The sequence below is a fragment of the Neoasaia chiangmaiensis genome (genome assembly GCF_002005465.1).
Classification (GTDB): Bacteria; Pseudomonadota; Alphaproteobacteria; order Acetobacterales; family Acetobacteraceae; genus Neoasaia; species Neoasaia chiangmaiensis.
Genome location: NZ_CP014691.1, coordinates 3158541 through 3250000 on the forward strand (window position 1 = coordinate 3158541; position 91460 = coordinate 3250000).

Sequence of the window (91460 nt, forward strand, 5' to 3'; positions counted from 1 at the left end):
CGATCGCCAACATGGCACCGGAATATGGTGCGACCTGCGGCTTCTTCCCGGTCGATGCGCTGACGCTCGACTATCTGCACCAGACCGGCCGTGACGAACATCGTATCCGCCTGACGGAATCCTATCTGCGCGCGCAGGGGATGTTCCGCGATGCCAATATGCCCGAGCCGGTGTTTTCGACCACCTTGTCGCTGGATCTCGGAACCATCGTGCCGTCTCTCGCCGGGCCGAAGCGCCCTCAGGACCGTGTGGACCTGAAGAGCGCCGCCGACGCCTTCGAGCATGCATTGACGGACGGGCTTGGTGTCAAGCCGGAGCAGCGTGAACGCCGCGTTCCGGTAGCGGGTGCGGATTATGACCTCGGTCATGGCGATGTCGTCATTGCCGCGATCACCTCGTGTACCAACACCTCCAATCCCGCCGTTCTGGTGGCAGCCGGTCTTGTCGCGCGGAAGGCGCGCGCGCTGGGTCTTGCGCCCAAGCCGTGGGTCAAGACGTCGCTTGCGCCGGGATCGCAGGTGGTTACGGATTATCTGGACCGAGCCGGGTTGTCGGCCGATCTGGACGCGCTGGGTTTCGAGACGGTCGGCTACGGATGCACGACGTGCATCGGCAATTCCGGCCCCCTGGCCCAGCCGCTGGTGGATGCCATCGAAGGCAACGGGCTTGTTGCGACCTCGGTGCTGTCCGGCAATCGCAATTTCGAAGGACGCATTTCGCCGAACGTGCGCGCCAACTATCTTGCAAGTCCGCCGCTGGTCGTCGCCTATGCGCTTCTGGGCACGATGCGCGCCGATATCACGACGGTGCCCCTCGGTGTCTCGAGCGATGAGCGCGACGTTTTCCTGCGCGATATCTGGCCGAGCAACGAGGAAGTTGCGGCGCTGGTCGGTTCTTCCCTGACGCGCGAGAGCTTCCTCGACCGCTATGGCCGGATCAGCGAAGGCACGCAGCACTGGCAGGAACTGGCCGTTGCGGACGATGCGCGGCAGTTCGATTGGTCGCCGGGTTCGACATACATTCAGAATCCACCGTATTTCGAGGGGCTGACGCTTCAGCCCGGCGGGACGAGCGATATTGTCGGTGCACGGATTCTGGCGCTACTCGGCGATAACATTACGACCGATCACATCTCTCCGGCGGGCGCGATCAAGCCGTCCTCACCGGCCGGGCGTTATCTGAGCGAACATCAGGTCGCCGTGGCGGACTATAATTCCTATGGTTCTCGGCGTGGCAATGATCGCGTCATGGTGCGGGGGACGTTCGCCAACATCCGCATTCGCAACGAGATGGTGCCGGGCATCGAAGGCGGTATGTCGAAGCATCTGCCGGATGGGGAGGTGGCGTCGATCTATGAGGTCGCTGAGCGTTATCGCGCGGAAAACGTGCCGCTCGTTGTGTTCGGCGGGAAAGAGTACGGCATGGGCTCATCCCGTGACTGGGCAGCGAAGGGTACCCGGTTGCTGGGTATCAAGGCCGTCATTGCCGAGAGTTTCGAGCGTATCCATCGTTCCAACCTCGTCGGCATGGGCGTATTGCCGCTGACCTTTCCCGAAGGCGTGACGCGCAAGACGCTGGGTCTCGATGGTTCGGAGCGCATAACATTGTCGGGTCTGGCCGATATCAGTCCCCGCATGAATGTCGTCATGACGATCGAGCGTGCCGACGGCACGACCGCGACAGCCGACCTTCTGTGCAGGATCGATACGATTGACGAGGTGGCCTATTATCGTCATGGAGGGATCTTGCCCTATGTCTTGCGCGGGATGATGGACGCTGGCTGACGACGATATCGTTCTCGACGCTCGAAGTTTGCGGAAAAGCTTCGGTGCGCATGCCGTTCTGAAGGATATTTCCCTCCGCGTTGAGCGGGGGGAGCTGGTCTCGATCATTGGTCCGTCCGGCTGCGGTAAATCGACTTTCCTGCGTTGTCTGAATCTGCTCGAAGTGCCCGATGGCGGCGTCATACGGATCGAGGATGTGCGTGTCGAACGTCAATCGGGGCGGGGCTGGACGCGTGCCGACGAGCGACAGGCGCATCAGCTGCGGGCGCATGTCGGCATGGTGTTCCAGTCATTCAATCTGTTTCCGCAATACACGGTGCTGGAGAACGTTATGCTCGCCCCGCGATGCGTCCGACGTCGCCCGACGGGCGAAACCGAGGCGGTCGCGCGCGAACTGCTCTATAAGGTCGGGCTGGTGCAGGCGATGGATCGCTATCCGCAGACGCTTTCCGGCGGCCAGCAGCAACGCGCGGCAATCGCCCGCGCCCTGGCCATGAAACCGGCCGTCATGTTGTATGACGAGCCGACCTCGGCGCTTGATCCGGAGTTGGCGGAGGAGGTCCTGCAGGTCATGCGGGCGCTGGACAATGAAGGCATGACCCAGATCGTTGTAACTCATGACATGCGATTTGCACGGGCCGCTTCCGACCGGGTTCTTTATGTCGAAGGTGGCGAAATCGTCGAGGAGGGTGTGCCGGACACGATGTTCGCAGCGCCCCATGATGCACGGACACGGCGCTTCCTGAGAACGCTGCTTTCATGAAGCGACTTGCGACGCTCTGGCTTTTCGCGTGCTGTTTATGCGGCATCATGAACTCTGCGCACGCCGCCGATATGCCGGAACTGCGTTGGGCTTCGGATGGCGAGGCGAACGTACCCTATGTTTTTCATGACCCCCAATCGGCGTCGCGCCTCGAGGGGTTCGAATATGAAATCGTCGAGGCGCTCGGTGCGCGGCTGCATGAGAAGCCGGTCTATATCCAGAATGACTGGGAAGGACTGATCCCGGGGCTACAGCGCGGCATGTATCAGATGGTGCTCGATGGCATCGAAATGACGCCGGAGCACAAGGCGGCGGCGCTGTTTTCACGGCCTTATTACATAACGGGCGAACGCATCATCGTTCGGCGCAATCAGACCGGACTCGATACGCTGGGGTCGCTGCGCGGGCATACGCTCGGAACGATCAAGGACACATTGGCGGAGCGCATTCTATTGCGCGAGCCGACCATCATGGTGCGCGCGTATGAGGAGGAGAGCAATGCTTTCTCCGACCTGCGCAATGGCAGGCTGGATGCCATTCTGCTCGATGGCCCGATCGCCTTGTACTATGGTGCTGTGTCGGCGGACTTCAAACTGGTCGGCGAACCGATCGGCCGAACCGAATATGGCATTGCCTTTGCTGCGAACAATACGGCGGAACGGGACAAGGTCGATGCGGCTTTGGGCGGATTGATCGCCGATGGGACACTGCATCGTATTCTCGCGCGCTGGAATCTGTGGACGCCACAGATGGCGAATGCCTTCAACGATCATACGCAGTCTGACGTCGCGCCGGTAGAGTGGGATCGTTATCGGGCCGCGATTGCCGGCACGGGCGGCTTTCACGCGCGCATCATGCGTTACATCGGTTTCCTGCCGCTCGTCGCACATGGTGCCGGATTGACATTGCTGGTTTCGGCTTGCGCGATGGTACTGGCCATCGGGCTTGGTGTCCTGTTGGCGTTGATGAGGCGCTTCGGGCCAAGGCCAATCGGCTGGCTGGCGGGGCTCTACATCGAAATTGTGCGCGGCACGCCGTTGCTGATCCAGATCCTCTTCATTTTCTACGGCTTGCCATCATTGGGCATTCGGTTGTCCCCCTTTTTCGCAGGTGTTCTGGCACTGGGCCTGAACTATGCGGCTTACGAGGCGGAGAACTATCGGGCCGGGTTACTGTCGGTACCGCGCGGTCAGATGGAAGCGGCAATAGCGCTGAATATGACGCATATGCAGGCCCTGCGCCTGGTGATCGTGCCGCAGGCATTTCGCACCGTTGTGCCGGTTATGACCAACGACTTCATCTCGTTGTTGAAAGACTCGTCGCTCGTCAGTGTGATTACCCTGACCGAGTTGAGCCAGACGTATGTCCGGCTTTCGTCTACCTACTATGATTATGTGGGGACGGGACTACTGATCGGCCTGGCGTATCTCCTTCTTGGATTGCCGTTCGTCAGATTGGCGCGTATGGCGGAGCAGCGTCTTGGACGCGGCATGAACGCGCCGCACGGTCATCACTGAGCCTGGCGTTTCTTCGTCATAAACCGAATGCGGGGGCAATCCCGTATGGCGCCGCAACCGTTGCAGCTTTTTCCCGGTGATTTGAAATGGGCGCGACGGGCCGTGCGTATTTGCAGCAGCGAAGGCTGGCAGGATTTGTCCCAGCGACAGTCTGCCCAGTCCCATGATCGCGAAATCGACCCGCTGCTCGGGCGGCAAGAAGGCCGGGGGATCCGGTTTGAGCCGATCGGCATCGCTGCGCCAGTTGCCGAACTGAATGTCATTTCGCCCGTGTCCAATGTTGAGGCAGGACGACGCCCTCCGGAAACCGGCAGGATTGGTGACATGGCGTTCGTTCCCTTGCTTGCCAGCATAGGCCGGTGACATTCGAACGCGCCGTTATGGCAGGGGGGATCGGTCCTTACAGACCCGAGGGTGGGGCGGCCGGATCGGTGCTCAGATCGAGAGGCGCGACACCACCGGGCAAACCGTCCAGAAGGCCGCCGCGCAGGACGCCGACCCAGTTGGTCATCCATCGATCCGTGGCACGGACGAAATTCTGGGCTGCCGGTGCCCCAGCCACCTGACTTTTATCCCAGTATGGGAGGGGGGCAAGAAGTTGCACCGTGCCCGGCTTGATGGGGGCCAGTAACGTATCGACCGCAGCGAGATTGGCGCCGCTGTTGTCCTTGGTTGCACTCGCCCGGACCCAGGATGTCGTGACGAAAAGCGATGGGACCGGAAAGCCAAGCGTGTGCAGACGCTGGAAGGCCGTGTTGATCAATTCGCTCGACGACCCCGTGCTGCGCGCGACACTCCAGCATTCAAGTATGCCACCACGACCTTCGGAGAGAATGCGTGACATGAAGTTCCGATCGTCGTGACAGGAATTCTCGATGCCATCGATGCTCTGTCCCGGCTGGGGGCGAATGGTCGTGCGGGCGATGACCACGCCGGTCACGATCCCTCGATCGGTTCGTGCCAGAATGTTGAACAGGATCGCGCCGCCCGGTCCAACCTGACCTGTCAGGACGGGGTGCCAGACACCGGCGGGCAATGGAAGCGTATGGCCAGCGAAGGGAATGCCGCCAGTCAAGGCAGTGTTGATGTTGGGTGCGCCGACGCGGTCCGGACCGGCGGCCGCATTGTCGCCAGATGCATTCGGATCAGCCGCGGTCGAGGAAGAGGCGTTTTCTGGCGCTGTTACGGGCGCGCGACGATGTGTGTCGCTGCCGGGCAGGCGCGATAGCTGCGGAATGCGATGAAGCAGACGGGGTGTCGGATAAAGCGCTGCCAGAACCGTGAAGAATACAGTCAGATACAGGGACCAGCGCCAGAGCGGCGCGCGGCGCCAGAGACGGGAAGCTGCGGACATGAACTCGCGGATTCCCGATCAGCGCGCCATACGGGCGTGCATGGACTCGGTATCGTTCGCGACTTCCGCAGTCACGCCGGCCTCATCCGACACCAGGCGTACCATCTTCGCGCCGTTCTGACGGGCGGTGATGAGGCTTTCGCTGACCATATCCTCGATCGAGCGCACCAGATCGCGCGCGGACGCGCCCGCACCGAGCTTCTGTTGGCGTAGCATGACCTGGAAAAGCAGGGCGGCGTCGATGCCGCCGGGCTCTACGCGCAAGCCGTAGCTGTCGATCATGGCTTCGATCTCCAGTGCCGCGACGCGTGCAAGATCCAGGCCGAACAGCTTGCGGAAGATGAAGATCCGATCGAGGCGGTTGAGAACTTCCGGCGCAAAGCCAGCCTGACGCAATGCTTCGACCGACTCGGCGCGCATCCGGTCCGGCTCGTCCGAAAGCCGCTCGGCGATGTCCGTGAGGGCTTCGGTCGCGATATTGGACGTCAGCATGAAGATCGCGCGGGTCGTGGAGACTTGCGTGCCGGTCGACGCTTCCGTCACGTGACCGTCATTCCATGCGGTCAGGAATTTCTTGAATACATCGGGATGGGCTTTCTCGATCTCATCGAGCAGCACGACGGCATCGGGCTTTTCCTGAAGGCCGCCGGTCAGCTTTCCGAATGTGTCCGATCCGACATAACCCTTGGGCGATCCGAAAAGCTGGGTGGCCGCATGTGGGCTCGACATCTGCGTCATGTCGAAATGCAGTAGCGGCCGGTCCATCTGGCGGGCGATCTGCTTGGCCAGATAGGTCTTGCCGGTTCCGGGCGGGCCGGCGAGCAGGAAAATGCCGACGGGCTTGCCCCGGACCTGCAGCGCAAGGCGACGTCGCAACTGCTGGGCGATGTCTTCGCAGACCTGATCCTGGCCGATCACGCGTGCGCGCAGCGAGGCGGCAAGTTCATCCGCGTCAAGTACCGTTTCCTTTTGCTCGCGCGCCATGAGTTCTTCGAGGGCATTGCGATTGGTGAGACGTGCCAGAACGTCCATCATGAATCCCTTTCTGCGTCGCAGGCCTTTGCGCGCCAGCTTTTCCGCTCTTGTTTCAAATAGGAGGCCCGAGACGGTCAACAAGGCACCAATGCCAGCCAATGGAAGATAGCTTGCTTCCGCCCATTGAAGAAAGCGTTCGATCATGCCGAAAGACAGGTGCAATGCCAGTGCCGCCTGAAGGCTGGCGAGCACCAGGAAGATCACCATCATGACCGGCATCAGCCGGTTGAGCATGGGCATGAGAGCTTTCATTGCACAATCACATCCAGAATGAGCTGCTGATCAAGCGCCGAAAGGTTGGGCAACAGTTCGGGACCCAGAGCCGAGAGAGCGACGACCTGCATGCCGCCGGGGCGAGGGGTCGTGACCGGTGTCAGGGTCACCTCGCCGACATCCCGGATCGGGAGAAGCACGCTTTGTAGTTTGCCCGTCAGCGAGACGTTCTGGGTCAGGCCCGCGGAGCTGACCGAGACGACCTGCCCGACCTGCCCGGTGGCATCCGCGATGGGCATCTGGACCAGACGCACATCGCGTCGTTTGACCGCGGCAAGGATATCCTGTTGCTGATCGGGGGAGAAATGACTGGCTTTCAACGCCTGGGCGGCATTCTCGGGCGCGATCATGCTGAATTGGGCGCCGACATGAAGGGTATGCTTTGCTGACGCCGCATTCTGGGTTGCGCCTTGTGCCGAAACCGGGGCGGCGGTAGGGGCCGAATTCCCGGCGATACCATGATTGGCCAGGTAACCGACACCAAGCAGCGCGCTTGCCGCGATGACAAGCCAGGTGGCCATTGCGCCATGGCCGCGCGCTTCCGACGCCGCGTTTGGCGGCAGTCGATGGAGTTCCGGTTCCGGCCTGTCGTTCATCCGTGTCATCTGACAGGGACTTTGCGCCGATGGCAAGCGCCCATGAGATCTTGGTTGTAAACTATCTTTTCGAAACATCGCCAGCCGGGTGCGCTCATGGGCTATGGATTCTCGGCGGGACTTCCCCTTGCGTTGTCGGGCCGGATCACCTAGATAGAGGCCAATCACCTTATCTTCCGCTTCTTATTCGGGGGGTGGCCTTCACGGGCCGCCTTTTTGGCATTGGACACAGAGATTCATCAACTGAACGGGCTGGAAGCGCGCATCGCGCGGCAGATCGAACCGACCCTGGGCGATCTGGGCTTTGAGCTGGTACGTCTGGCCGTTCTTGGACGTGAGACACCGACGATCCAGATCATGGCGGATCGCGCGGACGGGTCCCTGATCTCTGTTGAGGATTGCGAGCAGATCAGTCACGCTGTGGGTGCTGTTCTGGACGTGGACGATCCGTTGCCAGGTGCCTGGACACTTGAGGTTTCGTCGGCTGGCATTGATCGGCCGTTGACACGTGCGAAGGATTGGGACCGCTTTTCCGGTCATCTGGCCAAAGCGGAACTGGACCTTCCGATCGATGGTCGCAAGCGGTTCACCGGTATCGTTCTGGGCATGCGTGATGGTGCTGCCGTCTTGCGGCTTGAGGACGGAACCGAAGCCGTTCTGCCGCTGCCGGCCATTCGCAAGGCACGTTTGATTCTGACGGACGAACTGATAGAAGCCAGCGCGGCACTGACGGGCCTGAACTCCGCGGGGGATGAGGCGGCGCCGGATCGAAAGGTACCGAAGCTCAACCCGACGAAGCCCGGCAAGGGCTCGAAACCCGGCAAGCGCGTGCATTAATGATGATATGCGCTGCCACGAATTTTCGTATCGCGTCTTTAGCGGCGCTGCTTGAGGATCTGCATTGATGGACACCTCCGTTACTCGGCCCGAATTGCTGCTGGTTGCCGATGCCGTTTCGCGCGAGAAGAATATTGATCGCGACGAAGTGCTCGAAGCCATGGAGCAGGCGATCCAGAAGGCTGGCCGCGCGAAATACGGTCATGAGAAAGACATCCGTGCGACGATCGACCGGAAGACAGGCGAAGTGCGTCTGTCGCGTTGGACTGAGGCTGTCGAGGTCGTCGAAAACGAGGACACGCAGATTCCGCTGCATATCGCCCAGAAGTTCAAGCCGGAAATCAAGGCAGGTGAACATCTGGTCGATCCCCTGCCGCCGATCGATTTCGGGCGTATTGCAGCCCAGACGGCAAAGCAGGTCATTGTGCAGCGCGTTCGGGAATACGAGCGCAAGCGCCAGTATGACGAGTTCAAGGATCGCGTGGGCGAAATCGTCAACGGAACGATCAAGCGGACCGAATACGGTAACATGATGGTTGAGATCGGCCATGCGGAAGCGCTGTTGCGTCGGGACGAATTGATCCCGCGTGAATCCTTCCGTAACTCTGATCGTGTTCGTGCCTACATCTATGATGTGCGCGACGAACCGCGGGGACCGCAGATTTTCCTAAGTCGGTCGCATCCGGCATTTCTCGCGAAGCTCTTCGCGCAGGAAGTGCCGGAAATCTACGATGGCATCATCGAGATCAAGGCTGTTGCGCGTGATCCAGGGTCTCGTGCGAAGATGGCCGTGATCTCCAAGGACGCGTCCATCGACCCCGTCGGGGCCTGTGTTGGTATGCGTGGGTCGCGAGTTCAGGCTGTTGTGGCTGAGCTTCAGGGTGAAAAGATCGATATCATCCCCTGGAGTCCTCAGGCAGCAACGTTCGTCGTGAACGCTCTTGCGCCTGCCGAGGTGACGAAGGTGGTCATGGATGAGGAGGCGGGGCGCGTCGAGGTGGTTGTGCCTGACGAGCAGCTTTCCCTGGCGATCGGGCGTCGAGGGCAGAATGTGCGTCTGGCGAGCCAGCTTACGCGTTGGGATATCGATATTCTGACGGAAGCCGAAGAATCGGAGCGCCGCCAGGAAGAATTCCGCAAGCGGACGCAGCTGTTCGTCGACGCTTTGGATGTGGATGACGTCATTGCCAGCCTGCTAGTGACGGAAGGTTTCCATACTATCGAGGAACTCGCATACGCCGAGGCCGATGAGCTTCACAATATCGAAGATTTCGACGAGAGCGTCGCCGAGGAACTGGTGCGTCGTGCCGAGGAGTATCTTGCTCGCAAGGAACAGGATCTTGATGACCAGCGCAAGGCTCTGGGTGTCGAAGACGCAATCGTGGATCTGGGCGTATTCTCCGGCAAGATGCTGGTGACCCTTGGTGAAAAGGGCGTGAAAACGCTGGACGATCTTGCCGATCTGGCAGCCGACGAACTGATCGAAATCCTTGGCACGGATGCGATCGACGAGGACGCGGCGAACGAGATCATCATGGCGGCTCGTGCGCACTGGTTCGATGACGGTGAAACGGCGTCGCCAGGTAGTGAAACTCAGGAGGCTTCCGACGTCTAAGAGTCAAGAACCGATTGACGACGCTGGAGTTCAGCACGATATCGACGACGAAGACGAGCGCGGCCATCTTCGTCGCTGTATCGTAACGCGCGAGCGTGGCGTGCCGGAAACGATGTTGCGTTTCGTCGTCGCGCCGGGTGGCGATCTTGTCCTCGACCTTTCAGCAAGGTTGCCGGGACGGGGAATATGGTTGAGCGCCAAGCGGGATGTGGTAGAAACCGCACAGAGTCGACATTCCTTTGCCAAGGCGGCCCGGCAGGTTGTGAACGTGCCGGATGGTCTCGGGAAGTTGGTCCATGATGCGCTTGAGAGGCGTTTGGTTGAAAGCCTGACATTGGCGCGTCGCGCCGGACAGGCATTATGTGGTTTCACGAAGTGTCGTGAATGGATCGTCTCCGGCAAGGTCGGCGCGGTCGTTCAGGGGCGGGTGGAAGCCAGGATGAATTAGTGCGCTTGCTGTCGGGGGCGCGATCGCTACCGGTGGCAACGATGTCGGTCGAGGCGCTTGCAAAAGCTTTCGGCCGGGAGCATGCGGTCTATGCCGTGGTGGCGCGGGGAGCGCTGGCACGTCGTCTGATGATCGAGCATGAACGATTTTTGGGGCTGGCCGAAAGGCCGGTTTCCGGCTCGCGCGAGGCGCGGGGCGGATGGGAACAGGCAGGTATATGAGCGAAGGCAACGAACGGAACCAAGGCAGTCAGGTTCAGGGCGGCCAAGAGGGGCAAGCCCAACCCACCCGGGGAACGCCGTCCGGCGACCAGGGGAAGGGGCGTCTGTCCTTGCGTCCTGCGGGGCGCATGGAGTCGGGTCGCACGGTCGATGCGGGTTCTGTGCGGCAGAGCTTCAGCCATGGCCGCTCGAAGGTCGTGCAGGTTGAAGTTCGCAAGAAGCGTGGCCCGACCAATCCGCCGTCAGGTGGAGGTGCATCGGGTGGACGCGGTTCTCGTGGTGGCAGCGCGTCTGGTGGGCGGGCATTAACCGCTTCCGAGTTGGCGACACGGCAGCGCGTTCTGGAAGAGCAGCGCCAGGAAGCCGCCCGACGCGAGCAGGAGAAGATCATGATCCTGTCGGCAGCCGAAGAGGCGCGCCGTCGGGAAGAGGAAGATATCCGCGCCAGGGAGCGGGCTGCTGAGGAAGCGGCAACGCGTGAAGAGCTGGAGCGCCAGCAGGAGGAGTCCGCGCAGCGCACTGCAGCGGAAGCTGAGGCCTTCGCCGCGCGTGAGCTTGAGCGTAAGGCGCGTGAAGAAGAGCGCGCCGCCGAGGAAGCTCGACGCAATGCGCCGCTCGATCACCGCTCCGGAACGGCGGGTGGCGTGCAGCTTGCGCCGCCGGTTGAGCGTCTGCGTCCCTTGGCTGAGCGTGCCATTATGCCGAGCCGTCCGTTGACGCCGCGTCCGGCTCCGAGCGAGCCGCGAGCTGCTGCGCCGCGTGGTGAAACATTGCATCTGCGCCGGACGGAAGCGGGTGATGACGACCGTCGCGCAGCACCGCGCCGTGCGCCGTCACCGCCGCCGCGTCGTGCGCCGAGCGCTGTGCCCAAAAAGGGCGGCGGCGATCATCGCCGTGCCGGTCGTATCGATGTGCGGGCTGCGATCGAAGGCGATGATGACAAGACGCGTTCGTTGGCATCCGTTCGGCGCCAGCGTGACCGCGAGCGTCGGCAGGCAGAACTCGAGCGGCTGCGTTCGGACCAGATGCGCGTGGTGCGCGAGGTGATCCTGCCGGAGTCGATCACGGTAGCGGAACTTGCCAATCGTATGGCGCTCCGTCAGGGGGAAGTCATCAAGTCGCTCATGAAAATGGGTGTGATGGCAACCGCCACGCAAAGCATTGATGCCGATACGGCCGAACTGGTCATCGAGGAGTTCGGCCATCGCGTCCGTCGCGTGGCGGAAAGCGATGTCGAGATCGGTATCGAGGGTGTCGAAGACAATGAAGCGGATCTTAAGCCCCGCGCGCCTGTCGTCACTATCATGGGTCACGTCGATCACGGCAAGACATCGCTCCTCGACGCGCTTCGTACTACGGATGTCGCAGCGGGCGAGGCTGGCGGCATCACGCAGCACATCGGCGCTTATCAGGTGACTGTGCCTTCAGGGGCAAAGATCACGTTCATCGATACGCCGGGTCACGAGGCTTTTACTTCCATGCGTGCGCGTGGTGCTTCGGTGACGGACGTTGTTGTGCTTGTGGTTGCCGCCGATGATGGTGTCATGCCGCAGACGATCGAGGCCATCCGGCATGCGAAAGCCGCGGATGCGCCGATTATCGTGGCGATCAACAAGATCGACAAGCCAGGGGCGAACCCGGATCGCGTCCGTCAGGAACTGCTGAGCCACGAGATCGTGGTGGAAGCAATGGGTGGCGACGTTCAGGACATCGAGGTCTCTGCGCTGAAGCGGACCGGTCTGGATAAGCTTGAGGAAGCGATCCTTCTGCAGGCGGAGATTCTCGATCTCAAGGCCAATCCGTCTCGCGTCGCCGAAGGGTCGGTCATCGAAAGCCGCCTTGATCGTGGTCGTGGCCCGGTTGCGACGGTTCTCGTGCAAAAAGGCACGCTGAATCGTGGTGATATCGTTGTGGCGGGCGCTGAGTGGGGACGTGTGCGTGCCATGCTGGATGATCGAGGACGTCAGCTCAAGGAAGCTGGTCCGTCGATGCCGGTAGAATTGCTTGGCGTGGCAGGCGTGCCGGGTGCCGGCGAGCCGTTTGTTGTGGTCGAGAACGAAAACCGGGCGCGGGAGATCAGTGAATTCCGTCAGCGCAAGCTGCGGGAAAAAGCAGCGGCAACGCAGACCGCGGCTCGCGGTACGCTCGATCAGATGCTGGCGCGCATTCAGGCTGGTGAGCAGAAGGAAGTCGCCCTTCTTATCAAGGCGGACGTTCAGGGTTCGGCTGAGGCGATCAAGGCCTCCGTGCAGAAACTTGAGCACGAGGAAGTTGGTATTCGGGTTCTGGCGGCCTCTGTCGGTCAGATTACCGAAAGCGACGTCCAGCTTGCGAAGGCGTCAAATGCGATCATTGTCGCCTTCAATGTGCGTGCCACTTCGCAAGCACGTGAAATGGCGCAACGTGAAGAAGTTGATATTCGCTATTATTCGATCATCTATCAGGTGACGGATGATGTGGAACAGCTTGTGAAGGGCAAGATCGCACCCAAGCATCGTGAGAAGTTCCTTGGCTATGCTGAAATCCGTCAGGTTTTCAATATTACCAAGGTTGGTAAGGTTGCCGGCTGTTACATCACCGAAGGTGTCGTCAAGCGTGGTTGTGGCGTCCGCCTGTTGCGGGACAACGTGGTTATTCACGAAGGCGATCTCAGCCAGCTCAAGCGTTTCAAGGACGACGTGAAGGAAGTCGCACGAGGCTATGAATGCGGTCTCTCCTTCGCAGGTTACAACGATCTGCGTGAAGGCGACGTTGTCGAATGCTATGAAATGGAGGTCGTGCCTGCATGAGCAGGGGTGGTCGTAGCAAGGTGGATTTGACGGGCCCGGCCGGTCGTTTGGCTGGGACGTCGGCCCACGGTCCTTCGCAACGCCAGTTGCGTGTTGCCGAAGAGGTGCGGCGGGTTCTTGCCGACCTCTTCGCCAAGACCGAGTTCCGTGATCCTGAATTGCTTGATATTCGTGTTACAGTGACGGAGGTGAGAATATCTCCGGATTTCAGGCATGCCACGGCATTTGTTTCGCGTCTTGGACGGACCGATATCGAGGCGGCATTGCCAGCGCTGAAACGTGCCGCGCCGTATCTGAGAACCGGACTCTCAAAGACCCTTCGTTTACGCGTGGTTCCGGAAATTCATTTCCAGCCCGATACGGCGCTCGATCATGCAATGGAAATAGATGGCCTGTTCAGGCAGCCCGAAGTCAGGCGGGATCTGGAGAGCAAAGACTAGGAAACGCTTGCCGGATATCTGAGTCTTTGCAGGGATTCGGCGAAATTTCCCCGGTCGGTTCTGTTTTCCGGGCTCGAAAAGGGCCGACTTCTGCTTCTTTCACTATGTATGAGCAAGGCAAGCCAAGCTTATGATTTCCAAGCGAGGCCAAGAGATCAATGGCTGGCTGATCGTCGACAAAGCATTGAAAATGGGCTCGACGACGGCGGTTGCCAAAGCGAGACGCCTGTATGACGCTCGGAAAGTCGGTCACGCTGGCACACTGGACCCGCTGGCGACCGGCGTATTGCCGGTCGCCTTTGGCCGCGCCACGAAGACGATCCCGTTTATTATGGATTCCACCAAGCATTATCGTTTCACCCTGGCATTCGGTGAATCGCGCACCACGGATGACCGGGAAGGGAATGTTCTGACAACGTCGGTCCATCGTCCAGGTGATAATGACATTCGCGCCGTGCTGCCGGACCTGACGGGCGATATCATGCAGATCCCACCAATTTTCTCGGCGTTGAAGGTCGATGGTCAGCGAGCCTACGATCTTGCCCGTGCCGGTCTGCTTCAAAGCCTGCCTCCGCGACATGCGCGTGTTGATCGGATCGAGATGGTCGAGCGTCCCGATGCCGATCATGCTGTTTTCGAGGTGCAATCCGGGAAGGGCGTCTATATGCGCAGCCTGGCGCGCGATATTGCTTTGGCCTGCGGGACAGTCGGGCACATTGCAGTTCTCCGACGCACAAAATGCGGCCCGTTTCATGAGAAGAACGCAATATCGCTGGACAATCTCTCGCAAAGCATGGAGAAGGCGCATGCTCTTCCGGCGCCTCTGCTGCCGGTCGCGACCGCGCTGGCCGACATCCCGGCTCTGGCCGTGACTGAAGCGGAGGCAAAGGCGCTTTCATTCGGGCAAAGTATTGTCTTGGCCGAATTGACGCACCCGATGCCGGTACTGCAGAGCGGTCTTCCCCAGGGAGACGTGCTGCATGCGATGTGCGGAGAGCGCGCGATCGGCATCTGTCGACCTGTTGACGGGCGACTGAAGCCGATGCGGATGCTTTAGAGATTTAGTGAACGGAGATCATGATGTCGATTACCGCGGAACGCCGTACGGCACTTATTGGTGAATATCAGACTGGCCCCAATGATACGGGTTCGCCGGAAGTTCAGGTGGCGCTGCTGAGCGAGCGCATTTCCAACCTGACGGAGCATCTGAAGACGCACGCGAAGGATTTCCACTCGCGTCGTGGTCTGCTGGTGCTTGTCGGGCAGCGTCGCGGCCTGCTGGATTACCTTAAGCGCAAGGATCAGTCTCGCTATCAGACGCTGATCGGTCGCCTCGGCCTGCGTCGCTAAAATCGGAATGGCGATGGAAGGTCTTCCCGCCACTCTGACAACGCTTTAATAATGAGCGTCCGGTCGCCGTTTGTGCGGCGGCCGGTTTATATCAGCCGTGATCAATGCGGCAGGAACCGAAGCGGACGGGCTTGCCGGCGTTTCAGGCCACATGGTGACAAGACGGATTTCCCGTGTTTCTGCCATGCCGTCCGAAGCGCTGTCCTTAATCCTCCAATGTCCCGCGACGCTGACGGAACAGCCTGCCTTTCGATCCATGGCAGTTCCAGGAGGAATACATGTTCGATTATTTTCGTAAGGAAATCGAGTGGGCGGGGCGTCCGCTTGTGCTTGAGACGGGCAAGATTGCGCGGCAGGCTGATGGCGCGGTTGTCGCCACGTATGGCGATACCGTGGTGCTCTGCACGGCTGTCGGTGCGAAGTCCGTCAAACCGGGGCAGGATTTCTTTCCGCTGACGATCAACTATCAGGAAAAGGCTTTTGCCGCCGGCAAGATTCCGGGCGGATTTTTCAAGCGTGAGGGTCGGCCCTCGGAAGCGGAAATCCTCAACGCGCGCCTGATTGATCGTCCGATCCGCCCGCTTTTTCCTGACAATTTCCGCAATGAAGTTCAGGTTGTCGCGACAGTTCTCAGCCACGATATGGAAAACGATCCGGCAATCGTTGCCCTGATCGGATGCTCGGCGGCGCTGACACTCTCTGGCATTCCCTTCTTCGGTCCTGTCGCTGCGTGCCGCGTGGGCCGGATCGACGGCAAGCTGACGGTCAATCCGACATTGGCGGAAATGAAAGGCAGCGATCTTGATCTCGTCGTCGCAGGCACCAGCGAAGGTGTTCTGATGGTCGAGTCGGAAGCGTCTGAACTGTCGGAAGAAACGATGCTGGAAGCTGTGACACTGGGTCACGAATCCTTCCAGCCGGTCATCGATGCGATCATCGCGCTGGCGGAGCATGCCGCCAAGCAGCCTTGGGAGCTCGAAGGGCCGACAAAGGAGCAGATCGCGCTGCGCAAGCGTGTGGAAAAGATCGGCACCAAGCTGATCGCCGACGCTTATAAGGAAAAGGTCAAGCAGGCTCGTTACGAGAAGGTTGCCAAGGCCAAGGCGCGTATCAATGAAGGCCTTGTCGAGGAAGGTCTCGATGTCGAGCTTGCCAAGCCGATGCTCAAGGAGCTTGAGGCTCAGGTCGTCCGTGGCGCGATCCTGAAGACCAAGACGCGCATTGACGGCCGCGACTTGAAGACGGTTCGTCCAATCGTTTCCGAGGTTGGTATTCTGCCGCGGGCACATGGTTCGGCGCTGTTTACGCGTGGTGAGACCCAGGCACTGGTTGTGGCGACGTTAGGCACCGGGCAGGACGAGCAGGTCATCGATGCGCTCGAAGGTGAATATCGTTCGAACTTCATGCTGCACTACAATTTCCCGCCCTATTCGGTTGGTGAATGTGGTCGCATGGGGTCGCCGGGTCGTCGTGAAATCGGTCATGGCAAGCTGGCATGGCGTGCGATCCACCCGGTTCTGCCGGGTAAGGACAAGTTCCCCTATACGCTGCGTGTCGTCTCCGAAATCACGGAAAGCAACGGCTCATCGTCCATGGCAACGGTCTGCGGCACCTCGCTGTCGCTGATGGATGCCGGCGTGCCGATGCCGCGTCCCGTCGCGGGCATCGCCATGGGGTTGATAAAGGAAGATCGCGGTTACGCTGTTCTTTCCGATATCCTTGGCGACGAGGATCACCTGGGCGACATGGACTTCAAGGTGGCTGGAACGGAAGCGGGCATCACCGCGCTCCAGATGGACATCAAGATCACCTCCATCACGCCGGAAATCATGCGTGTGGCCCTGGAGCAGGCGCGTGAGGGTCGCATTCATATCCTCGGTGAAATGGCCAAGGCCCTGACGGAAGGCCGCGGCGACGTATCGTCCAATGCGCCGAAGATCACCACGCTGAACGTGCCGAAAGAGAAGATTCGCGACGTGATCGGCTCGGGTGGCAAGGTCATTCGTGAGATCGTCGAGTATTCCGGCGCCAAGGTCGATATCGGGGATGACGGAACGATCACCATCGCCGCGTCCAATGACGAGCAGGCCCAGAAGGCGATTTCCCGGATCGAGGGCATTGTGGCGGAACCGGAGATCGGCCGTATCTACGATGGCAAGGTCGTCAAGACCGCCGATTTCGGGGCATTCGTTAACTTCCTCGGCCCGCGTGACGGGCTGGTGCATATCTCCGAACTGGCTGATGGCCGGGTCGGGCGCACCACGGATGTCGTCAAGCAGGGCGATGCCGTCAAGGTCAAGGTCATCGGCTTCGATGATCGCGGCAAGGTGAAGCTTTCGATGCGGGTTGTCGATCAGGCGACCGGCGCCGATATCACCGAAAGCGTGGGTGCCAAGCCTGCTCGTCCGCCGCGTTCGCGCGACGCAGAATAAAACTGTTGCGACATATCGTGATGAACGGCGCCCCGGCAAGGTTTATCACGATGTTGAGGTATAGAGACGATAATGAAGTTGATCGATTCGGTTCGTATGGCGGGCCGGGATGTTCTTCCGCTGGTCGAGGGCGGCAAGGGAGTCTCGGTTTCGACGGGCGTATCCGCCGGTTACTGGGCGGCCGCAGGCGGTGTCGGTACCGTTTCGGCCGTCAATGCCGATAGCTACGATGAGGCTGGCCATCCGGTTCCGCAGGTCTATCATGGCCGGACACGACGCGATCGACAGGAAGAACTTGTGCGATACGCCATCGATGGCGGCATTGCGCAGGTTCGCGCGGCCCGCGATATCGCGGGCGGTCGTGGCATGGTCAATGCCAATATTCTCTGGGAAATGGGTGCGGCCGAGCGGGTCATCACCGGAATTCTCGAAGGTGCGCCCGGTTGTATTGATGGACTGACCTGCGGCGCGGGCATGCCCTACAGGTTGTCAGAGATCGCCGCGCATTTCGGTGTTCATTACTATCCGATCGTGTCTTCCGCCCGGGCTTTCAATGCCTTGTGGAAGCGGTCCTACAACAAGACGGCTGAATTGCTGGGTGGCGTCGTCTATGAGGATCCATGGCGCGCCGGCGGCCATAACGGGCTTTCGAACACCGAGAACCCGCTGGCCCCGGAAGAACCGTTTCCGCGGGTTCTGGCACTGCGGCAGACGATGAATAATTATGGCTTGTCGCAGACGCCGATCATTATGGCTGGTGGCGTCTGGTGGCTCGAAGAGTGGGAAGACTGGATCGGCAATCCCGATCTGGGGCCTATCGTCTTCCAGTTCGGGACACGTCCGCTTCTGACGGAAGAAAGTCCCATTCCGATGGCATGGAAACGTCGGCTGCGCACCCTTAAGCAGGGGGATGTCTATCTTAACCGCTTCTCGCCGACGGGCTTTTATTCTTCAGCGATCAACAACAGCTTCCTGCACGATCTGCTGGGCCGCTCCGAGCGGCAGGTGGCCTATAGTTCCGAGCCGGTTGGGGACCATCTTGAGCCCTACGGCGTCGGTGTGCGCAAGCGGCTTGTCTATGTCACGGCGGCGGATCTTGCGCGGATCGCGGAATGGGAAGCTGAAGGTTTCGACGAAGCCATGCGAACGCCCGATTCGACGCTCGTCTTTGTGAGCGCCGATGACGCGCAGCAGATCGTCGCCGATCAGGCTGCCTGCATGGGCTGTCTGTCGGAATGCCGCTTTTCCAACTGGAGCCAGCGGGGGCCGACCTATTCCACCGGGATCAAGGCAGACCCGCGCTCGTTCTGCATTCAGAAAACCTTGCAGACGATTTCGCATGCCGATGAAGCCAATGGGATTGCGGCTGCCGATAACCTTGTCGATCATAACCTGATGTTCAGCGGCACGAATGCGTGGCGCTTCGGCTCGGACCCGTTTTATGCGGACGGCTTCACGCCGACCGTCAAGCAACTGGTCGAGCGTATCCTGACGGGTCGCTGACGTATGGGCGACGCGTCATCGCACGCGCCGTCGTTTTCGCGTAGGTTGCTTGCCGCATTGTCACGCCGTCTGGCGCGACATGCGATTGCACTGACGCCCGAGCAATTCAGTCTTTGGGAAGGCCTTCGCGCCGCCGTGGCGACAGCGACGGCGCTGGTCCCAGCTCTGTATCTGCATCGGCCTCTTTACGCATGGATTGCTTTCGCCACGTTCTGGGCATGCCTGATCGATCCGGGTGGAACCGATCGGCAGCGTGTGCAGATACTGGGTGGGTTCACGCTCTACGGTGGTGTTGTCGTCGCATTGACGACATGGCTCGTGCATTTTTCGTCGCTTGCCGTTTTTCCGATTCTGCTGCTTGTGGGGATCGGGAGCGGTCTGGCGCGCATGTTCTCGCCAGTCGTCATGCAGCTTTGCCTGTTGATCGGCGCGGCATCGGTGGCGGCAACCGGATTTCCCCAAGGTATTACAGGCGCCGTCCTTACCGCCACGCTATTTATGGCCGGGTGTCTCGTTGCGCTGCTGCTCTGTCTTATCCTTTGGCGGTTGCAGCCTTATGCGTCGGCAAGAAAGGCGGTCGCGGCGATCTATCAGGCGCTCGAGATTATGTTGTCCGAGCTTTCGATGGGCAGGCTTCGGGAAACCGTTCATCGACAGGCCGTTCGCAACGCCATAGAACGTGCGCGTGCCCTGACGGTCCAGCTTGACGCAGGCCATGGCAATAGCCTCATGCGGGTGCGTCTTGAAGCGAGCCTGGCAACAGCGGAGCGCCTGTTCACGGCGATGCTGGCCATTGAGCATCTGTTCGAAATTCGCGGCCCGAGACCATTCGAAAAGTCCGAACTGGCCCGTCTGGCGGCATCTTGCCGCGAAGCCGCCCGGCAGGTTCAACGTCTCGAGCCAGCGACACAGGCGTTGAAAGTGCAGGCGGAGCGGGTTCTCGCGCGGGATGTCCGTTCATCGGACGAGCCATCGGCCCATCTGCTACGTATCTGTGCGGATGCCTTGTTGGGCCTTGCATCGGCCTTGATGAATGCGCAGGCCAATCTCGACATCTCCGCCGCCGCTCGGCGGTTTGCCCGACCGAGCGCGGCCATCTGGCGACATGCGGGCAGGTTGTCCATCGCCCTGGTGTTGACGCAGGCGGTTTGCCTCTATTTCCGGCTAGACTATGCCTATTGGGCTTTGATCGCCGCGTTGCTTGTCGTGCAGCCTGCTGGCTTCACGACGCTGACGCGCAGTCTCGAGCGGCTTGTCGGCAGCATTGCAGGCAGCATTCTGGCCGCCGTGCTTGGCAACTGGCTGCATGAAATTGCGCCACTGATGGGGGCGATCACGATTTTAGCATTATGTGCGGTTGCCATGCGCGGCGTGAACTACACGATGCTTGTGTTGTTCCTGACAAGCCTCTTCGTATTGGTTGCGGATCTGGTGACGCCAGGTCCGAGGCTGGCGGCGCTACGCGCCGAGGACAATATCGTTGGTGCAATCATCGGTTTGGCGTGCGTCGTGTTCCTGTGGCCGGAGCGAGACAGCGGCGACATGACACATCTGCTGCAACAGGCACTCGCCGGTAATCTGGAATATGCGGCTTACATCATGGATGGCATCAATGATGCGCCGACGCGGGCGGCGATGGCGACGACCCAGCGCGATGCCGGTGTGGCCACTATCGGTGCAGAGTTTGCCCGTGGCGGCCTGCCGCTTCTCGGCGGTCTGACGGCGAGCAGCGTGACGGGCCGTAGAGCGCGCGAGCATATCGAGATTTTGCGGGCATTGCGGCGTCTCAGTGGGGAGGCGACGTTACTGCGTTTCGATATGGAAGCTGGACTGCGTCATGCGAATCCGGTAGGGGCGGCGCAACTGCGCGAGATGGCGCAATATGTTCGAAGTGGCAATGCCGAGGCACTGAAGCAGGTCGTCTCGGACCTGACGACCGGGCAAATTCTGCAGATGGTCGCGGCGACGGGCGCGATGGCCGATCGTTCAGTGTCAGGCTAGATCAGCGCCAGTCCGGCCAGGGCACGACGCAGGGATGGCGGCAGGTCTTCCAGCCCCTGTGTCGCGGGGTCGCCAGCGCAAAGATCGCCCGGTGCGTCGTCTGGCTCCAGATAGCGCCAGCCCTGGAACGGGCGCACGGGACGCGGCGAGACGGGGATGATATCGTCGCTCACCAGGATGAGTGTTCCGCTGCTGCCGTCGGCGCGCTTGACGGCGCGAAGGTCCGTGATCGGTTGCCGACAGAGCATCATCCCGTCCAGCACGCGATAGATCGACCCACCGGACAGGATCTCCGTCGCGCGCTTCGGCATGGTACGGGTATGGATCACCCCGTGACCGTCGACGCGCTGCTCCTGCATGCGTGTAGCCAGCATGTCGAGAGTTGGGCAACCAACGGCGAGTTTGATGAGATGCAGCACGGCGTTCAGTGAGTGCCCATGGCATTCTGTGCCGCCTGTGCGAATTGCTTCATGAAACGGGCAGTATCGACGGACTGGACGATCCGGACCTGGCGCACGCCCATCCGTTTCGGTGCTAGCGCCTCCGGCCAGACATAGGCGTGACCGTAGCTGATGCCTTTGCCCGTCTCCACGTCCATGTAGGCATCCACGGACCTGGTGATGAGAGACGGATCGGCCGCGACGGCGGATGCAACTTCATCCCACATCGGCAGCGGGGCGTAGTACTTCAGCATGTAGTCCGTCACCGGCGTGTGACGCGCGTTCGTCAGTTTCGCCATGTCGTCATGGGACATCATGATATCGTTGGACACGTTGGCGATCGACGTGATGCGCGGCCAGGCTGCCGTCAGGGTGATGTGCGCCGCTTCGGGGTCGAAGATCATGTTGAAGTCCGATCCGTTATCGGCGTTACCGGTGACCGACATGAGGTTGAGATCGATATAGGCGCCCATGAAGACAAGTTGCTTCGCCGTGGCGGCGAAGCTGGGATCGAGGCGGATGGCCAGCGCCAGATTGGTCATAGGACCAGCCTCGACGATGGTGACCTGATGAGGATGCGCATGAACCTGCTGGATCAGGAACATGGCCGCCGGCAGGTCGCCGGCCTTCAGCGTGGGTGTGCCCTCGGGCAGCTTGCCGAGTGCCGGCTGCGTATCGGGTGTCTTGTCGATGCTGCCAAGACCGCCCCATGCGCCTTTCCACGGGATCGTGCCGAACTGGACCTCGCGGAGCCTCATCAGTTCGACCGTGTTGACCAGCGGTTGGGTTGCGCCGTCATAGACCGGGATATCGCGATGGCGGGAAATCTCCAGAAAGCGGCGAATATGTGCGGACTCGGCGTTTTCCCAGTCGTCGCCTGCCGCAACGGTCAGGCCAAGCAGCCGGATATGAGGATTATTGAGGAACGGCAGGATGGACTGCACATCCGATCCGCCCGGGCCGAGGAAATCGTTGTCTTCGATCACAAGTTCCGGGGTCGTCTGCGCCTGTGCGACCATGCTCGTTGCGCCGAACAGCGCGAGGGAAAACAGCGATGGGATCAGTCGGCGCATGAACGGTCGTTCTCCGGAAGGATGAAAGGAAGCTGAGTCATTACGATAGAGGGATTGAACCTGAAAGCGGTTCATGCGGCAATCTGCGTGTCAAAGCACGAGTGCGCCGAGTAGCGCTTCAAGCCGCAAACGTCCCTGATGGGTGGCCCGAAGTCGATCGGACCCGTGTTCGAGATAGCCTTCGGCGATCGCGGCTTCGAGTATGGCCTCATCGACGCAGTCGGCCAGCGCGCGGGACGTTCGCGCCTCGAAACGTCGAAGGTCTATGCCCTCGGCAAGGCGCAAACCCATCAAAAGGGCCTCGCGTCCGCACTCTTCCGCGTTGAGGGGCGTTTCCTGCGTGCTACCGCTACCACGGGCTTCCACCCGTTCCGCCCAGATTTCCGGTGCACGATGCCGGCGGGTTGCGTGGAGTTGCCCGTTCAGCGTCAGGCGGCCATGAGCGCCTGGTCCGATGCCGAGATAGTCCTGATAGCGCCAGTAGACGAGATTGTGGCGGCTCTCCGCGCCGGGACGGGCGTAGTTCGAGACCTCATAGGCCTGGAGGCCGCGGGTCTGGGCGATCTCACCTGTCATATCGTAGAGCGCCGCCGAAAGATCGTCCTCCGGCAGGATGATCTTGCCTTGCCGGTAGTGCCCTTCGAACACGGTGCCGGGTTCGATGGTCAACTGGTAGAGCGACAGATGATCGGAGACGAGATCGAGTGCCGTTTCAAGCTCATGACGCCATGTCAGGGCCGTTTGCTCCGGCCGGGCGTAGATGAGATCGAACGATATACGGTCGAAGATCTTGCGGGCCGTTTCCAACGCGGCCACCGCCTGTCGCCCCGAATGCTCGCGTCCAAGTGCCCTGAGGGCGTCGTCGTTCAGACTCTGGACGCCAAGCGATACACGGTTGACGCCCGCCTGCCGGAACGCCGCCAGCTTATCGCGTTCGACGCTGGTCGGGTTGGCTTCCAGCGTGATTTCGAGATCGGGCGCGGGATCGAACAATGTCGTGGCATCCTCGATCAGTGCCGCCACTGTTTCCGGGTCCATCAGCGAAGGTGTGCCACCGCCGAAGAATATCGAGCGTAACGGGCGTCGTCCCAATCGTGCGGCGTCGTTCGACAGTTCGCGACGGAGCGCGTCTCGAAAACGCGCCTGCGGAATGACGTCGCGCACATGGCTGTTGAAGTCGCAGTAAGGGCACTTGGCCAGGCAAAATGGCCAATGTACGTAGAGCCCCAGCGGTTCCGAACGGTCGGGCACGATCAGATCGCGATCCGGACCCCGAGTTCGACCACGCGGTCCGGCGGAATACGGAAGAATTCCGTGCTCGGGATCGAATTGCGGGCAAGTAGAAGGAAAAGCCACATCCGCCAGAGAGACATCTTCGGCAATGTCGATCGCACGACGAGTTCGCGGGAGACGAAATAGGAAGCCTGGATCGCGTCGAATTCGACGCCGATCGCATTAAGTTCCTCGAGCGCGCGGGGCAGGTTCGGAATCTCCATGAAGCCGTAGCGCAGAATGACGCGATGGATGTTGGGTGCCAGTTCCTGCACCATGGCGCGATGGCCGCGTTCGGCTTCCGGCTGGTCGAGATTTTGCACCGTCACGAAAAGCACATGATCGTGTAGAACCTTGTTGTGCTTGAGATTGTGGAGGAGACAGGTGGGTACCTGATCGGGGTTCGCGGTCAGAAAGACCGCCATGCCCGGCACGCGGAGCGTACGCGATTGCGGCAACCGCGCCAGGAAGGATGCGACGGGCAAGCTGTCCGCCTGCTGGCGGGCGCGGATGAGGTTGCGGCCGCGCTGCCATGTCGTCATCAGGATGGTTGCGGACACGCCAATGGCCAGAGGAACCCAGCCGCCATCCGGAATCTTGAGCACATTCGCCGCGAAAAACGTGGTGTCGCTGAGGAAGAAGAAACCGAATACGACGCCGACGACAGGCGCACTCCATTTGAAGACACGGCGAAACACGACCATGGCCAGCGCGGCGGTGCACATGAACGTACCGGTCACCGCGATACCGTAAGCAGCGGCCAGCGCGGATGAGGAGCGGAAGGAGACGACCAGAAGCAGGGCGCCGATACCGAGCAGCCAGTTGAAGACCGGCAGGTAGATTTGCGCTTCTTCTTCCGCATTCGTGTGGGTAATGCGCATGCGCGGCAGATAGCCCAGTTGAATCAACTGCCGGCACAGTGAGAATCCGCCCGAGATACCGGCCTGACTGGCGATGACGGTCGCCATCGTCGCGAGGATGAGAAGCGGGATCTGCGCCCAGTGCGGTGCGAGATGGTAGAAGGGGTTGGCAAGCGCCTCCGGGTGACGGAGCAGCAATGCGCCCTGGCCAAGGTAATTGAGTGTCAGTGCCGGCAGAACGAAGAAAAGCCAGGCGTAGCGGATGGGGCTTCGGCCGAAATGCCCCATATCGGCATAGAGCGCCTCGGCGCCGGTCACGGACAGCACGACCGAGCCGAGAGCGATGAAGGCGAGCCAGCCATGGAAATAGACGAACTGCAGGGCATAGAAAGGCCAGAGCGCCCAGAGCACTTCCGGTGCATGGACGATGCTGCTGATGCCGAGGAGGGCGATGGTGAGGAACCAGATCAGCATGATCGGTCCGAAGGCGCGACCGATGGTGCCGGTGCCGAGCGCCTGAACGCTGAACAGCGCGATCAGGATGACGATCGCCACGGGAATGATGATATGAGCGGCCGAAGGGATTGAAACCTCAATGCCTTCCACGGCCGACAGGACGGAAATGGCGGGCGTGATGATGCCGTCGCCGAAGAACAGGCATGCCCCACCGATGCCCACCAGGCCGAAGATCCATCGGAACCTGGGCGATTTGCAGACGCGCTGGGCGAGGGACATCAGGGCGATGATGCCGCCTTCGCCGTCATGGTCCGCGCGCATCACGAGGAGCACATATTTCAACGTGACGACCAGCATGAGCGCCCAGAAAATCAGGCTCTCGATACCCAGGATTTCCCATGGTTTCGCGGGGTGCGCGACGGAGCCCACGATATTGACCGAGGACTGAAGCGCATAGAGCGGGCTCGTGCCGATATCGCCATAGACAACGCCGAGCACGCCCAGCAGCGCCGCGGCACCGACCGGTGTCCGATGATCCCGCGCGTGCTCGTCCGCGCCGAACTCATGCGCGTTGCCGCGTCGCGCTGCCTGGTCTGCTGGCTGCGCCAATGAACCGGCGCCCGCGACAAGGCCGACGGGCGCATTCGATAACGAATGGGATTGCGGGGCAGACGTCGCGTCCGGCCTGTCAGTCATCAATTGTCCATCATTGCAAACGCCTGAAATGACCGCATACGATCCTTTCGGCGTGTATCGCAAGCGGGACGCGCATTATTCGATCAGGCGCCGATGGCGGGGCGGGCGCCGAAAATCGCCGTGCCGACGCGCACGAGGGTTGCGCCCTCGGCGATCGCTGCCTCGAAATCGGCGGACATCCCCATGGAAATTGCCGGCAGTTCTGCCTCCCGCGCCGTCCGCGCCAGCCACGCGAAGTGCGCGCGCGGGTCCTGGTCTTCCGGCGGAATGCACATGAGACCCCGCACACGATCGCCAAAACGGCGCTTTGTCGCGTCGATGAAGGCTGCTGCCTCGGCGCGCGGCACCCCGTATTTCTGCGGTTCGTCACCGGTGTTGATCTGGACGAACAGATCGGGCAGGCGGCCCAGCCGATCTCCGGCACGTGCGATCGCGTCGCTGAGGGGCGGGCGATCCAGACTTTCGATAACATCGGCGATGCGGCAGGCGGCCAGGGCCTTGTTCGTCTGCAGGCCGCCGATGATATGCAGGCGCAGGTCAGGCCAGCGCGTGCGAAGCGTGGGGAACTTGCTTTCGGCTTCCTGAACGCGATTCTCGCCGAAAATGCGCTGCCCCGCCTCGAGTGCGTGCGCAATGCTTTCGGCTGGATGGAATTTGCTGACGGCGACCAGCTGGACGTCTGAAGAGGGCCGGCCGCATGCTTCGGCTGCGGCGGCGATACGTCCGCGCACGGCTGCGAGACGTGTTGAAATGTCGTTTTCGGTCATGATGCTCCGCCCGGATTGCATGGCTTCGTCTCGCAAGGGGTAGCGCGCGAGCGCGCGAAATGCCATTGGCTGGCGGAATGTCCAAACCGAATACTCCCGCCCGGCACCGCCCTCATCGTCCTGCCCCACGCCCGGATGCCGATCCGACGCGCGATCTCGCTTTCGATATCCTGTGCGGCGTTGTCGAGCATCGCCGCATGCTGGAAACGACTCTGGACCGCAGTACGGTCGCGGATGCACGGGATCGTGCGAGCGCCCATCGTCTTGCGGCAACGGTTCTGCGGCATATGGGCAGTTTGACGGAACTTCTCCAGCCGCTTTTGCGCCGGGAGCCGCCGGCCCCCGTTCGCTGCGCGCTCCTGATGGGCGTGGCGCAACTCCGTCTGCTGGCGACGCCGCCGCATGCGGCGGTCGGCACGATTGTCGCGCTACTGCGGCGGCGTGGTCTCGCACCGTTCGCGGGCCTGGCGAACGCCGTGTTACGTCGTGTCGCCCGAGAGGGAGACACGTTGGCGGATGGCCTGGACGACGCGCGGCTCGATGTTCCGCCATGGCTCTGGTCCGCATGGGGCGATCGTGCGCGATCGATCGCGGCCGGGTTGCATCGTGAAGCGCCGCTCGATCTGACGATGCGCCCCGGTGCTGAAGCGCCGGCGGGTGGCGAGGTCTTGCCGAACGGCAGCATACGTTTTCCGGTGGGAACGCGCGTGACGGAACTGCCGGGTTTCGAGTCGGGACAGTTCTGGGTGCAGGATGTTGCGGCATCGATGCCGGCGCGGCTTCTGAATGCCCAGCCCGGCTGGAGCGTAGTCGATCTTTGCGCGGCGCCGGGGGGCAAGACCGCCCAGATGGCAGTCTCCGACGTGCGGGTAACGGCGGTCGAGCGTGATGCCGCGCGAATTGTTCGGCTGCAGGAAAATCTGGCACGATTGAACGTGGAGGCCGAGTGCGTCACGGCCGATGCGACGACGTGGCGTCCGGCGGTGCCCGTGGATGCGGTGTTGCTGGACGCGCCATGCTCGGCGACCGGCACGTTGCGGCGACATCCGGACGTCCTGTGGGTCAAGCGTCCGCGCGATGTCACGGCTCTGGCCGAGGGGCAGGACCGACTGATCGACGCGGCTTACGAGATGCTGCGTCCCGATGGAATCCTTTTATATGCGGTATGTTCATTACAGGATGAGGAAGGGCCGCAGCGGATTCAGGCGGCCCTGAAGAAGGGATGGCGGCTCGACCCGTTCACGCCGGACGAACTGGCAGCCATGCCGATGGCGCGGACGCCAGAGGGCTATTTCCGCACGCATCCCGGCATGTGGCTGGAGCGCGGCGGCATGGACGGCTTCTTCGCAGCCCGTCTGCGGCGGGTTTGATATCCTGCCGGTCACGATTTCGAAGGCAGGCGTTCGGATTTTCGTGATCGTGCCGTCTATGCCTTGCGCTTTGCCGGTGTTTGGCTCTTAAATCGGCTCCATGGTCGCGCTGCATTCCCCCCTGATCGCTCCAAGCATCCTTTCCGCCGACTTTGCCCGTATGGGTGAGGAAGTGGCGGCTGTCAGCCATGCCGGTGCAGACTGGCTGCATCTTGATGTCATGGATGGGCATTTCGTGCCGAATATGACGTTCGGCCCCGGGATGATTGCGGCATTGCGGCCCTATACGGACAAGCCTTTCGACGTGCATCTGATGATCGATCCGACGGACCCGTTCATCGAGGCGTTCGCCAACGCCGGAGCGGATCATATCCACGTCCATATCGAGAATAACGCTCATGTTCACCGTTCGCTCCAGCATATCCGGGCGCTAGGCAAGAAGCCGGGGATCGCCATCTGCCCGGCCACGCCGCCGGAAGCGCTTCAGTATGTGCTGGATCTTGTGGACATCATCCTCGTCATGACGGTCAATCCCGGTTTCGGTGGCCAGAAATTCCTCGAGAGCCAGTTGCCCAAAATTCGGACGCTGCGCCGCATGGCAGACGCGACAGGTCGCGATATCCGGATTGGCGTGGATGGCGGCGTGGACGTGCATACGGCGCGCCTTGCGACGGAAGCGGGGGCCGACATGATGGTGGCGGGAACCTCGGTTTACGGCAGGAAGGATTACGAAAGCGCCATTATGGCCCTGCGTGAGGCAGGGCGTCCCTCCTGACAGTTACCCGACAGGATATCCCGAGGATCGGCCGAAAGATGGAGTCTGCGAAACTTTTATGATGCGTCGCTGGACGCGCGAGGCGCGGCTATCTCTTGCTCGTTTGCCCAATCTGCCGGGGCTGGCGCGCGCGCCCAGCGCGCCGGCGCATATCATTCGCGACTTGTGGCCTGGCGATGCCGGGCACGGCGCAAGGTTGATCAAGGGGCATTTTCATTTCGGCTTTCGTGATCACAAGCTCAATCTGAACGACTGGGAGCACGTCGAACTGCCCGGCCCCGAGCGGGAGTGGCTTCATGGGTTCACGTGGTTGCGCGATCTGCGTGCGCTCGGCAGTGACGAGGCGCGGCTCTGCGCCCGCGCCATCGTCGGTAGCTGGCTTGATCATCCGCCGACCGACCCCCTGATCGTCGATGCCGCGACCACGGGCGCGCGACTGGCGGCCTGGATGGGTCATTACGATTTCTTCGCCGCTTCGGCCGATGAGGTTTTTCGGCAACGGCTGATGGATCGTCTGCTGGTGGAGGGGCGGACGATCGCGGCCCTGCTGCCGCTGCCGGTTCAGGGCTGGCGCGGACTGACGGCGCTCAAGGGACTGCTGGCGGCGGCTGTCTCCATCCCGAGTCAGAGCGGCTTTCTGTCGCGTTTCCTGCGCTATCTCGATCAGGATATTGATCGGCTGCTGTTACCCGATGGCTCTCTTGCCGAACGCAGCCCCGAGGCTCAGCTGCAGACGGCGCGGGAACTGGCGGAGATGAGCGCGATCCTGCGTATGGCGCAGATGCCGCCAGCGCCCGCCGTGATTGCTGGATTGGCGCGTGTCTGCCCGGTGCTGCGCGCGATGCGTCATGCGGATGGCGGTCTCGCCATTTTCAATGGCGCATCCGAACATCCGCCGGGCTTTGTGGAGATGGTGTTGCAGCACGGTGCACGGCAGCGCCTGTTGGCGCCGTCCATGCCGGATAGCGGTTTTATCCGCGTTGCCGCGGGCAAGTCCCTGCTGTTCGTCGACGGCGGAATGCCGCCGCCACATGGATTCGATCGGATGGCGCATGGCGGACCGCTGTCCTTCGAGTTCTCCCATGGTCGGCAGCGACTGTTCGTCAATTGCGGCAGCGCGCCCATGGGGGCCTGGGAGCACGCTCTGCGCGCCACGGCGGCGCATACGACGCTTGTGCTCGACGACCGGTCCTGTGTCGATTTCGCGGCGGATGGGGGTCTGTCGCGCCGTCCGGCGCATGTCACGGCCAGGCAGACCGCGCAGGACGGCGCGCACTGGCTCGATCTGTCGCACGATGGCTATCGCACGACGCTGGGCGCGAACTGGCGGCGGCGGCTTTATCTCAATGCCGAAGGTAGTGATCTGCGTGGCGAGGAAACGGTCGAGGCGGAGAGGGAAGTGCCCGTTGCTTTACGCTTCCATCTCCATCCCGATGTCAGTGCGCAGATTTCCGATGAGCGGGATGAGGTCATCCTGCACGCTGAGGAGAATATCTGGCGCTTTCGGCATGACGGCGGGGCACTGTCTCTGGAGGACAGTGTTTACACCGGTGACGGCCAGCTGAGGCGGACTGCGCAGATCATCATCACGGCGCCAGTGCCGCCAAAGACGGCACCGGAGATCGTGCAGGACGATGTCGTGGCCGATACGACGGATAGTCTGGACGTTCTCGACCAGGCTGAAGAAGCTGGCGCGGAGGCACGGAGCGACACGGCCTCGTCGCATGCCGAGACGCCGGCGCCCGAAGTGCCGGGCACAGACACGGCTGCGGCCGATAGGGTAGATGAGTCATCCACGAAACCGTCGCTCGGTGTGACGGCGCAGGCATTTCGCCAGACCATTCACTGGATGCTGGAAAAGGTGCCGGAATGACGATGCGGTCGGGTGCTCCCCGTCCGCATGCGTTGAAGATTCTTGAAGTGACGAATGTGGATTTCTCGATGCGGCAGTTCCTATTGCCGCTTATGAGAGCACTGCGTGAGGAGGGCCACGACGTCGTGGGGGCGTGCGCGGATGGCCCCGATCTGGACGTTGTCCGGGCGGAGGGTTTCGTCGTTCGTGCCATGCCGCTTGTCCGGTCATTCTCGCCACTGGCGCAGGCGCGTGCGTTTCTTGCCTTACGCCGGCTGATTAAGCGGGAACGTCCGGATATCGTGCACGCGCACATGCCGATCAGTGGGCTTCTGGCGCGTCTGGCGGCATGGCATTCCGGCGTGCCGGTTGTGGCCTACACATGCCATGGCTTCCTTTTCAATCAGCCCGGGAAACTGACGCGGCGCGTTCTGGCGCGGTGTCTGGAATGGCTCGCCGGACGTATTACCGATGTCTACATGACGGTGTCGGATGAGGAGGCGGCAGACGCGCGGCGTCTCGGCATTCATCCAGGGCCGGTTTCGGTCGGGAACGGTCGTGATCCGGCGCAATTCCAACCGGACCCGGTCGCGCGTCAGGCGGTTCGCGCGGAACTGGGCGTTTCGCCGGAACGCATCGTCGTCCTCGCGGTATCGCGTCTTGTGCGACACAAGGGTTATCCGGAGCTTCTGCGCGCCATGGAAAGCGTGCCGAATGCGGAACTCTGGGTGGTGGGATCGCGGTTGACGTCCGATCATGGCGACGACATGGGCATGTCCTTCGCGCACGCTGAAGTGGTTCTGGGCGATCGGCTGAAGCGTCTGGGTCATCGGGCCGACGTGGCGCAGATTATGGCGGCGGCGGATATTTTCGTATTGCCAAGCCATTTCGAAGGCCTGCCGATGTCGGTGATCGAGGCGATGCTCAGCGGATTACCGGTCGTGGCAACGGATATCCGTGGTCCGCGCGAACAGGTGGTCGATGGCGAGACAGGGCTGCTGGTGACACCCGGGCTGGCGGCGCCATTGGCCCGAGCCTTGCAGCGTCTTGCGAACAACGCAGTCTTGCGAGCGAAGATGGGTGTGGCAGGCAGGGCGCGCGCCTGCGCATTATACGATGAACGTGCGGTGACGGCGCGTATCGTGCGCCTGCTCACGTCACCTCTATAACCAGCCGTTTCGCCGGGCAATGCGTCCCGCATCCATGCGGTTTCGTGCGCCGAGTTTCTGCACCGTTTCCGAAAAATAGTTCCGGATGGTACCGGGGGACAGGGACAGCGCTTCGGCGATCTCCTGGTTGCTGCGTCCTGCTTCCGCCATACGGAGGATGGCGCGGTCGCGATCGTTCAGGGGGTCGGGGGCAGCATCCCATACTGCGTCCGCGAGTTCCTTTGCCACGGCGCGCCCACCTGCCGCCACCTTGCGGATCGCATCGGCCAATTGCGTTATGGGTGAATCCTTGAGCAGGTAACCGCGCACGCCGGCGTCGAGGGCACGCTTCAGATATCCCGCGCGGCTGAAGGTCGTGACGATCATGACCTGCGTGCGCGCTTTTTCCCGACGAAGCTTTTCAGCCAGGTCGATGCCGCTCATCTGCGGCATTTCGATATCGGTGACGACGATATCGGGTTGGTGTTCGGTGATCATGGCGTAGGCGGCCTGCCCGTCGGGCGCATGACCGACGACTTGCAGGTCGCCTTCGAGTGAGAGGAGGGTGACGATCGCCTCACGCAGCATCGCCTGATCCTCGACGATCACCAGACGGATTTTACGTTCGGTCATGACGATGCGCCCAATCTTGCCGTGACACGCAATCCTTTCGTGCCCTGTTCGATATGCAGTGCGCCGCCCGCCGCCGCAAGCCGGCTGCGCATGCCGCGCAAACCGTGGCCTTCGGTCAGCGGCTTGCGCGCGTTGACGGGAATGTAGGCTTGCCCGTCGTCCTCGATGATCATGACGGCCGTCTTGCTGCGTTCCTGCTGCAATCGGATTGTGCAATGGGCCGCCTTGGTATGGCGAATGATATTTGTGACCGCTTCGCGAAGTGCCATGGCCAGTATGCCGTCCTGGGAGACATCGACGGCTTCGGGATCGCCGGAGAGCTGCATTCTGATGCCGGCGCTGCGCAACGATGACTCGGCTTGGGCGACCTCTCTCGGCAACGAAGCGCCATGCATGCCGGCGACGGCGGCACGGACTTCACGCAGGGACTGGCGGGCGGTTTCGGCGATTTCCTGGATTTCGCGCCGTGAGCGGGACGAGTCCAGCGTGTTGAGACGTTCCGCCAGTTCCGCTTTGACGGCGATGACCGTCAGCGAGTGGCCGAGCAGGTCGTGCAGGTCGCGCGCGATCCGCTCGCGTTCCGTGCTGGCGGCGAGATGTCGCACCTCCTCCTGCGTTTCGAGAAGTTGGCGATGACGGCGCGCGAGATCCGTCGTCAACGACGTGCCGGCAAAAGAAGCGATGCTGAAGCTGGCGCCGAACACCGCATCCGGCCAGGGCCGATGTGTCCACCAGCAGAACAGGCCAAGGATCAGCAGAACGAAGACGAGAGAGGCGACCGCGCGGTGGCGTGATGCGTATCCGGCGAACGTCGCGCTCGCGTAGACGATGAAGACGGTCCAGATGCCATGGAACGGTGCCATGGCGAACGCGATGCCGGCGATGGCCCATCCTTGCCAGAAGGCTGGTTGAAGGGGGGCGTAGGACAGATAGATGGTCAGAAATGCGATCAGCCCGACGCCGCTGCCGACGATATCCAGTGTGTGGAAGCCGTCATAGAACCAGGGAATGGGATAGATGATGAGATAGACAAGATAGAACCAACGGAACCGGCTCGCACCATGTGGGCCGCGGAACGTTGCGGAAATGGCGTTCAAGCGGTCTGTTCCACGGAGAGCGGTGTTGCCATACGTCCCAATCTCAGGGCGCAGCCCGTCCACACGGCCAGCGCCGTTCCGGTTCCGGCGATTGCCTGATGTGCCGTTGCCGGGAAGGGGAGGGATATCAGCGTGACGAGGACGACAGCTGTGCCAACGAACAGATGGATCGGTTCACGCATTGCGATGCCCAGCGGCCAATAGGAAATGCCGATGATGAGGCCGAAGAGCGGCAGCAGCAATGCCTGTTGATGGAATATATGACAGATATTCCCGACGATGGTGAAGGCGATGATGCGTCCGATCCGCGTATAGCGTGAAAGGCGGATATCGACTGTGATTTCAGGACGTCGCAGGATGATGTCGCGCCAGACGAAACCTGCCAGCAAGGCGCCTGTCACCGGTCCGATGACGAAAAGCGCGGCAGATAGCGGAACATGTAGGGCAGTGGCGGCACGCAAGGCCCAGAAAGCAGCGAATAGCAGGCCTAATGCGTCGGTCAACAGACCGCGAAAGGTTATTTCACAGCGATTCGATGGCATGAACGGATCTCCTGTTGCGGTCGTTTCGTAGACAGCAACAGGAGGGGGTGGGGCGCTATGCCCCTCGATCAGCGATATGACCTGACAAATGTCATGCAGGCTGAATCAGGACATGGTGTTTCTTGCCGGAGGACAGCTTGGCGACGCCGTCCCGAAGATCGGCATGCGTGACGCTCTGGTTTTCGTCCGTGATGACGATATCGTTCAGTCGTGCGCCGCCGCCCCGGATCAGGCGGCGAGCTTCCCCATTGCTGGTGGCCAGACCGGCCTCAACGAGTATGCGGAATGCCGGCGTTCCCTCATCCAGCAGTTGGGCGGTGATATCGCGACGGGGCAGCTCACCGGCGAGAGCGCCCTGTTCGAAGGTCTGCCGGGCAGCCTCGGCCGCCGCTTCGGCGGCAGGACGTCCGTGGCAGATGGCCGTGGCTTCCGTTGCGAGTATCTTTTTGGCCTCGTTGATGTCCGCGCCCTGCAAGACGCCCAGTCGCTCGCATTCCTCGACGGGTAATTCGGTGAAGAGCTTGAGGAAGCGCCCGACATCGGCATCCTCCGTGTTGCGCCAGAATTGCCAGTATTCAAATACCGGCAGGCGTTCGGCGGAGAGCCATGTCGCGCCTTTCGCGGATTTACCCATTTTCGCGCCGGACGCGGTTGTGACGAGCGGGGTTGTGAGACCGAAAACCTGCTTGCCGTCAGTGCGGCGCACCAGATCGATGCCCGCGACGATATTGCCCCACTGGTCCGAGCCGCCCATCTGGAGGCGGACATCGTGACGGCGGTTCAATTCACGGAAGTCGTACGATTGCAGGATCGAATAGTTGAATTCGAGGAAGGTCAGGCCCTGCTCGCGATCAAGGCGCTGCTTGACGCTATCGAAGGAAAGCATGCGACTGACCGAGAAATGGACGCCTACGTCCTGAAGCAGATCGATGTAGGACAGCTTGTCGAGCCAGTCGGCGTTATTCGCCAGGATGGCGCCATTGTCCTGTTCGTCGAAGTGGAGAAATTGCCGCAGGCTTCCCTCGATGCCGTTGAGGTTATGCGCGAGTTTCTCCGGGCTCATCAGGGCGCGTGCCTCGTCCCGGAACGAAGGATCGCCAATGCGCGCCGTGCCGCCGCCCATCAGGGCGATCGGCCGGTGACCATGCCGTTGAAGCATGCGCAGCGCCATGATGGACAGGGCATTGCCGACATGCAGCGAGTCCGCGGTGGGATCGAACCCGATATAGGCGGTGATCGGTCCGGCCAGCATCGCTTCGTCCAGGGCATCGAGATCCGTGCACTGGAAAATGAAACCGCGCGCCTGGGCGTCGCGGAGGAAGGCGCTTTTGGGCATGATCGGGTCCGTTATTCGTTCGTTCGGCTAGCGTCCTATCATGAGCGGCACGTCGCGAGAACCTTGACTCGAACGGTAACAAAAAAGGCGGCCCATCAGTGCGGAACCGCCTTTTCTGATGACTGACAGGAAAAGAGATGCTCAGTCGGCGGCAAGTGCGAGGGAGCGACGCGCCAGCATGGTCGAAACGTGATCTTCCAGCGCTGTGGAGACCTGATCCGCCTGCTGCGCGAAGATATGGTCGGCGTCATCGAAAATACGATAATCGACCGTGACGTTCTTCTGGGTGTTCAGCTTATCCACCAGCTTGCGGATGCCAGGTTCCGGCGCCATTTCGTCCCGACCGCCTGCAATCATCAGGCCGCCGCACGGGCATGGCGCGAGGAACCCGAAATCGTAGTCATTCGCCGGTGGGGCGACGCTGATCCAGCCGCTGATCTCCGGTCGGCGCATCAGCAGCTGCATGCCGACGAAGGCGCCGAAGGAATAGCCGGCGATCCAGAGCGTGCTGGAGTTCGGGTTGACCATCTGCATCCAGTCGAGTGCCGCCGCGGCATCCGAAATTTCGCCGATGCCGCCATCGTATCGGCCCTGGCTGCGGCCGACGCCACGCGAATTGTAGCGCATGACCGAGAAGCCCATTTTCTCGAAGCTGCGATACATCGAATAGGTGATGCGGTTGTTCATGGTGCCGCCATGCAGCGGATGCGGGTGCAGGACCAGGGCGAGCGGCGCATTGGGCTCGTCGGAGTGGTGGTAGCGCCCTTCCAACCGGCCGTCGGGACCGGCGAACATGACTTCTGGCATTAAAGTGCTTCCGCGATATTCTGGTGCCGTCGTTTGGCGTGACGGCGTGTTGTTGAGGTAATCGTGCCCAAGGCTTTACGATGCCATAGCCTCGGCCGCACGGATCGCAGTCGTGACAGGAGGTGTCCGATCCTGCGCAGTGTCAGGATATCCTGCTCAACGCGCCACGTTCAGCGCGTCCGGAAGAGTTGCCCGGACCGTGGTACATTTTGCGCATCGGCGCCGAAAGATGAGCGGAACGACGTGGACACAGGCATGGACGAACTCCTTATCCTGGCTGACGGGACGGCCACGCGATGCAACAATCCTGTCCGGAAATCTGATGCGCGAAACGGGCGGTGTCGCCGACGATCGCGTATCGGGTTCCGTTTGGTGAGGCGTGTATAACGGTCCTGAATGGCAAAATTCCACAGAAATCGACAGTAGACGTAAATTCTTGTCGATATGGCGTCATCATCATCGCGGCTGCTTGTGTTCGGGAGCGGCAGATACGATGTGATGATTGTCATGACAGTTTATCTCGATGCGAACGCGACCGAAGTGCTGCGTCCGGCGGCGCTCGACGCCATGGTGTCGGCGTCGGTGCTGGCAGGTAATCCTTCGTCGGTCCACGCTGCCGGCCGTGCGGCCCGGCGGGTTCTGGAGGATTCACGGACTGTGTTGGGACGCTCTTTCGGCGTCGATGCCGATCAGGTCGTGTTCACCTCGGGCGGGACGGAGGCGAATGTTCTGGCGATCCATGCGTTCGGGCAAGGGCGACCGATCATGATCGGTGCGACCGAACATGACGCTGTGCGGCAGGCGGCGCCGCATGCCGTTGTACTGCCGGTCGGGCGTGACGGTGTTCTGGACCGGCAAGGTCTTGGCGCGTGTCTGGCGGAGGCACCGGGCGCTTTCGTCTGCGTGATGGCTGCGAACAATGAGACGGGCGTGCTGCATCCTTTGCATGAGGTATCGGCGATCTGCGCGCGTTATGGCGCCTGGCTTCATGTCGATGCCGTCCAGCAGGCCGGTCGCGTCCCGCTGGATTTCGCCACGACGCGCGCTGACAGCATGGCGATCTCCGGTCACAAATTTGGTGGGCCTAAAGGTGCGGGCGCGCTGTTGCTTCGCGAGAGCCGGAAGGTGGCGCCGTTGATTGCCGGCGGCGGGCAGGAGCGGGGCCGCCGGGGCGGCACCCCGGCGTTGCCGGCGATTGCGGGAATGGCGGCCGCGCTGCCGGTCGCCCTGGCGCAGGACTGGACAGTCATCGCGCGGCTAAGGGATGCCATCGATGTTGCGGCGAGGCAGGTTGGCGCAATGGTTGCCGGAGATGGTCTGGCGCCACGCCTGCCGAATACCACATGTCTGGTTCTGCCGAACGTGCCGGCGCAGACACAGTTGATGGCGCTGGATCTGGCGGGTTTCGCTGTTTCGGCGGGGTCGGCCTGTTCTTCCGGCAAGGTGACGGCATCGCATGTGCTGATGGCGATGGGACTGAAGAAGCTGGCGACGCAGGCAATCCGCGTATCCCTGCCATGGAATGTCGAGGCGGCGGCGGTGGACAGGTTTATCATCGCTTACGCCGAGTTGGCCGGGCGATTGGGGAAGCGGGCATGAACGTTTATCTCGACAATCAGGCTACGACACCCTGCGATCCCCGTGTTGTTGAGGCCATGTTGCCGTATTTCACCACCGTTTTCGGCAATCCGCACAGTGCCGGTCATGCCTTCGGTCACGCCGCTGCCGCCGCGGTCGAGATCGGGCGCGAACAGGTTGCATCGCTCATCGGCGCGGAGGCCAGGGAGATCGTCTTCACGTCCGGCGCGACCGAGGCGAACAATCTGGCCATCAAGGGTGCCGTTCGGCACCGGATTGCGCAGGGCAACAAGGCCCGTCGCGTGATTACCGTCGCGACCGAACATAAATGTGTGCTCGAGTCCGTTCATGAGCTTGCAGCGGAAGGCTGCGAGCCGTTGGTATTGCCGGTTCAGCCGGACGGTCGGCTCGATCCCGGCCTGCTGGCTGATGCGTTGCGCGTGCCGACATTGCTGGTCAGCATCATGGCGGCCAATAACGAGACAGGTGTGCTGCACGATCTTTCGCTATTGGCACCCATCGCGCGTGCGGCGGGAGCGACGATGCACAGCGACATGGCGCAGCTCGCAGGAAAGCTGCCTGTGACACTCGATGATTGCGATCTTGCCTCCTTCTCCGCCCACAAGATGTATGGGCCCAAGGGGGTTGGCGCGCTTTATGTCCGTCGTCGACCCCGCGTGCGCCTGCAACCGCTATTCTCCGGCGGCGGTCAGGAAAGGGGTCTGCGTTCGGGAACGTTGCCCAGTGCGTCCATCGTCGGTTTCGGCGTGGCGTGTGCCCTGGCGCAGGCCGAAATGGCCGATGAGGCGCGCCGCACCCGGATGTTGCGCGATCGGTTGTGGGAGGGGCTGCACCGCGCGATGCCTGGCCTCGTCAGCAACGGTGATTCGCAACATCGTCTGCCCGGTGCCCTTAACCTGCGCCTCCCGGCGCCGTTGCGCGCGCTGGAACTGATCGACGCGATGCCGGATCTGGCCGTCTCCACCGGATCGGCCTGTTCGTCGGCCGATGTCGTGCCGTCATATGTCTTGACGGCCATGGGGCTCACGGCAGAAGAAGCGGCGAGAAGCTTGCGTCTGTCTGTCGGACGCTTTACCTCCAGCGCGGATATAGCGCAGGCGATCGAAATCGTTTGCCGCGCACTGCACTCATTGGCTTTTCAGGACGGATCGACATGCCTCATATGATCTTCATCGAACGAGACGGGACGCGCCGCGAGGTGGATGCGCCGCTCGGCCTTTCGGTTCTGGAGATCGCCCACAAGCACGATATCGACCTGGAAGGCGCTTGCGAAGGTTCGCTGGCCTGTGCGACGTGTCATGTCGTTGTCGATCCCGACTGGGCGGCCAAGCTGTCCGCGCCGACGGACGATGAAGAAGACATGCTCGATCTGGCTTTCGGGCTGGAGAAGACGTCGCGTCTGGGTTGCCAGATCGTGATGACCGATGCGCTGGACGGGCTGACCGTTCGGTTGCCGAAGACGTCCTGAGTTTTCCGTTCCGCCGAAAGCGGCGGCTGGTTGTGGAGTATCCATGCGTATTCTCGTCGCCATGTCCGGCGGCGTCGACAGTTCGGTCGTCGCGGCACTTCTGAAGCAGGAAGGGCATGACGTCATCGGCGCGACGCTGCAACTCTATGACCACGGTGAGGCGACGAAAGCGGGTTCGTGCTGCGCCGGGCGCGACATCATGGATGCGCGGGCCGTGGCCGATCGGCTGGATATTCCGCATTATGTCATTGACGCGGAAGAGCGTTTCAGAAATAGCGTGATCGAACGCTTCGCGGACAGTTATGCGCGGGGCGAGACGCCGGTGCCGTGTGTCGCCTGCAATCAGGGCGTGAAATTCACCGATCTTCTGGGCATGGCGCGCGATCTTGGATGCGAGGCGATGGCCACGGGGCACTATGTGCGCCGGATCGAAAAGGACGGAACGGTGGAACTGCATCGCCCCGTTGATCTGTCGCGCGACCAGTCATGGTTCCTTTTCGCCACGACCCGCGATCAACTCGATTTTCTGCGTTTTCCGCTCGGCGCGATGCCGGACAAGGATGCGGTGCGGGCCAAGGCCGAGGAGCTTGGGCTGGCGGTTGCCACGAAGCCGGACAGTCAGGATATCTGCTTCGTACCAACAGGTTCCTATGCCGGGTTGGTCGAAAAGCTTCGGCCGGAGACCGGTGCGGCGGGAGAGATCGTGAATGCGGACGGTGATATCGTCGGGCGGCACGATGGCATTGCCCGCTATACGGTCGGTCAGAGCAAGCGTCTCGGCGATATCCATACGCAGACGAAAGATGGAGCGCGCCAGATGGTGACGCGCATCGACGCGACGACGCGCCGCATTGTCGTGGGGCCGAGACAGGGTGCGGGGCGGCATCGCTTTCGTCTGCGCGATATGAACTGGCTGATCGATGCTGGCGAAGAGGGCATTCGGTGCAGCGTGCAGATCCGGGCGAGGGAAGCCGTTCGGGAGGCGTGGATCCGGCAGGAAGGCAACCATACGGTGGTTACGCTTGATGAAGCCGCCATGCCAGCGCCGGGACAGGCCTGCGTGCTCTACCGGGACTCTCACGTACTGGGGGGCGGATTCATTACCGCGGATATCGAAGAAGAGAGCGCGCAGTGACAGTGAACCGGCAAAACCGCCTCGTCATTGGCACCCGGCGCTATTCCTCCTGGTCATTGCGTGGATGGCTCGCGGTGCGGTTGGCGGGACTGGACGTGCAGGATGTTGTCATCCCATTGCGCGGTGGTGGTCAGACAACCGAAATTCACGATGTTTCCCCGAATGGGCTGGTTCCGTATCTTGAACATGACGGGGCATGTGTCTGGGAAAGTCTGGCGATCTGCGAATATTGCGCTGAACATGAGCCGACGTTGTGGCCGTCGGATCGACTGGCCCGCGCCCATGCGCGAAGTGTAAGCGCTGAAATGCATGCCGGTTTCTCTGCGCTGCGGCGCGCATTGCCGATGAATCTCGGTCGTTTCGCGCCGCGCGCCGCTCTCGATGACGCGGCAATGCAGGATATCGCGTCGATTGATCGCCTGTGGCGTGCTGCTCTCGCACAATATGGCGGGAAATTTTTGTTCGGCGACAAGTTGACGGTTGCCGACGTCATGTATGTGCCGGTCGTCCTTCGATTTGAAAGTTACCAGATTGCGACATCTCGGCCGGTGCAGGATTATATGAGGGCGATCGTCGCGCACCCGCTCGTGCAGTTGTGGCGAGACCTTGCGGCACAGGAACCGGCGGCCTGGCATCTGGAACGATATGAGGCGCTTGATTGATCCTCTGAACGGGATCATCTGGCTGAGGGGGAACAGCCATTATCGCCGGACTTTTCGTGGCCGCTTGAAATCTCCCGAATGCATGGCGGCATCTGCTGTTATTTCCTGGAAAGGGCGTCGGGTTTATGAGCGGCCTTTGCCTGTGTCTTGTCGCTTTTGACAACAATCTTCGGATTCTTCGCTAACGCTTTTACGTCGTTATTTTTGATCTTTATTTGCTTGGTTATTGTTTTTTCGACATGGCCATGTGTCTCTCCATGCTGGGTTTTCCATGTGACGGCGTCGCCCTTTTTGAAGCGCGTATCGGTCATTCCGTGTTCCTTTCCCTGAACTGATGACAACGTCAACGCCCAGTCCGTCTATCGGATTTAGGGAAAAGAATGCGGCAACTCCATAACGCGACAACGCGTTGCCCTTGCGCAAAACAGTCAGGACAGGGCGAATGGCGAACGATCTAGAAGCGGCTGATCGCGTGACGATCAACGACCAGACTTTCCAGCGCGGACCGCAGGGGGCGACCCATCAGACGGCAAGGGGTGAAACGCCGACATTGACGACGCAGCAGGGGGTTCCGGTCTCCGACGACCAGAACTCTCTCAAGGCAGGACCGCGCGGCCCGGTAGTGCTTGAGGATTTCCACCTTCGCGAGAAAATCTTTCACTTCGACCACGAGCGTATTCCGGAGCGCGTCGTCCATGCGCGGGGTTATGGTGCTCATGGCTTCTTCGAACTTACCGACTCACTTTCGGAATACACTCGGGCGAGTGTCCTGAGTAAGGTCGGTCAGCGAGTGCCGGCCTTCGTGCGCTTTTCGACTGTTGCGGGCAACAAGGGCTCGTTCGATCTTGCGCGCGATGTTCGCGGCTTCGCCGTGAAACTGTACACGGAAGAGGGGAACTGGGATCTCGTTGGCAACAACATTCCTGTATTCTTCATTCAGGACGCCATAAAATTTCCGGATATGGTGCATGCGGTCAAACAGGAGCCTGATCGCGGTTTTCCTCAGGCCCAGTCGGCGCACGATAATTTCTGGGACTTCGCGTCGCTGTCGCCCGAAACGACGCATATGCTCATGTGGGTCATGTCCGATCGTGCCATTCCCCGGTCTTTCCGGTTTATAGAAGGATTTGGCGTCCACACCTTCCGGCTTGTCACTGCGGAAGGCAAGTCGACCTACGTCAAATTCCACTGGAAACCGAAGCAGGGCCTGCAATCCGTCGTCTGGAACGAGGCGGTCAAAATCAATGGAGCCGATCCGGATTTCCATCGTCGCGATCTCTGGGATGCGATTACCTCCGGTAATTATCCGGAATGGGAGCTTGGCGTTCAGCTCTTTGACGATTCGTTTGCCGACAAATTCGACTTCGATATCCTTGATGCGACAAAGTTGATTCCGGAGGAGATCGTCCCGGTTCGCCGGGTTGGGCGGCTCGTTCTGGACCGGATGGTCGACAATTTTTTTGCGGAAACCGAGCAGGTCGCGTTCTGCACGCAGAATATTGTGCCAGGCATCGATTTCACGAACGATCCTCTGCTACAGGGCAGAAATTTCTCGTATCTGGATACGCAGACAAAGCGCCTTGGCGGGCCTAATTTCACGCATATTCCCATAAACGCACCGAAGTGCCCGTTCCATAACTTCCAGCAGGACGGCCATATGGCGATGCATAACCCAAAGGGGAGGGTTAATTACGAGCCCAACTCATGGGGGGGCGGCCCACGGGAGAACCCGAAAACGGGCTACGTGCCGTTCGCTGAGGAAGTTCGTGGCCCCAAGACGCGGGAGCGCGGCGAACTGTTTGCCGACCACTACAGTCAGGCGCGGCAGTTCTACATCAGCCAGACCAAGCCTGAGCAGATGCACATCAAAAATGCATTTGTTTTCGAGCTTAGCAAGTGCGAGCATCCCGTCATTCGTTCGCGTGTTGTCGCCCATTTGCTCAATGTCGATCAGGATTTGGCACAGAATGTCGCCAAGGGATTAGGTCTGGATGCCCTGCCGGAAGCAGCCCCGCCAGCGCGGCCGGTCGTCTCGACACTGCCGGCGTCCGACCCGTTGAGCATTCTCAAGAATGGTCCGACGTCGTTTGCTGGACGCAAACTCGGTGTGCTGGTGACAGATGGCACGGACGCCGCATTGCTTGACGCCCTGAAGGCTGCTGCTGATGCTGAAGGAACGATCATCGAACTTGTTGCGCCGTCGGTTGGCGGCGTCGTGTTAAGTGATGGAAACAAGATTCCGGCTGGTCAGAAAATTGTCGGTGCACCATCTGTATTATACGACGCTGTTGTTCTTCTGCCTTCGAAGGATGGTGCCGATTTGCTTCTGAACGAAGCGACGGCCCGCGACTTCGTGGCCGACGCCTTCGCACATGCCAAGTTCATCGGTTATGTGGATGATGCTACGGCCCTCCTCGAGCGCGGTGGGATTGGCGCGGGCGATCATGACGGTGGTATCCTGCCGCTTGGAAAGGCAGCAGATATGAGTCACTTTATCACTGCCTGTCGTGCACTTCGCTTCTGGCCGCGCGAAGACAAGACACATACTGTATAAGCAGGAAAAGCCCGCTGGAAATTTATCCGGCGGGCTTTGGTTTGAGAACTTGATCTTTATCCGTGTCTATTGCGTTTTCGTCTTTTAATGCTGCAATAAATATGGACGCTCTGACGCTCTATATGTTGGTAAAATAGAAGACTATTCTTTCTATACTATAGAAAGTTCAAAAACTTCCGTAATTTTCCGTTCCTTGTCTTAATTGGGGATGGTGGCCTGAAGCAGCGGTTTTCTTTTATGCTGAAAAGCGCCTTGATTTGACGCGCGTAAGGCTAAGCCGGTTTGTCGCTGTTCCTGAAACACCATCCGCTTCTGAGCAGCCAACGGTCGGGAAAATCCTGAGCGGGTATATCGAGAAGCGAAATATGCGGGTCGCCAGCTGGCCAACCTCAAATATGCAGCGGCTGCTGTTACCGAACGCCTTGGGGATTTGCAGCCAGCCCGTATCAGCCGTCTGACGTGCAGGACTCATACGAAGAAGCGGCGTGAGCACGGGCGGGGAGGGATGGTTAGCGGAGCATTTCGTCCCGCCAGCGATGGAACAATCATCAAAGAGCTTGTCACGCTTCGGTGGGCACAGTCTGTCGGCTAAACGGCTGAAATGCCGCAGATCGATATGCTGCGTAATCTCGCGGCAACGAGACAAGTGGCTCTCGAAAGCGGAGGCGGATCGGCTGCTGGAGGCAGAAATTGATGAGCACGCCCGACTGTTCATCATGCTGGCGCTTTACAGCGGGGTGCGATTCGGGGTGATTCTGTCGTTAACGTGGCAGCAGGTCGATCTCGTGTCGGGTGTAATAAACTTCGGGAGAGGGACCGGAAACAAGGGGCGAGCAATCGTGCCAATGGTTCCGGACCTTCATGCGGCGATGCGAATCGCTGTCGGTATCCGAACGACTGACAGCGTGATCGAGTATCGCGACAAATACGTCAAAAGCATCAAGACAGGGTTTCATATGTCCGTGACGCGTGCGGGATTGGGTCACGTTACACCCCATAGCCTCCGGCACACCTGCGCAACCTGGCTTATGATGAAGGGTATGCCGTTCGAGATGGTCGCCAAGTTCCTTGGCAACAGCGTTGAAATGATCGAGCGCGTCTACGGGCATCATAGTCCGGACTGGCTTCGTCGCGCAGCCGAGGCTCTATCCGGTCTCTCCGATTCGCCGGAGTTTTCTGTGCCAACTGGCCCAGAGAGCTTGTCGGCACGATTTCGGAAAACCTAATGAAATTATGGTGCTGCTAGCGAGGATTGAACTCGCGACCTCTCCCTTACCAAGGGAGTGCTCTACCACTGAGCTACAGCAGCAGCCTGGTGCGCTTCCTAACTTTTCGGGCGAGGCGCTGCAAGCCCCAAAAAGCAGAAAACGTTATTCGTCTCAATCGTCTCGGTGAATTTTTTCCATACGCTCATGGCGCTCCTGCGCCTCAATGGACAGGGTTGCGATCGGCCGTGCTTCCAGTCGCTTCAATCCGATCGGCTCTCCTGTTTCCTCACAAAAACCATATGTCCCGTTCTCAATCCGCAGCAGGGCCATATTGATCTTGACGATCAGTTTTCGTGCCCGATCGCGTGTCCGCAGTTCCAGGGCACGATCAGTTTCAACACTCGCGCGATCTGTGACATCGGCCTCGTGAATGCCGCCTTCAGACAAGCTGGCAAGCGTTCCATCAGCTTCCTTCAGCAGGTCTACACGCCACCGAAGCAGTTTCTGACGAAAATACTCGACCTGAAGCGCACTCATAAATTCTTCAGCGTCAGAAGGCCGATAATCCGGCGGAAGTGTAATCATCCTCATTCGTCCTTTTGCACGACGACAAGCGGGACGCGGCCTCGGAGCACAAGAAACCGAAGTCGAGCTTGCGCGGCTTATAGCGATCGAAACGGAGCTCGCCAAGTCATCTGTTGGTGCATTGCATGATGTTCCAGATGGGTCTGCGGCTTATCCATCAGTCAAGGACATGCGATAGGCGTTCGCCTTATATTAACTAAATTTTCATAAAGACGATGTATATGTTCGGAAAAGCGAGAAGGGATATGTTCCGATTTTTCGTGCACTGGAGATTTCAACCATATTTATGTGGCGATTTTTGCTTTCCCTACGATGGAGAGTATTTCCAATGCTGCTTTCCTTTTTGATGTCTATACACGCGCAGGCGGCAACGGTTCGCATCAAGGATATCACGGATATGGAAGGCGTGCGTGCCAATCAGCTGATCGGATACGGTCTGGTGGTCGGATTGAACGGCACCGGTGATCGTCTGACCAATTCGATCTTCACGCGAGAAACACTTATCAGCATGTTGAATCGTCTCGGCGTGAACATTCGCGATCAGGAGACACAGTTGCAGACGCACGATGTCGCTGCCGTGATGGTGACGGCCGATTTGCCGCCTTTCTCACATGGTGGAAACCGGATCGATGTGACGGTATCCGCAGCGGGAGATGCATCTTCCCTGACCGGAGGCACGCTGCTGGTAACGCCTCTCATGGCCGCTGACGGCGAAGTATATGCGGTGGGGCAGGGTTCACTTGCGACGAATGCCTTCTCGGTACGTGGGGCTGCGGCAACATTTACGCGTAATGTCCCGACAACGGGTCATATCGCGAACGGTGCGATCGTCGAGCGGGAGGTTCCGTTTGATTTGGGTGCCCGACAGCATATACACATCAGCCTGAGAAATCCGGATCTTACAACGGCGTCTCGAATAGCAAGTGCGATTGATCGAGTTTTCGGCCCTATAGCTACCGTACAGGACCCACGGACGGTCGTAATTGACTTGTCAGGACGAGATGCAGTTGGAACTTTGTCACGCATTGGCGACCTGCTGATACAGCCCGATACGCCGGCGAAAGTCGTGGTTGATGAAGCAAGCGGGACGATCATAATGGGCGCGGACGTGCGGATTAGTACTGTGGCCGTTGCGCAGGGTAATCTTACGGTTCAGGTCACAGAAACACCTGAGGTTGCTCAGCCGGGACCATTTTCAAATGGCCAGACTGCTGTCGTGCCGCGTACGAATATCGCCGTGAATACTGGAAGCCAGCATCATCTTGCCGTTTTGCGAAGTGGTGCGACCCTGCGTGATCTCGTTGGTGGCTTGAATGCTCTTGGAGTGGGGCCGCGCGATATGATCAGCATTCTACAGGCCATCAAGGCTGACGGCGCGCTGCAAGCCGATTTGGAAATGCGTTGATGACCGATCTTGCTCCGCTGGCAATGCAAGGCCGATCCCTCTCAATCCAGCCTGTCAATCAAACCAAGACGTGGAAAGCCGCCAATGAGTTTGAAGCAATGGCAATCAATGAGATGCTTCAACCAATGTTCGAGACCGGGGAGGCGGGTGACGATGCTCCACTTGGTGGCGGCATTGGCGAGAAGCAGTTTAAACCGATGCTCGTCAACGAAATCGCCAAGAATATGCAGCAATCGGGAGGGTTAGGCTTAGCTCATGAAATATACAACAAGATGATGGCAATGCAGAATAGGAAATGATGGTATGGAAGATGACCTTAATACCTTGATCGCTATTCTCAAAAGTGAAAACCAAGCATTGGAAGAAGATCGTCTGGCAGACGTTAAAGTTCTTCTGCCGCAAAAAGAGGCGTCTGCTGCCCTTGTGGCGCGCACTGGTACCTTAATGCAATCAGCGGATGCATCACTTCAACGCTCTTTAGATCAGCTTGATGATTTGGCTAGCAGAAATGCACTATTGCTGAAGAAAAAAATTGATATACAGAAAAACTTGATAAGACTATTGGCGGATGCTTCATTCACAGAAGGGCCAGCACTGTACGGGCGAAATGGAAATCGCACCGAGGTAAAATCTGGCATCAGCCTTATTTTGAACCTAGAACAATAGAAAGCTACTGCTGGCATCTGTTCAGGCGTCGAAATTGGTTTTATTCAGGAAGATATGGGGTCATAATTACAATATTAATGAGATAAAAATATGAAATCTTTGGCGTTTGTTGGCTTGGCTATCGTTTCGATGAATGCAGTGGCCGACTGCAAGGCTGCTGTTTCAGTGCAATGCGATAATGATAGATTTCGAATGGATCAGCAGTCATTCGAGCAGGGTGGTGCAGGCAGGGCCGATTTGCCGGAACATATATGTGGCCGGGTGGTAGCCGTAGCGCCAATGGCACGGCGCACTCGCAGCGGATTACATAGCTTTTTTTATGTTGATGTTGGACAGGGTGTCTCTATTCGCATCGTTTCCGATCTTGATCGGATGAATGCCCCGGCTTGGCCCTGGGTGAGAAAAGGTGACGAAGTGGATATCATCGGGCGGTATTATTATGACAATTTGCGGCGGCAGGGCATTGATTGGACCCACCACGGCGTTGGTCGTCATTGGGACACGCCGGGAAACGTTATCGTTAACGGTACAAAATTTCAGTAATCGAAAAAGGGAAGGAGATCGCCTTTCTTCCAGGGCGATCTCCCCTCATTCAGCCATCGCTGGCTGTTTCAGAGCGTTTCTCGTCGCTCCCCTCATCACCGTCTGATGTCGGTGAGCCGGTTTCGATGATATCGAAATCCAGGGCGTCGTTCTTAAGGCCGATTTTCACAGCGCCTCCAGACGCCAGGCGGCCAAACAGGAGTTCTTCAGCCAACGGTTTCTTGATGGTCTCCTGAATGACGCGTCCCAAGGGACGTGCACCATACAAACGATCATAACCGCGCTCAGCTAACCATTCTTTCGCGGCAGAAGAGATTTCGATCGTGACGTGGCGATCGGCCAGCTGTGCCTCCAGCTGAAGAACAAATTTCTCAACGACGCGTCCGACAGTTTCGGGCGTGAGGTTCGCGAACGGGATAGTCGCATCCAGACGGTTGCGGAATTCGGGTGTGAACATCCGCTTGATCGCGTCTTCATCTTCTCCCGACCGCTCCGTCCGACCAAAGCCCACCGCTTCCTTGCTGAGATCTGCCGCGCCCGCATTTGTTGTCATGATCAGGATCACATTGCGGAAGTCCACAACCTTGCCGTTGTGATCCGTCAGCCGTCCGTGATCCATAACCTGCAGCAGAACGTTGTAGAGGTCCGGATGTGCCTTTTCGATCTCATCAAGTAGTAGAACGGCGTGGGGATGCTGATCGATTGAGTCGGTCAGCAGTCCGCCCTGATCGAAGCCGACATAACCCGGCGGCGCGCCGATCAATCTCGAAATCGAGTGTCGCTCCATATATTCCGACATGTCGAAACGGATGAGTTCGATCCCAAGAGACGAGGCCAGTTGTTTGGCAACTTCGGTCTTGCCGACGCCGGTCGGGCCGGAAAACAGGTAATTTCCAATCGGCTTCTCTGCGTCTCGAAGTCCTGCCCTCGAAAGCTTGATGGCTGCTGTCAGGGCTTCGATTGCACGATCCTGACCGAAGACCATGTTTTTCAGGTCGCGTGACAATGAGCGCAATGTTTCACGATCATCAGCCGACACGCTTTTGGGCGGAATGCGCGCAATCTTGGCGACGATATCCTCAACATCTTTCAGGGTCACCGTCTTGCGACGCTTGTTCTCGGGTACAAGCATCCGAGAAGCGCCGACCTCGTCGATGATATCTATCGCCTTGTCTGGTAGCTTGCGGTCATGGATGTATTTCGATGAAAGCTCTACGGCGCCACGCAATGCTTCTTCTGTATAGCGCACCTTGTGATGACGTTCGTAGTTCACCTTCAGGCCGCGCAATATCTTCAGTGCATCTTCCTGTGAAGGTTCCGGTACGTCGATCTTCTGAAAGCGCCGAACAAGTGCCCGGTCTTTCTCGAAATGCTGACGGAATTCCTTATAGGTGGTCGAACCAATGCAACGGAGCGTGCCTGCCGCCAAGGCGGGTTTGAGTAGGTTGGAGGCGTCCATCGCACCGCCGGAGGTCGCGCCAGCACCAATCACGGTGTGGATCTCATCAATGAAGAGGATGCCGCCGGGGTTCTGGTCAAGTTCGGTGACCACGGCCTTCAGGCGCTCCTCGAAATCGCCACGGTAGCGGGTTCCCGCCAACAGCGATCCCATGTCGAGAGCGTAGATCGTGCTCTTGAGCAACACTTCAGGCACATCGCCTTCCACGATCCTCTTGGCCAGGCCTTCCGCAATCGCTGTCTTGCCGACACCGGGGTCACCGACGTAGAGCGGATTGTTCTTCGTGCGGCGGCACAGGATCTGGATGGTGCGCTCGATCTCCGCATCGCGACCGATCAACGGGTCGATCTTTCCCTCCTCGGCGCGGACGTTCAGATTGACGCAATAGGTGCTGAGAGCCTCCTGATTTTTCTGGGCCTTCCCCCGGTCCGGACGCTCCGCTTCGGAATTGTCTTTTGCAGAGGCCGATGGGCGGCGTGTCGTGCGATCCGGCGCCTTGGCGATACCGTGAGAGATGAAATTCACGGCATCCAGACGCGTCATGTCCTGCAATTGCAGGAAATAGACGGCATGGCTTTCCCGTTCAGCGAATAGTGCCACCAATACATTGGCGCCGGTGACTTCATCGCGGCCGGTCGACTGGACATGAATGGCGGCGCGCTGAATGACACGCTGAAAGGCTGCCGTAGGCTTGGGTTCGCCTGGTCGGTCAGCAGCAAGCCCTGCCAGATCCTTATCCAGGAACTCCGTAAGATCGGCACGCAGCTTATCGAGATCGATGCCGCATGCCTTGAAGACAGTCACCGAGTCGGCGTCTTCCGTCAGCGCCAGCAGCAGATGTTCGAGGGTCGCGTATTCGTGGCGACGTTCGCCTGCCAACGTAAGGGCACGATGGAGCGTTTGTTCGAGCGTACGAGACAACATGATATGCGCTCCTCTCAGATTGGCTCGACATGTGTTTGACCAGAGCGGGGGTCTGCCGAACCAAATTCCCGATAACGGGTATCTTGTCGTGCGCTGAACCAATGCGCCAGCGCGAAACGAGTTGTTGATGAAAAAGTTTTTGCGTCTGGAAAGCTAGATGTCGGTCTTTGTTCAGGCTTTTTCAATTGTGCATTGAAGAGGGTGTTGATTCTGGCGCGCCAGATCCATGACCTGAGTCACCTTGCTCTCAGCGACCTCATAGGTGAAGACGCCGCATACGCCCACGCCACGCTTATGAACGTGAAGCATGATGTTCGTGGCTTCATCGCGTGACTTACTGAAAAAGCGTTCCAGCACATGCACGACGAACTCCATGGGGGTGTAATCGTCGTTCAGCATCAACACCTTGTACATGGCGGGACGACGTGTCTTGGGGCGTGGCTTGACCACCACGCTGGTGTGTAACTGGCCGTCGTCGTTGTCGCCGTCCGTGCCATTGTCGTTAGGGTCGTCGGGCGATTGCATGGCGGCATGCCGGCGCAGGACATGTTCTGTTATGGCGGCGCGCATGGGGTGGCTTGATCCGGATCGTCGTGACAGCATGGTGAGCATCATATGGGATCGGGGCGCGGGGAGGGAAGAGGTGTCGTCAGGCGCAAAAAGAACGATGCACACTCTCTTTTAACAAAGTTCCGACAATATCTTTGTGGACGATACGAAACTTGTCTGTTTATCATCATCAGTCTGCAGAGGATGGGGTTGCCCGGTGAACGATTGCCTTGCCGAACGTAATACAATCCCTCAGCGGGTCTGGCGTAAACCATGGGTTGCGGTAAGTGCACTGCTGGGCATTGCCACATATTCTCATGCGGCGCATGCGCAGTATGTCGGACATATCAGCAGCTTCGTAATGGACGCCAATAGTGGTGCCGTTCTTGCGCAGAGCGATCCTGACCTCCAGCGTTATCCGGCCTCGCTCACGAAGCTGATGACGCTCTATCTGACATTCGGTGCCTTGCGGTCAGGGCAAGTCTCGATGGACACGCAGGTGCCGGTATCGATTCATGCCGCCACGATGGCGCCGTCAAAGCTTGGGCTGGTGCCTGGAACCCGATTTAGCGTGCAGCAGGCCATACTCGGTCTTGTCACGAAGTCGGCCAATGATGCGGCCTGCGCGTTGGGCGAGCTCATCGGTGGCGGAGATGAAGTGCGCTTCGCAAACATGATGACCCAACAGGCCCGGGCGCTTGGGATGGCCAATACGACGTTCCGCAATGCATCCGGGCTGCCGGACCCGGAGCAGGTTACGACTGCACGCGACCTTGCGACGCTGACGCAGCATCTGATTAGAGATTATCCCGAATACTATCATTTTTTCTCTACGCCCATGTTCGCGTTCCACGGTCGTCTTGTGCCCAATCACAATCCGATGCTGAAAATCTATGCTGGCGCGGATGGCCTCAAGACGGGTTATACGGACCTGGCCGGACGGAATCTGATTACATCGGCGCAGCGTAGCAATGTGAGGCTCATCGGGGTGGTTCTGGGATCCTCATCCAACGTCCAGCGTACGCATGTCATGACCGCCTTGCTCGACAAGGGGTTTTCCGATGAAGGCGTTGCGCCCGTCGCGCCTCTGGTGCCGGTTGTCATGGCTCGCGCTAGATCGCGTTCGTTCTCACGCCATGGTTATTTCTTTGCCACCTCTTCTCGCATGCTGGCGAACCAGCCGATGGAAGTCGCGGAAGCGCCGACAGGGCCTCGGCGCTACGCGCCTGTTTCCCGCCTACATCGGCATGTTGCGACCAGTGCCAACGTTCATATGGTGAGTGCCCATCATATTATCGGACGCAAGCATGCGGCTCGACGCCACGGGTAGGCTTGTATTGCAAGTTATTTGACGCATCAGGGTTGCTCCAGCCGCCCGGAAGACGCATTTTCTCGGCAGTAAGCGATATGAATGCTGATAGCTGAGACGTCGACAAGAGGGTGATGATGGACGCGGAAACGAGCGAGCGCGGAATAGTCCTGCATTCCGAGGAGGATTTCGCAGGGCTGCGGGCTGCCGGAAAACTTGCAGCCGAGACGCTGGATATGATCACGCCGCATGTCCGTGCCGGAGTGACGACAGGTGAACTCGACGTGATCATTCATGAATTCACGCTGGCACATGGGGCCACACCCGCCCCACTCAACTACCGCGGCTATCCCAAATCATCCTGCATTTCCATCAATCACGTTGTCTGCCACGGTATTCCGGGTGAGAGACGTCTCAATGATGGCGACATCCTGAACATCGATGTTACCTCCATCCTGGATGGCTGGTATGGCGATTCCTCGCGTATGTATTACGTTGGCGATGTTCCGAAAAAAGCCCAGAAGCTTGTCGATGCGACGTATGAGGCATTGATGATCGGGGTGGCCCAGGTTGCGCCTGGCCGAACCCTTGGGGATGTCGGACACGCCATCCAGTCTTTCGCCGAAGGGAAACGACTGTCAGTCGTGCGTGATTTCTGCGGACATGGCATCGGTCGGACGTTCCACGCGGCGCCGAACGTTCTGCATTACGGCAAGCCCGGTCATGGCGTCGTCCTGCGGGAAGGCATGGTTTTCACGATCGAACCCATGCTCAATCTTGGTCGGCCGGACGTGAAAATTCTGGAGGATGGATGGACAGCAGTCACCCGTGACCGTTCCTTGTCTGCCCAGTTCGAACATATGGTTGGCGTAACGTCCGACGGCTGTGAAATCTTCACGTTGTCGCCGGCCGGGCTCCACAGGCCGCCTTATTCAACGCAGTAACATAGAGCGAGATTCCGTGCATCGTTATCGTCGTGCCTTTGCCGTTTTGTCCTGCACTCTCCTTGTCGAGGTTGCGTTTCCGGTTCACACGAATGCCGCGCCGCCGCCAGGCACGTCGAACGATCCGCTGGCATTCGGTACGGATGGCGGACGGCTCCCACCGCTGGCGCCCGCTGTCGGGCATCATGGAATGGTCGTCAGCGCGCAGCATCTGGCTTCGGAGGTCGGTGCGAAGATCCTTTCCTCAGGCGGCAACGCGGTAGATGCATCTGTGGCTGTGGCTTACGCATTGGCTGTCGTCTACCCGGCAGCCGGCAACATCGGCGGCGGTGGTTTCATGACGCTGCGCTTGCCCGACGGTCACACGACATTCATTGATTTTCGCGAGCACGCGCCTTTAAGGGCGACGGCGACCATGTATCAGGACGCGCAAGGGAGTGTCGTGCCGGGTGCATCCGTGTCTGGCTGGAAAGCTGTCGCCGTTCCCGGCACCGTGGCGGGAATGGAACTCATTCTGAAACGGTGGGGGCATCTCTCCCGCGCCAAGGTCATGGCGCCGGCGATTGCGCTCGCTCGGGACGGGTTCGTGTTGGGCGATGGCGATGTGCAACTTTTACATACGAGCACCGATGTCTTTCGGCGTGATCCGAATGCAAGGGCTGTCTTCCTTCACCCGGACGGGTCTCCGCTGGAAGTGGGGGACCGTCTCGTTCAGACCAATCTGGCGCATACACTATCGCTGATTGCGGCTCAGGGCGAAAAGGCTTTCTACAACGGCCCGATCGCGCAACAGATGATTGCCGGAAGCAATGCTGGCGGCGGTATTCTGCAAGCTGCGGATTTTACGGGATACAAGGCTCGGGAACTCAAGCCCATACAGTGTCGCTACCGTGGCTACACCGTCGATACGGCGCCTCCGCCAAGCGGCGGCGGCGTGGCGCTTTGCGAGATGCTTAATATTCTGTCCGGATACGATCTTTCCCGCCTTGGCGTAAGAAGCACGGAAGGAATACAACGGCAGATCGAAGCCATGCGGCATGCCTACTCCGACAGGCGTGGGCTCGGTGACCCGGCTTTCGTGCAAAATCCGATCGCTCATCTGATTGATCCGGATTATGCCAGACAGATCAGGGCGGGCATCCCGACAGATCAAGCATTGAAATCGTCTGACCTTTCAATCGGTGACCCGTTGCCGCATCCCGCGTCTGCTCAAGCCGCCAGCGACACGGAGAAGCACGAGACGACGCAGTTTTCCGTCATGGACCGGAGCGGTATGGCGGTCTCCTGCACATATACGCTGAACGGGTGGTTCGGTGCAGGCGTTATCGGTGGTAATACCGGCGTTTTCATGAATGACGAGATGGACGACTTCTCTGCAAAACCGGGGGCGTCTAACATGTTCGGGATCGTGGGGTCGGTTGCGAATGCCATTGCGCCGGGAAAAACGCCGCTTTCATCGATGTCGCCGACCATTCTTTCCAGAAACGGCCACACGACCATGGTGGTCGGCAGTCCCGGCGGATCGAGGATTCCAACAATCACGCTGTCCGTGATTCTGGGCGTGATTGATGGCGGTCTCGATATTCAGCAAGCGGTCGATCTTCCCAGAATCCACGAGCAATGGATGCCGTCGGCGATTGAGGCGGAGGCTGGTGCGATGAGCGATGCGACCGTCGCCGCGCTGACGAAGGAAGGCTATGAAATCTCGCCGCATAAGCCCTGGGGTGTGGCTGAGGCGATCCTGGCGGGCCGCCCGGACGCGAAAAGTGCGCCGACCGGTAATCTTTACGGCGGTTATGACAGGCGCCATCCGGGTGGTGCCGCAGACGGTCTGTGAGGTAAATGTTTTTGCCCTCTTGCCATCCCCGGTGGAAATGGTGTTAACCATGCCCCGGGAGATCGGCCTTGGACGGGCGCCTTGCCAACCCGGTCAGGTCCGGAAGGAAGCAGCCGCAGTGAGTTTTGTCCGGGTCATGTGTTCGGTCTCCCACCTTTCTCATAAAATGGTCTATCGTCGTAGCGTATGAGTGAGTACGAGGACGAAGATCGTCGCGACGATGTGCCGCTACCGCCGATGCAGGATGGCGGTTTCTTCGATGCGCCGTCCGTTGCACCAAAAGCACCTTACCGTGTGTTGGCCAGGCAATATCGCCCGACCCATCTGGACGATCTGATCGGGCAGGAAGCGACCGTGCGCATCCTGCGTCGGGCTTTCGAACTTGGCCGCGTCGCGCATGCCTTCATGCTGACCGGTGTGCGAGGGGTGGGGAAGACCACAACGGCGCGTATCATCGCGCGCGCCCTTAACTGCATCGGGCCGGACGGCCAGGGTGGTCCGACAGCCGATCCCTGCGGCGTCTGCGCCAATTGCACAGCGATTCTGGCGGACCGTCATCCTGACGTTCTCGAAATGGACGCCGCATCCCGCACCGGGGTGGACGATGTGCGCGAGATCATCGAGGCAACCCGTTTTCGACCGATGCAGGCCCGAATGAAGGTCTTCATCATCGATGAAGTGCATATGCTTTCGCGCAATGCCTTCAATGCCTTGCTGAAAACACTTGAAGAGCCGCCTGCCCAGGTCACGTTCATCTTCGCGACGACGGAAATCCGCAAGGTCCCGGTGACCGTGCTCTCTCGTTGTCAGCGATTCGATATGCGTCGAGTCCCACAGGATGTTCTCGCCGCACATTTCGGCCGGATCGCCGGAAAAGAAGGTGCGCGTCTGTCGGACGACGCGCTTTCGATCATCGCGCGTGCGGCGGATGGCTCGGTGCGTGACGGTCTTTCTCTGCTGGATCAGGCGATCGCGCAGGCGGATGGGGACGCCGAAGTCAACGCCGAAGCGATCGCCGACATGTTGGGGCTGGCCGATCGGCACTTGGTGTTCGATTTGCTTGATGCCGTGATGAGTGGACGACCGGCGGAAGCGCTGTCGATATCGGCACAGGCATACGAGCGCGGCGCCGATCTCGGCGTGTTGCTTTCCGACCTGTTGTCGTTGCTTCATACGGTGTCCCGTTTCAAGGCGATACCAACATTGCGCGAATCCCGCGATTTGCCCGAGGCGGAGCGCCAGAGAGGCGGTGTTTTCGCGGATCGGCTTTCGGTCGCAACACTTGGTCGGGCGTGGCAGATCCTTCTTAAAGGCATTGCCGAGGTGGAAACTGCGCCAGATCGTCGCGCCGCGGCGGAGATGGTCCTGATCCGGCTGTGTCATGCCAGCATCCTGCCGACGCCTGAACAACTGGCACGGCGTCTGACGGAGCAGGGCGGTGGGACCGATCGCCCTATCGAGGCGGCAGTTCAGGCTACAGGTGATGATCATTCCACTTCGATGGAGACACGGTTTTCGCCATCTTCGGCCACGACGCCGGATGATGGGCCGCATGCGCGTCTTCGGCTCGTCGCGAATGGTGGTGTCGCCTATCCCGAGAGGGAGCTGGCGCACGCCCCGCAGCCTGAGATCGCGAATGAGCCGCCGTCACCCGCCGCCGACGATGGAGAGGGGATGCTTCCGCCACGCTCCTGGCGGGAGATGGTGGCATTCGTCGCCCGCGAGCGGGAGCCACGTTTGCACGGGCTCTTGCGAAACGGCGCGCATCTTGTTCGATTTGCGCCGCCCGTCGTGGAAATACGCATGCAGGACGGCGTTCCTGCCCGAACCGAAGCGCGTCTGCAGGCAATTCTCGATCGGTGTTTCCCAGGTATGTGGCGGATTGTGCCGTCGAAGGCCGAGGGCGACCCTACGCTGGACGAGCAGGGCGCCGAAATTATCGAATTGCATCGCGTCAACGTGCAGGCTCATCCGCTTATTCAGGCCATTCTTGATGCATTTCCCGATGCGACGGTTGGTGAGCCACGCGATGCATCGTTGGATGAATACGGACTTCCTCCTGAGGAGCTCGAGGCAATGACCCAGTTCGGCGGTGGAGATGACGTGCCGGATCTGGAATTTGCGCCGATCGATGCCGATCTGGCGGACGACGATATGCGCGATCACGATTAACAAAGTGTATGGAGACGAGACGACGATGAAAAACCTGGCCGGATTGATGAAGCAGGCTTCGCAGATGCAGGCGAAGATGGAAGAGGTCCAGAACGGTCTCAGCAATATGTCGATCGACGGTATGGCGGGCGCGGGTTTGGTCAGCGTGACACTCAACGGCAAGGGCGATTTGCGGAGCATTCGCATCGACCCAAAATTAGCCGATCCGAATGAGGTTGAAATGCTGCAGGACCTGATTCTTGCGGCGTTTTCTGACGCGCGTGCGAAGGTTGAGACGGCAAGTGCCGAAGAAATGCGCAAGGTGACGGGCGGGTTGGACCTGCCGGCGGGATTGAAATTCCCGTTCTGATCGCGAGGAGCCATCGACATGGGCGGCGGCGATGTTGAACGTCTGATCCAGATGCTGTCTCGCCTGCCGGGCCTTGGTCCGCGTTCCGCGCGCCGCGCGGCGCTCAGCCTGCTGCGACAGCCACAGAGCAGGCTTTTACCGTTGGCGCATGTCATGGAAGCCGCGGCGCGCAACGTCCGGACCTGCTCATCGTGCGGCACGCTGGACAGTTGCGACCCGTGTTCGATCTGTCGCGATCCCGAGCGAGATCACGGCCTTATCTGTGTGGTTGAGACGGTTGGCGATCTATGGGCGCTGGAACGTGCCCTGATTCATCGCGGTGTCTATCAGGTGCTTGGCGGGACACTTTCCGCTCTTTCCGGGCGCGGGCCGGACGATCTGAATATTGCGTCCCTGCTTCGGCGTGTTGAGGCTGGCGGCGTGCGTGAGGTCATCCTCGCGCTTGGTGCGACTGTCGAGGGCGCGACGACGGCGCACTGGTTGCAGGAGCGTCTCGCGCCAAGTGGTGTCGCTGTTACACGCGTCGGTCATGGCGTGCCGATCGGCGGATCGCTGGATGTGCTTGACGATGGCACGCTTGTGGCCGCGCTTACCGCGCGACGGCCTGCCTGATGGTTATTCCGGCGAATATTCCACGTGTGGCGCTCGTTACGGGCGGTGCACGACGAATCGGGCGGCACATCGTGCATGCCTTGGCGACGCAGGGCTTTTCGGTTGCGATTCATTATCGACGTGGTCGCGACGAGGCTGAGGCCCTTCTGGCGGAACTTGCCGTTCCGGGGTGTGTGATTCATGCCGATCTGGCGGATGAAAAGCAGGTGATTCCGCTGGTCCGCTCGGCCCGGGAACGATTGGGGCCTGTTGGCGTCCTGGTCAACAACGCTTCCGTTTTCGAGCGGGACGAATGGCGTGACGCAACGCGAGAGTCCTGGGACAGGCATCTGGAGCCGAACCTTCGGGCGCCTTTTGTGCTGATGCAGCAATTCGCCGAACAACTGCCGGAAGAGGCGCAGGGCGTCATCGTGAACATGCTCGATCAGCGTGTGTGGAATCTAACGCCGCATTTCATGAGCTACACTGTCTCCAAGGCCGCGTTATGGACGCTGACGCAGACGCTTGCCCTGGCGTTCGCCCCGCGGATTCGCGTCAACGCGATTGGACCTGGGCCAGTACTGCCAGCGCCCGGGCAGTCTCAGGCTCAGTTCGATGATATGTGTCGCAGGACGCCGTTGGGCATCGGCGCCAGTCCGGACGAAGTGGCGCAAGCTGTGTTAAGTTTGATCGGGTTGCCGTCCGTTACCGGTCAGATGCTGGCGCTGGACGGTGGCCAGCATCTTCAATGGCGGGGTGCCACCTAGACCGGCCTAATGGGGCGCATGCGCAACATTTGTCAGTCTTCGGGCAACATGCTGTCCAGAACAGCGGGAAAATAGTTTTCCAGCACAAAGGCAATTGGCGCGTCATCATGGCGGAGCAGGAGCGCGCGGTTTTGAAGAATGATGCCGCGTGGCAGGCCGGTCAACGTGCTTGCAACTGAGTGTCGGTGAAAGCCCAGCGGGCGTACGACCCGACCGAATGGCTGGTCCGTCGAGGCAAGAATGCGGTTCATCTCCGGCGTCAGGCGTGCCGTGACATACCAGTTCCAGGCCTCGGAAAAAACGACGTTACCGCAATGCAGGCTCACATGCCGAACAGCGAGGGCGTTTCGATCCGATACCGCGAGATTTGCCAGCAAATCGGGTAGAGCGGGTTCGTGATCGTTCGGCAGACGTTGCGCGCGCAGAGGCGTTCGACCGCCAGTGAGGCGGTCGCAGTGACGCTGCAAGACGGCTGTCGCGCTCGGCTCGGCGGCAAGCTCTCTCTGAAGCGATTGCGGGGAAACGGGCATGGCGCAACACCCCGCCAGGAAGAAAAGCAAAAAAAGCGGACCGCCGATGGCGGCCGCTCTTCCCGTTATCAATTTTCGTGTTCGTCGTTGTCCGTGTTGACTTCGATGTCGTTGCCGAGATCATCGTCATCATCATCCAGATCCGACGTATCTTCCATCACGTCATCGGCATTTTCGTCGTCCGTATCCAGATCGACGTCATCGTCATTCTGATCGGTCTGCGAAGGCTTTGCCTGATCCTGCGGGATGTCACCTGCGCGCTTGGGGCGCGGAATATCGGTCGGCTGCTCGGCGCCGCATTTCGGGCAGACGGCGGGGTTGCGATTCAAATCGTAAAACCGCGCGCCGCACGAGACGCAGACGCGTTTTAGACCGAGTTCTGGTTGTGCCATGATGTCGCCTGTCGATCCTGAACCGGTAAGAGGGAAACGGCATATGCCGCAAGGCACGCGGCCATGCCAGCTTGTGGGACGCCTGTCAAACGTTGAGCTTCAATGTTATGTAATGTCATACCTCTTTTCCCGCCAATTGACAGCCGCCGGCCGGCCACGGAATGAACAGGGTCATGCAACGTTTGTCCGAATCTTCGATACGCCCTCTCATCGTTCGCCGCAGCCCGTCCGGCCTGCGCGGCACCATCAATGTACCGGGCGACAAGTCCATCAGCCACCGGGCATTGATGTTCGCGGCGCTCGCCCAGGGGCGGACGGTCATCAAGGGCCTGCTGGAAGGCGAGGACGTTCTGCGTACGGCGGATGCCATGCGCGCCTTGGGTGCGACGATTTCCCGTGATGGCAGTGATTGGGTTGTTGAGGGGCGTGGCGTCGGGCAACTCCGTGAACCGGACGATGTGCTCGACATGGGTAATTCCGGCACGGGTGCGCGGCTGCTTTCCGGCATTCTGTCCAGTCACCCGTTCAACAGCGTCATGACGGGCGATGCGAGCTTGCGCAGTCGACCGATGCGGCGGGTTACCGCGCCACTTGCGGAAAACGGCGCCTGTTTCGTGACGCGCCGTGACGAGCGCCTGCCGATGGCGATCGTCGGCACCGGGGCGGCGAAGCCGTTGAACTACCGGCTTCCCGTGGCGTCCGCGCAGGTCAAGTCGGCGATTCTTCTTGCTGGTCTGAATGCGGATGGTGAAACGCGTGTTGAGGAGCCTGTGGCCACGCGCGACCACACGGAAAATATGTTGCGCCACTTCGGCGTTCCTGTTCGTGTCGAGACAACAACGGATGGCGGCCGTGTCATTTTCCTGCAGGGGCCTGCTCATCTGACGGCGCGAGATGTGATCGTGCCGGGTGATCCGTCATCTGCCGCTTTTCCCATTGTGGCGGCACTCCTGCTGCCGCAGTCGGATATCGTTATTCGCGGCATCGGCCTGAACCCGCTACGCACTGGCCTGCTGACCACCCTGCGTGACATGGGGGGCGATCTGCGTCTCGAAAATGAACGTATCGAGGGGGGAGAGCCTGTCGGGGATCTGCATGTCCGGGGAAGCGATTTACGTTGTGTCGATGTGCCCGCGGATCGCGCGCCCTCGATGATCGATGAATATCCCGTTCTGGCGGTTGCCTGCTCTTTCGCGAACGGAACATCGCGTCTGCGCGGGCTGGCTGAACTACGTGTCAAGGAAAGCGATCGTCTTGCGGCAACCGTGGCGTTGCTTGAGGCGAGCGGGGTGGTCGTGCGTGTCGAGGGCGACGACATGTTGATTGATGGACTGGGCGCCGGCCAGGTTCCTGGCGGCGGGAAAGTTGCCACCCGTATGGACCATCGGCTTGCGATGAGTGCGATCGTGTTGGGGCTTGCAGCCGGACAGCCCGTCGATGTCGACGACACGGCGTTCATCGATACAAGTTTTCCGGACTTCATCGGGTTGATGAACAAGTTGGGCGCCAACCTCGGCGGAACGGCAGACGCTTCGTGATGGCTCTTATTATCGCGGTGGATGGACCGGCGGCGGCAGGCAAGGGAACGCTTGCGAAGGCATTGGCGGCAAAGCTCGGTTTGCCGCATCTGGATACCGGGCTTCTCTATCGCGCTGTCGGGCGGAAGATGATCCTGTGCGGTCTGGACCCGGCCGTCGATGATGGCGCGGCGGTTGCCGCGGCGCTTGAGCCTGGGGATCTGCAGAGGACAGACCTGCGTGTGCCTGAGATCGATCAGGCAGCCAGCAACGTCGCAACCCAGCCGGCGGTCCGGGCCGCGCTGTTGCAAAGACAGCGCGATTTCGCGAAAGCATTGGGCGGTGTGATCGACGGTCGTGATATCGGTACAGTGGTGTTTCCGGACGCTCCCGTAAAGCTGTTCGTCACGGCGTCAGCCAGAACCCGGGCTCTTCGGCGGCACGCCCAGCTGCACGGCGATGCGCCACTTTCCGATGAGGAGCTGGTGCGTCTGACGTCCGAGATCACGGAGCGTGACAGGAAGGACGCGAGTCGGGCTGTCTCACCGCTCCGATGCGCTGATGATGCCGTGAGGATCGACACGGATTGTCTGAACAGTGCGGAAGTATTGGAACACGCGTTAAAAATCGTCGGCGCACGCTAAGACGGCTTTTTCAAGCCTGAGTCGCGCGGTTTTAGTTGACAACGAAGCGCCTGCGGGTGTCTGTGCGCGCATCGTGCAGATGTGTGCGAGGCCTGCCTGTTGGCAGGCGCATTTCAATGTCGGCCGGGTGCGGGTGCCCGGCAAGTCGTCCGACGTCAAATGACGGGCGCATGCAATAGACCGGTTCGATATGCTCGTGCCGGCGCAGGATTACAGGAACAACATGGCTTCAGCCACTACCAATGCGCCGTCCGCTCATGGCGGTGAGGACTTCGCTGCTCTTCTCGACGAGACTCTTGGCCGGGATACCGGCTTCGACGGGTCTGTCGTCACGGGCCGCGTCGTTCGTCTGACCGACGAATTCGCGATCGTCGATGTCGGCCTGAAGAGCGAAGGGCGCGTTGCGCTTAGGGAATTCGGCCCGCCGGGTGTTGCCCCGGATGTCAAGCCGGGCGACGTGATCGAACTCTACGTTGAGCGTTATGAGGACCGTGACGGTTCCATCGTTCTGTCGCGTGAGAAGGCGCGTCGCGAAGAGGCCTGGACGTCTCTGGAGCGCGCTTTTGCGAACAACCAGCGGGTCAATGGCACGATCTACGGTCGGGTCAAGGGTGGCTTCACCGTCGATCTTGGTGGCGCGATGGCGTTCCTGCCGGGCAGCCAGGTGGATATTCGTCCGGTTCGCGATGTTGGTCCGCTGATGGGCCAGCCGCAGCCTTTCCAGATTCTGAAGATGGACCGCGCCCGTGGCAATATCGTCGTTTCGCGTCGCGCCGTCCTCGAAGAGACGCGTGCCGAGCAGCGTTCGGAACTGATCCAGGGCCTCAAGGAAGGCATGATCCTCGACGGCGTGGTGAAGAACATCACCGATTACGGCGCGTTCGTCGACCTGGGTGGCGTCGACGGGCTGCTGCACGTGACGGACATTGCCTGGAAACGCATCAATCATCCTTCCGAAGCGCTGCAGATCGGCCAGCCGGTTCGCGTGCAGGTGATCCGCTTCAACTCCGATACTCAGCGTATCTCGCTCGGTATGAAGCAGCTTGAGGCTGATCCGTGGGAGAACGTGGCGATCAAGTATCCGCCGGGCGCACGTTATTCGGGTCGCGTCACGAACATCACCGACTACGGTGCGTTTGTTGAACTGGAGCCGGGCGTGGAAGGTCTGGTGCATGTGTCCGAGATGTCCTGGACGAAGAAGAACGTTCATCCGGGCAAGATTGTCGCGACCTCGCAGGAAGTCGACGTCATGGTTCTCGATGTCGACAGCGCCAAGCGTCGCATCTCGCTTGGCCTGAAGCAGGTCCAGCGCAATCCCTGGGAACTGTTTGCGGAAGAGCACAAGGTCGGTTCGACGATCGAAGGTGAAATCCGGAACATCACCGAGTTTGGCTTGTTCATCGGCCTGTCTGCGGACATCGACGGCATGGTCCACATGTCCGATCTGTCCTGGGACGAGCCGGGCGAAGTGGCCATGGCGAAGTACGAGAAGGGGCAGGTTGTCCAGGCCAAGGTGCTGGATGTCGACTCCGAAAAGGAACGTATCTCGCTCGGCATCAAGCAGCTTCAGGAAGATCCGGCTGCCGATACCCTGTCCCGTGTCCAGAAGGGTGCGGTCGTGACCTGCGTTGTGACGGCGGTGCAGAGCAACGGTATCGAAGTCAAGGTCGACGACGTGCTGACCGGCTTCATTCGTCGTGCCGAACTGGCGCGCGACAAGGCCGAGCAGCGTCCGGAGCGCTTTGCAGTTGGCGAGAAGGTCGATGCGAAGATCGTGTCGGTCGATCGCGCTTCCCGCAAGCTGGCGCTCACCATCCGTGGTCGCGAGATGGAAGAGGACAAGCAGGCAATCAACGAGTATGGCTCGTCCGATAGCGGTGCGTCACTCGGCGATATCCTCGGGGCCGCGATTCGCCGCCGTAACACGGACGTCTGAGTCGAACGGACGATTGACGCATCATCATCTGATGTGTCAGCTAAAAGGGGTCGCGCAGGCGGCCCCTTTTTTGTTTTTTAACGCATTAATTACAATGCTAAAGATAGCGCGAAGTTGGACAAGACTTTTGCTTTGTACAAGCTTACGTTAGAATTTATCAGATGCCAGATGGCTTGAAATTTACTGCAAGCGATGGCGGCGTGCATGTTCTGAGGGCTTGATGGCTGTTATTTATAATACGAACTACACGCATAACCCGAACTCCTATCTCACGCTGGGAGTCGAACGTGCAGCGCGGCAGATATTTGGACATGACCAGATAGATGTCGCTGACAACATGTCTCTTGCAGGCATGGCAGCGTCGGGTCGCCATGACACGTTGATCTGCATCGACGGCCAGCGAATCAATCTCCAGTTGATTAAACGCGTCCGTCCTGCATTCAAGACCTTGATTCTTTGGACATTTGAAGATCCGTTTATGCGGGATTTCAATGTCGATAATGCCGATTTATTTGATTTTGTCTTCACCAATGACCCATCTTGCGCCGAATATTACGGCTCTAAGGGGAATTATTTGCCGCTTGCTGCCAGTCGCTCGATTCACGAGCGCAAGGTAAAGAGCAATGCGGATCTCGATTACGACATTTTCTTCGCTGGAACGATGTGGCCGAATCGGGTGCATACGTTGCGACACATTATTGCAGCGTTTCCGGATGCCCGTCTGAAGCTGATTTGTCCTGGCAATGAGTTTCTGCCGCCATTGCCAGCCGATCTTGCGGCATTGGCGATCCAGCGGCCCGTCAGCCATGAAGCATTCATCGATTTCGCCAATGCCAGCGCCGTGACGCTGACGATGTTTCGCGACTACGCCAGCCATGGCGATGTCAGTCAGGCAACGGCACCTGGTCCACGCTTCTACGAACTGGCGCTTGCTGGTGCGGCGCAGGTTGTCGAGGCGCCGGAATCCATGGAGGCGCATTACTTCGATGAGGTCGATGGTGTTTCATTGGCGCGGGATGTCGACGGTGTCGTGTCCGCTATCGCCAGGCTTCTGACGGAAAAGAACCTGCGTCGTAAGTCGGCATTGGCTGCGCAGAAGTCAGTCCTCGAACATCATCTTTATGAAAACCGCCTGCGTCGGATGCAGGAGATCACCTCGGCAAATTTTGGAAAGCAGGCGGTTGGAACCGAGTTGACCCCGCGCCGCAGGCGTCTTCGTGTACTGATGTGCACGCATTCCACTATACATGAACAGGCCTGGGGCGGCGTCGAGGTTTACCAGCAGACACTATGTTCCTTGCTTGGCCGGGATGTGGAGTTCTTCTACTGGCTTCGACGCGGCGTGCATGCCCGTCTTACATCGGCAAGCGGGCAGGAACTTGAGAGATACGACGTGCCGGAAGTCGGATGGATGGACGCCATGTGCGACGGTCCGGAAGAAATGGCATTCTCGAACGTCATCTCTCAATACAACTTCGACATTGTGCATTTCCAGCACCTTGGTCATCATGCCCTGTCCTTGCCGATCATTGCCAAAGCCAGTGGCGCAGGTGTTGTTTTCTCTGCCCATGATTTCTGGCTGGTATCTGCAAGATATAATCTTCTGAACCAGGAACTTCGATACGTCGAAGACGAGGTTAAATCAGTCGTGGCCGCCGACATTACTTTGAAGGCTGCTGAGAATATTGAATACGGCGGCGAGCAGACGCGACGTGCTTTCGTGGCGAAGATGCTTCATTCGGTCGATGCCATTCTTTTCGGGACCAAGCATTCTCGCGACCTCACACACGAAATCTATCCGGTTCTCGATAAGAAGCAGAGCCTTATCCTTGGGATTCCATCGCCGGAAAATACGGTTCCGGTTATCGCGAAAATCTATACCCCGCTGGGAGAGCGCCCTCTTCGCGTTGCGATTGTCGGCAATTTCCTGCGTACAAAAGGCGCCGATACAATCTTGAGCCTTATCGAGATTGCGCATCCCGACCATTTCGAATTTCACATATTCGGATATGTCCATCCCGAATACGACGCTGTTCTGAATGCCCGCGTTCGACCGAATGTGAAAATCTACGGGCGGTATTCTGTGGGCGATATTGAAGCGCTGCAAATTGCGGACGTTGCGCTCAATCTGTCGATCTGGCCCGAAACCTACTGCATTTCGCTGTCCGAGGCATGGCAGAATGGCCTCGTGCCAATTGTTACGGACGTCGGAGCGTTGGGCGACCGCGTAACCGACGGGGTCAACGGTTTCAAAGTGCCCATCGGGCGTCCAAGCGCCGTCCTGGAAAGGCTGGAGCTCCTGCGGTCTTCCGAGACACTGCGCCGCGGAATAATGGCCAATATTTCGCCGGCATTATGGGCGAATGCGCGACAATATGGCGCGGACCTGCTGTCGGTCTATCGCGATATCGCGCCGATACGGGAGCTCGGCGTCGCTGAGATGCATATCGATGCGGGGCAGGTGCATCTGTTGCCACATGCTTCATGGCGTCATCAGGCACCACCGCGCCATATTTTCGATCCTCCGACGACGCGTGACTTGACAGTGGAATTACCGGAGACGGTGACGGACTGGTTCTCGATCCAAGGTAGTGAGTGTTACATTGATGATGTGTGTCATCATGTTTTCGCGACACAGCAGGACAAGGATTTCAAGGGGGCTCCTGCTTTCCACATCAGAGGCTGGCACGTTGTATCCGGCGTCAGCACGGCAGGTTCACTTTATGTCGTGTTGATCGGTGACGCAGAGTCGCCGATGATTTTCATGGAAAGCAAGCGTGAGCTGCGGTCGGATATCGTTTCAATGTTTCCGAATGCACCACGCCGTTCCGGCTTCAGTGCGGAAGTGGCCCTGCGCGGAAAATGGTGCGAAGGCACTTATCGCGTTGGTCTGATCAACATTGTCAATGGGCGCGGCGCATTCCAGATGACAACGATTCAGATCAAGGTCGATGGTGGCGAGGTCAAGTCCATTCGTCGATTGCCCGTCTCCAATGACACGATCCTGGCTGACTTCGATCGTGTCATGCATGGCGATGGAACGCTGCGTGGCATAAAGCTCTCCAGGATACCGCCTGCATCACGTGAGCGTCATGAGGGCGGGGTGCTCGAGTGGTACATCGATGGCTTTGACGGGCTGATCGGTGAGATAGGGCAGTCCGTATCGACGCCTGATGAGATAAGAATCAACGGCTGGGCATTTATCCCGGGCCTGAGCCAGGCAGGAGCGCTTTATGCCGGGCTTGTTTCCGACACCGGGGACGAGGCTGTCCTTTTTGGAATGAGGCGGCTTATTCGACACGATGTGATGAATATTCGGAATGAGGCGCCCCTCTGTTCAGGGTTCTCAGGAACCATCCGTTTGCGTACGGGATATGCACTATCGCTTAAAGGGCGGTATCGTCTCTGCCTCGTTAACATCGTCGACAATTCATATGGTGTCGTGCCGTTGAATATCGTCCTCGATGTTCAGGACGGTTCCTGTCTCTCCTCCGCCCATGATGCGCCGTTGCCGGAGGTTATGGAACGCGCCGCCTCGATCCTTCGTCACCGCATCGTCGTCTGACGACTTCGGGACGATCGTGACGCGATGACGGGGCCTATGTTGTTTACGGAGGAGACGCAGGGGGCTGTGTCTGCCCCCATCTGGGCGCACCTTGACGAGGAATGGTATGTTCGCCGGTATCCGGAAGTCTCCGAATGGATGCGCGATCATGGAATTGAGAGCGTATCGACGTTTTATGAGGAAATAGGTCAGCGGTACGGCCATTCACCGAACCCTTATTTCGATGAGGATTGGTATCGGCAGGCCTATCCGGATGTTTACCGCGATATATGCGCTAATCGTGTCAGATCGGCATTCGAGCATTATTGTCGTGAAGGCTATATCGACCGCTCTCCGCATTGGCTGTTCGATGAAAAAGGGTACCGGCGGCGATATCCGGATCTTACCGATGCAATCCTGTCCGCAGCCGGCTTGCGGAATGGCTTCGACCATTATCTGAGTGTCGGCGAAAAACACTCATATCGAGGACATCTTTTCTTCGATGTCGATATGGCTCGCACATATCTGGCCACTATGGGCATATCAGGCGAAGGCAGTGTGCTGGGTGCGTATCTTGGACTGTCGTCGGCGCAGGCGGATGCGGGACGTGTGTCCTGGTATTTCGACCCCGTCTGGTATCTGCAAACCTATCCCGAGGTAGCCCGGGAAATCGAGGACGGGCAGTATGTCTCGGCGCTGCACCACTATCTGACCAACGGCTCACCACGTCACTATAGTCCTCAGGAGTTTTTCTCTGAAAATCATTATGGCGAGACCCACGCCGATGTGCTGCCAAGCCTCGAACAAGGCACGTTTCGCAACGGGTATGAGCACTTTCTGAATTTCGGCAGTCATGAGGGTCGATCCCCCAGAGGTGGCACTGACCTCGCTGCTTATTCACGCAGACCTGCTGTGCGCGCCGACCTTAAACATGGTTTGGCGCATGATCCGTTCGCCCATTTTGTCGCTGCGTGCCTGGCGGGCGCTTCTGTCGATATTGCAGACTCCATGCCCTCTGAAAGTCAGACGCGACGGCTGTTTGTACAGGAGGCAGAAGCACTTTTGCCGGCCATCCGGCGCCGGCCGCTCGATTTCCGATATGAGGGCCGCCCGGATGTCAGTGTCATCCTTGTCGCACATGACAAGATCGCCCTGACCATTCAGGCGATTGCGTCGCTCCGCCAGAATTATGCCGGATCAATCGATCTCATTCTGGTCGACTCCGGCTCGCATGACCGAACGCATCAGATCGACGAATGGGTGCTGGGTGTCACGCTGATCCGTTTCGATGGGAATGTCGGCTTTCTGGCCGGTTGCAACGCTGCGCTCCAAAGGGTCAAGGCATCGGCGGTCCTCTATCTCAACAATGATGTCCGTCTATACCCGAATGCCGTATCGAACAGTCTCAAACGCCTTTCGAGCGATAAGGCCATTGGTGCCGTAGGGGCCAAGATCGTTCGCACCAATATGCGCTTGCAGGAAGCTGGCTCGATCATCTGGCGGGACGGCGCGACTTACGGTTATCGGCGGGAAGACGATCCAAACATTGCGGAGGCGAATTTTGTCCGCAACGTCGATTACTGCTCGGCAGCCTATCTGATCGTCCGAACCGAATTGCTACAGCAACTGGACGGTTTCGATGAGCAGTATCGTCCTGCCTATTTCGAAGATACGGATCTGTGCCTCCGGATTGTTGAGCAGGGAATGCGGGTCGTCTACGATCCCAGCGTAATGATCGAGCATCTCGAGTTCGGAAGCTCCGGCACGGCGCGATCGCAGGCGATGATCAAGGCAAATCATCGTCTTTTTGGACTGGTTCATCAGGATTATCTAAGGCCGCAACAACCGGCGCATGTCCGCAATGCCGTCCTGGCCCGGGAACAACGGAGCGACAGGAAGCGTATCCTTTTCATAGAGGACCGGCTTCCCCTGCGAGCCCTGGGTTCGGGCTACGTACGCTCGAACGACATCATCCGCACGATGTCAGCCTTGGGCTATCTCGTTACAGTTTATCCGGTGCTTCCACGAGAGGTCGAGGCCGCAGATCTGTATTGGGACTTTCCGGACGACGTCGAGGTCATTGATGACCGCAGTCTTGCTGACTTTCCCAGCTTCATTGCCGAGCGTGCCGGCTATTACGATCTCATCTGGATCGGTCGGACTCATAACATGACCCGCCTGCTTCCAATCATGAACGAGGAGGGGCGTCATCTTCCGACGAATGGCGCCATACTTGATACGGAGGTCATAGCAACCCCGCGTGCCTTCGAGCGCGCGCGTGTATTGCATCTGTCGTCCGGCCCGCTGACGTTTGACGAAAGCCTTCAGAAAGAGCTGGATTGCGCACATTACTGTCAGCAAATCATCGCGGTGACGCCGAGCGATGCAGCCTTGGTCGCGCGTGTCGGATATCATAATGTTGCTGTTCTCGGACACTGTCTGGAAGCATCACCTTCGCCGCGTGCGTTTCAGGAACGGCGTGATATCCTGGTCTTGGGTGCGATCCACGATGAGGGATCGCCCAATCATGACGGCCTGATGTGGCTCGCCAACGACGTATTGCCGTTTCTGGACAGGCTTCTTCCCGACGGGATTCTCGTGACGGTTGCTGGATATGTCGGCAGTGACGTCGATATGCGTGTGTTTTCGAAATATCCGCGTATTCGTTGCATTGGCGCACAGGATGATTTGGCCAAACTCTATGATCGGCACCGTGTTTTCGTTGCGCCGACGCGATTTGCAGGCGGCGTGCCCTACAAGGTCCACGAGGCTGCTTCGTTTGGCTTGCCAGTTGCGACGACGAGTTTGATTGCCGGGCAGGTAGACTGGAAGGACGGCCAATCGCTGTTGGCGGCTGACAGTGCAGATCCGGAAGGTTTTGCGCGCAATATCGCACGCCTGTATGGCGATGCCGAGCTATGGAAAAATATCCGTGAGAATGCGCTTGCTGCTGTAGCGAAAGACTGCGATCCAGTCGTTTTCAGGGCACGACTTGAGCGCATCCTGCAAAGCAGCATAGCGTAATGCTAACGAAACGAATTCTTGTTGGATGGTCGGATCGCGTGATGACGCACCGGCTGGATTGCTGAGGAAACAAAGGCCGATGTCAGAAGTCCAGGAACGTGAAGATACCGGCCACGCGAAGCTGGCGCAACAGCGCGTGCTGGTGTGCAGTGGCGGTCGATATGAATCGCAGGCCAACGCGCAGATTCGCGAATCCATCATGGACGGCTGGGCTGAGTGCTTCGGCGAAGAGAACGTTGCCGCAGTCCATATCAGCGGTGCGGCGGCGTCGATCTCCCGATTGAAGCCGACCATCGTGTTTGCGATCGGCTCCTACCTGCCGGAAAGCACTTACTTTGGCGAGGTATGTCGCGAAGCGAAGAAGGCAGGGGCGACGACGGTATTCTGGGCGACCGAAGATCCCTACGAGCAGGATGCGAATTACCGTATCGCGGATGACTTCGACATCATTTTCTCCTGCGATCGCTGGGGACATAATTTCTACCAGCGCGATCGCGTCTTTCATCTGCCGCTTGCCGCCAGCCTCAAGCTCCATTACGCCCCGATCGACGAAAATGTGGAAAAGTCGATCGATGTCCTGTTCTGTGGTGTTGCATTCACAAGTCGCAAGGACATTGTTCGCAATCTGATGCCGACGTTGCGTAACCTGAATATCAAGATCGTCGGTCCGGGCTGGGGTGAACTGGGCATCGGGTTCTCCGATGCGCGCATTGAAAAAGCCCAGTTGATCGAACTCTATCGGCGGTCGAAGCTGGTGCTCAATCTGGGTCGTTCGCTCCATTTCGAGAACAAGCGCTTCATGATTTCGCCGTCCACGCCCGGGCCGCGCACATTCGAGGCGGCGGCAGCGGGTGCATTCCAGGTTTTCCATGAAGATACGTATGAATTGCGTCGCTATTTCAAACCTGATGAGATTCCGACCTTCTCGAACAAGGTTGACTTCGACAAGCTGGTCACGCGCTACATCGATGATGCACCGGCCCGCTTTGACGCCGCGCGTCGCGCGCAGGCACGCACTTTGAACGAGCACACCTACGGAGACCGTATTCGCGACGTTATCGCGGTCTTGCGACGGGAAAAACTGCTTCCCTGATCCGTAAGACTGACGTGGTGCCGGAATAATCTGGCACCACTTGCCGTGTTTCGATCAGAGATGCCGCGCCGGTTCCTCACGTATTGGAATTGGCGCGTTGCATACGTCCAGACCTGCGGCGGGTCTGACGAAAAACGTTTCGCTGCGGTTTGCGCGGGCTCGTATGTAGTTTTTGAAACTATCGCTGGCCGTTCGCATGACCTGAAAACGTGGCTGCTCGGCAGGTGGCAGTTCGGAAGCCAGACGTACCGATTCGATGGCGGGCATGTGTGTATCGGATTTGTAAAAACCGAGGGGAGCCTTTCCGCGTGGCAGGGCACTCAGCGCGTCCATGCCTGCAATCACTCGCCCGACCAAGGCAATGTTGCGGTCTAACTGGCGTGGTGCCTGCCCATTGACAGCATAGAGTTCAGTACCGTCGCCGGTATCCGGTGGCATATCACGTGCGACACCGATCATGCCGTAACAATGCGTCAGCCAGACTTTCTCTCCATCCGTCCCCACTGGCCAGCTGCGGATATAGCCTGTCTTCGAGGCGTACGCGTCCGGGTAGGGGAGTGGGAGGAACGGCTGAATGCCAAAGGCACGCTCATACTCTGCGGGTGGGCTCGCCGAAACGCCTTCCGGCAATGGAGGGTGCATAACCGGGCCACGCCACTGGACGACGTAGTTGTCTTGCGAACGTTCAATTGCGCCGCTGTCCCACCAGTGGGCCAGTGCCAGTTTGCGAATGTTGTCGATATGTCTCGGTGCGAAGTCCGGTGCCAACTGGATAACGATCCGCTGCTTGTCAGCCAGAGTCATGATCAGCATCTGGCCGGGATCAATTTGAGACCAGGCGTTCGCAGGCGAACGACGCAGGATCTCGTCCGCTGTTTCGGCTGACGCCGCATGCGAGAGTGCTACGAGAGCGCCGATAGACAGCGTCGTTATCCAGCGAGCAGGAGTTCTCATGCCAAGGAGAATGCCGGATATGGGCGGTGCAGACCAGATGTCGCTTTCAATAGGTGGAGGCGATTACAGAGCTCGAAACTATCGGTTTAAACAAAAGTAGTGGGTAAACTAATGTGCTCGTCAGATCCTACGCGGAGATGACGAATGACGAGATCGCACATAACCACAACGGCTGGCGCGCCATGGCCCGACAATCAGGATAGCAAGAGTGCGGGGGCGAGAGGTCCGTTATTGCTGGAGAACTACCAGCTTATCGAGAAGCTGGCGCATCAGAACCGTGAGCGCATTCCCGAACGAACTGTTCATGCAAAGGGCTCCGGTGCTTTCGGTCATTTTACGGTGACGCAAGACATCACTCATCTGAGCTGCGCCGATGTGTTTTCGGCAGTCGGCAAGAAAACGGAACTGCTGGCACGGTTCTCGACTGTCGCGGGCGAGCGAGGCGCGGCGGATGCCGAGCGCGACGTGCGTGGATTCTCACTCAAATTCTATACCGGAGAGGGCAACTGGGATCTGGTCGGCAATAATACGCCGGTGTTCTTCGTTCGTGATCCGATGAAATTCCCTGACTTCATTCATACGCAGAAGCGTCATCCCCGAACGAACATGCGCTCGGCGACGGCCATGTGGGATTTCTGGTCACTAAGCCCCGAAAGTCTCCATCAGGTTGCGATTCTGTTTTCGGACCGCGGTTTGCCGCAAGGCTACAGGTTCATGAATGGTTATGGCAGCCACACTTTCTCGTTGTGGAATGCTTCGGGCGAACGGTTCTGGGTCAAATTCCATTTCAAGACGCAGCAAGGCCATCGTTTCTGGACGAACGATGAGGCGAACGACATCATTGGACGCAACCGCGAGACATCGCAGGCCGATCTGTACGATGCCATCGAACGGCAGGAGTTTCCGCGCTGGACGATGTATATTCAGGTCATGCGGGAGGATGAGGCGGAAAGGGTGGATTTCAATCCCTTCGACATCACCAAAGTCTGGTCGCACAAGGATTATCCTCTACACGAAGTTGGCGTTGTCGAACTGAATCGGAACCCGGAGAACTACTTCGCGGAAATCGAGCAATCTTCGTTTTCGCCCTCTAATATCGTGCCGGGTATCGGGTTTTCACCTGACAAAATGTTGCAGGGCAGGCTGTTCGCCTATGCCGATGCGCACCGCTATCGCGTGGGGACACATTACGAGGCACTTCCCGTCAACCGACCGAAGGTGCCTGTTCGGACCTATCACATGGATGGGCCGATGCGCTTCGATGCCACGGAAGGATCGGATGCGTATTACGAGCCCAATTCCTTCGACGGACCCGCGGAGGCACGTCAGGCGATCGAACCGCCGCTGCGGGTAAGCGGGGAGGCGACCTACTATGCCCATCGGGATGATGGCGACGATTATGCCCAGCCACGTGCGCTCTATCGACTGTTCGACGATGCGCAGCGGCAACGTTTTCACACCAATATTGCCAGTGCGATGGTCGGCGTGCCACGTCATATCGTGGAACGGCAACTGAGTCATTTCGAACGGGCCGACCCCGTCTGGGCGAGAGGCGTTCGGGAAAATCTGGAAAGGGAGGTGCCGGTGGGCCATGCGTCGTCGGCGACCAATCAGGAGATGACGGAACCGGGAGCGCGATGATCGAGTTGTCTTTATTGCGGATTTTCCGGTATTGTTCCGTATCGTGATCGTTGCGGAACGGGTTGATGCGGCGTTGGGCAGGTAGTTTTGGACTGCTTCTTCTAATCGGCATGTCTGCCTGCCAGACGCCGCCGTCCAATACGTGCAAGATCGCGACGATTGGCAATCTGCCAATTCTCAATAGCCACGGCAGTCCGATTGTTCGAGCAACGGTCAATGATCATCCGGTCGCTTTCACCGTCGACACGGGGGCATTCAACAGCACGATTGACGAATATTATGCCGATCGTCTCGGTGTGACATACATGCCGGGGTGGCTTACGGTTTCAGGGTTTGGTGGCGACACGTTCGCCAATGGCGGACGAGTCGACAAACTTGGTCTCGGTTCAGCCACGGCATATGACCTGACGTTTCTTCTGGCAGGCCATTCCCGTCGGACGATCGACGGTCTGCCGGTCATCGGGTGGTTCGGCTCGGAATTCCTGACCGCCTCCGACGTGGTGGTCGATATGCCCGACCATGTGATGCAGATGCTCGACATGCGGCAGTGCGGGTTTCCGACGCCGACGTGGTCTGGAAAGACTTACCGTGTGTCGATCCGGCATGATGACCCTTCATCGACGAAGGTCGGCGTGACTTTTTCAGTAAACGGCAAGTCGGTCGATGGATTTGTCGATACTGGCGCGTCGTCAACGATGATCTCGTTGGCGGAGGCGCGGCGCGCGGGCGTGACCATGGACATGTTGCAGCGTGATCCACAACGTCGCGGATTCGGGATCGCGAACAGACCGTTCACGATCTATCGTCATCGTTTCGATCAGCTTGCAGTTGGCGATCTGGTCGTTTCCCATCCAGTTCTCAGCGTCCTCGATGAGGATGGGCAGGATCTCACTGTTCTGGGAGCGGATTTCCTGATCGGCCACCGTATCTGGATTACGCGCGGTTCGGCCATGTATATCCAGAGAGCGGCGGATATCCCCGCTGACGATCCTGCGCGATCAGGTCGTCACTGATCCGAGAAAGGACGTTTCATGAAATGGTTATGCGCTGTGCTTGCGATCGGATTGCTGGCGGGCTGTGCTGAGCAGCGGAATGCCCGGCACGATATTCCGGCGGGTATGGGTGGTTTGCGTGGCGGAAATCCGGGTTATCCGCCATCGCGAATGTGAGCGTCAGCGAGGTGGCGGCAAAGTCTGGCTTTGCACGCCACCACGTGGCGTGATCGATGTCGGGCCGACCTGCTGGCTGCTGTAGGAGCGGTGGGCGTCGTAATTCGCGGGATAGGCATTGCCGGAGACATCGCCGCTCGCTGGTGATGTCGTGGGCGATGAGGGCACTGGAGAGGTTACGGCCGGTTGCGCCAGCGCGACGCGGGACAGCACGCTGCGCAGGGGATCCGCGCCGGGATTGTTGACGCGCATGCTGATCACGACATCTTCAGGACCTACGGTCTGATTGTAGTAGGAGCGGTTCGCGCCGCTATCGACTGTCAGCTTCGAGCCGCCGAGCGACGCGCCGGCGAACAGCCCCTTGGATTTCTGGATGGCGAGAATGTCGGTATTCGAAACGCCGGCGGTGCTGTCTTCGATGCCGCTGCCGACCGTCGCGAAGGACGCCGATGCACCGGCATTGAATTTGAACTGGCTGTCGAGCAATGCCTGCAATCCGCGGTCGGACATGACGAAAAGCATCATCTCCGAATCTTCCATCCCGAGTTGAATACCAACGGAGCCGGAGCTGAGCGTGTAGAAGGCCGGATCGGACCAGGAGCCGCGTGCGTCACGGGACAGGAGCACGCATCCGCCGCCCGAGCCGCCGATGCCGATCGACATATGGAAGATCGAGGGGCAGACCAGAACAGCGCGTGCCCGTGCCAGATATCGTTGCGCGCGAGACTGCGCGTTGGTGCCCTGAAAAAGATCCTGCACGGCAAGTGTCGCGCGATCGACAAGGGATTGCTGGGTGGCGCTGGCCCATGCATGGGACGGCAGGGTAGCGGGCAGCAGGATGGCAAGAGCGGCCAGACCAGGGCGAAGCCGGTGCGGAATGGAAAGCATGAGCGCGAGCCTCGTCGAAAGCGCGGGAACGAACAGGCCGTTCCTGCCGAAGGAATATGGTCGAATGATGTAAGATACGGTTCAGTCTAGCGCGACATCGGCCGCGCGCGATAGGGTATCCGCGAGACCGGGCGCGGTTGCCAGCAGCGTCGTGCCGCCGGTCAGGCCACCATCTCGCAGGAATGGCGATGCGACGGCGCCGGCTTCTTCGAGCAGGACAAGTGCCGCGGCGACGTCCCACAGGTTAATGACCATTTCGAGGTAGCCATCCAGCCGCCCGCTCGCGACATCGGCGAGTGCCAGCGCGCCGGAACCGCCGGAGCGCGGCATGACGCCCAACGCCATGAACGATGAGACCTTTTTCGCATAGGTTTCGGCGGACACACGCGGGCTCCAGCCCATCTCCACCATTGCGGTGCGTGCATCGGTTACTGTGGACGCCTTCAGCGCTTTGCCGTTGAGAAAGGCGCCGTGACCGCGCTGCGCGACATAGGTTTCGTGCAGGGCGGGCGCGTTGATGACCCCGGCCACCGGCACGTCGCCATCCATCAGACCGAGGGAGACGCACCAGCGATCGCGACCGCGCGCATAGTTCGACGTGCCGTCGATCGGGTCCACGACCCAGGTGAGCGCGCCCTGCCGATGCGTGCCGCCTTCCTCTCCCATGAAGCCGTCGTCGGGGAAGAGCGTTTGCATGCGTTCCGCAATAAGACGCTCGACGGCGCCGTCGGCTTCGGTGAAGTAGTCCTGCATGCCCTTGGTCGTGCCGGTCGGGCCGCCCGGCGGCGGACGCATCGCCATGGCCAAGGCGGCGGCATCGTCGACCACGGCGCGGGCAGCGGCAAGGCGATAGGCGATTTCACGGGCGGAAGCAGACATGGGGTTCGTTCCTTCAGTCAACGCGCCGTGCGGCGCGAAGGGAGGCGGTGATGGCGGGATCTTCCAGCATCGTCAGGCGCATGGCGGCAGTATGACCGAAGAGATGCGATAATGCCCGACGACGTGCCGGCGCAAGTTTCTGCTCAGGACTTTCGCGAATGATGGCACACTCAGGAAGGACCCCGAAAGGCGCATGGCGAACGGCCACGACGATGATGCCCACGTCATCCGGCAGCAGGTCGAGCGGGAAGACGTCGTCGACGGCAAAGTAGAGTTTGTCGCACCAGTCGCGATATTCGTGCCATTTGCGATCCGTCAGGAAATCACGCGGCCCGGACTTGACCTCAATGCAAACGAAGCCATGATCCGGGCGCAACGCCATGATGTCGGCGCGGCGACCGGCCGCGGGCAGGGCGAATTCATTGACGGGCGCCCAAGCCAGCGCTTGGCACAAGCCCAGAGCCGCCCGCCGGATGGCGAGCTGGTTTTCCGGCAGGAAAGACGACATGCCACTATTGTGCACCAATTTCCGCGCGTTGTCGCGCCCTTGTCGATAGAGCGGCGACTTGCCTTTCCTTAGAACGGATCTGTGGCGTAGCGTCATCGTCCATGCGCCGATGCAGGACATCGTGGCGCGTGGCGCGCTGGAAGGGATGCCCGTCACGCTCCTGCCCGACATCGGATGGATGCGTTTTCTGGCGGACCCGTTCGGTTTCTGGCGCGAGGGGCGTCTGTTCGTGTTTGCCGAAGCCTATGATTATCGGGACCGACACGGTGTTATCGACGTTCTGGAATGTGATGCCTCTTTCCGGGTCGTTGCGCGGCGCACCGTTCTGCGGGAGCCATGGCATTTATCGTATCCGGTGGTTTTCGAGGCGAAGGGCAGGATCTGGATGTTGCCGGAGGCGTCACGGTCGGGGCGCCTGTCGCTTTATGAGGCGTGCCGCTTTCCAGACGAATGGCAGATCTGCTCGGCGTTTGACTTCCCGTCGGCCGCCATCGACGCGTCGCCCGTGTTTCACCAGGGGCGATGGTGGATGTTTTATACGCCACCTGGACCCAAAGCCGTGCGGCAGAGCGTTCTATGTGCGGCCTATGCCGATGATCTCATGGGGCCATGGCAACAACACCCGGCCAACCCGATCTGGTCGGATCGCAGCGGCGCGCGACCGGGCGGATCGCCGCTTGTTGTCGGTGACACGATCGTACTGCCCACCCAGGATTGCCGCAGCACCTACGGCGCGGCAATCCGCTTTCTGCATCTGCGCATCGACCCCGAATGTGTCACCTGCACGCCGGGTTACGTGATAAAACCGCCTGCCGGGCTAGCACCGCTTTCCGATGGATTGCATACTGTGTCAGCTGCGGGTGATGTCACGTTGATCGACGTCAAGCGTGTGGCGATCGGGCCGGCGCGACATTTCCTGAACATGAAGCGACGCGTCGCAGATATGCTGGAGGACAAGAACGCGTGAGAGATCAGACGGACCTTTCAGGCATGCTTACGCGGCTCAGACTGCGGCTGGCCGATGACAAGGCGTTGGCATTCGCCTGTATCGGCGCTCTGTGCTTTTTCATCAGTCTGGCCAGTGGACATATCGAGGAGCGTGTGGCCTTCGGTCTTGAAATCGCCTGCGTCATTTTTCTTGGGCTGGCCATTCGGTTCGAGGAGCAGACCAGTGCGCGCGTTCTCTATGCGCTGTTCCTGGGGGCTTCGCTGATCTTCATCCTGATGGACTTCACGCTGTCCGGAAGTCTTTCACAGGTACGATCACTGACCAGCTTCGACTCGTAATAGGATTTCGCGACCGCGCCGGTCGAAGGCGTCGGCACTGAAGCGGTCGAGAACGCGATGTCGCGCATTCTGTCCCATCGTAGCGAGGTTTTCCGGCTGTCGAAGCAGATCGCCCAATGCGGCTGCGAGTGCCGTGCCGTCTTTCGGCGGAACGATCCGGCCGCATGCTTTTGTCACGGTAAAGGGAATTTCTCCGGCGTCGGACGCAACGATTGGCAATCCGGCCAACATGGCCTCATGCGCCGCCAGGCATAATCCTTCCCAGTGCGATGGCTGCACATAGAGATGGAGCCCGCTGAGGAATTCATCCGTCTTCTCGATATAACCATCCAGGACGATGGGCAGTTTCTCGCGCGTGATCCGCTCCTGCAAGCGCGTCCGTTCAGCGCCTTCGCCGCCGATATGGACGATGAATGGGGGAAGATCGGCCTGTATTTTCAAGCATGCGACAGCCTCGCACAGCGTGTCGAAGCCCTTGACGGGATGAAGACGACCAAGCGTGCCGATCCGTATCGTCTGCCCTCTGGTCCAGGGCTTCGCGGTGGAGCGCGTCTCATCGGCCCGGAAAATGGGCCAGCAGACGAGCCGATCGGAAGCCACCCGCAGTTTTGCGCGCGTTTCCTGCTCAACACAGGTCGAATCGGCGATCCATAGCCGTGATCGATTGCGAAACAGGCGCAGGAGGCGCGCGTTCGCCGGCTTCAGGCGAGCGGAATGTTGCCAGCTTACGACCGGCAGTTGCCGTCGCCAACCGACAATCTGGCCCAGCAATGTCGCGCGTGTCAGGGATGTCCAGATGACGTCGGGCCGAAGCTCCGCAATTGTGTGATCGAGCCATGTGAGCGCACGAATATGATCGGTCCGTGAACCTTCGCGCACGCGGACATCCAGGCCGGCTTTCCGCATCGGTCCAATCGCGCGACCGTCTCGACGGGTGAGAGCCAGGACCGTGACATCGTGTCCCGCGGCGCGCATGACACTGGTGATGGCCGGAACGGGCAGCGCGGCACCCCCGCCCTCGACGGAATTGATCACGTAGGCGATCTTCATGCCTTGGCGAACAGTTGCTCGACCAGGGCAAGATCCGTCGGCTTGTCGACGTCGACAGCCGCGCGACCATCGTCGATTGTCACCAGACGTACCTGGGCGCCTGTCAGCTTCTCGATGCGGCGATAGAGGGCGGCACGGGTCAATGTGCGCGTTATGGCGCGGAGAAGGATGCCTGGTCCGAGGATCGAGGCCATACGCAACGGTCGCTTTCGGTCGCGTTCGAGCTTCTGCCACAGTGCAACGACATTTGCCGCCCGCGACGTGCCGAGCCAGAAAAGATTGCAACCGGAAAACTGGATGTCGCGCAGGCGGATATAGGTTCTCTGCGTGCCGGGCACATCGCGTTCGATCGTCTCCCGCGTGGCGATCCCGACGGCGAGGTCGCATCCCTCATGGATGTCGGCACGAAATGCCTCGATCCATTCCGGTGAGAGCAGCGGGTGGTCTGCGGTCGTGACCAGCAGCGGCGTGCCGAGACGTTCGAGCGCAAGAGCGACACTGCCGCTGGGGCCGGACGCGGTCGGAAGCGTGCGGGCGTTGCCGAGAAGCGGCGTGATGGCTTCTGGTGTTTCGATGCTGACATATACCTGCCCCAGATCGGGCGTGGCCTGAAGTGCCCGCAGGACACGTGACAACATCGGTATGCCGGCGACAGGAAGCAGTGTTTTATGTGCGACGCCGCCGAGTTGAGCTAGCGGGTCCCGGGCGCCATCCCGCGAGCCGGCCAGGACCACGACCGGAACGTTCGTCATGCCGAAGGTTTGGCGCCGTCTGGCCGGTCTCGGGGTGGCGCGCCAGTCAGGCGCATCACCCACGGGAAACGGGCCGCTTGGGCGATGTTATAGCCCAGATTGAAGACATGAGCGCTGCGCACCCGCGCGCGGGCATCCTTGTAATAACTGCCGAACAGACGGTCCGGCAGATAGTTGGTGATGCCGTAATTGCCGTCTTCGTCGTGGAAATGATGCAGGACATGCAACTGCTTCATGCGGGCAACCCAGCCCCAGCGTGGCTTGTAAGCCAGATGCTGAATGCAATGGAAAAACTCGTAGACGCAGGTCGTGGCGAATCCGGTCGCCAACGCCGCGAAAGCGCCCGGACCACCGCCGATCAGATACCCGATCGGCATCGTGATGATGACGATTGTCGGAATCGTGTTCAGCGGGGATCCGAACAGTACGTCCAGCAGGTGAGGGTCCTGATGGTGATCGAAATGAATGCGCTTCCAGAGACCGGCCGTCAGCGGACTGCGATAGAGCCACTGGCCATGCAGGATGAAGCGATGGATCAGATACCAGGCGACCGGATAGACGGCGATGACCGCGATGACCGGTGGCAATATCTGCATGAGGCTCGGATGGTGGCGAAGCGCGAGGAAAGCGCTGGCGACGATCAGTCCGAAATAGGCCAGTATCGTCGGATAGGTGAGATAGGCCATCCAGAGTTGTGACAGGTCCATCTTGCCCAGATCGAAGCTACGTCCGGTGCGCAGCGAGGCGCGTGAGCGCCACATGTCCCAGATGCCGGATCGTCTCTCGTTCATCTTTCTTCCATCTTCAGCAACCACGCGACCGCCAGCAGCGTCGCCAGAATGGGTGGCGCCAACGTCGCGAGCAACGCCGGAAGTGTTCCGGCATTGCCAAGCGCCTGCACGAGACCTTGCATCACGATGAAGGCAAAACCGGCACCCAGTGCAGCAACCGGCATCATGCTGCGCGTACCCGTGCGAGGCGGGATATAGACCACGGGGAGCGCCAAGAGAAGCATGACGCACAAATTCATTGGCAGGATGTAGGGTTCGAAGAGGGCCATGCGGTAGGTCGCTTTCGGCAGACTTGCCGGTGCACCCTGATGAAGGATCGCTTCAATCTGCCTTGTCGACAGGACCGGGTAGGGCTGGGAGAGGATCAGAATGTTATCCGGCGACACGGCCGAATGCGTGATCGTCTCCGTTGCATGCTGTGAGATCACGACGCGGTTGGTGTTCAGATCCAGTTGCCGGAGAGATGTCGCCTCCCAGACGCTTTGACGAAACTCCGCCTGGCGTGCGCTCGAGACAGCTTCCAGCGCGCCTTTGGCGTTGCGACGATAATAATCCACACCGTGCAGGATCGTCCCGCCCGCGCTGAAGTGATCCACGTGGACGATTGAGCCGTGGTCATGGAACCAGAAGCCGCGCGTGTCCTGAAGGGCCGTGGGCGACGTGACGTTCCACCAGCGTGCCAGTGCGAGTTCAGTGCGCGGAGTGACGAATTCATGCATGACCATGCCGCCGATCGCAACGCCGACTGTGCCCGGCAGCATGAGCACGAACAATGTCACCGTCGAAAGCCCGGCCGCACGCAAGCTGGCAATCTCGCTACCCAGCGCCATCTGGGTGAGCATGAACACCGCGCCGATGAGAACGCTCAACGGCAGCGCCTGCAGGATGAGTGCCGGCAGGTGCAGCAGCGCATACGTCAGGATACCGTGTACACCCAGATTTCGTTGGAGAATGGCTGTCGTCTGCTCAAGCAGAGCGAGAATTTCCATGAGGGAAATCAGGATGAAGGCACAGAGGCCGATCCGCGCCAGCAGCGCGCGCGATATATGGCCCAGCAGGACGTAGCGTGGAGGACTTGCCGCGCTCATGCCGGACGCACCAGCTTCCGCCGCCGCCATGAACCGCGCGATCGCCGCAGGATCGATGCCAGACACAATACACAGAAGGCGATTTCCGGCAGCCAGATGGCCGTGATCGACGACATGTCACGTGCGGCGATCAGGCCTCGACCGAATTGCAGCGCATGATCGAACCCCACAAGGATCAATGCAAGGGCGATCAGGCCGATGATGGGGCGCCGCCTCTTGGCACCGATACCGAGAGCGACGGCCAATGCCGGAATGAAGGGTATGGCGAGTGCGCGTGCCAGCCGAAAGTTCAGTTCTGCCCTGAGGCTTTCACGGGCAATATCCGTTTGCGAGTCTTCGTGCTGGAGGCGCCTGACCAGCTCGAACAGGGTCAGTTCCCGTTCGTCCGCACCACGCGCCCGAAAGCTGGCCGCACCTTTTTTCCGCATGATCAGCCTGTCGGTATGCTCGAACTGGGTCTGGGTCGGCTCGGCATTGGCATGGCCCGGGGTGGCTGTCCGGGGATCGGTGAGGATAGTGCCGTTCCACAGGTCCAGACGGGTTTCCACCCGCGATGGCGTGATGGTCAGCCGGCCACGATCCGCTGTGACGACACGAATCGTTCCGTTGCTTTCGCGCTCGCGGATAAAGACATGATGCAGCACAGTCCCGTTATGACTGACGCCGTCTGCGCTCATGACCGAGCCGTCCGACGTCGCGGCGAACATGCCGGCCTGAAGGTGGGGGGCCCAGCCGGTATGGGCCGCGAAATAGAAGCCTGCGCGAAAATCGTAACGGGCAAAAGGCTGAAGGTAACCATACAGCATCATGCTAAGCGCGCCGAGGACAAGTCCGGTCTGCATGAACGGGCGGGCCATGCGGATCAGGGAAACGCCGCTGGCCATGAGAGCATCGATCTCGTTGTTGTCGCTCATGCGCCGCGTGATCTGGAAGACGCTGACGCTCAGCGCCGCAGGCAACGCCAGGCCGAGGTAATGTGGCAGCAGGTCTGCCAGCAGAGCGATGAACGTGGTCAGGGAACTGCCTGCCGCGGCCAGATCGTCGAATAGCACCAACAATCGTTCGAGCAGGAGAGCGGCCAGTACCGCGCTCAATGCGATGATGAACGGTGGCAGCAACTGCATGAGCAGGTAGCGATCGAGCGTGGCGAGGCGGGGCGATCTCATGTCGCGATGCCGGGAATACCGATGGGCCGCTTCCAGGTGCGATGGACGGTGCTGTGCGCCGTGCCATCGGCGTCGACGCGCCGCCGGGTGAGATCAACCTGCCATGTGTCGGATGCGCGGGAGATCGACAGTTCGTTCCATCCGGCCTGTCGCCAGGGCTTGTCGGACTGTAGCGAGGCGGAGGCGACGCCGATCAGCGGAATGTCGGTGCCCGGCACGGTCGCGAGACTCGCATTGTGCGAATGGCCGTGAAGCACCGCTTCCGCGCCGGTCACCTTGAGCAGGGCTGCGAATTGCGCTGTATCGAGAAGGGATTTCCGCCACGGTGTCAGGCCACGTCGCGGTGGATGGTGGATCATGACGATGCGGCATAGATGGCGCGTCCGCAGTAGCATGCCACGTAGACGCTCCCCCTGGGTGCGGCCGACACGCCCATACGCCATGAACGGCGGCGAGGCGATCGCGCTGTTGACGCCAATCAGCGCCACGTCGCCGACCTGTCTCATATAAGGGAAAGCATCCGGGCGCGCCGGCATCCAGCGCGACCAGAGGTCCAGGCCGCTCGTCCAGGGCATGGGGGTCATGCGGTCATGATTGCCCGGCACCACGGTGACGGCACCGGGCAGTGTCGACAGCCAGTCCGCTGCGGCAGCGAATTCGGCGGGAAGGCCGAAATTCGTGAGGTCGCCGGTTATGGCGAATGCGTCGGGCGCATGCGCAATGGCATCGGCCACGACAGCGTCCCCCAGCCCCGCGAGATGGCGATGACGGCGATGCTGCTGCCAGGACAGAAGACTTAGCGCGCGCTTGTTGAAAAGGGCGCGCGGCGAGATGGGCAGCGGCGGCGGCAGATGGACATCTGACAGATGGGCGAGCCGGACCGGGGAAGGTTGGATGGCAGACATATGATAGGGATATCGGACAACGTCGGCGTAATCGCAAGCGGCCAACTGACCGATCGGTTCCTAGCGGTGCGCTCCCAGTCATGCTATGGCGCCGCCCGAGCCTGAAGACTCGCTCGATCCGCCAGCGTCGGAAAGAACATAATCAAGTGAAAGCCCTGTGCGCTTAGCCCTTATCCATAACCCCCGTAGCCGCCGCAACAGGCGCGATGGCGCTGCCTTCGCGGCAACCGCATCGACGTGGCTTGGAGAGGCGTTTCTACAGCCGCGCTCCCACGATGAACTCGTGACAGAGGTCGAAACGTTGCGTGAGCGCGGCGTTGATTTGATTGTCATCAATGGTGGCGACGGTACCGTCAGCGATGTGATGACGACCGTGCATCATGTTTTCGCCGGTGCAAGCCTGCCGCATCTTGCAATCCTGCCATCGGGAAACACCAATCTGATTGCCGGGGACGTGGGCTTTCGGGAACGTGGGCTTGGTGCGTTGCGCCAGTTGATCGACTCGCCGGAGAAGCTTGTCGCGACGCATCGTCGTCCCTTGCGTGTATCCTGGCCGGACGACGAATATCCCGACCGGCTGGGCATGTTTCATGGCAGCACCGGCTATGCGCGGGCTATCGCCATCGCGCATTCGCCGCATGTCCTGCGTTATGCGCCCCATGATCTTGCCGTTGCTGCCACTTTGCTGGGCGCCTTTGGCGGTCTGGCCTGGCGCAAGCGTCGTGAAAGCTGGCTCAATGGCGATCCGGCCATCCTGTCCTCTCACGACGAGACGATCATGGACGGACAGAACTTTCTCTTCCTGGCGACGGCCCTTCAGCATCTGGACCATGGAATCTGGCCCTTTTGGCGCCAGCCGATCGATCCATTGCACGGCGTGCATTATCTGAGCATCGCCGCCCGGCCGCGGCGCCTCATTCAGGCGACGTTTGCGCTGTTGCGAGGGCGCGCCCCGGACTGGCTGCGCGAGCATCCTGATTATCGCAGCGGCTGCGCCGAAACGCTGGTGCTGGATACGCCTGGTGACTTTGTTCTGGATGGCGAGGTGATCCCCTCCGGGCCGAACCGCAAGACATTGCTTGGGCTTGGTCCTGCCTTCACCTTCCTGCAGGACTGACGGGCGTTATGGTGCCTGACGCGTTCGACCGCCTGTTGATCGCTGAATTGACAGCGCCGGTCGATCGTCGGATTACCGGTCTGGTCGATGCCATTCTGGGGCCATGCCAGCCTTTGGGCGTTCTGTTCTATGGATCGGGATTGCGGCAGTTCGATCCGGATGGCCTGTTCGACTTCTATGTCATTCTTGAAAAGCTGAGTGACTGGCATCAATCGACCGCAGCGCGGATCGCCAACGAATGGTTGCCGCCGAATGTCCAGTTCGCGGAAGCGCGGATTGATGGTCGTATCTTGCGCGCCAAGGTTGCGATCATCACGCTGGCGCAGTTTCAGGCGCGCGCGTGTCCGGACAGTATTGATACCACGATATGGGCACGATTCACGCAGCCGGTTCGGTTGGTTTGGGTCCGGAATGACGCGGCGGCTGACGCATTGCTGATGGCAATACGACAATCCGTGATTACGGCGGCGGGATGGGCGGCTCGCCTTGCCGATGGTGCGCAATCCCCCGATTTCTGGTGGACCAACCTGTTCGCGCACACATACGAAGCCGAACTACGGGTGGAAACGAAATCGCGCGGTAGCGTGATTGTAGCCGGTCAGGAAAAGCGTTTCGCAACCATGCTTGCCTGTGCGTGGGATGCTGCCGGCATTTCATTCAGCGATATTGAGGGACTCTGGTCGCCACGTCTCTCGGAACGGCAGCGCACGACGGCACGGCGCGCCTGGCGAAAGAAAGCGCGGCGTGGGCAGTGGCTTAACGTCATGCGGCTTATCAAGGCGGCATTCACATTTCGGGATGGGGCGCGTTATCTCGCGTGGAAGATCGAGCGGCATAGCGGTCGGTCCTTGCCGCTTAGCGACTTCGAGGCGCGCCATCCTTTGCTTTGCCTGCCGTGGCTTTTGTGGCGGGCCCGGCATGTGTTCCGGCGCAGGCGTTAGAGACGCTCTTGTCAGGACGACTTTCAGCGACAACGATGCTCGTCATTGTCGCTTTCCGTTCCGTGCCGATGTGATTAGTTGACCTCGAATTCCTTCGCTACCTGCCCGAAGATGGCCACGGCGCGACTGATCTCGTCGGATGTGTGGGCTGCCATGACGGAACAGCGGAGCAGGGGATTCTGGTCGGGCGTTGCCGGGGGCAGCGAGAGATTGACGTAGACGCCAAGTTCCAGCAGCCGGTTCCAGAATGCAATCGCGGTGTTCACGTCGTGCAGGGTAACCGCCACCACAGGGCTGATATGCGGGCTGACGTGCAGGCCTTGCGCACGCAGCCCTTCGTTCAGCTGCTTCGCATTTGCCTGTAGTTGAACGCGCAGTTCCGGTCTGGCTTGCATCTCCGTCAGGGATGCCAGCGTGGCAGCGATGATTTCAGGCGGCAGTGATGCCGTGAACATGTAGGGGCGGGAGCAGAGACGGATAAGCTCCATGCCATCGTGGTTGGAGACGCAATAACCGCCGACGGTGCCGAGACTTTTGGAGAACGTGCCGACGACGAAATCGATATCGTCCTCGCAGCCGTCACGCTCCGCGACGCCGCGCCCGTTATCGCCTAAAACGCCGAACGAGTGGGCTTCGTCTGCCAGAAGCCATGCACCGTGCTTCTTTTTGACTTCGGCGAATTCACTCATCGGCGCGATGTTGCCGGTCATCGAATAGATGCCTTCGACCACAATCAGCTTGGCGCCCCGATGATCTTTCAGGCGGCCCAGGCGACGGTCGAGGTCATCCGGGTCATTATGGCGGAACCGAATGACCTGTGCATGGGACAGGCGGCTACCGTCATAGATGCTGGCATGACTGTCGGCGTCGAGCAGGAGGATGTCATCCTTGCCGGCAAGGGCGGAAATGCTGCCGAGATTGGCCTGATATCCCGTCGAGAAGACCATGCAGTGACGCCGCCGGAACGTTTCCGCAAGGCGGCGCTCCAGCTCGCGGTGCAATGCATACGTGCCGTTGGCGATGCGGGAACCTGTCGTGCCGACGCCTTCTTCGCGCACCGTCGCGATCGCCGCTTCTGCGGCAGCTTGTGACTGGCTGAGGCCGAGATAGTTGTTCGTGCCGAAAAGAAGCGTTTCCCGTCCTTCGATCAGGCCGAGGGTGGCCGAGAGCGGACGTTCGATCACGACGCCGAAAGGGTTACGGGGCGCCGCTTGTCCCAGCGCCTCGAACGATGATTTCAGCCCCGCGTATTTCGCGAAGATATCGGTCATGTAGAAGCGCCGTTCTTCAGGGCGGCCAGGCACTCCGCCAGATCACTGATCGTCCGGATATCCGCCAGCTTGTCCAGAGGCACGGAAACGTCGAGCGTATCCTCGATTTCCATAACGAAATTCATGACGGCCAGACTGTCGAAGGCGAGATCTTCGACGATCTTGCTGTCGCCGTCGATGTCACGTGGCACTTTCGGATTGGCCAACAGTTTTTCTACGATCAGGGACGAGATCGATGCGACCGTGTCCGTCATGAAAGATATCTCCGGGAATAGGGAACGCGCGCCAGGGCGGCGTTGTCAGAAAAGTGTTTATGCGACATGCCGCATCGCACGGTCGGGAAGACGGTGCAATGCGGCGGTGTCAGGCAAGCAGTGCCGGTTTGACGAAACGACGTGTCTTATGCGGCTGAACTGGTGACCGGCTCGAACTGACCGGCAAGTAACATGGCCTTTGCACGGGCGCGTGTCAGCTTGCCGGACGACGTCTGGGGCAGTGTGTGCGGCGGAACGAGGATGACAGATACGTCCACACCATGCTGACGGCGGAACAGGCTGGCGGCTTCCTCGCGCAACTGCGCGCGGCCAGCTTCCTCCGTAGCGCGGCACTGCACCAGTGCAATGATGTCTTCTCCGTTTTCCGTTTCCACGGAGAAAACGGCGACGTCTCGCGAGCGAAGGCTGAGGATCTCCGTTTCCGCTGACCATTCGAGGTCCTGCGGCCAGATGTTGCGGCCATTAATGATGATCAAGTCCTTGGCGCGGCCCGTGACAACGATTTGCCCGTTCAGCATGTAGCCAAGATCGCCGGTATTCAGCCAGCCGTGCCGATCGAGAACGTCGTCCGTCTCGGCCTGCCGTCCGAAATACCCACGCATGAGGCTTGGCCCCCGTACGTAGACGGCGCCGATGTGACGATCTGCCAGGATGTTGCCTGCGGGATCGCGTATCTCGATATCGTGTTCCGGCAATACCTTGCCGCAAAGAACGAAGGTGCGAAGCGCATGCGATGGGTCGTTGGAGGGCCGGGCGAACCCTTCGGTTTCGAGGTGTCGGAGGTCCACCGTATCGGTCAGGATGCCGGTATTGAGCGGCGCGAAACTGATGGCAAGTGTTGCTTCCGCCATGCCGTAGCTGGCTACGAATGCCTCTGACCCGAAGCCGACAGAGGCGAAACGCTCCGCGAAGGCCTCAAGGATATGATGGCGAATCATGTCGCCACCGATTCCGGCGATGCGCCAGCAGGACAGGTCGAGCGTGGCAGGTGCCGGACGCCGGGCGCAAAGTTCGTAGCCAAATGACGGGCTGTAGGCGATGGTTCCGCGGTTGCGACTGATGAGATCGAGCCAGACATGGGGCCGGCGGGCAAATTCACGTGTCGGAAGCAGATCAACGCTGAGTTGGCAGGTGAGGGGCGTGAGGAAGAAGCCGACAAGTCCCATGTCGTGGTACAGCGGCAGCCAGGAAACGCAGCGGTCTCCTGTTTCGCGAACATGAAGACCATCACGCGCGATCGCGCGCGCATTGGCCATGCCCGCTTTCTGCGTGACGGCGACGCCCATCGGGAAACGCGTACTGCCGGACGAGAACTGAAGATATGACAGGTCTTCCGGACGGCTGGCGGGAAGATCGATGGCTGTCGGCTGCGTCGCCATCAGGCCTGATGGCGAGCCACCGAAAACAAGATCGAGATTGCTCGTGATCTCGTCCGTCCATGAACCGATGATGTCCGGCACGACCACAGCGCGGGCACCAGCGGCCTGGATCATGCCACGTAAAGTCGCGACGTAGCTCTCCCGACCGCCGAACGCGATAGGGAGCGGCAATGGCGCGGGAACGAGCCCGGCGTATTGGCAGCCGAAGAAGATACGCGCGAAGTCACCATCGCTTTCTGCGATGATGGCAACACGGTCGCCCTTTTCGAGGCCAAGCCCTATAAGGCGCCGGGCCGTGTCGATGGCCTGAATGCGGAGCTCTCGGTAGGGGAGGGCTTCAAGCAGTTGGCCACGCCCATTGTAGATATTGAAGCCCGACTCGCCTTGCGCTGCATAGTCGAGTGCGTCGCTGAACGTCGAGAAATCGCCCAGCCGGCGCTTCTGACGGGATGCCGTCGGGGTTGGAGCCGTATCAACGGTCAAGGTCTGGGTGTCGCTCAAAGTTCGCCGCACTCCATCAACAGTAGGGCTGTCTTGCGTTCGGGAATGCATTGTCATGCAGCCCGCTTCAGATAGTCGACGATAGCGTCCGCCGCGCCGGGTGCGGTCGGCCCATCATCAGGAAACTCGAACGTCTCTAATACATATTGGCGCTGTGCCTCAAGAAACTCGATATGTTTGGTGAAGGCGCGGTCGAGAGCGTGACGAAAATCACGCAGGTCCGTCAGAACTTCGCCAAGATGCCAGAACAGATAGTTCCGATCGGTTCGCCAATCGACATTATGCGCATTAAGAAACAGACAGGGACGAGGCTTGACCAGAAATTCGGCGACCTGACTGCTGACGTCGCCCAGATAAAGATCCGCCGCCATTGTGTATGTCATGTCAATGCTGCGCGGGCTGCCCGGATCAATCAGGATATTCCTGTGTTTCGCGAAGCGCTCGATCAGCGCTTCGCCTTCAACCCGATGTTTGTCGAAGAGCCTGTAGTGTGGCGCGAAGATCAGGTTGTAGCGATCCTGGTTCGCAAAATAACAAAGGATCTGCTCTCCGAGGGCTGGCCAGGACGAAAGTTTGGCTGAGAAATGGGGGTTGTAGAGGACCGTTGGGCGTTCGTCATCGAACAGGCGTGTATGTTTCCGTCCCATCCTGCGAACGATATCGAATTTCGCGTAGGCGCCGCGGTAGTATCGCCCTGGTTGGATTGCGCCCTGCGACAGAAGTCGTTCTTCGACCTTGCGGCCGGAGATCAGGACGAAATCGAAGGCTTTGACATCGCGGGCGAAACCGATTGCCCGATCCCCGGCGCCGTGGCGGGTCCAGATCAGGCGTGGTTTTCGAATGCCCATCCGCTTCAGATAAAGTGACGTGCGTTCCGGGACGACGATTGCCTGAAAGCGGGAAAAGTAATCCCTGTTGAGAAAAAGGCTACTCAGTTTGCCAATCACGTCTAGCCCGTTGCGTTCGATACGATTGCGCAGAAACGAGGGAAGTTTCAGCAGGTCATACGTGGCGCGTGTTTGAGGGTAGAGGGCTCCTAATGTCCGCGCGTAGTCGAGATGAGCCTCAGTCGTACAGGCGATATGAACGTCCACCTCGGGGTGTCGCGATGCCATCTCCATGGCGATAGGCAGGGAGTGCAGCGTCTGATGTGGCTGTGCGATATAAGGGAAAGCGACCTTCATCATGCTGCCGATTCCCGTCCGGAGACCGGCTGCGTCCGGGAGGTCAGGACCATTACGAGCTGAATGGCGATGAGGACCGTGACGGCACATAGGGTTGCTGGACCAACGCCGTTGAGTCCGTACCAGCGGATCATGACGAATAGCAGTGGCAGGAAAAACACGGTTTCAAGGACGCGTGCGAATGTGGCGGCACCTGATTTGTGTGTCGTGAACAGGATTGGCTCGA

General features: G+C 59.8%; 85 protein-coding genes, 1 tRNA gene and 1 other RNA gene (2 of these 87 cut by a window edge). 52 read left to right on the plus strand and 35 right to left on the minus strand.

Going from position 1 to position 91460, the window contains the following annotated elements; genetic code table 11:
• The 4 genes in view from acnA to A0U93_RS16525 are tightly spaced (at most 45 nt apart) and all read left to right on the plus strand, a layout consistent with a single transcriptional unit that may run on beyond the window.
• Nucleotides 1-1784, plus strand: the 3' portion of a protein-coding gene (acnA, locus tag A0U93_RS14895) for an aconitate hydratase AcnA (RefSeq protein WP_077808589.1). Its footprint begins 910 nt before the window's first position; 1784 of the gene's 2694 nt are visible here — the last part of the coding sequence; the start codon falls outside the window, past its left edge; its stop codon occupies nucleotides 1782-1784.
• Between the two features lie 28 nt (nucleotides 1785-1812).
• Nucleotides 1813-2547, plus strand: coding sequence for an amino acid ABC transporter ATP-binding protein (locus A0U93_RS14900; RefSeq protein WP_281251200.1), 735 nt, complete (start codon nucleotides 1813-1815; stop codon nucleotides 2545-2547).
• Nucleotides 2544-4064: an ABC transporter substrate-binding protein/permease gene (locus A0U93_RS14905; protein ID WP_077808021.1), complete on the plus strand. Its 1521-nt coding sequence runs from the start codon at nucleotides 2544-2546 to the stop codon at nucleotides 4062-4064. Before A0U93_RS14900 ends, A0U93_RS14905 begins: the two co-directional genes overlap by 4 nt.
• A 45-nt stretch (nucleotides 4065-4109) precedes the next feature.
• Nucleotides 4110-4427, plus strand: coding sequence for a hypothetical protein (locus A0U93_RS16525; RefSeq protein ID WP_077808022.1), 318 nt, complete (start codon nucleotides 4110-4112; stop codon nucleotides 4425-4427).
• Nucleotides 4428-4464: 37 nt separating this feature from the next.
• Here A0U93_RS16525 and A0U93_RS14915 read toward each other — a convergent pair whose 3' ends face one another.
• The 3 genes from A0U93_RS14915 to A0U93_RS14925 are packed head-to-tail and all read right to left on the minus strand — an operon-like array spanning nucleotide 4465 to nucleotide 7331.
• Nucleotides 4465-5418 (minus strand): hypothetical protein, encoded by a 954-nt coding sequence (locus A0U93_RS14915; protein WP_077808023.1) that lies wholly within the window; start codon nucleotides 5416-5418, stop codon nucleotides 4465-4467.
• An 18-nt stretch (nucleotides 5419-5436) separates the two neighbouring features.
• Nucleotides 5437-6705, minus strand: a complete 1269-nt coding sequence (locus A0U93_RS14920) for an AAA family ATPase (protein ID WP_077808024.1) — start codon at nucleotides 6703-6705, stop codon at nucleotides 5437-5439.
• Nucleotides 6702-7331, minus strand: coding sequence for a hypothetical protein (locus A0U93_RS14925; protein WP_147150697.1), 630 nt, complete (start codon nucleotides 7329-7331; stop codon nucleotides 6702-6704). Before A0U93_RS14925 ends, A0U93_RS14920 begins: the two co-directional genes overlap by 4 nt.
• A 213-nt stretch (nucleotides 7332-7544) precedes the next feature.
• Here A0U93_RS14925 and rimP point away from each other — a divergent pair, with 213 nt between their 5' ends.
• The 11 genes from rimP to A0U93_RS14980 all read left to right on the plus strand — a co-directional run bounded on the left by rimP (nucleotide 7545) and on the right by A0U93_RS14980 (nucleotide 20958).
• Nucleotides 7545-8159, plus strand: a complete 615-nt coding sequence (rimP, locus tag A0U93_RS14930) for a ribosome maturation factor RimP (protein WP_077808026.1) — start codon at nucleotides 7545-7547, stop codon at nucleotides 8157-8159.
• Nucleotides 8160-8226: 67 nt separating this feature from the next.
• Complete coding sequence (gene nusA / locus A0U93_RS14935) at nucleotides 8227-9774, plus strand: transcription termination factor NusA (protein WP_077808027.1); 1548 nt, start codon at nucleotides 8227-8229, stop codon at nucleotides 9772-9774.
• Between the two features lie 100 nt (nucleotides 9775-9874).
• Nucleotides 9875-10222 carry a DUF448 domain-containing protein gene (locus tag A0U93_RS17150; RefSeq protein WP_408887644.1) on the plus strand — a complete coding sequence of 116 codons (348 nt, stop codon included), beginning with the start codon at nucleotides 9875-9877 and terminating at the stop codon, nucleotides 10220-10222.
• Nucleotides 10222-10443 (plus strand): hypothetical protein, encoded by a 222-nt coding sequence (locus A0U93_RS17155; RefSeq protein WP_408887645.1) that lies wholly within the window; start codon nucleotides 10222-10224, stop codon nucleotides 10441-10443. The genes A0U93_RS17150 and A0U93_RS17155 overlap by 1 nt, the downstream gene beginning before the upstream one ends.
• A 128-nt stretch (nucleotides 10444-10571) precedes the next feature.
• On the plus strand, nucleotides 10572-13232 hold the full coding sequence (gene infB / locus A0U93_RS14945; RefSeq protein ID WP_371862832.1) for a translation initiation factor IF-2: 2661 nt from the start codon (nucleotides 10572-10574) through the stop codon (nucleotides 13230-13232).
• Nucleotides 13229-13672 (plus strand): 30S ribosome-binding factor RbfA, encoded by a 444-nt coding sequence (gene rbfA / locus A0U93_RS14950; RefSeq protein WP_077808029.1) that lies wholly within the window; start codon nucleotides 13229-13231, stop codon nucleotides 13670-13672. Before infB ends, rbfA begins: the two co-directional genes overlap by 4 nt.
• 130 nt (nucleotides 13673-13802) lie before the next feature.
• A complete protein-coding gene (gene truB, locus A0U93_RS14955; RefSeq protein WP_077808030.1) occupies nucleotides 13803-14729 on the plus strand; it encodes a tRNA pseudouridine(55) synthase TruB in 927 nt (308 codons plus the stop codon).
• A 23-nt stretch (nucleotides 14730-14752) separates the two neighbouring features.
• Nucleotides 14753-15022: a 30S ribosomal protein S15 gene (gene rpsO, locus A0U93_RS14960; protein WP_077808031.1), complete on the plus strand. Its 270-nt coding sequence runs from the start codon at nucleotides 14753-14755 to the stop codon at nucleotides 15020-15022.
• A gap of 278 nt (nucleotides 15023-15300) precedes the next feature.
• Nucleotides 15301-17454 carry a polyribonucleotide nucleotidyltransferase gene (gene pnp / locus A0U93_RS14970; RefSeq protein ID WP_077808033.1) on the plus strand — a complete coding sequence of 718 codons (2154 nt, stop codon included), beginning with the start codon at nucleotides 15301-15303 and terminating at the stop codon, nucleotides 17452-17454.
• A 72-nt stretch (nucleotides 17455-17526) separates the two neighbouring features.
• Nucleotides 17527-18957, plus strand: a complete 1431-nt coding sequence (locus A0U93_RS14975; RefSeq protein ID WP_077808034.1) for an NAD(P)H-dependent flavin oxidoreductase — start codon at nucleotides 17527-17529, stop codon at nucleotides 18955-18957.
• 3 nt (nucleotides 18958-18960) lie between these two features.
• The gene (locus A0U93_RS14980; protein ID WP_077808035.1) at nucleotides 18961-20958 is read left to right on the plus strand and encodes an FUSC family protein; all 1998 of its coding nucleotides are present in this window, start codon (nucleotides 18961-18963) and stop codon (nucleotides 20956-20958) included.
• Here A0U93_RS14980 and A0U93_RS14985 read toward each other — a convergent pair.
• From A0U93_RS14985 to A0U93_RS15005, 5 genes are all read right to left on the minus strand, one after another.
• Nucleotides 20955-21377, minus strand: a complete 423-nt coding sequence (locus A0U93_RS14985; protein WP_077808036.1) for a DUF1489 family protein — start codon at nucleotides 21375-21377, stop codon at nucleotides 20955-20957. The genes A0U93_RS14980 and A0U93_RS14985 overlap by 4 nt on opposite strands.
• Before the next feature lie 5 nt (nucleotides 21378-21382).
• Nucleotides 21383-22471: a nucleoside hydrolase gene (locus tag A0U93_RS14990; RefSeq protein ID WP_077808037.1), complete on the minus strand. Its 1089-nt coding sequence runs from the start codon at nucleotides 22469-22471 to the stop codon at nucleotides 21383-21385.
• 90 nt (nucleotides 22472-22561) lie between these two features.
• On the minus strand, nucleotides 22562-23722 hold the full coding sequence (gene hemW / locus A0U93_RS14995) for a radical SAM family heme chaperone HemW (protein ID WP_077808038.1): 1161 nt from the start codon (nucleotides 23720-23722) through the stop codon (nucleotides 22562-22564).
• Nucleotides 23723-23724: 2 nt separating this feature from the next.
• Nucleotides 23725-25755, minus strand: coding sequence for a potassium transporter Kup (locus A0U93_RS15000; protein WP_077808039.1), 2031 nt, complete (start codon nucleotides 25753-25755; stop codon nucleotides 23725-23727).
• A gap of 83 nt (nucleotides 25756-25838) precedes the next feature.
• Entirely contained in the window at nucleotides 25839-26543 is a 705-nt protein-coding gene (locus A0U93_RS15005; RefSeq protein WP_077808590.1) for a YggS family pyridoxal phosphate-dependent enzyme, read from the minus strand.
• A 56-nt stretch (nucleotides 26544-26599) separates the two neighbouring features.
• Here A0U93_RS15005 and A0U93_RS15010 point away from each other — a divergent pair, with 56 nt between their 5' ends.
• The 4 genes from A0U93_RS15010 (at nucleotide 26600) to A0U93_RS15025 (ending at nucleotide 31688) form a co-directional block, all read left to right on the plus strand.
• Complete coding sequence (locus A0U93_RS15010) at nucleotides 26600-27892, plus strand: RsmB/NOP family class I SAM-dependent RNA methyltransferase (protein WP_174807211.1); 1293 nt, start codon at nucleotides 26600-26602, stop codon at nucleotides 27890-27892.
• Between the two features lie 100 nt (nucleotides 27893-27992).
• Entirely contained in the window at nucleotides 27993-28667 is a 675-nt protein-coding gene (gene rpe / locus A0U93_RS15015; protein WP_077808041.1) for a ribulose-phosphate 3-epimerase, read from the plus strand.
• Between the two features lie 58 nt (nucleotides 28668-28725).
• The gene (locus tag A0U93_RS15020; RefSeq protein ID WP_077808042.1) at nucleotides 28726-30540 is read left to right on the plus strand and encodes a heparinase II/III family protein; all 1815 of its coding nucleotides are present in this window, start codon (nucleotides 28726-28728) and stop codon (nucleotides 30538-30540) included.
• A gap of 32 nt (nucleotides 30541-30572) precedes the next feature.
• Nucleotides 30573-31688 (plus strand): glycosyltransferase family 4 protein, encoded by a 1116-nt coding sequence (locus A0U93_RS15025; RefSeq protein ID WP_077808591.1) that lies wholly within the window; start codon nucleotides 30573-30575, stop codon nucleotides 31686-31688.
• On the opposite strand, the gene A0U93_RS15030 is transcribed toward A0U93_RS15025, so the two are convergent.
• The 5 genes from A0U93_RS15030 to A0U93_RS15050 form a co-directional block, all read right to left on the minus strand.
• The gene (locus A0U93_RS15030) at nucleotides 31683-32300 is read right to left on the minus strand and encodes a response regulator transcription factor (RefSeq protein WP_077808043.1); all 618 of its coding nucleotides are present in this window, start codon (nucleotides 32298-32300) and stop codon (nucleotides 31683-31685) included. The two genes, A0U93_RS15025 and A0U93_RS15030, sit on opposite strands and share 6 nt — an antisense overlap.
• A complete protein-coding gene (locus tag A0U93_RS15035; protein ID WP_077808044.1) occupies nucleotides 32297-33397 on the minus strand; it encodes a sensor histidine kinase in 1101 nt (366 codons plus the stop codon). Before A0U93_RS15035 ends, A0U93_RS15030 begins: the two co-directional genes overlap by 4 nt.
• Nucleotides 33394-33939, minus strand: a complete 546-nt coding sequence (locus tag A0U93_RS15040) for a hypothetical protein (RefSeq protein WP_077808045.1) — start codon at nucleotides 33937-33939, stop codon at nucleotides 33394-33396. The genes A0U93_RS15035 and A0U93_RS15040 overlap by 4 nt, the downstream gene beginning before the upstream one ends.
• Before the next feature lie 91 nt (nucleotides 33940-34030).
• A complete protein-coding gene (gene tyrS / locus A0U93_RS15045; protein WP_077808046.1) occupies nucleotides 34031-35275 on the minus strand; it encodes a tyrosine--tRNA ligase in 1245 nt (414 codons plus the stop codon).
• 141 nt (nucleotides 35276-35416) lie between these two features.
• Nucleotides 35417-36082 carry an alpha/beta hydrolase gene (locus tag A0U93_RS15050; protein ID WP_077808047.1) on the minus strand — a complete coding sequence of 222 codons (666 nt, stop codon included), beginning with the start codon at nucleotides 36080-36082 and terminating at the stop codon, nucleotides 35417-35419.
• A gap of 229 nt (nucleotides 36083-36311) precedes the next feature.
• On the opposite strand from A0U93_RS15050, the gene A0U93_RS16530 reads away from it, so the two are divergent.
• From A0U93_RS16530 to A0U93_RS15075, 6 genes are all read left to right on the plus strand, one after another.
• Nucleotides 36312-36458, plus strand: a complete 147-nt coding sequence (locus tag A0U93_RS16530; RefSeq protein ID WP_169852785.1) for a hypothetical protein — start codon at nucleotides 36312-36314, stop codon at nucleotides 36456-36458.
• A 131-nt stretch (nucleotides 36459-36589) separates the two neighbouring features.
• Nucleotides 36590-37681 carry a cysteine desulfurase family protein gene (locus tag A0U93_RS15055; protein ID WP_077808592.1) on the plus strand — a complete coding sequence of 364 codons (1092 nt, stop codon included), beginning with the start codon at nucleotides 36590-36592 and terminating at the stop codon, nucleotides 37679-37681.
• Complete coding sequence (locus A0U93_RS15060; protein WP_077808048.1) at nucleotides 37678-38847, plus strand: cysteine desulfurase family protein; 1170 nt, start codon at nucleotides 37678-37680, stop codon at nucleotides 38845-38847. The genes A0U93_RS15055 and A0U93_RS15060 overlap by 4 nt, the downstream gene beginning before the upstream one ends.
• Complete coding sequence (locus A0U93_RS15065; protein WP_077808049.1) at nucleotides 38835-39149, plus strand: ferredoxin family 2Fe-2S iron-sulfur cluster binding protein; 315 nt, start codon at nucleotides 38835-38837, stop codon at nucleotides 39147-39149. The genes A0U93_RS15060 and A0U93_RS15065 overlap by 13 nt, the downstream gene beginning before the upstream one ends.
• A gap of 43 nt (nucleotides 39150-39192) precedes the next feature.
• Nucleotides 39193-40284 (plus strand): tRNA 2-thiouridine(34) synthase MnmA, encoded by a 1092-nt coding sequence (gene mnmA, locus A0U93_RS15070; RefSeq protein WP_077808050.1) that lies wholly within the window; start codon nucleotides 39193-39195, stop codon nucleotides 40282-40284.
• Entirely contained in the window at nucleotides 40281-40946 is a 666-nt protein-coding gene (locus tag A0U93_RS15075; protein WP_245824951.1) for a glutathione S-transferase family protein, read from the plus strand. Before mnmA ends, A0U93_RS15075 begins: the two co-directional genes overlap by 4 nt.
• 98 nt (nucleotides 40947-41044) lie before the next feature.
• Here A0U93_RS15075 and A0U93_RS15080 read toward each other — a convergent pair whose 3' ends face one another.
• A complete protein-coding gene (locus A0U93_RS15080) occupies nucleotides 41045-41257 on the minus strand; it encodes a hypervirulence associated TUDOR domain-containing protein (RefSeq protein ID WP_077808052.1) in 213 nt (70 codons plus the stop codon).
• A gap of 131 nt (nucleotides 41258-41388) precedes the next feature.
• Here A0U93_RS15080 and A0U93_RS15085 point away from each other — a divergent pair, with 131 nt between their 5' ends.
• Together A0U93_RS15085 and A0U93_RS15090 are read left to right on the plus strand one after the other, a co-directional pair.
• Nucleotides 41389-43500, plus strand: coding sequence for a catalase (locus A0U93_RS15085; RefSeq protein ID WP_077808053.1), 2112 nt, complete (start codon nucleotides 41389-41391; stop codon nucleotides 43498-43500).
• Between the two features lie 485 nt (nucleotides 43501-43985).
• Entirely contained in the window at nucleotides 43986-44726 is a 741-nt protein-coding gene (locus A0U93_RS15090; RefSeq protein WP_077808054.1) for a site-specific integrase, read from the plus strand.
• A gap of 8 nt (nucleotides 44727-44734) precedes the next feature.
• On the opposite strand, the gene A0U93_RS15095 is transcribed toward A0U93_RS15090, so the two are convergent.
• A tRNA-Thr gene (locus A0U93_RS15095) sits at nucleotides 44735-44809 on the minus strand.
• A 70-nt stretch (nucleotides 44810-44879) separates the two neighbouring features.
• Nucleotides 44880-45293: an RNA polymerase-binding protein DksA gene (gene dksA, locus A0U93_RS15100; protein ID WP_077808055.1), complete on the minus strand. Its 414-nt coding sequence runs from the start codon at nucleotides 45291-45293 to the stop codon at nucleotides 44880-44882.
• A gap of 328 nt (nucleotides 45294-45621) precedes the next feature.
• Between dksA and A0U93_RS15105 the strand changes: the two genes are divergently transcribed.
• The 4 genes from A0U93_RS15105 to A0U93_RS15120 all read left to right on the plus strand — a co-directional run bounded on the left by A0U93_RS15105 (nucleotide 45622) and on the right by A0U93_RS15120 (nucleotide 47907).
• On the plus strand, nucleotides 45622-46698 hold the full coding sequence (locus A0U93_RS15105; RefSeq protein ID WP_245824953.1) for a flagellar basal body P-ring protein FlgI: 1077 nt from the start codon (nucleotides 45622-45624) through the stop codon (nucleotides 46696-46698).
• On the plus strand, nucleotides 46698-46997 hold the full coding sequence (locus tag A0U93_RS15110; RefSeq protein WP_174807212.1) for a rod-binding protein: 300 nt from the start codon (nucleotides 46698-46700) through the stop codon (nucleotides 46995-46997). Before A0U93_RS15105 ends, A0U93_RS15110 begins: the two co-directional genes overlap by 1 nt.
• Nucleotides 46998-47001: 4 nt before the next feature.
• Nucleotides 47002-47364, plus strand: coding sequence for a hypothetical protein (locus A0U93_RS15115; protein ID WP_077808057.1), 363 nt, complete (start codon nucleotides 47002-47004; stop codon nucleotides 47362-47364).
• 129 nt (nucleotides 47365-47493) lie between these two features.
• Complete coding sequence (locus tag A0U93_RS15120) at nucleotides 47494-47907, plus strand: hypothetical protein (RefSeq protein ID WP_245825216.1); 414 nt, start codon at nucleotides 47494-47496, stop codon at nucleotides 47905-47907.
• A gap of 49 nt (nucleotides 47908-47956) precedes the next feature.
• On the opposite strand, the gene clpA is transcribed toward A0U93_RS15120, so the two are convergent.
• The gene (gene clpA, locus A0U93_RS15125) at nucleotides 47957-50290 is read right to left on the minus strand and encodes an ATP-dependent Clp protease ATP-binding subunit ClpA (protein WP_077808059.1); all 2334 of its coding nucleotides are present in this window, start codon (nucleotides 50288-50290) and stop codon (nucleotides 47957-47959) included.
• A 171-nt stretch (nucleotides 50291-50461) separates the two neighbouring features.
• Complete coding sequence (gene clpS / locus A0U93_RS15130) at nucleotides 50462-50815, minus strand: ATP-dependent Clp protease adapter ClpS (protein WP_077808594.1); 354 nt, start codon at nucleotides 50813-50815, stop codon at nucleotides 50462-50464.
• Nucleotides 50816-51056: 241 nt separating this feature from the next.
• Between clpS and A0U93_RS15135 the strand changes: the two genes are divergently transcribed.
• From A0U93_RS15135 to A0U93_RS15170, 8 genes are all read left to right on the plus strand, one after another.
• A complete protein-coding gene (locus tag A0U93_RS15135) occupies nucleotides 51057-52169 on the plus strand; it encodes a D-alanyl-D-alanine carboxypeptidase family protein (protein ID WP_456306286.1) in 1113 nt (370 codons plus the stop codon).
• Between the two features lie 116 nt (nucleotides 52170-52285).
• Complete coding sequence (gene map / locus A0U93_RS15140; RefSeq protein ID WP_077808596.1) at nucleotides 52286-53092, plus strand: type I methionyl aminopeptidase; 807 nt, start codon at nucleotides 52286-52288, stop codon at nucleotides 53090-53092.
• Nucleotides 53093-53138: 46 nt separating this feature from the next.
• A complete protein-coding gene (gene ggt / locus A0U93_RS15145) occupies nucleotides 53139-54929 on the plus strand; it encodes a gamma-glutamyltransferase (protein ID WP_245825218.1) in 1791 nt (596 codons plus the stop codon).
• A 57-nt stretch (nucleotides 54930-54986) separates the two neighbouring features.
• Nucleotides 54987-55083, plus strand: an RNA gene (gene ffs, locus A0U93_RS15150) — signal recognition particle sRNA small type.
• Between the two features lie 32 nt (nucleotides 55084-55115).
• Nucleotides 55116-57101 carry a DNA polymerase III subunit gamma/tau gene (locus A0U93_RS15155; RefSeq protein ID WP_077808060.1) on the plus strand — a complete coding sequence of 662 codons (1986 nt, stop codon included), beginning with the start codon at nucleotides 55116-55118 and terminating at the stop codon, nucleotides 57099-57101.
• 25 nt (nucleotides 57102-57126) lie between these two features.
• Entirely contained in the window at nucleotides 57127-57450 is a 324-nt protein-coding gene (locus tag A0U93_RS15160) for a YbaB/EbfC family nucleoid-associated protein (protein ID WP_077808598.1), read from the plus strand.
• Between the two features lie 18 nt (nucleotides 57451-57468).
• Nucleotides 57469-58062, plus strand: coding sequence for a recombination mediator RecR (gene recR / locus A0U93_RS15165; protein ID WP_077808061.1), 594 nt, complete (start codon nucleotides 57469-57471; stop codon nucleotides 58060-58062).
• On the plus strand, nucleotides 58062-58808 hold the full coding sequence (locus tag A0U93_RS15170) for an SDR family oxidoreductase (RefSeq protein WP_077808062.1): 747 nt from the start codon (nucleotides 58062-58064) through the stop codon (nucleotides 58806-58808). The genes recR and A0U93_RS15170 overlap by 1 nt, the downstream gene beginning before the upstream one ends.
• A gap of 32 nt (nucleotides 58809-58840) precedes the next feature.
• On the opposite strand, the gene A0U93_RS15175 is transcribed toward A0U93_RS15170, so the two are convergent.
• Both A0U93_RS15175 and A0U93_RS15180 read right to left on the minus strand, forming a co-directional pair.
• Nucleotides 58841-59338 carry a hypothetical protein gene (locus A0U93_RS15175; protein ID WP_077808599.1) on the minus strand — a complete coding sequence of 166 codons (498 nt, stop codon included), beginning with the start codon at nucleotides 59336-59338 and terminating at the stop codon, nucleotides 58841-58843.
• A 68-nt stretch (nucleotides 59339-59406) separates the two neighbouring features.
• Nucleotides 59407-59730: a TIGR02300 family protein gene (locus A0U93_RS15180; protein ID WP_077808063.1), complete on the minus strand. Its 324-nt coding sequence runs from the start codon at nucleotides 59728-59730 to the stop codon at nucleotides 59407-59409.
• Between the two features lie 173 nt (nucleotides 59731-59903).
• On the opposite strand from A0U93_RS15180, the gene aroA reads away from it, so the two are divergent.
• From aroA to A0U93_RS15210, 6 genes are all read left to right on the plus strand, one after another.
• Nucleotides 59904-61268 (plus strand): 3-phosphoshikimate 1-carboxyvinyltransferase, encoded by a 1365-nt coding sequence (gene aroA / locus A0U93_RS15185; RefSeq protein WP_077808064.1) that lies wholly within the window; start codon nucleotides 59904-59906, stop codon nucleotides 61266-61268.
• On the plus strand, nucleotides 61268-61891 hold the full coding sequence (cmk, locus tag A0U93_RS15190) for a (d)CMP kinase (protein ID WP_077808065.1): 624 nt from the start codon (nucleotides 61268-61270) through the stop codon (nucleotides 61889-61891). The genes aroA and cmk overlap by 1 nt, the downstream gene beginning before the upstream one ends.
• A 223-nt stretch (nucleotides 61892-62114) precedes the next feature.
• On the plus strand, nucleotides 62115-63827 hold the full coding sequence (rpsA, locus tag A0U93_RS15195) for a 30S ribosomal protein S1 (protein ID WP_077808600.1): 1713 nt from the start codon (nucleotides 62115-62117) through the stop codon (nucleotides 63825-63827).
• Nucleotides 63828-64047: 220 nt separating this feature from the next.
• On the plus strand, nucleotides 64048-67392 hold the full coding sequence (locus tag A0U93_RS15200; protein WP_077808066.1) for a glycosyltransferase family protein: 3345 nt from the start codon (nucleotides 64048-64050) through the stop codon (nucleotides 67390-67392).
• Between the two features lie 24 nt (nucleotides 67393-67416).
• On the plus strand, nucleotides 67417-70395 hold the full coding sequence (locus A0U93_RS15205; protein WP_077808067.1) for a glycosyltransferase: 2979 nt from the start codon (nucleotides 67417-67419) through the stop codon (nucleotides 70393-70395).
• Between the two features lie 79 nt (nucleotides 70396-70474).
• A complete protein-coding gene (locus A0U93_RS15210) occupies nucleotides 70475-71488 on the plus strand; it encodes a CgeB family protein (RefSeq protein ID WP_077808068.1) in 1014 nt (337 codons plus the stop codon).
• A gap of 54 nt (nucleotides 71489-71542) precedes the next feature.
• On the opposite strand, the gene A0U93_RS15215 is transcribed toward A0U93_RS15210, so the two are convergent.
• Nucleotides 71543-72301 carry a peptidylprolyl isomerase gene (locus A0U93_RS15215; protein WP_211274019.1) on the minus strand — a complete coding sequence of 253 codons (759 nt, stop codon included), beginning with the start codon at nucleotides 72299-72301 and terminating at the stop codon, nucleotides 71543-71545.
• A gap of 285 nt (nucleotides 72302-72586) precedes the next feature.
• Here A0U93_RS15215 and A0U93_RS15220 point away from each other — a divergent pair, with 285 nt between their 5' ends.
• The 3 genes from A0U93_RS15220 to A0U93_RS16535 all read left to right on the plus strand — a co-directional run bounded on the left by A0U93_RS15220 (nucleotide 72587) and on the right by A0U93_RS16535 (nucleotide 75252).
• Entirely contained in the window at nucleotides 72587-74083 is a 1497-nt protein-coding gene (locus tag A0U93_RS15220; RefSeq protein WP_077808070.1) for a catalase, read from the plus strand.
• Nucleotides 74084-74193: 110 nt separating this feature from the next.
• Complete coding sequence (locus A0U93_RS15225) at nucleotides 74194-75096, plus strand: retroviral-like aspartic protease family protein (protein ID WP_211274020.1); 903 nt, start codon at nucleotides 74194-74196, stop codon at nucleotides 75094-75096.
• A gap of 18 nt (nucleotides 75097-75114) precedes the next feature.
• On the plus strand, nucleotides 75115-75252 hold the full coding sequence (locus A0U93_RS16535; RefSeq protein ID WP_169852787.1) for a hypothetical protein: 138 nt from the start codon (nucleotides 75115-75117) through the stop codon (nucleotides 75250-75252).
• A gap of 3 nt (nucleotides 75253-75255) precedes the next feature.
• Here A0U93_RS16535 and A0U93_RS15230 read toward each other — a convergent pair whose 3' ends face one another.
• The 3 genes from A0U93_RS15230 to A0U93_RS15240 form a co-directional block, all read right to left on the minus strand.
• Nucleotides 75256-76140 carry a lipid-binding SYLF domain-containing protein gene (locus A0U93_RS15230; RefSeq protein ID WP_077808072.1) on the minus strand — a complete coding sequence of 295 codons (885 nt, stop codon included), beginning with the start codon at nucleotides 76138-76140 and terminating at the stop codon, nucleotides 75256-75258.
• 81 nt (nucleotides 76141-76221) lie between these two features.
• Complete coding sequence (locus A0U93_RS15235) at nucleotides 76222-77019, minus strand: inositol monophosphatase family protein (RefSeq protein WP_077808073.1); 798 nt, start codon at nucleotides 77017-77019, stop codon at nucleotides 76222-76224.
• Between the two features lie 13 nt (nucleotides 77020-77032).
• Entirely contained in the window at nucleotides 77033-77527 is a 495-nt protein-coding gene (locus A0U93_RS15240) for an MmcB family DNA repair protein (protein WP_077808074.1), read from the minus strand.
• Between the two features lie 58 nt (nucleotides 77528-77585).
• Here A0U93_RS15240 and A0U93_RS15245 point away from each other — a divergent pair, with 58 nt between their 5' ends.
• Nucleotides 77586-78494, plus strand: a complete 909-nt coding sequence (locus A0U93_RS15245; RefSeq protein WP_077808075.1) for a glucosamine inositolphosphorylceramide transferase family protein — start codon at nucleotides 77586-77588, stop codon at nucleotides 78492-78494.
• 23 nt (nucleotides 78495-78517) lie between these two features.
• Nucleotides 78518-78814, plus strand: coding sequence for a hypothetical protein (locus A0U93_RS15250; RefSeq protein WP_077808076.1), 297 nt, complete (start codon nucleotides 78518-78520; stop codon nucleotides 78812-78814).
• Here A0U93_RS15250 and A0U93_RS15255 read toward each other — a convergent pair.
• Genes A0U93_RS15255 through A0U93_RS15280 form a run of 6 tightly spaced genes read right to left on the minus strand, consistent with a single transcriptional unit; the run spans nucleotide 78791 to nucleotide 84566 of the window.
• Nucleotides 78791-79864 carry a glycosyltransferase family 4 protein gene (locus A0U93_RS15255; protein WP_077808077.1) on the minus strand — a complete coding sequence of 358 codons (1074 nt, stop codon included), beginning with the start codon at nucleotides 79862-79864 and terminating at the stop codon, nucleotides 78791-78793. The two genes, A0U93_RS15250 and A0U93_RS15255, sit on opposite strands and share 24 nt — an antisense overlap.
• Nucleotides 79861-80616 carry a nucleotidyltransferase family protein gene (locus tag A0U93_RS15260; RefSeq protein ID WP_077808078.1) on the minus strand — a complete coding sequence of 252 codons (756 nt, stop codon included), beginning with the start codon at nucleotides 80614-80616 and terminating at the stop codon, nucleotides 79861-79863. Before A0U93_RS15260 ends, A0U93_RS15255 begins: the two co-directional genes overlap by 4 nt.
• The gene (locus A0U93_RS15265) at nucleotides 80613-81407 is read right to left on the minus strand and encodes a sterol desaturase family protein (protein WP_077808079.1); all 795 of its coding nucleotides are present in this window, start codon (nucleotides 81405-81407) and stop codon (nucleotides 80613-80615) included. The genes A0U93_RS15260 and A0U93_RS15265 overlap by 4 nt, the downstream gene beginning before the upstream one ends.
• Nucleotides 81404-82561, minus strand: a complete 1158-nt coding sequence (locus tag A0U93_RS15270; RefSeq protein WP_077808080.1) for an LptF/LptG family permease — start codon at nucleotides 82559-82561, stop codon at nucleotides 81404-81406. Before A0U93_RS15270 ends, A0U93_RS15265 begins: the two co-directional genes overlap by 4 nt.
• Nucleotides 82492-83661, minus strand: coding sequence for an LptF/LptG family permease (locus A0U93_RS15275; protein ID WP_077808081.1), 1170 nt, complete (start codon nucleotides 83659-83661; stop codon nucleotides 82492-82494). The genes A0U93_RS15270 and A0U93_RS15275 overlap by 70 nt, the downstream gene beginning before the upstream one ends.
• Nucleotides 83658-84566, minus strand: a complete 909-nt coding sequence (locus tag A0U93_RS15280; RefSeq protein WP_077808601.1) for a metallophosphoesterase family protein — start codon at nucleotides 84564-84566, stop codon at nucleotides 83658-83660. Before A0U93_RS15280 ends, A0U93_RS15275 begins: the two co-directional genes overlap by 4 nt.
• Before the next feature lie 157 nt (nucleotides 84567-84723).
• Here A0U93_RS15280 and A0U93_RS15285 point away from each other — a divergent pair, with 157 nt between their 5' ends.
• Together A0U93_RS15285 and A0U93_RS15290 are read left to right on the plus strand one after the other, a co-directional pair.
• Nucleotides 84724-85683 (plus strand): diacylglycerol/lipid kinase family protein, encoded by a 960-nt coding sequence (locus A0U93_RS15285; protein WP_077808082.1) that lies wholly within the window; start codon nucleotides 84724-84726, stop codon nucleotides 85681-85683.
• 8 nt (nucleotides 85684-85691) lie between these two features.
• Nucleotides 85692-86624 (plus strand): hypothetical protein, encoded by a 933-nt coding sequence (locus A0U93_RS15290; protein ID WP_077808083.1) that lies wholly within the window; start codon nucleotides 85692-85694, stop codon nucleotides 86622-86624.
• A 74-nt stretch (nucleotides 86625-86698) separates the two neighbouring features.
• On the opposite strand, the gene spt is transcribed toward A0U93_RS15290, so the two are convergent.
• The 5 genes from spt to A0U93_RS15315 all read right to left on the minus strand — a co-directional run.
• The gene (gene spt / locus A0U93_RS15295) at nucleotides 86699-87895 is read right to left on the minus strand and encodes a serine palmitoyltransferase (RefSeq protein ID WP_077808084.1); all 1197 of its coding nucleotides are present in this window, start codon (nucleotides 87893-87895) and stop codon (nucleotides 86699-86701) included.
• Complete coding sequence (locus tag A0U93_RS15300; protein WP_077808085.1) at nucleotides 87892-88149, minus strand: acyl carrier protein; 258 nt, start codon at nucleotides 88147-88149, stop codon at nucleotides 87892-87894. Before A0U93_RS15300 ends, spt begins: the two co-directional genes overlap by 4 nt.
• 146 nt (nucleotides 88150-88295) lie before the next feature.
• The gene (locus A0U93_RS15305) at nucleotides 88296-90101 is read right to left on the minus strand and encodes a fatty acyl-AMP ligase (RefSeq protein WP_077808086.1); all 1806 of its coding nucleotides are present in this window, start codon (nucleotides 90099-90101) and stop codon (nucleotides 88296-88298) included.
• Between the two features lie 2 nt (nucleotides 90102-90103).
• Entirely contained in the window at nucleotides 90104-91234 is a 1131-nt protein-coding gene (locus tag A0U93_RS15310) for a hypothetical protein (RefSeq protein ID WP_077808602.1), read from the minus strand.
• A protein-coding gene (locus A0U93_RS15315) for a lipopolysaccharide biosynthesis protein (RefSeq protein WP_077808087.1) crosses the window boundary here: on the minus strand, nucleotides 91234-91460 show its 3' end. The gene runs 1147 nt beyond the window's last position; the window shows 227 of its 1374 coding nt (coding positions 1148-1374); the start codon falls outside the window, past its right edge — the gene reads right to left on this strand; it ends in the stop codon at nucleotides 91234-91236. Before A0U93_RS15315 ends, A0U93_RS15310 begins: the two co-directional genes overlap by 1 nt.

What these genes read in the sequence shown, in the direction of transcription:
- A0U93_RS14905 (WP_077808021.1), top strand. Translation starts at nt 2,544, where the DNA reads ATGAAGCGACTTGCGACGCTCTGGCTTTTCGCGTGCTGTTTATGCGGC.
- A0U93_RS16525 (WP_077808022.1), top strand. Translation starts at nt 4,110, where the DNA reads ATGGCGCCGCAACCGTTGCAGCTTTTTCCCGGTGATTTGAAATGGGCG.
- A0U93_RS14915 (WP_077808023.1), bottom strand. Translation starts at nt 5,418, where the DNA reads ATGTCCGCAGCTTCCCGTCTCTGGCGCCGCGCGCCGCTCTGGCGCTGG.
- A0U93_RS14920 (WP_077808024.1), bottom strand. Translation starts at nt 6,705, where the DNA reads ATGAAAGCTCTCATGCCCATGCTCAACCGGCTGATGCCGGTCATGATG.
- A0U93_RS14925 (WP_147150697.1), bottom strand. Translation starts at nt 7,331, where the DNA reads ATGACACGGATGAACGACAGGCCGGAACCGGAACTCCATCGACTGCCG.
- nusA (WP_077808027.1), top strand. Translation starts at nt 8,227, where the DNA reads ATGGACACCTCCGTTACTCGGCCCGAATTGCTGCTGGTTGCCGATGCC.
- infB (WP_371862832.1), top strand. Translation starts at nt 10,572, where the DNA reads ATGGAGTCGGGTCGCACGGTCGATGCGGGTTCTGTGCGGCAGAGCTTC.
- rbfA (WP_077808029.1), top strand. Translation starts at nt 13,229, where the DNA reads ATGAGCAGGGGTGGTCGTAGCAAGGTGGATTTGACGGGCCCGGCCGGT.
- truB (WP_077808030.1), top strand. Translation starts at nt 13,803, where the DNA reads ATGATTTCCAAGCGAGGCCAAGAGATCAATGGCTGGCTGATCGTCGAC.
- rpsO (WP_077808031.1), top strand. Translation starts at nt 14,753, where the DNA reads ATGTCGATTACCGCGGAACGCCGTACGGCACTTATTGGTGAATATCAG.
- pnp (WP_077808033.1), top strand. Translation starts at nt 15,301, where the DNA reads ATGTTCGATTATTTTCGTAAGGAAATCGAGTGGGCGGGGCGTCCGCTT.
- A0U93_RS14975 (WP_077808034.1), top strand. Translation starts at nt 17,527, where the DNA reads ATGAAGTTGATCGATTCGGTTCGTATGGCGGGCCGGGATGTTCTTCCG.
- A0U93_RS14980 (WP_077808035.1), top strand. Translation starts at nt 18,961, where the DNA reads ATGGGCGACGCGTCATCGCACGCGCCGTCGTTTTCGCGTAGGTTGCTT.
- A0U93_RS14990 (WP_077808037.1), bottom strand. Translation starts at nt 22,471, where the DNA reads ATGCGCCGACTGATCCCATCGCTGTTTTCCCTCGCGCTGTTCGGCGCA.
- A0U93_RS15000 (WP_077808039.1), bottom strand. Translation starts at nt 25,755, where the DNA reads ATGACTGACAGGCCGGACGCGACGTCTGCCCCGCAATCCCATTCGTTA.
- A0U93_RS15005 (WP_077808590.1), bottom strand. Translation starts at nt 26,543, where the DNA reads ATGCAATCCGGGCGGAGCATCATGACCGAAAACGACATTTCAACACGT.
- A0U93_RS15010 (WP_174807211.1), top strand. Translation starts at nt 26,600, where the DNA reads ATGTCCAAACCGAATACTCCCGCCCGGCACCGCCCTCATCGTCCTGCC.
- rpe (WP_077808041.1), top strand. Translation starts at nt 27,993, where the DNA reads ATGGTCGCGCTGCATTCCCCCCTGATCGCTCCAAGCATCCTTTCCGCC.
- A0U93_RS15020 (WP_077808042.1), top strand. Translation starts at nt 28,726, where the DNA reads ATGATGCGTCGCTGGACGCGCGAGGCGCGGCTATCTCTTGCTCGTTTG.
- A0U93_RS15030 (WP_077808043.1), bottom strand. Translation starts at nt 32,300, where the DNA reads ATGACCGAACGTAAAATCCGTCTGGTGATCGTCGAGGATCAGGCGATG.
- A0U93_RS15040 (WP_077808045.1), bottom strand. Translation starts at nt 33,939, where the DNA reads ATGCCATCGAATCGCTGTGAAATAACCTTTCGCGGTCTGTTGACCGAC.
- tyrS (WP_077808046.1), bottom strand. Translation starts at nt 35,275, where the DNA reads ATGCCCAAAAGCGCCTTCCTCCGCGACGCCCAGGCGCGCGGTTTCATT.
- A0U93_RS15050 (WP_077808047.1), bottom strand. Translation starts at nt 36,082, where the DNA reads ATGCCAGAAGTCATGTTCGCCGGTCCCGACGGCCGGTTGGAAGGGCGC.
- A0U93_RS16530 (WP_169852785.1), top strand. Translation starts at nt 36,312, where the DNA reads ATGAGCGGAACGACGTGGACACAGGCATGGACGAACTCCTTATCCTGG.
- A0U93_RS15055 (WP_077808592.1), top strand. Translation starts at nt 36,590, where the DNA reads ATGACAGTTTATCTCGATGCGAACGCGACCGAAGTGCTGCGTCCGGCG.
- A0U93_RS15060 (WP_077808048.1), top strand. Translation starts at nt 37,678, where the DNA reads ATGAACGTTTATCTCGACAATCAGGCTACGACACCCTGCGATCCCCGT.
- A0U93_RS15065 (WP_077808049.1), top strand. Translation starts at nt 38,835, where the DNA reads ATGCCTCATATGATCTTCATCGAACGAGACGGGACGCGCCGCGAGGTG.
- mnmA (WP_077808050.1), top strand. Translation starts at nt 39,193, where the DNA reads ATGCGTATTCTCGTCGCCATGTCCGGCGGCGTCGACAGTTCGGTCGTC.
- A0U93_RS15080 (WP_077808052.1), bottom strand. Translation starts at nt 41,257, where the DNA reads ATGACCGATACGCGCTTCAAAAAGGGCGACGCCGTCACATGGAAAACC.
- A0U93_RS15085 (WP_077808053.1), top strand. Translation starts at nt 41,389, where the DNA reads ATGGCGAACGATCTAGAAGCGGCTGATCGCGTGACGATCAACGACCAG.
- dksA (WP_077808055.1), bottom strand. Translation starts at nt 45,293, where the DNA reads ATGATTACACTTCCGCCGGATTATCGGCCTTCTGACGCTGAAGAATTT.
- A0U93_RS15105 (WP_245824953.1), top strand. Translation starts at nt 45,622, where the DNA reads ATGCTGCTTTCCTTTTTGATGTCTATACACGCGCAGGCGGCAACGGTT.
- A0U93_RS15110 (WP_174807212.1), top strand. Translation starts at nt 46,698, where the DNA reads ATGACCGATCTTGCTCCGCTGGCAATGCAAGGCCGATCCCTCTCAATC.
- A0U93_RS15115 (WP_077808057.1), top strand. Translation starts at nt 47,002, where the DNA reads ATGGAAGATGACCTTAATACCTTGATCGCTATTCTCAAAAGTGAAAAC.
- A0U93_RS15120 (WP_245825216.1), top strand. Translation starts at nt 47,494, where the DNA reads ATGAATGCAGTGGCCGACTGCAAGGCTGCTGTTTCAGTGCAATGCGAT.
- clpA (WP_077808059.1), bottom strand. Translation starts at nt 50,290, where the DNA reads ATGTTGTCTCGTACGCTCGAACAAACGCTCCATCGTGCCCTTACGTTG.
- clpS (WP_077808594.1), bottom strand. Translation starts at nt 50,815, where the DNA reads ATGCAATCGCCCGACGACCCTAACGACAATGGCACGGACGGCGACAAC.
- map (WP_077808596.1), top strand. Translation starts at nt 52,286, where the DNA reads ATGGACGCGGAAACGAGCGAGCGCGGAATAGTCCTGCATTCCGAGGAG.
- A0U93_RS15155 (WP_077808060.1), top strand. Translation starts at nt 55,116, where the DNA reads ATGAGTGAGTACGAGGACGAAGATCGTCGCGACGATGTGCCGCTACCG.
- A0U93_RS15160 (WP_077808598.1), top strand. Translation starts at nt 57,127, where the DNA reads ATGAAAAACCTGGCCGGATTGATGAAGCAGGCTTCGCAGATGCAGGCG.
- recR (WP_077808061.1), top strand. Translation starts at nt 57,469, where the DNA reads ATGGGCGGCGGCGATGTTGAACGTCTGATCCAGATGCTGTCTCGCCTG.
- A0U93_RS15170 (WP_077808062.1), top strand. Translation starts at nt 58,062, where the DNA reads ATGGTTATTCCGGCGAATATTCCACGTGTGGCGCTCGTTACGGGCGGT.
- A0U93_RS15175 (WP_077808599.1), bottom strand. Translation starts at nt 59,338, where the DNA reads ATGCCCGTTTCCCCGCAATCGCTTCAGAGAGAGCTTGCCGCCGAGCCG.
- A0U93_RS15180 (WP_077808063.1), bottom strand. Translation starts at nt 59,730, where the DNA reads ATGGCACAACCAGAACTCGGTCTAAAACGCGTCTGCGTCTCGTGCGGC.
- aroA (WP_077808064.1), top strand. Translation starts at nt 59,904, where the DNA reads ATGCAACGTTTGTCCGAATCTTCGATACGCCCTCTCATCGTTCGCCGC.
- cmk (WP_077808065.1), top strand. Translation starts at nt 61,268, where the DNA reads ATGGCTCTTATTATCGCGGTGGATGGACCGGCGGCGGCAGGCAAGGGA.
- rpsA (WP_077808600.1), top strand. Translation starts at nt 62,115, where the DNA reads ATGGCTTCAGCCACTACCAATGCGCCGTCCGCTCATGGCGGTGAGGAC.
- A0U93_RS15200 (WP_077808066.1), top strand. Translation starts at nt 64,048, where the DNA reads ATGGCTGTTATTTATAATACGAACTACACGCATAACCCGAACTCCTAT.
- A0U93_RS15205 (WP_077808067.1), top strand. Translation starts at nt 67,417, where the DNA reads ATGACGGGGCCTATGTTGTTTACGGAGGAGACGCAGGGGGCTGTGTCT.
- A0U93_RS15210 (WP_077808068.1), top strand. Translation starts at nt 70,475, where the DNA reads ATGTCAGAAGTCCAGGAACGTGAAGATACCGGCCACGCGAAGCTGGCG.
- A0U93_RS15215 (WP_211274019.1), bottom strand. Translation starts at nt 72,301, where the DNA reads ATGCTGATCATGACTCTGGCTGACAAGCAGCGGATCGTTATCCAGTTG.
- A0U93_RS15220 (WP_077808070.1), top strand. Translation starts at nt 72,587, where the DNA reads ATGACGAGATCGCACATAACCACAACGGCTGGCGCGCCATGGCCCGAC.
- A0U93_RS15225 (WP_211274020.1), top strand. Translation starts at nt 74,194, where the DNA reads ATGTCTGCCTGCCAGACGCCGCCGTCCAATACGTGCAAGATCGCGACG.
- A0U93_RS16535 (WP_169852787.1), top strand. Translation starts at nt 75,115, where the DNA reads ATGAAATGGTTATGCGCTGTGCTTGCGATCGGATTGCTGGCGGGCTGT.
- A0U93_RS15230 (WP_077808072.1), bottom strand. Translation starts at nt 76,140, where the DNA reads ATGCTTTCCATTCCGCACCGGCTTCGCCCTGGTCTGGCCGCTCTTGCC.
- A0U93_RS15235 (WP_077808073.1), bottom strand. Translation starts at nt 77,019, where the DNA reads ATGTCTGCTTCCGCCCGTGAAATCGCCTATCGCCTTGCCGCTGCCCGC.
- A0U93_RS15240 (WP_077808074.1), bottom strand. Translation starts at nt 77,527, where the DNA reads ATGTCGTCTTTCCTGCCGGAAAACCAGCTCGCCATCCGGCGGGCGGCT.
- A0U93_RS15250 (WP_077808076.1), top strand. Translation starts at nt 78,518, where the DNA reads ATGCTTACGCGGCTCAGACTGCGGCTGGCCGATGACAAGGCGTTGGCA.
- A0U93_RS15255 (WP_077808077.1), bottom strand. Translation starts at nt 79,864, where the DNA reads ATGAAGATCGCCTACGTGATCAATTCCGTCGAGGGCGGGGGTGCCGCG.
- A0U93_RS15260 (WP_077808078.1), bottom strand. Translation starts at nt 80,616, where the DNA reads ATGACGAACGTTCCGGTCGTGGTCCTGGCCGGCTCGCGGGATGGCGCC.
- A0U93_RS15265 (WP_077808079.1), bottom strand. Translation starts at nt 81,407, where the DNA reads ATGAACGAGAGACGATCCGGCATCTGGGACATGTGGCGCTCACGCGCC.
- A0U93_RS15275 (WP_077808081.1), bottom strand. Translation starts at nt 83,661, where the DNA reads ATGAGATCGCCCCGCCTCGCCACGCTCGATCGCTACCTGCTCATGCAG.
- A0U93_RS15280 (WP_077808601.1), bottom strand. Translation starts at nt 84,566, where the DNA reads ATGTCTGCCATCCAACCTTCCCCGGTCCGGCTCGCCCATCTGTCAGAT.
- A0U93_RS15290 (WP_077808083.1), top strand. Translation starts at nt 85,692, where the DNA reads ATGGTGCCTGACGCGTTCGACCGCCTGTTGATCGCTGAATTGACAGCG.
- spt (WP_077808084.1), bottom strand. Translation starts at nt 87,895, where the DNA reads ATGACCGATATCTTCGCGAAATACGCGGGGCTGAAATCATCGTTCGAG.
- A0U93_RS15300 (WP_077808085.1), bottom strand. Translation starts at nt 88,149, where the DNA reads ATGACGGACACGGTCGCATCGATCTCGTCCCTGATCGTAGAAAAACTG.
- A0U93_RS15305 (WP_077808086.1), bottom strand. Translation starts at nt 90,101, where the DNA reads ATGCATTCCCGAACGCAAGACAGCCCTACTGTTGATGGAGTGCGGCGA.
- A0U93_RS15310 (WP_077808602.1), bottom strand. Translation starts at nt 91,234, where the DNA reads ATGAAGGTCGCTTTCCCTTATATCGCACAGCCACATCAGACGCTGCAC.